Raw genomic sequence first — 111,091 nt, 5'->3', positions numbered from 1 at the left:
GGCGACGATGTTCTCGAGCAACTCGCCCGTCTCGGCTACCCGGAATTATCCACAGAACCGCACCCGCCGTTATCAGCCCTGCCCCTATTGGAATTTCATGACCACAAGGAGCGCAGTTTGCGACTTGAGCGTGCAGCTTTACTGCCGGTGGACGGTGATACGCCCATTGGCTGGCTGCTGAGCCTCACCGACTTGAGCGCCGAACGCGCCGCTGAAGAGCAACGCGGTGTATTGCTGCGTTTTCTCTCCCACGACCTGCGTGCTCCGCATTCGGCGATCCTTGCCCTGCTCGATGTACATCGCCATCAGGCTGGGGCGCACGCCCCACTGTTCGAGCAGATCGAGCGTCAGGTGCACAGGGCACTGGATCTGACCGATGGCTTCGTATTGCTGGCGCGGGCGGAATCCGAGGCCTACCAGTTCCAGCCGAGTCTGTTTGCGATGCTGATACTGGACGTGCTGGATCAGGCCCTGCCCATCGCCCAACAGAAAAACATCAAACTGCTGCACGTCATGGATGAGCCATCCCAGGAACGACTGGTCCTGGCCGATCAGGGATTGCTGACCCGTGCCTTGTTCAATCTGCTGGAAAACGCGATCAAGTACAGTCCGGCGGGCACCACGATTCAATTGAGCGTCAGTGGTCATGGCGATTGGCTACGTTGTGAGTTGCACGATCAGGGCAAAGGCATCGCTGCCGAAGAACTGCCGGATCTGTTCACTCAGTACCGACGCTTTTCATCGGCGCAAGGGATCGATGGCGTCGGCCTGGGACTGTCGATGGTCAAGGCGGTGGTCGATCATCATGGCGGCACAATCGCATGTCACAGCGTGGTCGATCAGGGTACGACCTTCCGGCTCCAGCTACCGCTGATTGCAGAGTGAACAGGCACAAAAAAACCGGCTATATCAGCCGGTTTTTTTACTTCCGAAAAAAACTTATGCACGTTTTACGGCGTTTTATGAACTTGAGAAATATATAAGTAAATCAATAAGTTACTTTTAATATTCAGGCGTTTTCAACAAAACCGTGCACAGGTTATCCACAAAATCTCAGACAGCCATCTGATCATTTGCCGCCGGAGCCTGCGGGGCTGGTGGCAAGGAACCCATCTCCCGCTGAGTTTTCTCGTTCCACGCTTGCACGCGATCGTTCAGATCAGCGATGGCGCGCGGGCCAGTGCCTTCGGCGTACATCGGTTCACCGATGACCACGGTGATCACGCCGGACTTTTTACCCCAGCCGATTTTCGGCCAGAACTTGCCGGCATTGTGTGCAATCGGCAGTACCGGAAGCGCTGCATTTACGGCCAACGCGCTACCACTGCGGGAGAACTTGCCAACAGTACCGTAAGGAACACGCGTGCCTTCCGGGAAGATCAGCACCCAAACATTGTCCTTGAGCAGTTCGTCACCCTTCGCCGCGACTTGTTTCAGAGCGGCTTTCGGGTTGTCGCGGTCAATCGCGATCGGCCGCAACATGGCCATCGCCCAGCCGAAGAACGGCACGTACAGCAATTCACGCTTGAGCACCTGGCTCAAGGGCGAGAAATAAGCGGAGAGAAAGAACGTCTCCCAGGTGCTCTGGTGGTTCGACTGAATCACACAGGGCCGATCCGGCACATTTTCTGCGCCTTTGATTTCGTAACGGATACCGAGAAACACCTTGGTCAACCACAAGGCGCAACGGCACCAGTACACGTTGATAAAACGATAACGCGCCTTGAATGGCAGGAACGGCGCGATAAAAAAACTCAGGCTGCACCACAGCAGCGAGGTGGTGCCCAGCAGCAGGTAAAAGAGAAAAATTCTGATGGCCCGCAGTATCGACATAGTGACGTTTACCGTTACGGGGCAATCCCCGGCTGTTCAAGCGCACTCCCGATCAATCCCTGGTCAGGAACTTCAGAAGTACTCTAGTTGTGGATAAGTTCTGCGGCAATCGCCGCCAGATCGTCAAAAATCAGAGTGCCAACCGGCAGGGTTTTGCCCTGAGTCTTTTCGCCTTTTCCGGTCTTTACCAAAACTGGCTGTGAATCGACGGCTTTGGCCGCCTCCAGGTCACCAAGGCTGTCGCCGACGAACCAGACATTCGCAAGCGTCACGTTGTAATGCTCGGCGATGGTTTTCAACATCCCCGGTTTCGGCTTGCGGCAATCGCAACCTTCGTCCGGGCCATGCGGGCAATACACGATCAGCCCGACTTCACCGCCCTGCTCAGCCACAAGCGTGCGCAGGCGCGCGTGCATGGCGTCGAGGGTGGCGAGATCGTAGTAGCCGCGAGCAATGCCCGACTGGTTGGTGGCGACCGCCACCGTCCAGCCGGCCTTGCTCAACTGCGCAATCGCCTCGATCGAGCCGGGCAGTGGAATCCACTCCGCCACTGACTTGATGTAAGCGTCGGAGTCGTAATTGATCACTCCGTCCCGATCGAGAATCAGCAGTTTCAACAGCAGTCCCTCAACCCAGCAGCGAAATGTCGGCAACACCGAGGAACAGACCGCGCAGACGCGCCAGCAGCGCGTAGCGGTTGGCCCGGACCTTGGCGTCTTCGGCATTGACCATCACCGCGTCGAAGAACGCGTCCACCGGCTCGCGCAGGGCGGCCAGGCGGGCCAGCGATTCGTTGTACTGACGCGCCGCGGCCATTGGCTGCACAGCCTGATCGGCCTGCTGGATCGCCGAGTACAGCGAGAACTCGTTGGCGTTGTCGAAGTACTTGGCCTCGACCACGGTCGGTACCGAGCCTTCAACCTTGCTCAACAGGTTCGATACACGCTTGTTCACCGCCGCCAGCGCTGCCGCTTCCGGCAGTTTGCGGAAGGCCTGCACCGCTTGCACACGCTGGTCGAAGTCCAGCGCCGAACCCGGCTTCAGGGCACGTACCGACAGGTAGGTGGCGACATCCACACCTTCATCTTCGTAACGCGCACGCAGACGGTCGAAGATGAATTCCAGCACTGAGTCGTTGAGGCCGGCAGCCTTGACCTTGGCACCGAAAGCAGTCACGGCGAAAGCCACGGCGTCGTTCAGGTCCAGATCCAGTTGTTTCTCGATCAGGATGCGCAGCACACCCAGTGCCGCACGGCGCAGGGCATACGGGTCTTTGCTGCCGGTTGGCAGCATGCCGATACCGAAGATGCCGACCAGGGTGTCGAGTTTGTCGGCAATAGCGACAGCTGCACCGGTCAGGGTCGCCGGCAGTTCAGCACCGGCACCGCGTGGCATGTACTGCTCGTTCAGCGCCAGCGCGACGTCTTCTGGCTCGCCATCATTGAGGGCGTAGTAGTAACCGGCGACACCTTGCATCTCCGGGAACTCGCCGACCATTTCGGTGGCCAGGTCGCACTTCGACAGCAAGCCTGCACGAGCAGCCCACGAGGCGTTGCCGCCGATACGCGCGGCGATGTAGGCCGCGAGTTTCGATACGCGCTCGGCCTTGTCGTAGACACTGCCGAGTTTTTCCTGGAATACCACGTTCTGCAGGCGCAGGTTGAAGTCTTCGAGTTTCTGCTTCTTGTCTTGCTTGAAGAAGAATTCGGCGTCGGTCAGGCGTGGGCGAACCACTTTCTCGTTACCGGCGATGATCTGCTGCGGGTCTTTGCTTTCGATGTTGGCCACAGTGATGAAACGTGGCAGCAACTTGCCGTCGGCATCCAGCAGGCAGAAGTACTTCTGGTTGTCCTGCATGGTGGTGATCAGTGCTTCCTGCGGCACGTCGAGGAAACGCTCCTCGAACGAGCACACCAGCGGCACCGGCCATTCAACCAGCGCGGTCACTTCGTCGAGCAGCGCAGGTGGCACGATCGCGGTGCCTTCCTGACGGGTCGCCAGCTCTTCGGTGCGCTTGCTGATGATCTCGCGACGCTCGTTGGCGTCGGCCAGGACATAGGCGGCACGCAGGTCAGCGAGGTAGCTGGACGGCGAACCGATGCGCACGTTTTCCGGGTGGTGGAAGCGGTGACCACGGGAGTCACGGCCAGCCTTCTGCGCAAGGATGGTGCAGTCGATGACCTGGTCACCGAGCAGCATCACCAGCCACTGGGTCGGACGCACGAACTCTTCCTTGCGCGCACCCCAACGCATGCGTTTCGGGATCGGCAGGTCGTTCAGCGAGTCCTCGACGATGGTCGGCAGCAAACTAGCGGTCGGCTTGCCGGCAATGTTCTGGCTGTAACGCAGTTTCGGACCGCTCTGGTCGATTTCGCTCAGCTCGACGCCGCACTTCTTGGCGAAACCCAAGGCTGCTTGCGTTGGATTGCCTTCAGCGTCGAACGCGGCCTGACGTGGCGGGCCGTCGAGATTGATGCTGCGATCCGGTTGCTGGGTCGCCAGCGCAGTGATCAGCACAGCCAGACGACGCGGTGCGGCGTAGACGGTTTTAGTCTCGTAGCTCAGGCCGGCCGCTTGCAGGCCCTTGTCGATACCGGCGAGGAACGCCTCAGCCAGTGTGTTCAGGGCTTTGGGTGGCAGTTCTTCGGTGCCCAGTTCAACCAGAAAATCTTGAGCACTCATTGTGCAGCCTCCAGCTTGGCCAGTACTTCGTCACGCAGGTCCGGGGTCGCCATCGGGAAGCCCAGCTTGGCGCGTGCCAGCAGGTAGGCTTGCGCAACGGAACGCGCCAGGGTGCGTACGCGCAGGATGTATTGCTGACGCGCGGTCACCGAGATCGCCCGGCGCGCATCCAGCAGGTTGAAGGTGTGCGACGCCTTCAGGACCATTTCGTAGCTCGGCAGCGGCAGCGGCTGGTCGAGTTCGATCAGCCGCTTGGCTTCGCTTTCATAGAAGTCGAACAGTTCGAACAGTTTGTCGACGTTGGCGTGCTCGAAGTTGTAGGTGGACTGCTCCACTTCGTTCTGATGGAACACGTCGCCGTAGGTCACCTTGCCCATCGGGCCGTCAGCCCAGACCAGGTCATAGACCGAGTCAACGCCTTGCAGGTACATGGCCAGACGCTCAAGACCGTAAGTGATCTCGCCGGTCACCGGATAGCACTCGATGCCGCCAGCCTGCTGGAAGTAAGTGAACTGGGTCACTTCCATACCGTTCAGCCAGACTTCCCAGCCCAGACCCCAGGCGCCGAGGGTCGGCGATTCCCAGTTGTCTTCGACGAAGCGGATGTCGTGGACCAGCGGGTCCAGGCCGACATGCTTGAGGGAGCCCAGGTACAGTTCCTGGAAGTTGTCCGGATTCGGCTTCAGGACGACCTGGAACTGATAGTAGTGCTGCAGACGGTTCGGGTTTTCACCGTAGCGGCCGTCAGTCGGACGGCGGCTTGGCTGCACGTAGGCGGCGTTCCAGGTTTCCGGGCCGATGGCACGCAGGAATGTCGCGGTGTGGAAAGTGCCGGCGCCTACTTCCATATCGTAGGGCTGAAGTACCACACAACCTTGCTCGGCCCAGTATTGCTGGAGCGCGAGGATCAAGTCTTGGAAGGTACGCACGGCTGGCGTAGGCTGGCTCACGAAATTCACCTGTTTCTTGGGCTGCGATTTAAAGAGCGGGAGTATACCCGATTCAGTCGCACCTCCACCCCCTGGAGCCTTATGCCACGCTGCTTTTGGTGTACCGAAGATCCGCTGTACATGGCTTATCACGATCAGGAGTGGGGCACGCCGCTACGCGATGCGCAGGGTTTGTTCGAGTTGCTTTTGCTCGAAGGGTTCCAGGCCGGGCTTTCCTGGATCACCGTGCTGCGCAAGCGCGAGCGTTATCGCGAGGTGCTGTTCGGCTTCGACGTACAGCGCGTGGCGCAGATGAGCGACGCCGAAATCGACGAATTGATGCTTGATCCGGGGATCATTCGCAACCGCCTCAAACTCAATGCCGCCCGGCGCAATGCCCAGGCCTGGCTGGCGCTTGAGGATCCGGTGGGGTTCCTCTGGTCGTTCGTCGGTGACCAACCGATCATCAATCATTTCAAGGATCGCAGCGAAGTCCCGGCCATTACTCCTGAAGCCGTGGCGATGAGCAAAGGCCTGAAAAAGGCCGGCTTCACCTTCGTCGGCCCGACCATTTGCTACGCGTTGATGCAGGCCTCGGGCATGGTCATGGATCACACCCGGGACTGCGACCGCTACGCGCAGCTGGTAAACGGCGGTTAGAATGGCCGCCTCGCGCACCGCACAAGATCAGGAGTGACCTGTGGAAAAGTTTAAAGGCGCCTTGCTGGTAGGCGCTCTGCGGCTGTTTGCCCTGCTGCCATGGCGGGCCGTGCAGGCCGTGGGTTCGGCGATCGGCTGGATCATGTGGAAAACCCCCAACCGTTCCCGCGACGTGGTGCGGATCAACCTCGCCAAATGTTTTCCACAGATGGATCCGGCCGAGCGTGAGCGTCTGGTCGGCCAGAGCCTGAAAGACATCGGCAAGTCGCTGACCGAAAGCGCCTGCGCGTGGATCTGGCCGGCGCAGCGTTCGATCGACCTGGTGCGCGAAGTCGAAGGCCTCGACATCCTCAAGGACGCATTGGCCTCGGGCAAAGGCGTGGTCGGCATCACCAGTCACCTGGGCAACTGGGAAGTGCTCAACCACTTCTATTGCAGCCAGTGCAAACCGATCATTTTCTATCGTCCTCCGAAGCTCAAGGCGGTGGACGAATTGCTGCGCAAACAGCGCGTGCAGTTGGGCAACAAGGTTGCTGCGTCGACCAAGGAAGGCATCCTCAGCGTGATCAAGGAAGTGCGCAAAGGTGGTGCAGTGGGCATTCCCGCCGACCCGGAACCGGCCGAATCCGCCGGGATCTTCGTGCCGTTCTTCGCCACCCAGGCGCTGACCAGCAAATTCGTGCCGAACATGCTCGCCGGTGGCAAAGCGGTCGGCGTGTTCCTCCACGCACTGCGCTTGCCGGACGGTTCCGGCTACAAAGTCATCCTCGAAGCAGCGCCCGAAGCCATGTACAGCACCGATACCGCCGAGTCCTGCGCGGCCATGAGTAAAGTGGTCGAGCGTTACGTGGCGGCGTATCCGAGCCAGTACATGTGGAGCATGAAGCGCTTCAAGAAGCGCCCGCCGGGCGAAGCGCGCTGGTACTGAGCTGGATTGACGAGATTGGCATGATCTGTGGATAACCCCACTGTCGAGGTTATCCACAACCGTTCATTCAAGGGCGCAAGAAGATGTCCGAACACCGCAAATCGTTTCGCATCAAGATCACCCATGACAGCTTCGGCGAGTGCCTCGGGCAGACGCGTAACCTGTCGCCCACCGGGGTATTTGTGCAACATCCGACCTTGGCATCGTTGCCCAAAGGTGCGGTGGTGTATGGCCAAGTGCAGGGTTTACCCACCGGCGCGCCAAGCGTACGAATGGAAGTTGTGGCGGTGGACGCCGACGGGATCGGCCTTCGTTACCTTTGATTCACTGGGCCTGGCGATCGAGCTTCTTCAGAAAAACAGCCATTTCCTTTTCGGCTTGCTTGTCGCCATGGGCGAGGGCCGCTTCCAGACCTTGTTCCCACGCCTGACGTGCGGCGGCGCTATTACCCAGCGCCAACTGTGCCTTGCCCAACAGCTTCCAGGCCGCCGAATATTTCGGATCAAAACCGACGCAGCGCTGGAAATGCTCGGCAGCCTTGGCGTTTTCGCCAAGATCCAGATAACCCTTGCCCAGTCCGAAGCGCAGCAAGGAGTTATCCACACCCTTGGCGAGCATTTTTTCCAGGGATTCGAGCATTTTTGCACCCTCGTTAATGTGATCGTTCCCACGCTCTGCGTGGGAATGCCTCAATTGGACGCTCTTGGGACGCAGAGCGCCCCGGGCTGCATTCCCACGTGGAGCGTGGGAACGATCAACCTCAGAAGAAGCTCAACCCCACATGAAACAGCTTCTCCACATCGCGAATATGCTTCTTGTCCACAAGGAACAGAATCACATGGTCGCCCGTTTCGATCACGGTATCGTCGTGGGCGATGATCACTTCTTCGTTGCGGATGATCGCGCCAATCGTGCTGCCCGGCGGCAGGCCGATTTTCTCGATGGGCCGGCCGATGACCTTGCTCGACTTCGCATCACCGTGGGCAATCGCCTCGATGGCCTCTGCCGCACCGCGGCGCAGTGAGTGCACGCTGACGATATCGCCACGCCGTACGTGGGCCAGCAAGGTGCCGATGGTCGCCAGTTGCGGGCTGATGGCGATGTCGATGTCGCCGCCCTGAATCAGGTCGACGTAGGCCGGGTTGTTGATGATTGTCATCACCTTCTTCGCCCCCAGCCGTTTGGCCAGCAGCGACGACATGATGTTGGCTTCGTCATCGTTGGTCAGCGCGAGGAAGATGTCGGCGTCGGCGATATTCTCTTCCAGCAGCAGGTCGCGGTCCGACGCGCTGCCCTGCAGCACCACGGTGCTGTCGAGGGTATCGGAGAGATAACGGCAACGCGCCGGGTTCATCTCGATGATCTTCACCTGATAGCGGCTTTCGATGGCCTCGGCCAGGCGTTCGCCGATCTGCCCGCCGCCGGCGATGACGATGCGTTTGTAGGTTTCGTCGAGACGGCGCATTTCGCTCATCACCGCACGAATGTTCTCACGGGCGGCGATGAAGAAGACTTCGTCGTCGGCCTCGATCACCGTGTCGCCTTGCGGCAGGATCGGCCGGGCGCGGCGGAAAATCGCAGCGACACGGGTTTCGACGTTCGGCATGTGCTCGCGCAACTGGCGCAGTTGCTGACCCACCAGCGGCCCGCCGTAGTAGGCGCGCACCGCCACCAGTTGTGCCTGGCCTTCGGCGAAGTCGATCACCTGCAATGCGCCCGGGTGCTGAATCAGGCGCTTGATGTAGTTGGTCACCACTTGTTCGGGGCTGATCAGCACGTCGACCGGAATCGCTTCGTTCTGGAACAACTGTTCCTCGCGATTCAGATAGGACGCTTCGCGCACCCGGGCGATTTTGGTCGGGGTGTGGAACAGGGTGTGGGCGACCTGGCAGGCGACCATGTTGGTCTCGTCGCTGTTGGTCACCGCCACCAGCATGTCGGCATCGTCGGCGCCGGCCTGGCGCAGCACCGACGGCAGCGAGCCACGGCCCTGAATGGTGCGGATGTCGAGACGGTCGCCGAGGTCGCGCAGGCGCTCGCCGTCGGTGTCGACCACAGTGATGTCATTGGCTTCGCTCGCCAGGTGTTCAGCCAGCGAACCGCCGACCTGCCCCGCACCGAGGATGATGATTTTCATCCAGTCACTCCGTTGAATCCGTTTAGCCGCGCGCGGCAGCGATCTTGATCAGCTTGGCGTAGTAGAACCCGTCATGCCCGCCCTGCTGGGCCAGCAATTGGCGACCATGGGGTTGTTTGATCCCGGCTGTGGTCGCCAGATCCAGTTCGCGGGCACCCGGCGTACGCTCAAGGAACGCGGCGATGACTTCGGTGTTCTCGGTCGGCAAGGTCGAGCAAGTGGCGTAGAGCAGAATGCCGCCCACCTCAAGGGTTTTCCACATGGCGTCGAGCAACTCGCCTTGCAGTTGCGCAAGGGCAACGATGTCGTCCGGCTGCCGGGTCAGCTTGATGTCCGGGTGACGACGAATCACCCCGGTGGCCGAGCACGGCGCGTCGAGCAGGATGCGCTGGAACGGTTTGCCGTCCCACCATTTTTCGGTATCTCGACCATCGGCGGCGATCAGTTCGGCGCTCAAGCCGAGCCGTTCGAGGTTCTCTTTGACTCGCACCAGACGCTTGGCTTCCAGATCCACCGCGACCACGCCGGCCAGTGCCGGTTCGGCTTCGAGGATGTGGCAAGTCTTGCCACCCGGGGCGCAGCAGGCATCAAGCACTCGCTGGCCTGGCGCCAGATCGAGCAGATCGGCGGCCAGTTGCGCGGCCTCGTCCTGCACGCTGATCCAGCCTTCGGCGAAGCCCGGCAGACTGCGCACGTCGGCGGCGGCGTCGAGAACGATGCCGTCGCGGCTGTAAACGCATGGCGTCGCAGCGATACCCGCCTCAGTCAACAGACCGAGATAGGCATCACGGCTGTGATGGCGGCGGTTGACCCGCAGGATCATCGGCGGGGGCGCGTTGTTCGCCGCGCAGATCGCTTCCCACTGTTCAGGCCAGAAAGCTTTCAGGGATTTTTGCAGCCAGCGCGGGTGAGCGGTGCGCACCACCGGGTCGCGCTCCAGCTCGGCGAAAATCGTTTCGCTTTCGCGTTGGGCATTGCGCAGCACGGCATTGAGCAGGCCTTTGGCCCACGGCTTTTTCAGCTTGTCGGCGCAACCGACGGTTTCGCCGATGGCGGCGTGAGGCGGTACGCGGGTGTAGAGCAATTGGTAGAGACCGACCAGCAGCAACGCCTCGACATCGGCATCCGCCGCTTTGAACGGCTTTTGCAGCAGCTTCTCGGCCAGTGCCGACAGGCGTGGCTGCCAGCGCGCGGTGCCGAACGCCAGATCCTGGGTGAAACCGCGATCACGGTCTTCGACCTTGTCCAGTTGCGTCGGCAGGGAGCTGTTCAGCGAAGCCTTGCCGCTGAGGACGGCGGCGAGTGCCTTGGCGGCGGCCAGACGCGGGTTCATTGCGCGTCCACCGCTGCGCCGAGCACGGTACCGACGGCGAACTTCTCACGACGGCTGTTGAACAGGTCGCTGAAGTTCAGCGCCTTGCCGCCGGGCAATTGCAGGCGAGTCAGGCACAGCGCCTGTTCGCCGCAAGCGACGATCAGGCCGTCCTTGCTGGCGCTGAGCACCTCACCCGGCGCGCCTTTACCTTCAACAAGCGTCGCCGCCAGCACTTTCAGCGCTTCACCGTTGAGGGTGCTGTGGGTAATCGGCCATGGGTTGAAGGCGCGTACCAGTCGCTCCAGCTCGACCGCCGGGCGGCTCCAGTCGATGCGTGCTTCGTCTTTGTTCAGCTTGTGCGCGTAGGTGGCGAGTTCGTCATTCTGCACTTCGCCTTCCAGCGTGCCAGCGGCCAGACCGGCAATCGCCTGCACCACGGCTGGCGGGCCCATCTCGGCGAGGCGGTCATGCAGGCTGCCGCCAGTGTCTTCAGCGCTGATCGGGGTGACGACCTTGAGCAGCATCGGCCCGGTATCCAGGCCCGCTTCCATGCGCATCACGGTCACGCCGCTTTCGGCATCACCGTGTTCCACGGCGCGCTGGATCGGCGCCGCACCGCGCCAGCGTGGCAGCAAGGATGCGTGGCTGTTGATGCAGCCCAGGCGTGGAATATCCAGCACCGCTTGCGGCAGGATCAGGCCATAGGCGACCACCACCAGCAAGTCCGGCTGCAGCGCGGCCAGTTCAGCCTGAGCATCAGCGTTGCGCAGGGTCGGCGGCTGCAACACCTGGATATTATTTTCCAGCGCCAACTGTTTAACCGGGCTCGGCATCAGTTTTTGCCCACGACCGGCCGGACGATCCGGTTGGGTGTAAACCGCAACAATCTCGTAAGGGCTGTTCAGCAGGGCCTTGAGGTGCTCGGCGGCGAATTCCGGGGTGCCGGCAAAAACGATGCGCAGTGGCTCAGTCATGAAAGGAGTCTCATAAAAAGAAAAAGGCTTGCCGCAGCAAGCCTTTGAAGAGGGGCATCAAGCGTTCTGGCGATGGAGCTTTTCCAGTTTCTTCTTGATCCGGTCGCGTTTGAGCGTGGACAGGTAGTCGACGAACAACTTGCCGTTGAGGTGGTCGCATTCGTGCTGGATGCACACTGCGAGCAGGCCTTCGGCGATCAGTTCATAAGGCTGGCCGTCGCGGTCCAGCGCCTTGATCCTGACCTTCTGCGGGCGGTCGACGTTTTCGTAGAAACCCGGTACCGAGAGGCAGCCTTCCTGGTATTGCTCCATCTCTTCGGTCAGCGATTCGAACTCGGGGTTGATGAACACCCGCGGTTCGGTGCGGTCTTCGGAAAGGTCCATCACGACGATACGTTGGTGCACGTTGACCTGGGTCGCGGCGAGGCCGATGCCCGGCGCTTCATACATTGTTTCAAACATGTCATCGACCAACTGACGCACTTCGTCGTCCACTACAGCCACAGGCTTGGCGATAGTACGCAGACGCGGGTCCGGGAATTCGAGGATGTTTAAAATGGCCATAGGCTGATTGCTGCACGTATTGAGTAAAGTCGGGTCGATGGCCTGGCAGGTCCGAAGATGCAGGCTACCGTTGTGAAGCGTAGCTAATGCATTTTGCACTAGCGAGCCACGGGGGCTCTGACGGTTCACGCGAACGCACATGATAAAGGGATTCGCTGCATGAGGAAAACACTACTCGCCCTGCTGTTTCTGGCTTCGGCCGGTGCTGCGCAAGGGCAAGTGCAACTCAGGGATGGTTTTCCACAGCAATACACGGTGGTTTCGGGAGACACGCTCTGGGACATTTCCGGCAAATATCTGCGCGAGCCGTGGCAGTGGCCACAGCTGTGGCGGGCCAACCCGCAGATCGAAAACCCCAACCTGATCTACCCCGGCGACACGCTGACGCTCAACTACGTCAATGGCCAGCCGCAACTGACCCTGAACCGTGGCGAGTCACGGGGCACGATCAAACTGTCGCCGCGTATCCGCACCAGCCCGGTGGCCGAGGCGATTCCGAGCATTCCACTCAAATCGATCAACAGTTTTCTGTTGAGCAACCGCATCGTCGACAAGGTCGAGGATTTCGACAAGGCGCCGTACATCGTCGCCGGCGATGCCGAGCGTGTGCTCAGCGGCACTGGCGACCGGATCTTCGCCCGTGGCCATTTCGACCCGAATCAGCCGGTGTACGGCATCTTCCGCCAAGGCAAGGTGTATACGGATCCGCAGACCAAAGAGTTCCTCGGGATCAACGCCGATGACATCGGCGGTGGCGAGATCGTCGCCACCGAAGGAGACGTCGCCACCCTCGCCCTGCAACGCACCACGCAGGAGGTGCGTCTGGGTGACCGCTTGTTCAGTGGCGAAGAGCGTTCGATCAACTCAACCTTCATGCCCAGCGCCCCGACCACCAGCATCAACGGCGTGATCATTGACGTGCCGCGTGGCGTCACCCAGATCGGTGTGATGGACGTGGTTACCCTGAACAAGGGCAAGCGCGACGGCCTGGCCGAAGGCAATGTGCTGGTGGTGATGAAAACCGGGGAAACCGTTCGCGACCGGATCACTGGCCAGCCACTGAAAATTCCTGACGAACGGGCCGGGCTGCTGATGGTGTTCCGCACCTACGACAAGCTCAGTTACGGCCTTGTCCTCAACGCTTCACGCTCGCTGGCGGTGCTCGACAAGGTACGAAACCCTTAGCAGGCTTAACAAGTTACCAACAGAGTTATCCACAGCTTGTTCCGAATGGTTCGGGACTTATAACGGTCAAGGATGATCCACGATGCTGTCTGCCTGTACGTCCGTTTCCCCTGCGGAACTGGAAGCGCGTTTGCGCCTGCACCGTTTGCCGGAAGTCGGTCCGAAACGTTTTGCCAAATTGCTCGAAGCCTTCGGCTCGGCTTCAAAAGCCATCAGTGCGCCGGCCAGTGCCTGGCGTGCGCTGGGTTTACCGGCGGCGTCTGCCGAAGCTCGGCGCAGCCCCGAAGTGCGTGACGGCGCCAGCCATGCATTGCGCTGGCTAGAGCGTCCGCAGCAGCATTTGCTGATGTGGGATCAAGCGGATTATCCGGCGCTGCTGGCGCAGATTCCCGACCCTCCACCGCTGTTATTCGTGGCCGGCGATCCTTTGATTCTGGAAAAACCGCAGCTGGCGATGGTCGGCAGTCGCCGCGCGTCGCGTCCGGGGATGGACACCGCCGCGGCGTTTTCCCGTAGCTTGGCCGGCGCCGGTTTTGTCATTACCAGTGGCCTGGCGTTGGGTATCGATGCGGCCGCCCATCAAGCAGCGCTGGACATCGGCGGGCAAACTGTCGGTGTGCTCGGCACCGGGTTGGAAAAATTTTATCCACAGCGCAATCGCGGACTGGCCGACGCGATGATCGCCTCCGGCAGCGCGGTGCTTTCGGAGTTTCCCCTGGACGCCGGCCCGACGGCGAGCAACTTTCCGCGACGCAACCGAATCATCAGCGGTTTGTCCCTTGGGGTGCTGGTGGTCGAAGCGAGCGTTGCCAGCGGTTCGCTGATCACCGCACGGCTGGCGGCGGAACAGGGGCGCGAGGTGTATGCGATTCCCGGCTCGATCCATCATCCCGGTGCGCGCGGTTGTCACCAATTGATCCGCGACGGTGCGGTGCTGGTGGAAACCATCGAACACATCCTCGAAGCCCTGCGCGGCTGGCAGCATCTGCCGTTATCCACAGACACGCCGAGCACCGATCATCCCCTGTTGAACCTGCTGCATGCCGCGCCGCACACCACTGAGGCGTTGGCCGACAGCAGTGGCTGGGCCTTGCCCAAAGTCCTGGCGGCGCTCACCGAGCTGGAAATGGATGGCTCTGCGGTGTGTGAAAACGGTCGCTGGCTGGCCAGGACACGCTAGGTTTTACAGGGAAGATCGGTAAACTGCGCAAAACCTGTTTGCGGAGAGTTTTTTCATGGTCAACAGTTGGCGTGTGCAACAAGCCGCACGAGAGATTCGCGCCGGGGCGGTGATTGCCTATCCAACCGAAGCCGTCTGGGGGCTGGGTTGCGACCCGTGGAACGAAGAAGCGGTGGATCGGCTCTTGGCGATCAAGAACCGGTCGGTGGACAAGGGCCTGATCCTGGTCGCCGACAACATCCGTCAGTTCGATTTCCTGTTCGAAGACTTCCCGCAAGAGTGGATCGACCGCATGGCCAGCACCTGGCCGGGGCCGAACACCTGGCTGGTGCCGCATCAGAACCTGTTGCCGGAATGGGTGACGGGCGTGCACGACACCGTGGCGCTGCGGGTCAGTGATCATCCGCAGGTGCGGGATCTGTGCTCGATGGTCGGGCCGTTGATCTCGACTTCGGCTAACCCGCAGGGGCGTCCGGCGGCGCGCACGCGGTTGCGCGTCGAGCAGTATTTCCGTGGGCAGATCGACCTGATCCTCGGCGGCCAACTGGGCGGGCGCAAGAACCCCAGCGTGATCCGTGATCTGGCGACCGGCAAGGTCATTCGTCCCGACTGATCCGACCTCGAACGTTTGTAACGTGAGTACTCCTCAGCTTGATCGCGAGGAGTACTACGCGTGCCTGCGATTTATCCTGCAATGATGCTTTTTCGCGTGTCGGAAAAGTCCCCAAGTATCCGGATTCATTGACTTTTCCTACCGAATTCTCAGACCACGTTCCGTGGCAGTATCGCCAAAAGCAACCATCCTTTCCCTGCACTCGAAACACTTCGATAAGTTAAGGTCTGCGGAGAAAGAATGGACACTACGGATTTGCAACTCACGGATTACCTGCAGGCGCTTCAGGTGACGTTGAAAAGTCACCATGAGGGTTGTCGCATCGTGATGCTTGAAGCGGGGGCGGATACCCAGGAGTTCGATCGGTTTATCGATCGGCAATTTCGGCTTCGGCTGCAGCATTACATGCTGACGTCGAGGGCGCGGATGCTCGAAACGAGGCTGGCGACAAGGTCACGCAGCACGCACTTTCTGTTGTATCGGCACGAGCAACTGCTGGCGGTATTGAGGGCGACTCCGGCACCGTTCGAATGGGCCTCGCTGGCGCAGCAACATGTTTCGCCCACGGTGGCGTTATCACGCCATGTCGAATTCAGCCGCTTGATCGCGCAATCACCCAACCCGTTGCCCACTGCGGTCAACGGTCTGTTGGCGGCCGCTGCAGAGTGGGCGATAAAACACGGTTACCAAGGTGTAACCGCGTTGTGCAGGTCGCCACAGCTGCGCCTCTACCAGCGTTTTGGCCTGATGCCGATTGCTTCCAACCCCTTGCATATTGAACAGCGCGCACGCGGTGAGTATTGGGCGTTATCAGCCGAATGGCGGCAAATCCTCGCAGCGGTTCAACAACCGGATCACGTGGCTGTGGGCCACTTGGTGCAAAAACCGTTGGCGTGTCATCCGCAGAGGTTCTGAACGCGTTCAAACAGTCTTGCCAGCCATGGTTTGAAACCCGGACTGGCAAGACGCCGAGAGACGTATCAGGGCAGCAGGATGGTCGAGCCGGTGGTGCGCCGCGCCGACAATTCGGTCTGCGCCTTCGCTGCATCAGCCAGTGGATAACGCTGGTTGATGTCGATCTTGATCTTGCCGCTGATGATCATCTCGAACAGCTCGTCAGCCATGCGCTGCAAGTTTTCGGCGTTGTTGGCGTAGGTCGCCAGGGTTGGCCGGGTCACGTACAGCGAACCCTTGGCCGAGAGAATCCCCAGATTGACCCCGTCCACTGCGCCGGAGGCATTGCCGAAGCTCACCACCAGACCACGTGGCGCCACGCTGTCGAGGGAGGTCAGCCAGGTGTCCTTGCCGACGCCGTCGTAGACCACCGGGACTTTCTTGCCGTCGGTCAGCTCCAGCACCCGCTGCGCAACGTTTTCGTGGCTGTAGTCGATGGTTGCCCAGGCGCCGTTGGCCTTGGCCAGATCGGCTTTTTCCTTCGAGCTGACGGTGCCGATCAGTTTCACGCCCAGTGCCTTGGCCCATTGGCAGGCCAGCGAACCGACACCCCCTGCTGCGGCGTGGAACAGAATGGTTTCGCCGCCCTTGAGTTCATAGGTCTGGCGCAGCAGGTACTGCACGGTCAGGCCCTTGAGCATGACGCCGGCGGCGGTTTCGAAGCTGATCTCGTCCGGCAGCTTCACCAGATTCGCTTCGGGCAGGACGTGCAGCTCGCTGTAAGCGCCCAGCGGACCGCTGCCATACGCGACGCGATCACCGACCTTGAACCGGGTGACGTCGCTGCCTACCGCATCAACGATGCCGGCGCCTTCAGCGCCCAGGCCGGACGGCAAGGCTGGCGGTGCATACAGACCGCTGCGGAAATAGGTGTCGATGAAATTCAAGCCGATCGCCTTGTTCGCCACCCGTACCTGATTCGGGCCGGGCGCGGCGGGTTCGTAGTCGACATATTCGAGCACTTCGGGACCGCCGTGGGCGCGGAACTGGATACGCTTTGCCATCTGCCTGCTCTCCTTGGGTCGTTTGCGAGCCCCCTATCCAACTCCCCTGCTTGATCTTCGTCAACTGCGGCGCGCGGGTCTGCGGTGTTATGCTACGCGCCCATTTGCGCCGACCCCCGCCTGCGGGGCGCCCGCGTAGCTATGCCCTGATTCAAGGTGAAGCCATGACGACCCGCACCGACGCCGTAAAGGCCTATCTGCTCGACCTGCAAGACCGCATCTGCGCCGCACTGGAAACCGAGGACGGCGGCACGCGCTTCGTCGAAGACGCCTGGGCCCGGCCTGCCGGCGGTGGTGGTCGCACTCGCGTGATCGAAAACGGCACGGTGATCGAAAAGGGCGGGGTCAACTTTTCCCACGTATTCGGCAGCGGTCTGCCACCGTCGGCCAGCGCCCATCGTCCGGAACTGGCCGGGCGCGGCTTCGAAGCCCTCGGCGTGTCGCTGGTGATTCACCCGCACAACCCGCATGTGCCGACGTCCCACGCCAACGTGCGCTTTTTCATCGCCGAAAAGGAAGGTGAAGAGCCGGTCTGGTGGTTCGGTGGCGGCTTCGACCTGACCCCGTATTACGGCAACGAAGAAGACTGCATCCACTGGCACCGCGTTGCCGCGCAGGCCTGCGCGCCGTTCGGGCCGGACGTCTATCCGCGTTACAAGGCCTGGTGCGACACCTACTTCCACATCAAGCATCGCCACGAACCGCGCGGCATCGGCGGCCTGTTCTTCGATGACCTGAACGAGTGGGACTTCGACACCAGCTTCGCCTTCATGCGCGCCATCGGTGACGCCTACATCGATGCTTACCTGCCAATCGTGCAGCGGCGCAAGCATGATGCGTTCACCGCCAAGCAGCGGGAATTCCAGGAATTGCGCCGTGGCCGCTACGTCGAGTTCAACCTGGTGTATGACCGCGGCACCCTGTTCGGCCTGCAGTCCGGCGGGCGTACCGAGTCGATCCTCATGTCGTTGCCGCCGCAAGTGCGTTGGGCCTACGACTTCAAAGCCGAGGCCGGCAGCGAAGAAGCGCGCCTGACCGACTACTTCCTGCAAGATCGCGACTGGCTGGCCCAGGCCTGAGGACTGCTGATGGATCGTTACGTCGTTTTCGGTAACCCGATCGGCCACAGCAAGTCGCCGATGATTCATAAACTGTTTGCCGAGCAGACCGGGCAGAGCTTCGACTACAGCACCCTGCTGGCGCCACTCGACGACTTCAGCGGCTGCGCCACGGCGTTCTTTCAGGAGGGGCGCGGCGCCAACGTCACCGTACCGTTCAAGGAAGACGCCTATCGCCTGGCGAACAGCCTGACCGCTCGTGCACAACGAGCCGGCGCAGTGAACACCTTGAGCAAACTGGCCGACGGTACACTGCTCGGTGACAACACCGACGGCGCCGGACTGGTGCGCGACCTGACGGTGAACGCCGGTTTCAGCCTGACCGGCAAACGCATCCTGCTGCTCGGCGCTGGCGGCGCAGTGCGTGGGGCGCTGGAGCCGTTGCTGGCGGAAAAACCGGCGTCGGTGATCATCGCCAATCGCACGGTGGACAAGGCCGAGTTGCTGGCCGAATTGTTCTGTGATCTGGGACCGGTGTCGGCCAGTGGTTTCGACTGGTTGCGCGAGCCGGTGGACGTGATCATCAACGCCACCTCCGCCAGCCTGACCGGCGACGTGCCGCCGATTGCGCCAAGCCTGATCGAGCCGGGGAAGACCCTGTGCTACGACATGATGTACGGCAAAGAGCCGACCGCGTTCTGTCGCTGGGCCAGTGAGCATGGCGCGGCGGTGTCGATGGATGGTTTGGGGATGCTGGCCGAGCAGGCGGCCGAGGCGTTTTTCCTGTGGCGCGGGGTGCGTCCGGATACGGCGCCGGTGCTGGCCGAGCTACGCCGCCAGTTGGCCCTTTAAAAGCTTCGCGAGCAAGCCCGCTCCCACATTGGAATGCGATCAATGTGGGAGCGGGCTTGCTCGCGAATGGCCACACCGCCGATCCTGGATCAATCTTCAAACCGGATCGGGCATTTCTCCGGCCCTTCCAGCTTCCTCAACTCCTCCACCACCTGTGGCCGTGCGCGGCGCAAGGTCAGGCTGCGATCCTGGCGCAGCAGGCGCCGCGCTTCCTGGTGCAGCATCTCCACCCCCGAATAATCGATGAAGTTGATCTGCTGCGCCTCGATCACCACCCGCGTGCCGTGCAGCCGTTGCAGGCGTACTTGCAGATAATGGCTGGCACCGAAGAAGATTGAGCCACCGACCCGCAGCACATCGTCCTCGCCATCGCGCCAATGTTGTACGCGCGGTTGTGAGGTGCGCTTGAGGTAGAAGAACAGCGACGCCAGCACCCCGGCATAGATTGCCGTCTGCAATTCCAGCAGCAGGGTCGCGAGGCACGTCAGCGCCATGACCACGAACTCGGCGCGGCTGACCCGCAGCAACGAGCGGATGCCGCGATGATCCACCAGTCCCCAGGCGATCAGCAGAATGCTCCCGGCCATGGCCGGAATTGGAATGTGCGAGATCAGGCCCGTGCCGAAAATCGCGAACAACGCGACCCAGATCGCCGAAAACACCCCGGCCAGCGGCGAACAGGCGCCTGCCTCGTAACTCAGGCCTGAACGGGTGAACGAGCCGGCCGACAGCGACCCGGAGAAGAACGCACCGACGATATTCGATAAGCCCTGCGCGCGAACTTCCTGATTGGCATCGAGCAACTGCTGCGAGCGTGCAGCAATCGAGCGGGCAATCGACAGGCTGGTGACCAGCCCGAGCATGCCCACCGCCACCGCGCTCGGCAGCAATCGCAGAATCAGATCCAGATCCAGCGGCAAACCACTGAACGGTGGCAAACGCCCGACAAAGGCGCTGACCAGATGCACATGACCGAATATCGACGGCCATAGCCACACTACCGCACTGCCCAGCACCAGGGTTATCAACAGGGTTGGCCAGCGTGGTAGCAGTTGTTTGAGCACGAAACCGACCACTACCGTGGCCACGCCCAATACCAGTGAAGGTTTATCCACAGCCCGCAGGTGCTGCAGCAAGTCCATCAGGCTGGCCAGTGCTGTGGCTTTCGCCGGAAGGTCCAGCCCCAACAGGTTCGGCAGTTGCCCGATGGCAATCACCACCGCTGCGCCAAGGGTGAAACCCAGCACCACTGAATGCGAGACGAAATTCACCAAAGCGCCGAAGCGCAGCAGGCCGAGCAGCCACTGGAAAATCCCGGCGAGGAAGGTCAGCAGCAGGATCAGAGTGATGTAGTCCTGCGACGCCGGCACGGCCAGAGGACTGACGCTGGCGAACAGCACTATGGAGATGGCGGCTGTCGGGCCGCAGATCAGGTGCCAAGATGAACCCCACAAACAGGAGATCAACACTGGGATGATCGCAGCGTAGAGGCCATATTCGGGTGGGAGACCGGCTATCAGCGCGTAGGCAATCGACTGGGGTAACGCGAGAATTGCGCCGCTGAGGCCGATGATCAGATCCCGTCCTACGCTGGCGCGTGTTTGCCGCGGGAGCCAGGTGAGAAAAGGGAAGAGAGAGTGGCGGCTGGGGGAGGCCATGGATCCTCGCGGTTGGGGTTTTGTTCAAGGTTATCAGGGTGTCAGGGAAAGGGCCCTCACCCTAGCCCTCTCCCGGAGGGAGAGGGGACTGACCGAGGTGTTTGATGGAGATGCACCGACCTGCAATTTCGGAGTTGAGCGCAAGTTTAGAATCCAACAAATATCGGCTCCCTTCCCCCTCGCCCCCTTGGGGGAGAGGGCTGGGGTGAGGGGGCAAAAATCTCAAGCCAAGCCCAATTCCAACAAACCCATAAATCAAAGCTTCGCCTTAACCGCCGCCAACGCATCCTTCCCGTCAACCGTCTTCACCCCGTCCAGCCACTTGTCCAACACCGCCGGATTCGCCTTGATCCACGCCTTCGCCGCCGCGGCATTAGTGACCTTCTTGTTCACCACCTCAGCCATGATGCTGTTTTCCATCTCCTGCGTGAACGAAAGATTGGTCAGCAATTTACCCACATTCGGACAGGCCTCGGCGTAGCCTTTGCGCGTTAACGTGAACACGCTGCCGGTGTCGCCAAAGTATTTCTCGCCGCCCTTCAGGTAATGCATTTTCAACTGCACGTTCATCGGGTGCGGGGTCCAGCCGAGGAAGGTGACGAATTTCTGCTTCTTCACCGCCCGCGAGACTTCGGCGAGCATCGCCTGTTCGCTGGACTCGATCAGCTTCCACTGACCGAGGTCGAAGTCGTTCTTCTTGATGATTTCCTGCAACGAGATGTTCGCTGGCGCACCCGAGCCGATGCCGTAGATCTTCTTCTCGAATTTATCGGCGTATTTGTTCAGGTCGGCAAAATTGTGCACACCGGCGTCCCACACGTAGTCCGGCACGGCCAGGGTGAACTCGGTGCCGTCGAGGTTCTTCGCCAGTTGCGTCACGTCGCCAGTGGCGACGAATTTGTCGTAGAAGCCCTGCTGCGCCGGCATCCAGTTACCGAGGAACACGTCCACCTGGCCGTCCTTCAAACCACCAAAGGTGATCGGTACCGCGAGGGTGTCGACCTTGGCCTTGTAGCCCATGCCGTCCAGCAAAAAACCGGCGATGGCGTTGGTCGCGGCGATGTCGCTCCAGCCCGGATCGGCCATCTTCACTGTTTCGCAGCTTTGCTCGGCGAAGGCCGAGGCACTGCCCAGGGCCAACAGGCCAATCGTCAGTGCTGTGGATAACTTGCGCATGGACTTCCCCTTAACATTATTGGTTTTGGCAGGGTTGTGGATAACGGGCCTTGCGCTCCAGATCGTCGAGGTCGATGTGGTTGCGCATGTACTGCTGACTGGCGTCCACCAGCGGCTGGTGATCCCAGCTCTTCAGCTTGCCGAGGGTCAGCGCCTCGGCGACGAAACGGCGGCGGCGCTGGCTGGCGAGCACATCGCGGTGGATTGCCGGAATGTCCCACTTGGTCCGCGCTTCGGCGAGAAAATCGTCGAACAGCTGGCGATGTTGCGGCGACTGGCTGAGTTCTTCGCGTTCACGCGGGTCGTTGTGCACATCGAAGAGTAGGCAAGGGTCGCTTTCGCTGTAGATAAACTTGTACGCGCCGCGACGGATCATCATCAGCGGGCTGACCGTGCCTTCGGCCATGTACTCGCCGAACACTTCGTCGTGGCCACCCTGCCCTTGCAGGTGCGCCAACAGCGAGCGGCCGTCCAGTGGCAGGCCCGGTTCCAGCGTGCCGCCAGCCAGCTCGACGAAGGTCGGCAACAGGTCAGCGGTGGACACGGCAGCACTGATCCGCCCGGCAGCGAACTGACTTGGGGCACTTATCAACAGGGGCACGCGGGCCGCCATCTCGAACCAGTGCATTTTGTACCAGAGGCCTTTCTCGCCGAGCATGTCGCCGTGGTCGCCGGAGAAGACGATGATGGTGTCGTCGATCAGACCGGTATCCTCGAGGGTTTGCAGGAGTTTGCCGACGTTGGCGTCGATATAGCTGCAAGCCCCGAAGTACGCCCGGCGTGCGTCGCGGATTTTGGCCACCGGCAGCGGCTTGTCCCACAAGTCGTAGACCTTGAGCAGACGCTGCGAGTGTGGATCGAGGGAATGTTGATCCGGGGTGGTCGGCAACGGGATGTCGCCGTCGTCATACAAATCCCAGAACGCCTTGGGAATCGTGTACGGGTCGTGGGGGTGGGTCATCGACACGGTTAGGCAGAACGGCTGGTCGCCGTCCTCGCGAATATGGTCGAACAGGTACTGCTGGGCCTTGAACACCACCTCTTCATCGAAGTCGAGCTGGTTGGTGCGCACGCATGGCCCGGCCTGCAGCACCGAGGACATGTTGTGATACCAGCTCGGGCGCACGTCCGGTTCGTCCCAGTTCACTGCCCAGCCGTAGTCGGCCGGATAGATGTCGCTGGTCAGGCGTTCTTCATAACCATGCAGTTGATCCGGGCCGCAGAAATGCATCTTGCCCGACAGCGCCGTGCGATAGCCGAGGCGGCGCAGGTAGTGGGCGTAGGTCGGAATATCGGCGGGGAAATCGGCGGCGTTGTCGTAGGCGCCGATCTTGCTCGGCAACTGGCCGCTGACCAGGGTGAAACGCGACGGCGCGCACAATGGGCTGTTGCAGTAAGCGGCGTCGAACACCACGCCTTGGGCGGCGAGACGCGAAAGATTCGGCAGTTTGATTGGCGACGGGCCATAGATCGGCAACATTGGCGCGGCCATTTGATCGGCCATGATGAAAAGAATGTTCTTGCGCTTCATGTGATCGCGGCATTCCATAGTGAATATTTATGCGACATTGCTGCGATCGAGCATGGAGTCCATGCCCAGTCCGGTAAAGCCCGCGCCGGACAATGACTAGGATAAGCCCAGCTTATGTATGACGCCCTCGGAAACCTGTCGCTCGACCTGCTGCGCGCTTTTGAGGCAGCGGCGCGCCATCGCAGCTTTACCGCGGCGGCGGTGGAACTGGGCACCACGCAACCGGCGATCAGCCAGCAGATCAAGCGTTTGGAAGAACAGCTGGGTACGCGGCTGTTTGACCGGATCTACCGCGGTATCGAACTGACCGAGGGCGGGACGATCCTGTTCGAGCAGGTTAAGCTCGGTCTGCAGCATATCGATGCAGGGTTGAGCGCAATCAGTACACAGCAGCAACATGAGGTGTTGCAGGTCGCCACCGATTTCGCCTTTGCCGCGTATTGGCTGATGCCGCGCCTGCACCGCTTTCATGAAGCCAATCCGCAGGTCGACGTCAGCCTGGTGACCAGCGAGCGCAACCACAACATGCTGCGCACCGACATCGATGTCGCGGTGCTGTTTGGCGATGGGCGCTTCAAGCAGGGTGAAAGCCATTGGCTGTTCAGCGAAGAAGTGTTTCCGGTGTGCAGCCCGCAGTTGCTCAAGGACCGGCCCCTGCCCTTGCCCGCGCAGGCGTTGCTGGAGTTTCCGCTGCTGCACCTGCGCGGTGAAAACAGCAGCAACTGGTTCGACTGGAGCGGCCTGTTTCGCGAACTGGGCATCACGACCCCGCCGGCACCGGGGCAATTGCGTTTCGACAATTACACGCTGTTGATTCAAGCGGCCATTGGCGGTCAGGGCGTCGCTATCGGCTGGCGTCACCTTGTGGATAACTTGCTGACTCAGGGCTTGCTGTGCCGGCCCATTGCCGAGACCACACTGTCGCGTTTGGGTTATTACGTGGTGCTGCCACAACGTAAACGCCGTGGTGCGTTGATTCAACAGTTTGTCGACTGGTTGATGGCCGAGCAGGCGAGCAGCGCCGAATCCCTCAGCGGGCTGGCGCTGCCGTCGATTGCGGTTTGAGGATTCAGTCAGAGGCGGCCACGAAATTCACATGCTGATGCACATGCAGGTTCAGCCGCAGCTCATCGGCAATTCCCACCGCGACCCGGTTCAGGCGTTCCAGCGGCTCCGTCAGCCCCGGCTCGAGATTGCTGCCGACCTGGCTGAAATGCTCGATGGTCAGCCCCGCTACACCGTGGGGCGCGTTCACCAGCGTCCATTGCAACGGGCTGCTTTGCAGGGCTTCGCGGATTTCTTCGGCGGCGTGGCGTTGCAGCTCGTCGTCCAGATCCGGCTCGTCGAGCACGGCAAAATTCCCCACCAGAAACAGCCGTGACACGTTGGCCGCTTGCAGGCCGTCGACCAACGCATCGACCGCCAGCACCTGTTCCACCGGCCCCAGCACCACGGAGCGTTCCACATGGTCGCTGCTGAACGGCAGGCCTGGCGCGTCCAGCAAGCAGATCACCGCCGAGCTGCCCGCTACGCTTTGCTTGACCCGCTCGGCGTCGAACAGATCGCCACTCTTGGTGCGCAGGCCGGGACGTGGCGCGAGTACGTTCAAATCGTCGAGAATCGCGATGACTTCATGCTGCCTGCGCAGCATTTCAGCCATCAACGCGCCGCCGAGGCTGGCCATGGCACCATAGAGCACTACCTTCACCGCCGGGGTTTCGGCATTTTTCATGGCTGAGCTCCTGTTCCTGTCATATCGCGTGTGACCCACAGGAAACGGCGAGGGTTCGAATCGATTCAGAGGCTTGCAGATGCACACGATCAAGGGCTACCACGCCCATATCTATTACGACGCCAGCACGATCGCCCAGGCCCGGGCCTTGTGCGAACTGGCGGCGCAGACATTTACCTTGAAGATGGGCCGGATGCACGAGCGCCCGGTCGGCCCGCACCCGGACTGGAGCTGCCAACTGGCCTTTGGCCCGGAGCTGATTGGCGAGGTGCTGCCGTGGCTGGCGCTCAATCGCAAGGGACTGGTGGTGTTCCTGCACCCGGACACTGGCGATGATTTGCTCGACCACACCGAGCATGCGATCTGGATGGGCGCGATCCGCCCGCTGGACCTGTCTATTTTTTAATCAAAGAGTTTCTTCCGGTTCCCCCGGCAGATGCTCGTCAAGACGCAGCCAAGGCAACTGGCTGTCAGTCCAGATATGCCGCTCGGCTGCTGCGCGCTCCGGGTGATCCAGCGTGGCAATGGTCACATCGATGCTTTCGGGGCTGAGCAGGGTCACCAGCGCCAGCTGCGCCCCGCACTGCGCACAGAAGTAGCGCGCGCAACTGCTCGACGAGTCATAGCGCGAAGGCGTCCCGGTCAGCCACTGAAAGCTGGCCATCGGCACGGTGATCCACGTGGTGACGATGCCACCGCTGACCTTGCGGCAGATCGAACAATGGCAGTGGGCGATGTCACGTAAAGTCCCGCTGAACTGATAGCGAATGTGTCCGCAGTGGCAGCCACCGTTGTGCAATTCACCCATGTCCGCGCCCTCCCGTCCCCGAATTGATTGACTCTAGCTGCATCCGACGGCCGGTTGACCATTCGCCCCACGCTTTCTTCAGCGAAAGGTAGTTGAAAGGTTGCCCGATTAGGATCGCCGCCACTACCGGCAACAGACCGGTTGGCCAAGGCGTGTGATCGCTCGCACGTCAGGCCCAATTAACAACAACAATGGTGATTCTGATGTCCTCTGTAGCCCGCCTTCTCGCTGAAACTCCGCCCGTACGTCTCGTGCTTCCCGTTCTGCGCTGATCCCGTCCGATCCGCTCACTTCACTCGCCGCGCTACGCCTGGAGTATTCCCATGCTGACTTTCCTTGGCTTTGCCATGGTCATCACGTTCATGTTCCTGATCATGACCAAGCGCCTGTCTGCGCTGATCGCCCTGATCATCATCCCGATCCTGTTCGCCCTGTTCGGTGGCTTTGCGCCGAAGATCGGCCCGATGATGCTCGAAGGTATCACCAAGCTCGCGCCGACCGGCGTGATGCTGATGTTCGCCATTCTGTACTTCGCCCTGATGATCGACTCCGGCCTGTTTGACCCGGCCGTGCGCAAGATCCTCAAACTGGTCAAGGGCGACCCGTTGAAAGTTTCGGTCGGTACCGCCGTGCTGGCGCTCGTCGTCTCCCTCGATGGTGACGGCGCGACCACTTACATGATCTGCGTGGCCGCCATGCTGCCGCTGTACAGCCGCATCGGCATGAGCCCGCGAATCATGGCCGGTCTGATCATCCTCGCCGGTGGCGTGATGAACATGACCCCCTGGGGTGGCCCGACCGCCCGTGCCGCCAGTGCGCTGCATGTCGATCCGTCGGACATCTTCGTGCCGATGATCCCGGCGATGGCCGCCGGTGTGGTGGCGATCCTGATCATTGCCTACTTCTACGGCAAACGTGAACGTGCGCGTCTGGGTGAGCTGCACCTGATTGGCGACGAGATCGATCACAGCGAAATCAGCGTGTCACAATTCCCGGATGCCCGTCGTCCGAAGCTGATCTGGTTCAACGGCCTGCTGACCCTGGCGCTGATGTGCACCCTGATCGCCGGCCTGCTGCCGCTGCCGGTGCTGTTCATGGTGGCGTTCAGCATCGCGATGATCGTCAACTACCCTTGCCTGCAAATGCAGAAGGACCGTGTTTCGGCCCACGCCGGTAGCGTGCTGTCGGTGGTCAGTCTGATTTTCGCGGCGGGTATCTTCACCGGTATCCTGTCCGGAACCGGCATGGTCGACGCCATGTCGAAAAGCCTGCTGGCGGTGATTCCGGACTTCCTCGGCCCGTACCTGGCGGTCATCACGGCGCTGGTGAGCATGCCGTTCACGTTCTTCATGTCGAACGACGCGTTCTACTACGGCGTGTTGCCGGTGCTCTCCGAAGCGGCCAGCCATTACGGCATCACCGCGGTGGAAATGGCCCGTGCCTCGATCGTCGGTCAGCCCGTCCACCTGCTGAGTCCACTGGTTCCGTCGACTTACCTGCTGGTGGCGTTGGCCGGTATCGAATTCGGTGACCACCAGCGCTTCACCCTGAAGTGGGCAGTGCTGGTCTGCCTGTGCATACTGGTGGCCGCCTTGCTGCTGGGGACTTTCCCGCTGTTCAGCACGTTGTAACGGCATTCACTCACCATGACGCCAGCTGCTTGCTGGCGTCATGGTTTAACACTCGCTCAAAGGAATACACATGGATTGGCTGACCAACCCCGAAATCTGGGTTGCCTTCTTTACCCTGACCGCCCTGGAAATCGTTCTGGGCATCGATAACATCATCATGATTTCGATCCTGGTCAGCCGCATGCCCAAACACATGCAGCAGCGCACGCGGATCTTCGGGCTTGGCCTGGCGATGATCACGCGGATCCTGTTGCTGCTGTCGATCACCTGGGTCATGCGCCTGACGGCCGACCTGTTCGTGGTGTTCGGCCAGGGCATTTCCGGTCGCGACCTGATCCTGTTCTTCGGTGGTCTGTTCCTGCTGTGGAAGAGCTCGCAAGAGATGTACCACGCGCTTGAAGGCGAAGACGAAAGTGGCGACGAGCCTTCGGGCAAGGGCGGCAACTTCCTCTACACCATCATCCAGATCGCGATCATCGACATCGTGTTCTCGCTGGATTCGGTGATCACCGCTGTCGGCATGGTGTCCCACGTGCCGGTGATGGTCGCGGCGATTGTCGTGGCGGTGCTGGTGATGATGCTGGCCTCGGGCAAGATCAGCGAATTCATCGACGAGCACCCGTCGCTGAAGATGCTCGCGCTGTCGTTCCTGCTGGTGGTCGGTACTGTACTGATTGCCGAAGCGTTCGACGTGCACGTGCCGAAGGGCTACGTCTACTTCGCCATGGGCTTCTCGCTGGCGGTTGAAGCGATCAACATCAAACTGCGCACGGCGATGGCCAAGAAGAAAAAGCAGCAGGAACCAGTGAAACTGCGCAAGGACATCCCGGGGCAGTAATCCGGTAGCACATACGCAACACCCCTTGTAGGAGTGAGCCTGCTCGCGATAGCGGCCTGTCAGTCAACATCAATGTTGAAGCTGATGGCCCTATCGCGAGCAGGCTCACTCCTACATTTGTTTGTGCATCACAGGGGACGTGCATGAGCCCATTTTCATGACACTTTTGTTTCAATCCACTGTTTAGCTGTGCAATGCTGGCGCCCAGTCCGTTAGCCAACTACAGCTTAAGTATCAAAAACGTAGAAACCGCGCGGTACCGTCAACTTGCTCCTCTGGGGCGCTGCTACTACAGGGGGTCTGCATGCTCACCCTGCTCAATCTGCTTTCTGCCGTGGCCCTGCTGATCTGGGGCACGCACATCGTCCGAACCGGCATCCTGCGGGTGTACGGCACCAACCTGCGCCATGTGATTGGCCAGAACATGTCCAAACGCTGGCTCGCCTTTGTGGCCGGCATCGTCGTGACCGCGATGGTACAGAGCAGCAACGCCACCGCCATGCTCGTCACTTCTTTCGTCGGCCAGGGCCTGATGGCGCTGACCCCGGCGCTGGCGACCATGCTCGGCGCCGACGTCGGTACTGCGCTGATGGCGCGGGTGCTGACGTTCGACCTGTCGTGGCTGTCGCCGCTGCTGATTTTTCTCGGGGTGATCTTCTTCCTGTCGCGCAAACAGACGCGGCTCGGCCAGATGGGCCGGGTGGCGATTGGCCTGGGGCTGATCATTCTCGCGCTGCAACTGATCGTCGAAGCCGCCGCACCGATCACCCACGCCCAAGGGGTGAAGGTGATCTTCGCCTCGCTGACCGGCGACATCCTGCTCGACGCCCTGGTCGGCGCGCTGTTCGCAATGATTTCCTACTCCAGCCTCGCCGCCGTGCTGCTGACCGCCACGCTGGCCGGCGCCAGCGTGATCAGCCTGCCGGTGGCGATCGGTCTGGTGATTGGCGCCAACATCGGCAGCGGTGTGCTGGCGTTCATGAGCACCAGCATGCAGAACGCGGCCGGGCGGCAAGTGGCCTTGGGCAGCCTGCTGTACAAACTGATCGGACTGCTGCTGATCATTCCGGTGCTCGATCCGCTGGTGCACTGGATCGACAGCCTCGATTTCAGCTCGCAGGAAATGGTCATCGGCTTCCACCTGCTCTACAACACCGCGCGCTGCCTGATCCTGCTGCCGAGTGTCGGGCCGATGGCGCGGCTGTGTGCCTGGCTACTGCCGGAGCGTCCGGAGGTCAACGGCACCGCCAAACCCCGGCATCTGGACCCGACAGCGCTGGTCACGCCGAGTCTGGCGCTGGCCAATGCCGCTCGCGAGACCCTGCGCATGGGCGACCTGATCGACAACATGCTCGATGCCACGCTCGATGTGCTGCGTGGCAAGCAGACATCGGTCACCCTCGAAATGCGCCGCATGACCGATGATGTCGAAGCACTGTACAGCGCGATCAAGCTTTATCTGGCGCAAATGCCGCGCGAGGATCTCGGCGAGCAGGACAGTCGGCGTTGGGCGGAGACCATCGAGCTGGCGATCAACCTGAAACTGGCGAGCGACCTGATCGAACGCATGCTGCGCAAGGTGCAGCAGCAGAAAACTTCGCAACGTCGCTCGTTTTCCGAGGAAGGCCTGGAAGATCTGGCCGGACTGCATCAGCAACTGATAGCCAATCTACGGCTGGGGCTGTCGGTGTTTCTCAGTGGGGACAAGGAAAGCGCGCGTCAGTTGCTGCGCGAAAAACGTCGCTTCCGCGCGCAGGAACGGCGTCTGGCCCATGCCCATGTCAGCCGTTTGCAACGTAAGATCGTGCAGAGTCTGGAAACCAGTTCGCTGCACCTTGAGCTGATTGCGGACATGAAGCGCTTGAATTCGCTGTTTTGCAGCAGTGCTTATGTGGTGCTGGAAACGGCGGATACCGGGGCCCTGGAAGCGGATGATATTGCCGACATTACGCATTCGCCTTGAACGTCTGGGGCTGGTGTCAGTCAGTAACATTGATTCAGCTTTCAGGAAGCTATCGCGTGCAGGCTCACTCCTACAGGGGGACGCATTCCAAATGTAGGAGTGAGCCTGCTCGCGATGAGGGCCTGACTGACGACACGGATCTCCAAATCAGCCGTACGGAAGCCTGTTATGCGTTGCCTGTTGTTCGCCTGTCTGTTGCTCGGTTCCCTGCCCGCCTTCGCCGTTGATCGATTTCAAGTCGAGGGCTATGCGCTGCCCAACGGTTTGCAGCTGTTGCTCAAGCCCGGTACCGAGCGCGGGCATGTGGCGATCCGCCTGGTGGTGGGGGTCGGCCTTGACGATTTCGACTGCGATGAAAAAGAGCTGCCGCACCTGCTCGAGCATCTGCTGTTCAGCGGCGTCGATGCCACGGGTGAAGGCGGTCTCGAGGAGCGCATGCAGGCGCTGGGCGGCGAGTGGAACGCGTTCACCAGCAACGCTGACACCACGTTCGTCATCGAAGCCCCGGCGAAGAACCAGCGCAAGGTCCTCGACCTGCTGCTCGGCCTGCTGACCCAGACCCGCATCGACGACAACGCGATCAACGCCGCCAAACGCGTGGTCGAGCGCGAGGACGGTGGCCATTACACGCGCCTGCAACGCTTTCTCGACCGTCAGGATCTGGGCCACACCGCGAGCAATCAACTGGCGGTGGAACTGGGCCTGAAATGCCCGCAACGGGCCGAGGTCGGTCACCTTACCCAGCAGCAACTGGAGAGGGTGCGCAAGACCTGGTACGCGCCGAACAACATGACCCTGATCGTCGTCGGCGAGCTCGACAAGTTGCTGCCGGCTTATCTGGAGCGAACCTGGGGCACACTCCAAGCAGTGGACCCGGCGGAGCACCGTGAGCTGCCGGACATCCGTACCAGCGCGGCCCATGAACGCACCCTCACCCGCGGCTTCATTGGCGACAGCGCCAAGCTGCACTGGCTGGTGCCGGAGCCGATGCTGGACGATCAGTACGACGAGACTTTCGACATCCTCAAGGACTACCTCGACTGGGCACTGTACCGGCAGATCCGCCTGAACCATGGCTTGTCCTACGGGCCATGGGCCGAGCGAGAAGTGTTTGGCGGGGTCGGCTTCATGAGCCTCAACGCCGATGTCGATCGCGATGACCTTGCCGAAGCCCAGCAGGTGCTGAAAGACCTCAAGGCCGACCTGCTGAAAAACGGCCTCGACCCCGACACCTTCGCCCGGATCAAGCAGGTGGCCATCGCCCATCAGGCCTGGGCGGTGCAAGGCAACAGCGCGATGGCCGACTACTACTGGAGCGCGCTGGGCGACTACGAGGACGGGCGCTTTGCCAACCCGGCCCGGGAGCTGCAAGGCGTGACGCTGGAAACCGCGAACAAGGCCATGCGCGAGTTGCTGTTGCAGCCGGGGTATTTGCGGATCGAGAAGCCGTTGCTCAGTGATGATCAGGTGTTGTGGTTGATTGCCGGTGGTCTCGGCGTGGTGTTGCTGGTGCTGATTGGCTGGCGCCTGCACCGCCGCCAACCAGCCGAACACTAACCCTGTGGGAGCGAGCCTGCTCGCGAATGCGGTAGATCATGCAACAAATGCAGTGACTGATACGACGCCTTCGCGAGCAAGCTCGCTCCCACAGGGATCTGTGGTGATTTTACTGACCGGGAGCCTCGCCACGTCGCCTGGCGGACGGTACTCTGTCGGGGTTTTTTCCTACCCAGTCGTGAACCGTCCACATGTCGAAAATAACCCTCCTGATCCAGCGCATTCTCGAACTGATGAAGCGCTACCCCGGGGTCATTGCGCTTGGCGGTTTCATCTCCGGGGTCGGCAGTTTCATTCTGGTCGATCGCCAGCAAGGCCTGGCGAGCTGGATCACCATCATCATGCTGCTCAGCTGGATCTGGCTGATGCTGGAAAACACCCTGACCGGGTTGTTCACCCGCATCTTCAAACGGGAAATCCCCCAGCCGCTGCTACGTTACGCAACGCAGATGATCCACCAGGAAAGCCTGTTTTTCGTCCTGCCGTTTTTCTTCATCACTACCACCTGGAACAGCGGCCAGCTGATCTTCACCGGTCTGCTGTGCATCGCCGCGCTGATCTCGATTGTCGACCCGCTCTACTACAAATGGCTGGCGCCACGGCGCTGGGCGTTTCTCGCGCTGCACACCCTGACCCTGTTCGCCGCCCTGCTTACCGCGCTGCCAGTGATCATGCACCTGACCACCGCACAGAGTTTCAAGTGGGCGCTAGGCACGGCGGTGGTGCTGTCGTTCCCGAGTCTGGCGTCGATCTTCCCGATCCGCACTGTGCGCAACGCGCTGGCGATCCTGTGCATCACCGTCGGGATCGGCGCCGTCGGCTGGATGCTGCGCTCCTGGGTGCCGCCGGCCACGCTGTGGATGACCGATGTGGCGATCAGCACCCAGTTGCAGGACCGCACCCCCGGCGCCAGCCTCGACGAGGTCAGCGCCGAACAGATCCGCAACGGCGGGCTCTATGCCTACACCGCAATCAACGCGCCGCGCGGGCTGGATGAGCGCATTTATCACGTGTGGCAATTCAACGGTCAGGAAGTCGACCGCATCGCCCTCGATATCCACGGCGGGCGCAAGGAAGGCTACCGCGCCTGGACGCACAAGCAGAACTTCCCTGGCAACCCGGCGGGCAAGTGGCAGGGGCGGGGGCTGACCGAAGACGGCCAGGTGATCGGTGTGCTGCGTTTCGAAGTGACGGACAGCACAGCGATCAAAGAAAAGTAATCCGGTTCGTGCTATTACGTATGCCTGCGTATTTAGCCGAACAAGCACGGAGCTTATGACCAGCAGCTCGATGACCGGTAATGCCCGACTGGACACGTCGCTCAGCCCTGCCCGCCTGCGGGTGTCCGGGGACTGGACGCTTGCCCATTACGCCGACCTCAAGCACCTGACCGAAAAGCTCCACGGCCAGTACGACGCCAATACCGTGGTTGATCTCAACAGCCTCGGCGCCCTCGACACCGCTGGCGCGTCCCTGCTGGTTGAGCTGCTTGGTTCCGAACGCCTGGGCAAATCCGCCGAACACCCCGATTGCACGATTTCCCCGGCTGACCGCGCGCTGCTGCAAACCGTGTATCGCTCTCTGACCGACTTCTGCGTGCCGATCAAGGAGCCGGAAGTCAGCGTCAGCGTGCAACTGCTGACCCGCATCGGGCGCGCGGTGGAAACGGTCTGGCAGGACACTCTGCAAGTGTTGGGTTTTATCGGCCTGATCCTCGAAACCATCGCCCGCAACCTGTTCCGGCCCAAGCGCTGGCGGGTCACGCCCGTCGTTGCGCACATCGAACAGACCGGCCTCGACGCCGCGCCGATCGTGGCGCTGCTGACCTTTCTGGTTGGCGCGGTGGTGGCGTTTCTCGGCGCGACGGTGCTGGCCAGTTTTGGCGCGACGATCTTTACCGTGGACCTGGTGGGATTCTCGTTTTTGCGCGAGTTCGGCGTGTTGCTCACGGCGATCCTGATGGCCGGTCGTACTGCCAGTGCGTTCACCGCGCAGATCGGCTCGATGAAGGCCAATGAAGAGATCGACGCGATCCGCACCCTCGGCCTCGACCCGATGGAGCTGCTGGTGGTGCCCCGCGTGTTGGCGATGCTGGTGGCGTTGCCGATGCTGACGTTCCTGGCGATGCTCTGCGGCATCATCGGCGGTGGTGTGGTGTGTGCGGTATCGTTGGGGATCTCGCCGGCGATGTTTCTCTCGCTGCTGCAAAGCGACATTGGCATCCAGCATTTTCTGGTCGGTCTGGTGAAAGCGCCGATCTTTGCCTTCCTGATCGCGACGATCGGTTGCCTGGAAGGCTTCAAGGTCAGCGGCAGCGCCGAATCGGTCGGCGCGCACACCACCTCCGCCGTGGTGCAGTCGATTTTCGTGGTGATCGTGCTCGATGCGGTGGCTGCGCTGTTCTTCATGGAGATGGGCTGGTGAGTCGTCTACCCCGCGCGCCCTCGGAGGCGGTGATTGAAGTCCGTGGCCTGTGCAATCGCTTTGGCAGCCAGAGCGTGCACGAGAACCTCGATCTGGATCTGTACAAAGGCGAAATCCTTGCCGTGGTTGGCGGCTCCGGCAGCGGCAAATCGGTGCTGCTGCGCAGCATCGTCGGGCTGCGTCGGCCCAGCGAAGGCAACGTGAAGGTGTTCGGCCAGAACCTGCCGAGCCTGTCCGAGCATGAGCGTTCGCTGGTCGAACGGCGTTTCGGCGTGCTGTTCCAGAAAGGCGCGCTGTTCTCCTCGCTGACGGTGACCGAGAACGTCGCCCTGCCGCTGATCGAACACGCCGGCCTGAGTCGCAACGACGCCGAGCATCTGGCGGCGGTGAAACTGGCGCTGGCCGGGCTACCGCTGTCGGCGGCGGACAAATACCCGGCCTCGCTGTCCGGCGGCATGATCAAGCGCGCCGCGCTGGCCCGGGCACTGGCGCTGGACCCCGACATCCTGTTCCTCGACGAACCCACCGCCGGCCTCGATCCGATTGGCGCGGCGGCGTTCGATCAACTGATCCTGACCCTGCGCGATGCGCTGGGCCTGAGCGTGTTTCTGGTGACCCACGACCTCGACACGCTCTACACCATTACCGACCGTGTGGCGGTGCTGGCGCAGAAGAAGGTGCTGGTCGCCGGCCCTATCGACGTGGTCTCGGAAACCGATGACGCGTGGATTCACGAATACTTTCACGGCCCGCGCGGCCGCTCGGCGCTGGACGCCGCCAAATTGCTCAACGAGGTCTGACATGGAAACCCGAGCCCATCATGTGTTGATCGGCCTGTTCTCAGTGATTGTCGTGGCGGGCGCCCTGCTCTTCGGCCTGTGGCTGGCCAAGTCCAGCGTCGACACCGAGTTCAAGGATTACGAAGTGGTCTTCAACGAGGCGGTCAGCGGCCTGTCCAAGGGCAGCCCGGTGCAGTACAGCGGGATCAAGGTCGGCGACGTGGTCAGCCTGCGTCTCGACCCGAAAGACCCACGGCGGGTATTGGCGCGGATTCGCCTCGGCGGCGACACGCCGGTCAAGGAAGACACCCAGGCCAAACTGGCCTTGGCCGGGATCACCGGGACCTCGATCATCCAGCTCAGCGGCGGCACCCCGCAGAGCCCGAAACTGCGCGGGCATGACGGCGAGTTGCCGACCATCGTCGCGGCGCCCTCGCCTATCTCACGCCTGCTCAACGACAGCAACGACTTGATGAGCGGCATCACCGCGCTGCTGAGCAATGCCAACCAGATGTTCTCCCCGGAGAACGTCGAGCGTGTGAGCAACACCCTGGCGCATCTGGAGCAGACCACCGGCTCGATCAACGATCAGCGCGGCGACTTGCGTCAGGCCATGCAGCAACTGGCGAGTGTCGGCAAACAGGCCGGCAGCATGCTCGAACAGACATCGCTGCTGATGCGCAACGCCAACGGCCTGCTCAACGATCAAGGCAAACAGGCACTGGGCAGTGCCGAGCAGGCGATGAAGTCGCTGGAGCAGAGCAGCGCCACCATCAACGGCCTGCTGAGCAAGAATCAGAACTCCCTCGATAACGGCATGCAGGGCCTCAATGGCCTGGCCCCGGCCATCCGCGAACTGCGCGAGACCCTGACCTCGCTGCGCGCCATTTCTCAACGCCTGGAGGCCAACCCCAGCGGTTACCTGCTGGGCAGTGACAAGAACAAGGAGTTCACGCCATGAAGCTGACTCACCTCGCTTTTCTCGCCAGCTTCTCCTTGATCAGCGCGTGCTCGATCCTGCCCAAGGCCGAGCCGTCGGATGTCTACCGTTTGCCGTCGACTCAGGCGCCCGCTTCGGCCAGTTCGGCCGCGACTCAGCGCTGGTCGCTGCGCCTGAACAAATTGCAGGCCAGCGAAGCACTGAACCGGCCGAACATCGCGGTGATTCCACAGGGTGACGTGATCAGCAGCTACAAGGCGTCGCGCTGGAGCGATCCGGCGCCGGTGCTGGTGCGTAATCGCCTGCTCGACGGCTTTGCGCGTGATGGGCGGGTGACGTTGCTCAGCACCGATGACAGCAACTTTGCTGCGGATCTGGAGCTGGGCGGCAGCTTGCAGGCGTTTCAGACCGAGTATCAGGGCAATCAGGCCAGCGTTGTGGTGCGGGTCGATGCGTTGCTGGTGCGTGGTTATGACCAGCGGATCCTGGCCAGCCGGCGCTTTGAAGAGCGTCAGCTGTTGAGTGATGTGCAGGTGCCTGCGGTGGTCGCGGGGTTTGGCCAGGCCAGTGATCGCTTGACCGCTAAAGTCGTGGCCTGGGCCATCGACCAAGGCCAAAAATTGGCCCCCCAAAAACCTTAAGCCCAACACAATCCCTCTGTGGGAGCGGGCTTGCTCGCGAATGCGGTGTATCAGTCAACATTGTTGCTAGCTGACCCACCGCATTCGCGAGCAAGCCCGCTCCCACATTGGATTTTTGTTTAACCGAAGAACCAGTAGCAGACCGCGATCGCGCCAACCACACCAGCAAACTCCGCCAGCAGTGCACACCCCACCGCATGCCGTGCGCGCTGAATGCCCACCGCGCCGAAATACACCGCGAGCACATAGAACGTGGTCTCGGTACTGCCCTGTATCGTCGCCGCCACCAGCGACGGGAAGCTGTCGACGCCCGAGGTCTTCATGGTCTCGATCAGCATCGCCCGCGCGGCGCTGCCGGAAAACGGTTTGACCATCGCTGTCGGCAGCGCATCGACGAAGCGCGTGTCCCAACCGGCCCATTGCACCAGATGGCGGATGCCGTCCAGACCAAAGTCCAACGCCCCGGAGGCCCGCAGCACGCCAATCGCACAGAGCATCGCTACCAGATACGGCAGCAGGTTCTTGGCGACATCAAAGCCCTCTTTGGCACCCTCGACGAAGGCCTCGTAGACCTTGACCTTGCGTAATGCGCCAATCACCAGAAACAGCATGATCAGGCCGAACAGCGTGAGGTTGCCGAGGATCGACGACAGCCCGGCCAGCGCCGTGGCCGACATCGTCGCCAGCAGCGCCATGAAGCCGCCGAGGATCAGCGCCCCCGGGATCAGGTAGGCCAGCACCACCGGGTCCCAGATCCGCAGGCGTTGCATGAATGCCACCGAGAGGAAGCCGACAATTGTCGAGCAGCTGGTCGCCAGCAGAATCGGCAGAAATACCAGGGTCGGGTCCGGCGCACCTTGCTGCGCGCGGTACATGAAGATCGTCACCGGCAACAGGGTCAGGGATGAGGCGTTGAGCACCAGGAACAGGATCTGCGCGTTACTGGCGACGGTGGCACTGGGATTGAGCTCCTGCAGCGCCTTCATGGCTTTCAGGCCGATGGGCGTGGCCGCGTTGTCGAGGCCCAGACCGTTGGCAGCGAAGTTCAGGGTAATCAGACCAAGGGCAGGGTGGCCGGCCGGGACTTCCGGCATCAGCCGCAGGAACAGCGGCCCGAGGACCCTGGCCAGCCATTCGACGATCCCGGCCTTCTCGGCGATGCGCAGAAAGCCCAGCCACAGGGTCAGGGTGCCGAACAGCAGCACCATCACCTCGACCGACAGCTTGGCCATGGCGAAAATGCTTTCCACCATCGCTGCGAAAATCCCGGCGTTGCCGCCGACCAGCCACTGCACCAGCGCAGATATTGCTGCCACGACGAAGAAGCCAAGCCACAGGCCATTAAGCATCAGTCAAATCCCCCGGAAGATGCGGCGAATGATAGCGGGGTCGCCAGAAACGACAAACCCTGGATTTCTCCGGGGTTTGTATGGCTAACTCGGTCCACTGTAGGTGTGAGCCTGCTCGCGATGAGGGCGGCACATTCAACATCTCTGTTGTTTGATACACCGCCATCGCGAGCAGGCTCACTCCTACAGGGTTTGTGTCAGTTCTTGGAAATTTCGCCTGCAGGCAGTTTTTCCTTGCTGCGCCAGTGCGGCAGGGAGTTCCAGTAGCGCTGGCCCTTGGCGTCGTCGTACATGCCTTCCCAGCGCGCGATAACCAGTACCGCCAGGGCGTTGCCGATCACGTTCAGTGCGGTACGGGCCATGTCCATGACACGGTCGACACCGGCGATGAACGCCAGGCCTTCCAGCGGGATACCGACGCTGCCCAGGGTTGCCAGCAGCACCACGAAGGACACGCCCGGTACACCGGCGATGCCTTTGGAGGTCACCATCAGGGTCAGGACCAGCAGCAGTTGCTGGCTGATCGACAGGTCGATGCCGTACAGCTGGGCAATGAAGATCGCTGCGATGGACTGATACAGGGTCGAACCGTCGAGGTTGAACGAGTAACCGGTCGGCACCACGAAGCTGCAGATGGCTTTCGGTGCTCCGTAGGCTTCCATTTTCTCGATCACGCGTGGCAGCACGGTTTCCGAGGAGGCGGTGGAGTAGGCCAGGACCAGCTCATCCTTGAAGATGCGCATCAGCTTGATCACCGAGAAGCCGAACAGCTTGGCGATCAGGCCCAGTACCACGAAGGCGAAGAAGGCAATGGCGACGTAAACCAGGATCACCAGCTTGGCCAGCGGCACCAGCGAAGCGAAACCGAAGTTGGCGACGGTCACCGCGATCAGTGCGAATACGCCGATCGGGGCGTAGTTCATGATCATGTGGGTGACTTTGAACATGCTTTCCGAGACGCCCTGGAACATCTTCACCAGCGGCTCGCGCAGGTCCGACTGCAGGCTCGACAGACCGAGGCCGAACAGTACGGAGAAGAAGATGATCGGCAGCATCTCGCCGCGGGCCATGGCCGCGAAGATGTTCGACGGGATCAGGTTGAGGATGGTCTCGATGAACGCGTGTTCATGTTGTACTTCGGCGGCGGTCGCCTGGTACTTGGAGATATCCACCGTGCCCAGGGTGCTCATGTCGATGCCGGCGCCCGGGTGGAACAGGTTGGCCAGCAGCAGGCCGACGATGATCGCGATGGTGGTGACGACTTCGAAGTAGATGATCGTCTTCAGGCCGATACGCCCGAGTTTCTTGGCGTCGCCCACGCCGGCAATGCCGACGATCAGGGAGGAGATGACGATCGGGATCACGATCATCTTGATCAGACGGATAAAGATATCGCCTGCCGGTTGCAGGACGTTGCTGATCCACCAGGCTTTCTCGGCACTGAAATGGTTGAGCAACGCACCAATTGCAATCCCTAAAACCAGACCGATGAGGATCTGCCAGGCGAGGCTGAGTTTTGCCTTCTTCATTATCTTTACCCTTACTTGCGTTTGACTCAGGCACATGCAGGAACTGGAACGCTCATTAGCGGAAAAGTCTGTGCATCTGCCTCCGTATAAGGTGCCCCGAAGCGCGTGTTTACGGCTCTTCGGCAGGCGAAAAAAGGCGCAACTATTCCGATGCAAGGTTGCGCCGTCTAATGCCGTAAACGCCTACCCTATGCCGAATCGGCATGAGCTTTTTTAAATGAAACTGGCGTCCCAACCGGTTCGATTGCGACATTTCAGCCGCCATAAGTGCCGTGAACCGGCCATTACAGCCTAGGTTGGTTATTTTTTGAACGAGTGATTTCGACAGAAAATATAAGAAAAAGCCTACATTTGCAGACTAGAAGTCCTACTGTTTAAAAGGACTCTTTCTCGATATACGGTCGCCATGAAACACGGCGAAATGTTTTCGCGCGCAGTCTGAACCATAAAAAGATGAGCAGGACGCTCTAGATCAATGTTTTGTAGCGCACAAAGCTCAGCGCAAGTCCGTCGGACCGCTGAGGGCCGGCGAACCTGCGTCGCAGCTTTTGCCCTGACCCGGCCCTTGCGCAGGCACTCCCTGTACCCGTAGGTCACTCCGACCCTGTAACAGTCAGAACGTCCCGGCCCCCTGGTCATGCGCCGACCTTCCTCGGGCGGGCGCAATAAAGGGCAGCGCGGCGCCACCCTCATGTTCGAATCAGTACCAGTTCGGATCTTTCTTCAGCGTTTCCATCAACAGGTTCTGCATGCCCTGATCCGGTTTGCCGAGGAAGCGGTAGGTGGCATGTCGCGTGGGCGACTTGTCGGCCGGCAGTCCTTCGGGCACATCGACGAGCATCGCGTAGGCATCTTTCTTGTCGAAGCTGAACGCGACGATCAAGCGGTGGTTAAGGCACTTGTCCGCGGATTCGCAGAGCGGCCCCACCAGATACTGATTGCCGTCTTCAGTCACGGCATTCATCTGCTGATCTGGCGTACCGGACAGGTTCATCACCCATTCCGGCAGGCGCTCTTCATGCTTCACCACGCCTTGCCAGGTTTCCCGGTATTGCGGGTCGGAGCTGAGCAGCTCGTTGACCCGCGCCTGGCCGTCATTGGCCGCCATCGCCATGGCACTACCGCCCAGAAGCAGGGCGGCTGCCAGTGTCTTTAAACCAATCATCGTTAACCTCGGCCGCGACGGCCAAAGAAGAAGGAAGCGATGAACATCACCAGGAACACGACAAAGAGAATCTTGGCGATACCCGTGGCGGTGCCCGCGATACCACCGAAGCCCAGTACGGCGGCGATGATGGCAATGATCAAGAATGTAATTGCCCAGCTCAACATGGTGATTCTCCTTACTTCTCTATTTAGGGATGTTGCGTGTCCCGGCGCGACGCGCCCGAATTCACTGGTTCGTCAGAAAACCCAGCGCTCTTCACGTGGCAGTTGATCCAGCGGCTGCGCCTGATCGACATCCATCATGCGCATCGAGGCGCTCTCGGCCTGGCTGCTGCTGACGGCGCTGAAGTGCGTCTGCGTGCTGTGTTGAATCGAGATCAGCGGCTCAGGCTTCTGGCTGTTCTCCCAGCTCAGGTATTGCTGGCAGGCGATCAGGGTGATCAACAGGGCAAGTACGCCAAACAGACCTTGCTGGATATGCAGTGGCGAGATACGCACTTGGGCGGCACGTTGGCGAGTCATCCTGGGTTCCTCACTCTTATTCGGTTGGGGCAGTCGGATCTGCCCGGGCTGAATGAGTTATTGCAGCCTGCATGCCAATTTTTTATTTGAAAAAATTCCAATTAAATCAATAAGTTATAGATGTATTAAAAATCGTCTTGGACGCATCCTGCACGATGGGTCATCTACGGTCGTGCGTAATGCACGATTATTTCGTAGGAGATTTCATTCTTATTGAATTGAGAGCAGGTCTCGGATGTCAGAAAAGTACGCAGGCAAACATCGGCAACCCGGCGATTGTTTAGAAGGTCAACAAAATCAATGGATTGGCTGTCATGGCAGGAGAGAGCTACCCTGCTATGGCCGGCATCGTTCAGAATCGACCATGCAACTTGCCCGATTTTTCCGGGACTAACCAAGACCAATCACATAAGGAGCGTAGGAAAAATGGAATCCGCCACTGAGCATCAAGGCCGCATTCTGCTGGTGGACGACGAGTCCGCCATCCTGCGTACCTTCCGTTACTGCCTCGAAGACGAAGGCTACACGGTGGCCACTGCCAACAGCGCGGCTCAGGCCGACGCTTTGCTGCAACGCCAGGTCTTCGACCTGTGCTTCCTCGATTTGCGGCTGGGCGAAGACAATGGTCTTGATGTGCTGGCGCAGATGCGTATCCAGGCACCGTGGATGCGCGTGGTGATCGTCACCGCGCACTCCGCCGTCGACACCGCTGTTGACGCGATCCAGGCCGGCGCGGCCGACTATCTGGTCAAGCCGTGCAGCCCCGATCAGTTGCGTCTGGCCACCGCCAAGCAACTGGAAGTGCGCCAGCTCTCGGCGCGTCTCGAAGCCCTTGAAGGCGAAATCCGCAAACCCAAGGACGGTCTCGATTCGCACAGCCCCGCGATGAAAGTCGTGCTGGAAACCGCGCGCCAGGTCGCGAGCACCGACGCCAACATTCTTATTCTGGGCGAGTCCGGTACCGGTAAAGGCGAGCTGGCACGGGCCATTCACGGCTGGAGCAAGCGCGAGAAGAAATCCTGCGTGACCATCAACTGCCCGTCGTTGACCGCCGAACTGATGGAAAGCGAGCTGTTCGGCCACAGTCGCGGCGCATTTACCGGGGCCAGCGAAAGCACCTTGGGTCGAGTCAATCAGGCGGACGGCGGTACGCTCTTTCTCGATGAGATCGGCGATTTTCCCCTGACGTTGCAGCCAAAGTTGCTGCGCTTCATTCAAGACAAGGAATACGAGCGGGTAGGGGATCCAGTGACCCGCCGCGCCGACGTGCGCATTCTCGCCGCGACCAACCTCAATCTTGAAGACATGGTGCGCGACGGTCGCTTTCGCGAAGACCTGCTGTATCGCCTGAACGTGATCACCCTGCATCTGCCGCCGCTGCGCGAGCGCGCCGAAGACATTCTGACCCTGGCCGACCGCTTCCTCGCCCGTTTCGTCAAAGAGTACGCACGTCCGGCCCGCGGCTTCAGTGATGAGGCACGGGAAGCACTGCTCGGCTATCGCTGGCCGGGCAACATCCGTGAGCTGCGCAACGTGGTGGAGCGGGCGAGCATCATCTGCCCGCAGGAACGCGTGGAAATCAGCCACCTGGGCATGGCCGAACAACCGGCAAACAACGCACCACGGGTCGGCGCGGCGCTGAGCCTCGATGAACTGGAGAAAGCTCATATCGGCGCGGTGCTGGCGACGGCTGGCACCCTCGATCAAGCAGCCAAGACCCTGGGCATCGATGCCTCTACCCTGTATCGCAAGCGTAAGCAGTACAACCTGTGAGCGCGCGGCGATGAAACTGGCGATGAAGTTGCGCACCCGCTTGTTCCTGAGCATCTCCGCGCTGATCACGGTGGCTTTGCTCGGGCTGTTGCTCGGGCTGGTCAGCGTGATGCAGATGGCCGGGACTCAGGAAGCGCTGATCCGCAATAACTTCGTCACCCTTGATCTGGGCCTCAAACTGCGCCAGACCCTCGGCGATCAACTGATCATGATGCTCGCCGAAAAGCCCGATACCGCTGCGTTCGAGGCCTCGAAGCAGCAGTATTTACAGCTGCTCGATCAAGGCATAGCCCAGGAGGAGGTCGGTGATGGTCGTCAATACAGCTTCAGTCAGGCCAAGGCCGATTACCAAAGTTTCCTTCAGGCGTTCGATCAGGTACGTGACCCGGCCAATGCCTTGAGTGGTACCGGCGATTTGCGTGAGCGCTTCAATACGCTGCGCAACGGCCTGATTGCCGAACACAAGCATGCGCTCGACAACATCAACTCGGTGCAGCACGCTGCTCGCGACCGTGCGTTGTTGATTGCCGGGCTGCTCGGGCTGGTGGGGCTGGCCGTGTTGATCATCGGCTTCGTCACGGCCCATGCGATTGCCCGACGCTTCGGTGCACCGATCGAGGCGCTGGCGCAAGCGGCGGACAACATCGGCCAAGGCAATTTCGAAGTGACCCTGCCGATTTCGTCGGCGATGGAAATGAACCAGCTGACCAAGCGCTTCGGGCTGATGGCCGAAGCGCTGCGTGAGCATCAGGCGACCAACGTCGACGAACTGCTGGCCGGTCAGCAGCGTTTGCAGGCGGTGCTCGACAGCATCGACGATGGCTTGCTGATGATCGACCGTGAAGGGCATCTGGAGCACCTCAATCCGGTCGCCCAGCGGCAACTGGGCTGGGACAGTGATCGCCTCGGCCAAGGCCTGGGGACGGCGCTTGGGCGCCCGGAACTCGACGCTCAGCTGCAACTGGTGTTGCGCGGCGGCACGCTGGAGCGTGCTCCGGAAGATTTGAGTATCGAAGTCGATGGCGAATCGCGCCTGCTGACTTACAGCCTGACCCCGGTCAGCCACACCCAGGGGCATATCCTCGGCGCGGTGATGGTGCTGCACGACGTTACCGAACAGCGCGCTTTCGAGCGAGTGCGCAGCGAGTTCGTGTTGCGGGCCTCCCATGAGCTGCGCACGCCGGTCACCGGCATGCACATGGCCTTCGGCCTGTTTCGCGAGCGCGCGAAGTTTCCCGCGGACTCACGCGAGGCCGACCTGCTCGACACGGTCAACGAAGAAATGCAGCGCTTGATGCAGTTGATCAACGACCTGCTCAACTTTTCGCGCTACCAGAATGGTCTGCAGAAACTCTCGCTGGCGCCCTGTTCCATCGAAGACTTGCTGGAGCAGGCGCAATTGCGTTTCGCCGATTCGGCAGCGGGCAAAGGCATTGCCCTGAACGTCGAAGTGCAGGGGCCGTTGCCGCGCCTGCAGGCCGATCAGACGCAACTCGACCGGGTGCTCGACAACCTGATCGACAACGCCCTGCGCCATACCGCCCGCGACGGGCAGATTCGCCTGCAGGCGCGCCGGCATGGCGAGCGGGTGATCATCAGTGTCGAAGACAATGGCGAAGGCATTGCCTACGGTCAGCAAGGACGAATCTTCGAGCCGTTCGTGCAGGTCGGGCGCAAGAAGGGCGGCGCCGGGCTCGGGTTGGCGCTATGCAAGGAAATCGTCCAGTTGCACGGCGGGCGGATGGGCGTCTATTCGCGGCCGGGGCAGGGCACGCAGTTCTACATGGCGTTGGCGGTCTAGGCTTCGTCGTCCAGTCGACGGCCGGCAAGGCGCCGTCCACGGGTGATCAGTTCGATGAACTGCACCGCACTCAGGGCCTGGGCGAACAGCCAGCCCTGACCGAATTTCACGCCTTCACTGCTGAGAAACACGGCTTGCGCTTCGTGCTCGATACCTTCGGCAATCACCTTCAGCTCCAGTGCCTGCGCCATGTGAATGATGTGCGGTGCCACGCCGCTGCTGGCCGCGTCATGGCCGAGCGCGTCGATAAAGGCCTTGTCGATCTTCAGGCAATCCACCGGTAGCGTCTGCAGGTAGGCGAGGCTGCAATAGCCGGTGCCGAAGTCATCGATCAGCACCTGATGGCCGACATCGCGCAAGGCTTGCAGGTTCTCCCGCGCCACCACCACGTCGATCAACCCGCGTTCGGTGACTTCGAAGGCAATCTGCCGTGCCGCGACCCGGTGCAGCGTCAGCAGTTTGGCCATGACCTGGCCGATGCGCGGCACCATCACATCGCAAGCGGCGAGGTTGACCGAGATGTACAACTGCGGGTTGGCGCGTAGCACCGGCCCCAGTTGTTCCAGCAACCGTTGCAGGACGAAATCGGTCATCTGGCGGATCTGTCCGGTGTTTTCCGCCATCGGAATGAACAGATCGGGACTGGTCAACGTGCCGTCCGGGCGGCGCCAGCGCAGCAGAGCTTCGGCGCCCACGCAGTTGCGGGTGTCGAGGTCGAAGATCGGCTGATACAGCACCTGCAGCTCGCCGCGACGGATTGCGCCCTGAAGTTCGGCGTCCAGCGACTGGCGCTGGCGCACCAGTAAAAACACGCAGAACCCGCAAAATGCTCCCAGCAGCAGGCAGACCGGCACCATCCACCACCAGACCGTCGAAATGTGCATGCCGCTGCGCGGGGTGATCAGCACCAACTGGTATTCCGGGTTGTTGGTTGGCATGCGGTAGATCAGCCGTGACTGCGTGACTTGCAAGGCTTCACGACTCTTCGGCGGCCAGACTTCGGAGGGTGGCCATGCCTGAGCGATTCCGAGCACCGGAATCGCCCGCTTGCCATGATCCAGCACGACCAGCAGGCTGCTGTCCGGTGGCAGGTCGACCATGTCAGTCAAATGCCCGCGGGAGGTCGCTACGCGGAAATTGCCGCGCCCGAGCATCAGCGCGGCGCGATTCTCATCGGGTTCGGTGGTGGTGTTGAGCCAGTAGCTGTAGGTCGGACCTTTGATGTCCGGTGCGCGGACGACCGACAGCCCCTCCTGCCGGGGGCGGTTGGAGCAGATTCGTGTGCCGTCCATGTAGGCCGCCTCATAGACGAAGCGATAGTTGAAGGTGACCTGTTGCAGGGTGGCGATCATTTCATCATCGCAACTGCGCAACGGCTGCGCTTCAAGGTCATCGAGACTTTCGCGCAATTGCCCGAACAATTGTTCGAGGCGGGCCAGAAAACGCTCGCCCTGAGCGTTCATCTCCTGGCTTTCATTTTGTTCGATCTGGCGCATGGCGAAGAACATTCCGCCGGCGATCAACAGCGCAGCACTGAGGACAGCCGCGATCATCGCCAAAAACCAGGGGCGATAAAACCAGCTACGCAGCGTCTCTCGGGTAGCAACCATCATGGAATATCCGAAGAATTACCAATGAGTTATAGCTGCTGATTGCGATTTCGCCCTGACCGTCGGGCGGGCGTCATTATTTTGTCTGGTTGAGTACCAGCAACAACGCCGCTGTTTGCGCATCCGGCGTGCCGTCGAAGCGCGAAGGGCGGAAGTGCATCTGGAAGGCCGCCAGTACGTGGCGGGTTGCGACGTCCAGTTCGCCGGTTTGCGGGGTGTCGTAACCGACGCGCGCCAGTTGCGCCTGGAACCAACTGATGCTCGGCAGCTCGGCGTCGAACTGCGCTTGCTGACGCGCCGCCGCTTGTTCATTGGGCCATACGCCCAGGCCTTCGGCGGCCAGGCGCTTCCACGGGAACAATGGGCCTGGGTCGAGTTTGCGCAGCGGCGCGATGTCGCTGTGGCCGATGATATGGCGCGGGCTGATGCCCTGGCGTTTGCTGATGTCCTTGAGCAGCACGATCAGCGATTGAATCTGCGCTTCGCTGTACGGGTACCACAAGCGGCCGGTCGGCGTGTCCTTGAAGCCCGGGTTGACGATTTCGATGCCGATCGAGCTGGAGTTGAGCCAGGTCCGGCCCTGCCATTGGCTTTCTCCGGCGTGCCAGGCGCGCTGGTTTTCCTCCATCAGTTTGTAGATGGTGCCGCTCTTGTCGTCGCCGATCAGGTAATGGCTGCTGACTTCGCCGTGAGTCAGCAATTGCAGCGAACGTGCGAGCGACGCCGAGGTGTAGTGCACGATCACGAACTGGACGCGGCTGTCGTGATTGGCCGAAGGATGGCTGGTGTCGTAACGCGGGCCGCTGGCACAACCGGCCAGGACGAGCAGCGACGCGAGGAGGGCAAAAAATTTCATGGCAGAAGGCAGTACACGCAAGACAATAATGCAACAGTGTAACGTACTGCCTTGCGTATCGACGGCCAACGGGCTGATTTAAACAAAATGGAACAATTGCTCAGCCCAGCTCGATTCGGTTGCGTCCGGCATTTTTCGCCCGGTACAGCGCCTGATCGGCTCTTTTGAGCACCAGATCACTGTGTTCTCCCGCACGGAATGACGCCAGGCCCATGGAAATGGTGATCGTCACCCGTTCACCCTTGAAGTGAAATGGGCAGGCTTCGATTGCTGCGCGCAGGGTCTCCAGCAGTTTGGCGCCTACGGCAGGGGGGGTGGCCGGCAGCAGCAAGACGAATTCCTCACCGCCAAAGCGGGCAATGAAATCCGCGCCGCGCAGGCGTTTGCGCAACACCGTGGCGATGATCTTCAACACCTTGTCGCCGGCCAGATGGCCGTAGTTGTCGTTGATCCGCTTGAAGTGATCGAGGTCGAGCATCGCCAGGCTCAAGGTGTTGCCATGCTGCTGCCACTGCTTGATCTCGTGTTCGAGCCGTTCGCTCCACGCGGCGCGGTTGGGCAAACCGGTGAGCGGGTCGATCAAGGCTTTCTGGCGTTGTTCTTCCAGATGTTCCCGAAAGCCCAGGGCTTCCTGCTCCATGTGCGCCACACGCTCGGCCAGTCCCTTGAGGCGCGCCGCCACTTCCTGCTCGCGGGCGTCGCGTTGCTTCTGGTGCTGGTCCATGGTGCCGAGCAGGCCTTCGAGGTGGTTCTCCAGCACTTGCTTGAGGTCATCCAGATCAGCCGCTTCCTGCACGCTGGTCTGCAAGCCGTCGACCTGCTCGCGGATCTGCGTGTCCATCGCCCGGGCCGCCGAGCTGTTGTCGGCGTGGCCCTCGCTGGCGGCCTGCAGATTGCTCTGGAACGCTTCTAGGCGCTCGTTGAGCTGTTGCAGATAGGCTTCGAATTCGTGCTGGCCGCTGTCGGTGATTGCCAGCATCAACGTCGCAAGATCGTCGAGAATCGGCAGCAGTTCGTACCAGTTCAGGCCATTTTTCAACCGATCGCGCATTGCCTCGGCCTGCGGGCGATGGCGCTCGGGTAAGGTCAGATCGTCGAGCAACCCGATCAGCGTGTCTTCGATATGTTTGGCCACCGAGCTGTAAGACGGCTCCGGCGAGTCAGGCAGGGCGTAGAGGATATCCTGCTCGGATTGCTCCGGATCAATGGCGGCCAGTGCCTGGGCGATGGGCTCGGGCAGGGGCAGACTGTCGAGGAGCAGAGGTGTGGGGACCGGGTTATCTCCGGGGTGGATCAACTCGTCAGGATTGATCGCAGTCGCAGTGACTGGCGGTGCGATCGGGGCGGCTGGTGCTTCGGGTTCGGCTTCCGGCTCGGGTCCCGAAAGTGTGGGGGCGGCCACAGGTTGGGTGACCGTCTCGAGCGCAATGACCGGCGGTATGAAAGAAACCACGGGCGGTTCCGCCTGAGCGGGTACGGCTGGGGCGGCTGGCACTTGGTGAGGCGTAGCTTCAGGTATTTGTGCGACGGGGGCTGGCTGTTTCGGTACGGGCGGAGTCGGCTCGACGAGTGCTGCCTGCACAGGTTCGGGCGCCGGATGTTCAGCGCCGGGTGGCGTTGGCACAGGTGCTTGAGGCTGATCCGCTACCGGCGGCGGTTCTTGCGTTGCGGGAGTCTCTTCACTGTCGCGACTGCCGAACAAGCGCTGCAGAAAGCCTGGGCGATCTGGTTCTGCGGGCGTTTCCAGCTGGTTCAACGCCTTGCCCTGCAAACCACTGAGCTCGCTCAGCAGCAGCGGCATCTCCCGCGCCTGTCCGACCCGGCTGTCGAGCTGCTTGGCGAACTTCTTCAGCGGTTGCGCGACTTCCCGAGGTAGCGGCAGGGCTTGCAGTTGGCTAACCAGTGCGGTCAGTGCGGTGCTGACCTGATCGATTCGGGTTTCGCGGCGCTGCTCGGAGTCGAGCACGGCTTTTTCCAGGCGTGGCAGCAGGGCGGCGAGGCCGGCGTCCATATCGTCGGTGCGCACCACGTCGCGCATCTCTTTCATGCACTGGTCAACGACTTTGTCGGTGCCTTCGGCCGCCAGAGTGCTGCGCACCAGGCCGCGCCGCAGCAAGTCGAGCCTGGCGGCCCAGCGACGTTCGAGCTTGTCCTGTTGTTCGATGCTTTTGAGGTACTTTTCTTTCCAGCGCTGGGCTTCGTCGCTCATTCAGGGGTTCCGCGAGGGGCAGGACTCAACGCGGGCAATGCATCGGCCGTGAGCGAACCCGGCAGACGAATCTCTACCGCGACCGGCAGGTGATCGGAAATCGGTTGCGCCAGCACTTCGACCTTTTCCAGGGTCAGGGTCGGGCTGAGCAGAATATGATCAAGGCAACGCTGCGGGCGCCAGCTAGGGAAGGTCGCTTCCAGCTGCGGGGCCAGCAGGCCGAGATCGCGTAACGGTGACTGTTGTAGCAGATCGCTGGCATGGGTGTTCATGTCGCCCATCAATACCTGGTGCTTGTAGCCACTGATCAGGTCTCGAATGTAGGCCAGTTGCAGGCTGCGCACCCGGGCGCCGAGGGCCAGGTGCATCATCACCACCACCAGCGCTTCCGGGCCTTCGCCGAAGCGCAGAAGGATGGCGCCGCGACCTTTCGGGCCGGGCAGCGGATGGTCTTCGATCGCCCACGGCTTCAGGCGACTGAGCACGCCATTGCTGTGCTGGGCCAGTCGGCCGAGGTTGCGATTGAGTTGTTGATACCAGTAGGGGAAGGCGCCGAGGTGCGCCAGGTGTTCGACCTGATTGACGTAGCCCGAGCGCAGGCTGCCGCCATCGGCTTCCTGCAAGGCGACCAGATCGAAGTCGCCAAGCAGATCGCCGATCTTTTGCAGATTGCCTGAGCGCCCGGTGTGCGGCAGCAGGTGCTGCCAGCTGCGGGTCAGGTAATGTCGATAGCGCTCGGTGCTGATGCCGACCTGGATGTTGAAGCTGAGCAAGCGCAGACGATGGTCTGCGGGCAGGCCCGTGGACTCCAGGTGATGCTCGTTGACCTGCGGATCATGCAGGCCAACGATGCGTTCGGTTCCCCAGCGGCGCATGGCGATGACCGCGCTTAGTTGGCAGCTGCCTTGTTGGCCGCTCGCTCTTTGGCGACCAAGTCGTCAGCCAGTTTCAACGCTTGCTCGGCGCCACCGGCAGAGCCGATGTCGAAGCGGTACTTGCCGTTGACGATCATGGTTGGCACGCCAGTGATTTCATACTTCTTGGCCAGTTCGCGAGCTTTTACGATCTGGCCTTTGATGGCGAACGAGTCGAAGGTGGCGAGGAACTTGTCCTTGTCCACGCCTTGGGTGGCGAGGAAGTCAGCCATGTCGTTCTTGTCGGTCAGCTTCTTGTGTTCTTTCTGGATCGCGTTGAATACCGCCGCGTGAACCTTGTGCTCGACACCCATCGCTTCCAGAGTCAGGAACATCTGGCCGTGAGCGTCCCACGGGCCGCCAAACATGGCTGGAATGCGCACGAAGTTGACGTCGGACGGCAGTTTTTCAACCCAAGGGTTGATCACCGGTTCAAAGGCGAAGCAGTGCGGGCAGCCGTACCAGAACAACTCGACCACTTCGATCTTGCCAGGCTCTGCCACCGGCACCGGGTTGGCCAGCTCGACGTAAGGGGCGGCCGGTGCTTCGGCGGCCTGGGCGGTCACGCCGAACAGGCTGGCAGCGACGAGAGCGGCGCTGATGATCAGATTACGCATGCTTTACTCCTGGACAATTTGGGTCGCCTCGCGCGACCTGTTTTCAGACAGATCCTGGCGGGCATGAGTTCTGTAGTGTAACGGCAGCGGCCACAAAAAAGGGCGGCCAAAGCCACCCTTTTTATACTTGCTGCGACGGATTAATCGAGCGTTAACGTTGCGCGAGATCTATCGCTGCCAAATGCTCTTAGTGCAGACCTTGAATGTAGCTGGAGACGGCAGCGATGTCTTCGTCGCTCAGGCGTTTGGCGATGGTCTGCATGGTCATGGTGTCGCCGTCGTTGGTGCGGCCGCCTTCTTCCTTGCGGAAATCGGTCAACTGCTTGGTGATGTATTGAGCGTGCTGGCCACCCAGATGCGGGAAGCCGGCAGCGGCATTACCCGCGCCATTCGGCGAGTGGCAGCCGGTGCAGGCTGGAAGGCCCTTGGCCAGATTACCGCCGCGGAACAGGGCTTCACCGCGAGCGACGATCTTCGGATCAGCGGCGCCGACACTGCCTTTCTGGCTGGCAAAGTACGCCGCGATGTCGGAAAGATCCTGATCGCTCAGGTTGGTCAGCAGGCCCGTCATTTCCAGAACGGTGCGCTTGCCCGACTTGATGTCGTGCAGTTGCTTGGTCAGGTAGCGTTCACCCTGGCCGGCCAGTTTCGGAAAGTTTGGTGCCATGCTGTTCCCGTCCGGGCCATGGCAGGCTCCGCATACGGCAGCTTTTGCCTGGCCGGCGGTGGCATCACCGGCAGCATGGGCGAAGCCTGAGATTCCCACGGTCAACAGCAGACTCACGATCAATTTGTTCATCAGCTAATCCAACTACGGCTAAGGGTTAAGAGTTATGGACCGGGTTTACTCTCGCTCATCCAAAGGATGATGGCCTGGTAATCCTCGGCACTGCAGTCCATGCACAAACCACGCGGCGGCATCGCCTTGAAACCCTGGGTCACGTGTTGCACCAGCGTCTCCATACCTTTCGCCAACCTCGGCGTCCAAGCTTCCTGATCGCCTCTTTCGGGCGCCATGGGTAGTTGGCCGGAATGACAGGCACCACAAACACGGTTGTACACGGCTTCCGGTTCCTGTGTAGCCTGTGCGCTGTAAAGCGGTATCAGGACTCCGGCAGCCAGCAGCCATTTCGTCATAAAACGACCTTTTCAGGGTTGAGAGCGTTCTGCGTTCTGATGCGCAATCAAGGTCTTTGGCTCTCGTGAACTTCATCCTTCGCTGGGACAAAGCACACACAAAATCTGCGGCATTATATACTGGCGTCACTGAAACGGAAGCGACACCGCGTTCCGCGCCCAATCCCGGCGCCGCCCACATCGGAAATCCCATGCAACTCAAGAATCCCATCCTCGGCCTGTGCCAACAGTCCACGTTCATGCTCAGTGCCGCCAAAGTCGATCAATGCCCTGACGACGAAGGCTTCGAAGTGGCGTTCGCCGGTCGTTCCAACGCCGGTAAATCCAGCGCACTGAACACCCTGACTCACGCCAGCCTGGCGCGAACCTCGAAAACCCCGGGTCGCACACAGCTGTTGAACTTCTTCAAGCTAGACGAAGATCGTCGTCTGGTCGACCTGCCGGGCTACGGTTACGCAAAAGTACCGATCCCGCTGAAGATGCACTGGCAGCGTCACCTTGAGGCTTACCTTGGTGGCCGCGAGAGTTTGAAGGGTTTGATTCTGATGATGGACATCCGTCATCCAATGACCGACTTCGACCTGCTGATGCTCGACTGGGCCGTTGCCGCCGGCATGCCGATGCACATTCTGCTGACCAAGGCCGACAAGCTGACCTACGGCGCAGCCAAGAACACGCTGCTTAAGGTGCAGTCGGAAATTCGCAAGGGCTGGGGTGATCTGGTCACCATCCAACTGTTCTCGGCGCCAAAACGCCTGGGCCTGGAAGAGGCCTACACTGTGCTGGCAGGCTGGATGGAGCTGGCAGACAAAGGCACGGAAGTGCCGGCAGAGGCAGAGTAAGGGGATTTCAAAACTGTCTGTGGTGCTGTCAGGCAAGGCAAAAGTGCGGTTAAAAAAGGCCGGGGGTCGCGCTCGACTTTAGGGGCCCTAAATGAGCATTTTTAACTGCGCTTTTAACGCAGTCTGGCGGCACCACAGCCAGTTTTGAGGCAAAAAAAAGCCCCGGACTTCATATGGGGAGGGAGAAGTTCCGGGGTTTAAGTTCCGAACCGCTAGGGCGGGGTTCAGATATCTGCCAACACTTAACACAACATAGGAGCATCGAAGGGCTTCACCAGCCATTCAGTATCTCTGAGTAGTGAGCTGTCAGATTAGTTCAGATTTTTTTCAAAAAGCTTTGGAATAATTTCAAGCGCGTTTCGAAATAAGCACATTTCTGCTGTTTGCCGCGACCCCATGTCACGGCAAACGGCCGGGCCAGACGCCTTAGTGCGCCTCATCCCAGTTGTTGCCAACGCCGACTTCCACCAGCAACGGCACGTCCAGCTTCGCCGCTTCGCTCATGTGCAGGCGGATTTCCTGGCTCACCTGATCGACCAGATCCTCGCGAACCTCCAGCACCAGTTCGTCGTGCACCTGCAGGATGACTTTGGCGTCCAGCCCGGACGCTGCCAGCCAGTTATCCACCGCCACCATGGCTTTCTTGATGATGTCCGCAGCGGTGCCCTGCATCGGCGCGTTGATCGCCGTGCGTTCGGCGGCAGCGCGTTCCTGTGGCTTGTTCGAGTTGATTTCCGGTAGATACAGACGACGACCGAAGAACGTCTCGACATAACCCTGATCCGCTGCCTGCGCGCGGGTGCGATCCATGTACTCGCGAACGCCTGGATAACGGGCGAAGTAGGTGTCGATGTAAGCCTTGGCAGTCTTGGTGTCGACGCCGATGTCCTTGCCGAGCTTCTGCGCACCCATGCCGTAGATCAGGCCGAAGTTGATCGCCTTGGCGCCACGGCGCTGGTCGGAAGTCACTTCATTGAGTTCGACCTTGAACACTTCGGCAGCGGTCGCGGTGTGCACGTCGAGGTTGTTGCGGAAGGCGTTCATCAGGCCTTCGTCCCTGGACAGGTGGGCCATGATCCGCAGTTCGATCTGCGAGTAGTCCGCCGCCAGCAGTTTGTAGCCCTTTGGCGCCACGAACGCCTGACGAATGCGCCGGCCCTCAGCGGTACGCACCGGAATGTTCTGCAGGTTCGGATCGCTGGAGGACAAGCGCCCAGTCGATGCCACAGCCTGATGGTACGAGGTGTGGATGCGCCCGGTGCGCGGGTTGATCTGCTCCGGCAGACGATCGGTGTAAGTGCTTTTCAGCTTGCTCATGGAGCGGTGCTCCATCAGCACTTTCGGCAAGCGGTGATCGTCCTCGGCGAGTTTCGCCAGCACTTCTTCGGCGGTCGATGGCTGGCCCTTGGCGGTTTTCTTCAGTACCGGCAGGCCGAGCTTTTCGTAGAGAATCACGCCCAACTGTTTCGGCGAGCCGAGGTTGAATTCTTCGCCGGCGATCTCGAAGGCTTCGCGCTCCAGCGCAACCATCTTCTCGCCCAGTTCGATGCTCTGCACGCCCAGCAACGCGGCGTCGACAAATGCGCCCTGGCGCTCGATGCGCGCCAGGACCGGCACCAACGGAATCTCGATGTCGGTCAGCACGCTGGCCAGGCTAGGGATCGCGCTGAGTTTTTCGAACAGGGTCTGGTGCAGACGCAAGGTGATGTCGGCATCTTCGGCGGCGTACGGCCCGGCCTGTTCCAGAGCGATCTGGTCGAAGGTCAGTTGCTTGGCGCCTTTGCCGGCGATGTCCTGGAAGCTCACAGTGGTGTGGTCCAGGTACTTCTGCGCGAGGCTGTCCATGTCGTGGCGGGTGGCAGTGGAGTTGAGCACGTAGGACTCAAGCATCGTATCGAAGGCGATGCCGCGCACGCTGATGCCGTTGTTCTGATCGCCGCCGATGGCGCAGTTGGCCAGGATGTTCATGTCGAACTTGGCGTGCTGGCCGACTTTGAGCTTGTTCGGGTCTTCCAGAATCGGCTTCAGCGCGCGCAGTACGGTGTCGCGATCCAGTTGGTCGGGCACGCCGATGTACGAGTGGGTCAGCGGAATGTACGCCGCTTCGTTGGCCTGCACGGCGAACGACAGGCCGACCAGTTGTGCCTGCTGCGCGTCGATGCCGGTGGTTTCGGTGTCGAAGGCGAACAGTTTGGCGTTCTTCAGTTTTTCCAGCCAGACGTCGAAGCGCGCCTGATCGAGGATGGTTTCATACGCGGCTTCAGCAGGAGCGGCGGGCGCTTCTTCTGCTGGCGCGCTGAACAGATCGCCAGCCGGCGCTGGCTCGCTGGCAGCGCTCAGTTCCTGGCGCTTGGCGTCACGATCAAGGTCATTCAGCCAGCTCTTGAATTCCAGCAGGGTGTAGAGCTCGTAGAGCTTGGCGGGATCTTCCGCACCCATCTGCAAGTCGTCGAGTTCGACGTCCAGCGGCACGTCGACCTTGATGGTGGCCAGTTGATAGGAGAGGAACGCCATCTCCTTGTGTTCTTCGAGCTTGGCCGGCAGGGTCTTGGCCCCGCGAATCGGCAGGGTCGGCACGATGTCGAGCTGTGCGTAGAGTTCGGTCAGGCCGCCATTGACGCCCACCAGCAGGCCGGACGCGGTCTTCGGGCCGATGCCGGGAACGCCCGGAATGTTGTCGGAAGAATCGCCCATCAGTGCCAGATAATCGATGATCTGCTCTGGAGCGACGCCGAATTTCTCCTTCACGCCCTCCACGTCCATCGAGCTACCGGACATGGTATTGACCAAGGTAATGTGGCCGTCGACCAGTTGCGCCATGTCCTTGTCGCCGGTGGAGATGATCACCGGGCGATCTGCCGCCGCGCTGCTGCGCGCCAGGGTGCCGATCACGTCGTCAGCCTCCACGCCTTCCACGCACAGCAGCGGGAAACCGAGGGCGATCACGCTCTGGTGCAGCGGCTCGATCTGCACGCGCATGTCGTCGGGCATGCTTGGGCGGTTGGCCTTGTATTCGGCGTACATCTCATCGCGAAACGTCCCGCCCTTGGCGTCGAACACCACGGCGAACGGGCTGTCCGGGTACTGCTTGCGCAGACTCTTGAGCATGTTCAGCACACCTTTGACCGCACCGGTCGGCAGGCCTTTGGAGGTGGTCAGCGGTGGCAGTGCGTGGAAAGCGCGGTACAGGTAAGACGAACCGTCCACCAGGACGAGGGGGGCTTGGCTCATGAGCAGGATCAACCTTTTCGGCGGGTCCGGCGCTAGAATAGCGGGACCGTTGACGACAAAGGGACAAGGTTATCATGCGTACGTTAAATCGCTTGCTGCTGGTCGGTCTGATTGCTGCCTCACCGTTGGCCGCGATGGCGGCGGATGATGCGTCGTCAAAAGAGCCGGAAGTTACCATTAACACGCACACGGAAGGCGACAAGGTCATCCAGGAATACAGTCGCAGTGGCTTCGTCTATGCGATCAAGGTCACGCCGAAGAAGGGTAAGCCCTATTTCCTGGTGCGCGCCGATGGTACGGACGCGAACTACATCCGCTCCGATCAGCCGAATATGTTGATTCCCGCGTGGGAAATCTTTACCTGGAAGTAAGATTCCCGACTTTTAATCGGCGTCGCCTGACCGCGACGCCTGAACTGAGCAGTTTTTAACCATGTCTGTGTTCACTCCCCTGGCTCGGCCCGAGCTGGAAACCTTTCTCGCCCCTTACGGGCTTGGCCGTCTGCTTGATTTCCAGGGGATCGCCGCCGGCAGCGAAAACACCAATTTCTTTATCAGCCTGGAGCAGGGCGAGTTCGTCCTGACCCTGGTCGAACGCGGCCCGGTGCAGGAGATGCCGTTCTTCATCGAACTGCTCGACGTGCTGCACGAGGCCGATCTGCCGGTGCCTTACGCACTGCGCACCACCGACGGCGTGGCGCTGCGTGAGCTGAAGGGCAAACCGGCGCTGCTGCAACCACGCCTGTCCGGCAAACATATCAAGGTCGCCAATGCGCAGCATTGCGCGCAGGTCGGCGAGTTGCAGGCGCACCTGCACCTGGCGACCCAGGGCGAGCGCATGATCAAGCGCAAGACTGATCGTGGCCTGGACTGGATGCTGGAGGAGGGCACCGAGTTTCTCTCGCACCTGAGCGACGAGCCGCGTGCCCTGTTGCACAAGGCGCTGGAGGAAATCACTGCGCAGAAAGAGAGAATCCTCGCGCTGCCTCGGGCGAACATCCACGCCGACCTGTTCCGCGACAACGCGATGTTCGAAGGCACGCACCTGACCGGCCTGATCGACTTCTACAACGCTTGCTCGGGGCCGATGCTCTACGACGTGGCGATTGCCTTGAACGACTGGTGTTCGGACGAGGAAGGCCTGATCGATGGGCCACGTGCCCGTGCGTTCCTCGGTGCCTATGCGGGGCTGCGACCGTTTACGGCGGCGGAGGCCGAGTTGTGGCCGACCATGCTGCGCGTGGCGTGTGTGCGGTTCTGGCTTTCGCGACTGATCGCCGCCGAGCAGTTTGCCGGGCAGGACGTGCTGATTCACGATCCGCAGGAGTTCGAGCAGCGGTTGGCGCAGCGGCAGCAGGTCAATACACCGTTGCCGTTCGCCCTCTGAGTTAATTCTGGAAGCCACCACGAACCTGTGGGAGCGGGTTTGCTCGCGAATGGGGCGGCACATTCAGCATCTATGTTGACTGGCACACCGCTTTCGCGAGCAGGCTTGCTCCCACAGGAGTTGGGGGTTACAGCGATTCCAGGCACCCGGCCAGATCATTGCCCAGCTTCTCCAGCACCTGCTCATAACCCTGAGCTGTCGCCGGCGTATACCCGCCCAACGCATCCAGCTCAGCCAGTTTCACCGGCAGTCCAGCTACCAGGGTCTCCGCCAGGCGCGGGCGCAACGGCGGCTCGCTGAACACACACGTCTTACCGACTTCCTGCAAGCGCTTGCGCATCGCCGCGACGTGCTGCGCACCCGGCTGCACTTCGGCAGCCACGCTGAATACGCCGGTGTGCTTCAGGCCGTAGGCTTCTTCGAAGTAATCAAACGCCTCGTGAAAGACGAAGTACGGTTTGCCATCAATGCCTGCCAGGCGCTTCTTCAGCCGCGCATCCAACACATCGAGGCGCTCATCGAAGGCCTTGGCGTTGCTCTGATAACGCTCGGCGTTGGCCGGATCGACAGCGCTCAGGTCGGCCGCCATTTTGTCGGCAATCACCCGTGCATTGACCGGTGATAGCCACAAATGCGCATCCAGCGTGCCCGGACGGTGATCGTGATCATGCTCGTCGGCGTCTTCAGCGTGGGAATGGCTGTCCTCGGCAAAACGGCGCAGCTTCATCCCCGGCAGATCCTGCACCGCGACGCTCGGCAGCGTACGACCGTTCAGCACCCGGGGCAGGAAGCCTTCCATGTCCGGACCGATCCAGTACAGCAGATCCACCGATTGCACCTTGCGCACATCCGATGGGCGCAGCGCGTAGTTGTGTGGCGAAGCGCCCGGCGGCAGCAGCACTTCGGGAATCGCCACGCCGTCCTGCACCGCCGCTGCAATCAACTGCAACGGTTTGATGCTGGTGAGGACCTTGACCTCGGCCTGGGCCGAACCGATCAGCAGAAAACTGGCGACAAAAGCCACAAAAACAGAAAAAAGTCGGGACACGATGACCACTCAAGGAGGCGAGAACGGGTAACATAATAACGTCTCTATCAAAACTCGTCGCCGCCCATGCCTATTACACCGATTGCCAGCCGTCCCCACGACCACTCTCATTGCGTGCACAGCGCACTGACCGAGGCCGATGCCTTGTGCGCCCAGAAAGGCCTGCGCCTGACTGCGTTGCGCCGGCGGGTGCTGGAATTGGTGTGGCAGAGCCACAAGCCGCTGGGCGCCTATGACATTCTCGCGGTGCTCAGCGAACAGGACGGCCGTCGCGCCGCGCCACCAACCGTGTACCGCGCGCTGGATTTCCTCCTCGAAAACGGCCTGGTGCACCGCATCTCGTCGCTCAACGCCTTCGTCGGTTGCGTGCACCCGGAACATGCGCATCAGGGCCAGTTCCTGATTTGCCGCGACTGCCACGCCGCCATTGAGTTGGAACAGAAAGCTATCAGCGACGCGATCATCAACAGCGCCAAAGACGTCGGTTTCATCGTCGAAGCGCAGACCGTCGAAGTGGTCGGCCTGTGCTCCGGTTGCCAGGGGGCTTGATGAGCAACCCGTTGATCCGTCTTCAGCACGTCGCCGTGACCTTTGCCGGGCAGACTGTGCTGGACAACATCGAGCTGAGCGTCGAGCCGGGGCAGATCGTCACGCTGATCGGCCCCAACGGCGCCGGCAAGACCACCCTGGTACGCGCCGTGCTCGGGCTGTTGAAGCCGGACAGCGGCAGCGTCTGGCGCAAGCCGAAACTGCGCGTCGGCTACATGCCGCAAAAACTGCACGTCGATCCGACCTTGCCGCTGTCGGTGCTGCGGTTCCTGCGGCTGGTACCGGGCGTTGATCGTCCCCGTGCGTTGGCGGCACTGAAAGAAGTCGGCGCCGAACACGTGATCGACAGTCCCGTGCAAAGCGTTTCCGGTGGTGAGATGCAGCGGGTGCTGCTGGCCCGGGCGCTGCTGCGCGAACCGGAGCTGCTGGTGCTGGATGAGCCGGTGCAAGGCGTCGATGTGGCCGGGCAAGCCGAGCTGTACAGCCTGATCACTCGCCTGCGCGACCGTCACGGCTGCGGTGTGTTGATGGTTTCCCACGATTTGCATCTGGTGATGAGCACCACCGATCAGGTGGTGTGCCTGAACCGTCACGTCTGCTGCTCCGGGCATCCCGAGCAGGTCAGCGGCGATCCGGCGTTCGTCGAGCTGTTCGGCAAGAATGCGCCGAGCCTGGCGATCTATCACCACCATCACGACCACGCCCATGACCTGCACGGTTCGGTGGTCAAGGCGCCCGGTGCGGGCCACACCCACGTTCACGGAGACAACTGCAAGCATGGCTGATTTTCTGTTGTATGCCCTGCTTGCAGGTCTGGCACTGGCGGTGGTCGCCGGGCCGTTGGGCTCGTTTGTGGTCTGGCGGCGCATGGCCTATTTCGGCGACACCCTGTCTCACGCCGCGCTGCTTGGCGTGGCGCTGGGCTTTTTGCTGGATGTGAGTCCGACCGTTGCGGTCACGGTCGGCTGCCTGCTGCTGGCGGTGCTGCTGGTGACCTTGCAACAGCGCCAGCCGCTGGCGTCCGACACGCTGTTGGGAATTCTCGCACCGAGCACGCTCTCTCTCGGCCTGGTGGTACTAAGCTTCATGCATGAAGTGCGGATCGACCTGATGGCCTATCTGTTCGGCGACCTGCTGGCGATCAGCCCGACCGACCTGATGTGGATCCTCGGCGGCAGCGCGGCGGTGCTGGTGTTGCTGGTGACATTGTGGCGGCCGCTGCTGGCGATCACCGTGCATGAGGAATTGGCCAAGGTCGAAGGCCTGCCGGTGGCGGGCCTGCGCATGGCGCTGATGCTGTTGATCGCGGTGGTGATCGCGGTGGCGATGAAAATCGTCGGAGTGTTGCTGATTACCTCGCTGTTGATCATCCCGGCGGCTGCGGCACAACGTCACGCCCGCTCGCCGGAGCAGATGGCCCTGGGCGCGAGCCTGCTGGGCATGCTCGCGGTGTGTGGCGGGCTGGCGCTGTCATGGTTCAAGGACACCCCGGCGGGGCCGTCAATCGTTGTGACGGCGGCCGCACTGTTTCTGCTGAGTTTTGTTCTGCCCCGTCGAGGGGTGTAGACTTGCTCGCTTTTTGCGCAATTAGAGAGTCGCAGGAATGAAGCCGTTCGCCTCCCGTTATCTGCTCCTTGTCGCATTTTCCGTGCTGCTGGGTGCCTGCCAAAGCACGCCGCCGGTGGCCGAAGCCCCCGACGCGCGGGCCACGGCCATCGCACAGCTGGAGCAAAGCCTGGCCAGCAGCGAACTGGCCACCGCCGAAGATCAGTTGGCGGCCTTGCAGACTGAAACCCCCAACGATCAGTCCCTTGAGCAATACCAGCGGCAGTTGGCCGAAGCCTACCTGCGTCGCAGCCAGATCGTGTTGCAGAAAGGTGATGTAAACGCCGCAGCCACCGCGCTGAGCCGTGCCCGCGCGCTGATGCCCAAAGCCCCGGCGCTGACCGGTGGCGTCAACGGCGCCATCACCGAAGCCCGTAAAGCCGAGCTGGAAAAAGCCGAAGCGGCGCTGCTGGCAGCTGAGGCCAAACCGAAAGCCAAGGTGATCGATCCGACCGCCGAGAGCACCACGGTGGCGCTGAACATCAACGATAGTCGCAAACTTCGTCGGCAACTGGATGCGATCGCCGCCGATGTGGTGAATTACGAGTGCACCGTGAGCATTCAGGCACCGCGCACCCAGGATTACCCTTGGCTGGCGACATTGCTGACCAAGCGCGTGAAGAAACTGAATCCGGATTTCGATCTGCAGATCGAGAAGCAAATCTTGCGCACAGTGCCGGCGCAGATGGTTCTGATCCCGCGTAAACCCTGAAAAGAGCATCGCAAGCAGGCTCACTCCTACATTTTGAGCTCGGTATGACACAAATTCTGTGTTCACCGAAGATCCCCTGTAGGAGTGAGCCTGCTCGCGATAGCGCCCTTTCAGCCATCGAAGATCCTTAGGCTGGAATGGCTTTCGCCTTAGGCTCTCGCGCCCAGACCCGATGCTGCCCGATCGCGGCAAAGAACGGCTTGGTCAACCCCGGCACATCCTTGCCCTGCAGTAACCCAGCATCCGCCTCCAGCTTCAGCAGATCCTGCAACTGCTTGGCCTCTGCGTGCAGCGCAATCGCCTTCAGATGCTTGTACGCCTCCAGCAGGTAATGCAACGCCACGCCATCGCCGCTCAATGCCTTGATCGACGCCGCACCACCCGGCACGAACACCGCGTCGAAGATCACCGAAGGCATGCCCTCCATGGAGGCATCCACCGCCAGGGTTTTGCCGTCGGCGGTCTTCACCGGCGCCGAAGTCGGGCCCAGCAATTTGGCATGCGCACCCTCAGCAGCCAAAGCTTTCTTCATCGCATCAATCGCCGCACTATCGACGCCGTTGGCGGCAAGAATTGCCACTTTCCGCGTCTTGATATTCTCTGGCAGCAAATTGGCCTGACTCAGCGCCGGCGAATGATCGAACGAGGTTCGACGCACCTCGACCGTGCCTTTGGCTGGCGCCGGCAACCCCAGATTGGCCGCGACACGTTTGGCCAGCTCCAGGTCGATGTTGGCCAGGATCTCATTCACCTCCCGCGCGCGGATGAACGCACGTTCCACCTTGCCCAGTTCGAAGCTGTAGGCGGCGATGATGTGCTCCTTCTCGTGCTCACTCATGCTGTGGAAGAACAGTCGTGCCTGGGAGAAGTGGTCGCTGAATGATTCGCTGCGCTGGCGGATCTTGTTCGCATCAATGCGCTCCGGGTAGCTCTCGAAGCCGCCGTCTTTAGCCGCCGGTGGGGTTTCCTTCGGCCAGCCACCATCGATCGAGTTCGGCTCGTAGGACGCGCGACCCTTGTCGATCACCGTACGGTGCTGCGCATCGCGCTGACCGTTGTGGAACGGCGCCACCGGGCGGTTGATTGGCAACTCATGAAAATTCGGCCCACCGAGTCGGCTGATTTGCGTATCGGTGTAGGAAAACAGCCGTCCTTGCAGCAACGGGTCATTCGAGAAGTCGATGCCCGGTACTATATGACCGGGGCAAAACGCGACCTGCTCGGTCTCGGCGAAGAAGTTATCCGGGTTACGGTTGAGGGTCATCTTGCCCAGCGGGGTGATCGGCACGATTTCTTCGGGGATCAGCTTGGTCGGGTCGAGGATGTCGAAATCGAAGTCGTGCTCGTTTTCCTCCTCGATGATTTGTACCCCCAGTTCCCATTCCGGGTAGTCACCCATCTCGATCGCTTCCCAGAGGTCGCGACGATGGTAGTCGGTGTCTTTACCGGCGAGCTTCTGCGCCTCGTCCCACACCAGCGAGCAGGTGCCAGCGGTAGGGCGCCAGTGGAATTTGACGAAACGCGATTTGCCCTCGGCGTTGACCAGGCGGAAGGTGTGCACGCCAAAGCCCTGCATGCTGCGCAGGCTTTTCGGGATCGCCCGGTCGGACATCGCCCAGATCACCATGTGCGCCGATTCCGGCACCAGCGAGACGAAATCCCAGAACGTATCGTGGGCCGAGCCGCCGGTGGGGATTTCGTTGTGCGGCTCGGGTTTCACCGCGTGGACGAAGTCGGGAAACTTGATCGCGTCCTGAATGAAGAACACCGGCATGTTGTTGCCGACCAGATCGAAGTTGCCTTCATCAGTGAAGAACTTCACCGCAAAACCGCGCACGTCACGCACGGTATCGCCGGAGCCGCGTGGCCCCTGCACCGTGGAAAAGCGCACGAACACCGGGGTCTTTTTCCCCGGATCCTGCAGGAAACCGGCCTTGGTCAGCGTCGAATGGTTCTCGTAGGCCTGGAAGAAACCATGGGCGCCAGTGCCGCGTGCGTGGACGATGCGCTCTGGAATGCGCTCATGGTCAAAGTGCGTGATTTTCTCACGCATGATGAAGTCTTCCAGCAACGACGGCCCGCGCGGGCCGGCCTTGAGGGTGTTCTGGTTATCGGCAATCTTCACCCCCTGGTTGGTGCGCAGGGCCTGGCCGGTAGCGTCGGAGCGAAATGTCTCCAGACTGTCGAGTTTGGCGTTGGTGTTGGCGCGGTCCTGGGTGTCGGTTCCGGCCATCTGGCTTTTATCGGTCGTAGGCTTCTTGCTCATCAGACGTAAACTCCTCGGTTGACCCCGATGCTTGCCGGGGACTCTTGAGTGGTTCCCGGGTACGGCACCCAGGGTTTTCAAGTCGCTTACTTAGTGACTGACGAGGGTTTTGGGCGTTCCTTTTTTATGACCTTTGATCTTGTTATTGCCAAATCGAAGGTTGATTGCGAAATAAATGCTAAGAACCTCTATACGGACAGGCTAAAATGCGCGCCCGGCTAACCGCTGATCCTTTTCTAACGCGCCCCACAAGGTTCGCTACGTGATCGAGTTTCAAAACGTCCACAAAACTTACCGCGTCGCCGGTAAGGACATTCCCGCCCTGCACCCGACCAGTCTTTCGATTGAAAACGGTCAGGTCTTCGGCCTGATCGGCCATTCCGGTGCGGGAAAAAGTACCCTGCTGCGTCTGATCAATCGCCTGGAAGAGTCCAGCGGCGGCAAGATCATCGTCGACGGCGAAGAAGTCACCGCACTGGACGCCAACGGCCTGCGCCGTTTCCGCCAGCAGGTCGGGATGATCTTCCAGCACTTCAACCTGCTTGCGTCCAAGACTGTCGCCGACAACGTCGCGCTGCCGCTGACCCTGGCCGGCGAACTGTCGACCAGCGAGATCAACCAGCGCGTCGCCGAGTTGCTGGCGCGGGTCGGTCTGTCCGACCACGCCAAGAAGTATCCGGCGCAATTGTCCGGCGGCCAGAAGCAGCGCGTCGGCATCGCCCGCGCCCTGGCGACCAAGCCGAAGATTCTGCTGTGCGACGAGGCCACCAGCGCCCTCGATCCGCAGACTACCGCGTCAGTCCTGCAACTGCTGGCCGAGATCAACCGTGAACTGAAACTGACCATCGTCCTGATCACCCACGAGATGGACGTGATCCGTCGCGTCTGCGATCAGGTGGCAGTGATGGACGCCGGGGTGATCGTCGAGCAAGGTTCGGTGGCCGATGTGTTCCTGCATCCGAAGCACCCGACCACCAAGCGTTTTGTGCAGGAAAGCGAGCAGATCGACGAAAGCGAACAGCGCGATGACTTCGCTCACGTGCCGGGTCGCATCGTGCGTCTGACCTTCCAGGGCGAAGCGACCTACGCGCCGTTGCTCGGTACTGTCGCCCGGGAAACCGGCGTCGACTACAGCATCCTCGCCGGTCGCATCGACCGCATCAAAGACATTCCTTACGGGCAATTGACCCTCGCCGTCACCGGTGGCGACATGGAAGCGGCCTTCGCCCGCTTCACCGCCGCTGACGTTCACATGGAGGTGCTGCGTTAATGGAAGCCCTGATGAGTTTCTTCACCAATATCGACTGGTACGAAATCTGGCTGGCGACCGGCGACACCATGCTGATGCTCGGCGGTTCGCTGCTGTTTACCGTGCTGCTCGGCCTGCCGCTGGGTGTGTTGCTGTTTCTCTGCAGCCCGCGTCAGCTCCTGGAAAACCGTGGCCTCTACGCCTTCATGTCGCTGGCGGTGAACATCCTGCGTTCGCTGCCGTTCATTATTCTGTTGATCGTGATGATCCCGTTCACCGTGCTGATCACCGGCACCTCGCTGGGCGTGGCCGGTGCGATTCCGCCGTTGGTGGTGGGGGCGACCCCGTTCTTCGCGCGTCTGGTGGAAACCGCGCTGCGTGAAGTCGATCGCGGCATCATCGAAGCGACCCAGTCGATGGGCGCGACCACCCGGCAGATCATCATGAACGCCTTGCTGCCGGAAGCCCGTCCGGGCATCTTCGCAGCGATTACGGTGACGGCGATTACACTGGTGTCCTACACGGCGATGGCCGGTGTGGTCGGTGCCGGTGGTCTGGGTGACCTGGCGATCCGTTTCGGCTACCAGCGTTTCCAGACTGACGTGATGATCGTCACCGTGGTGTTGCTGCTGATTCTGGTACAAGTGCTGCAAATGGTAGGTGATCGACTGGTCGTGCATTTCTCGCGCAAATAACCGGTTTTTGTAATCAAGAAATGAGCCGGCCATTCGCTGGCAGGCGCCATACGGGCGCTTTGAAAAGGAGTTAGCTGAATGAAAAAACTGATCGCTGCTTTCGCTGCCGTAGCCGCTTTTTCGGCCCACGCTGAAACCCTGACCGTTGCCGCCACTCCGGTGCCGCACGCGGAAATCCTCGAATTCGTGAAGCCGGCTCTGGCCAAAGAAGGCGTGGATCTGAAGGTCAAGGTGTTCACCGACTACATTCAGCCGAACGTACAGGTCGCTGAAAAGCGTCTGGATGCCAACTTCTTCCAGCACCAGCCGTACCTTGATGAGTTCAACAAGGCCAAGGGCACCCATCTGGTCGCGGTGACTGGCGTGCATCTGGAGCCACTGGGCGCGTACTCGAACAAGATCAAGGATCTGAAGGACCTGCCAAGCGGCGCCAACGTGGTGATCCCGAACGACGCCACCAACGGCGGCCGTGCGCTGTTGCTGCTGGCCAAGGCGGGCGTGATCACGCTGAAGGATCCGAAAAACATCCTGTCGACTGTCAAAGACATCGCGACAAACCCGAAAGACCTGAAAATCCGTGAACTGGAAGCCGCGACCATCCCGCGCGTGCTGACCCAGGTCGATCTGGCGCTGATCAACACCAACTACGCGCTGGAAGCCAAGCTCGATCCCTCCAAGGATGCGCTGGTGATCGAAGGTAACGACTCGCCGTACGTGAACATCCTGGTGTCCCGCGAGGACAACAAGGACAGCGCCGCGATGCAGAAACTGGCTGCTGCGCTGCACAGCCCGGAAGTGAAGAAGTTCATCACCGAGAAGTACAAAGGCGCGGTGTTGCCGGCGTTCTGATTTGGTTGGTTGTGTACAAAACGGGAGCCCAAGTGGCTCCCTTTTTTTGCCTGACACAAATCCCCTGTGGGAGCGGGCTTGCTCGCGAATGCGGTGTGTCAGTCGCCATATCTTTATCTGTCCCACCGCATTCGCGAGCAAGCCCGCTCCCACATTGGAACAGTGGTGACCTTATTTGCGGTTAAGCATTACCGGGAGTTGTGCGACCAGTTTGGCGTTGTTCAACGGCGCACGAATAAACCCACGCTGCGTCCCGTCCGGCCCGATCACCGCCAGGTTGCCGCTGTGATCCACGGTGTAGTTCGGCTTGCTGGTATCGGCCGGAATGAACGGAATGCTCACTGCGTTCGCCACCTTCTGCAGCTCTTCGATCGACTTCGGCGTCAGGCCGATGAACTGCGGGTCGAAGTAGCCCAGGTACTGCTTCAACTGCTGCGGGTTATCGCGGTTCGGGTCAACGCTGACCAGCACGATCTGCAACTTATCCACAGCGTCCTTGGGCAACTCGCTCTTGATCTGGCGCAGTTGCGCGAGGGTGGTCGGGCAGATGTCCGGGCAGAAGGTGTAGCCGAAGAACAGCAGGCTCCACTTGCCTTTCAACTCGTCGATGGCGACCGGTTGGCCATCCTGATTAGTCATCGTCACGCCTGGCAGGGTGCGGCTTTGCGGCAGCAGGATGATGCCGGCGTCGATCAGCGCGGTGGGGTCGCCCTGGCCTTTGCCACTCAGCACTTTGTTGACGGTAAGTCCCAGGATCAGCGCGATCACGGCGACGAGGATGAAGACGGTTTTCTGGGTTCGAGTCATAGGTTCAACAGTAAGTAGTGGTCTACGAGCAGGGCGATGAACAACAGGAACAAGTAATAAATAGAGTACTTGAAGGTGTTGATCGCCGCGTGCGGCCGAGTGCCACGGTACAGCACCACGGCCCATTGCAGAAACCTTGCGCCCAGCGCGAGGGCGCAGAGCAGGTAGAGCACGCCGCTCATGTGAATCACGTACGGCAGCAGACTGACCGCCAGCAGCGCAAAGGTGTACAGCAGAATATGCACCTTGGTGTAGTGCTCACCGTGGGTCACCGGCAGCATCGGGATGTCGGCCTTGGCGTATTCCTCTTTGCGATGAATCGCCAGCGCCCAGAAGTGCGGCGGGGTCCAGGCGAAGATAATCAGCACCAGCAGCAACGGTTCGGCGCTGACATGGCCAGTGGCGGCGGTCCAGCCGAGCAGCGGTGGGGCCGCGCCGGCGAGGCCGCCAATGACGATGTTCTGCGGTGTCGCGCGTTTGAGGAAACCGGTGTAGATCACCGCGTAACCGAGCAGCGAGGCTAGCGTCAGCCACGCCGTCAGCGGATTGGTAAAGGTCAGCAACATGGCCTGACCGAGCAGCGCCAGCACCAGTGCAAAGGTCAGCGCCGCCGCTGGCGAAACCCGACCTTCCGCCAATGGCCGTTTATGCGTGCGCGCCATCACCGCATCGATGCGCCGGTCGACCACATGGTTGCCCGCCGCTGCCCCGCCGGCACACAGCGCAATTCCCAGATTACCGAACACCAGCACCGTCCACGGCACCCCGGCGCGGGTCGCGAGGAACATGCCGACCAGCGAGGTGATGAGCATCAGCACCACCACTTTCGGCTTGGTCAGCTCCAGATAGTCACGCCACAGCGCTTGCGCGGGACGTTCGCCGATCAGAAGCGCCATGGCGTTTCTCCTTTTATCGTTATAGGCGCGGCCACGTGCTTGCGCGGGCTGAGGCGCCAGCGCGCCAGTACCGGCTGTTTGACCCGGACCAGACTGGTCCGCGCGTGGTAATTGACCAGCACCATGGTCAACAGCAGCGCTGCGCCGCCGGCGTTGTGCGCCACCGCCACCGGCAGCGGCAGATGGAACAGCACGTTGCTGATGCCAAGGGTGATTTGTGCGCCGAGGGCGACCAGCACCAGCCCGGCGAGCCGCGTCATGCCGACGGCCCTGAGTTGCCAGGCCAGACCGAGCAGCACCAGCGTGACCAGCAAGGCGCCGATGCGGTGGGTCAGGTGAATCGCCGTGCGCGCATCGCTGTCGAGCTGGCCGCCGAGGTAATTCGGGCCGATGTGCTGGGTCAGGTGAAAGCCGTTGGCAAAGTCGGCTGGCGGCAGCCATTGGCCGTGACAGGTCGGAAAGTCGATGCAGGCCACCGCCGCGTAGTTGGAGCTGACCCAGCCACCGAGGGCGATCTGGCCGATCACCAGCAACAGCCCGGCGGTCGCCCAGTACTGCAAGCGCTTGGGCACGGTCAGCGCCGGCAGCACGCCGGACAACCTCAAGGTCAGCAGGAACAGCAGGCTCAATGTCGCAAAGCCGCCGAGCAGATGCCCGGTAACCACTTGCGGCCAGAGCTTGAGCGTCACCGTCCACATGCCGAATGCCGCTTGGGCGAACACCACCGCCAGCAGGAACAGCGGCAGCTTCAGCGGCTGGCCGGGATGCCGGCGATTGACCCAGGCGCGCCCGGCCAGGATCGAAATCAGCAGGCCGAGGGTGCCGGCGAAGTAGCGGTGGATCATCTCGTTCCAGCCCTTGTGCGCCACCACCGGCGAGTCGGGGTAATGCAGCTCGGCATGGGCCAGTTGGACCTCGCTTTTCGGCACGCTGATAAAGCCGTAGCAGCCCGGCCAGTCCGGACATCCAAGGCCGGCGTGGGTCAGGCGGGTGTAGGCGCCGAGCAGCACGACGATCAGTGCCAGCAGGGTGGCAAACAGCGCGAGGCGAAATCCAGGTTTGGCCATGACGATGCCCTTATCCGATGTTCGACAGTTTCAGCAGGTGGCGCAGGTCGTTGAGCAGATCCTTACCCTTCACGTTCGGGTCGTAGCGCAGCACGAGGTTGCCGTGCGGGTCGATGATCCACAGCTGCGGCGTGGCCTTGTCGCCGGTGGTCTTGCTGAAGGTGGCGGCGTCCAGCGGGTAGCGTTGCAACTGCGGGTATTCGCGGGTGAGCTTGGCTTCGTAATCGGCGTTCAGCGGTTGCGCGGCGGCGAGGGCGTGGCTGGCGCGCCCGGCATCGCGGCCGAGGCCGATCTGGATCTGCCGGGCGAGGTACACCAGTTGCTGGCAATCGACCGCGCAGTCCTTGGGTGCGGTGACCAGCATCTGCCAGCGCTGTTCGTCGGCCTGCACGCCGAGGTCGGCACGGGACTGGCCGTTGCCGATCAGTTCGCCGTGATAGCTGCGACCGTCCGGCACCCAGAACTGCAGTTTGTACATGCCGGTGGCGAGGATCATCGGGCCGACCACGCCAAGCAGGATCAGCAGCAGCTGGATCCGGCCACGACGACGGGTGGCGGCAGGTTTCGCCTCAGACATGCTGGGTGGATTCATGGCCGTTCCCATGGTTTTTCTCCTTTGCGTTGTGCAATCCAAGGTAGAGGTAGAGACCGAACAGGGCGGTGGCCATGGCGAACCACTGCACGGCGTAACCGAAGTGTTTTTCCGGGCCCATGGCGACCACCGGCCAATCAGCCTCGTAGCTGGCCGGGCCGGGTTCGGTGCGCAGTTCGTAGGCGAAACCGTCGCGCTCGAGGGTTTTCCACAGCTTGGCCGGCTCGACGGCGGTGATGGTTTGCGGCCAGGTGCTGCTGGCCGGATCGGCGTGCAACTGGAAGGTCGCGCCGGGAGCGACGTAGACCCAGGCGTCGAGACTCAACACGTCAGTCGGAGTGGTGAATTGCGGGGTTATGCGGCGGTCCGGCCACGGCAGCCAGCCACGATTGACCAGCAGCCAGAGACCGCTGGCCCGGTCCTGAAACGGTTGCAGCAGTTCGATGCCGACCTTGCCGTTGCGCTGGCGGTTATCGAGCAACAGGCTGTGGGCGCCATCGAACTGACCGTAAAGATGTACCCGGCGATAAGCCGGGTCGGTGCTGTGCAGCAATTCGTTGCTGGCCATCGGCGCGGCGGCGCGGCGTTCGGCGTAACTGGCGAGCAGGGCGGTTTTCTCCGCGCCGCGGCCCAGTTGCCAGAAGCCCAGCGACACCAGCAGCGGCAGCAACAGGGCCACCACCACGGTCGGTATCACGCCTGGGCGAAAGCGCTTCATGGCCGGGCCACAAAGTCAGTCGTCGCGATCGCTATACTCAACTGCATCGCCTGTCCCCCGGAGTCTTCCCATGCTCAAAGCAGCCATTGTCGTGCTGCTGATTGCCACGGTGATCAGCCTGTTCAGCGGCCTGTTTTTCCTGGTCAAGGACGACAGCAGCTCCAATCGCCTGGTCATCGCCTTGAGTGTTCGGGTGGCACTGGCCGCTGCCACCGTCGGCTTGATCGCCTGGGGCTTTTACAGCGGCCAACTGGTGTCGCACGCGCCTTGGTGATCAGCCCTCAGAGCACGTAAACGAAGATGAACAAGCCGATCCACACCACATCGACGAAGTGCCAGTACCAGCTTGCTGCCTCGAACCCGAACTGATGCTCGGCATCGAAGTGGCCCTTCATGATGCGCATCAGCATCACGAACAGAATGATCGTGCCGATGGTCACGTGGGCGCCGTGGAACCCCGTGAGCATGAAGAACGTCGCGCCGTAGATGCCTGAACCCAGGGTCAGGCCCAGTTCGTGGTAGGCGTGCATGTATTCCTCGGCCTGCAAGGCGAGGAAGCCGCAGCCCAGCAGCACGGTGATCGCCAGCCAGATTTTCAGCGCGCCGCGATGGCCCTTCTTCAAGGCGTGGTGGGCGATGGTGATGGTCACGCTGGAACTGACCAGCAGGATCGTGTTGATCAGCGGCAGGCCCCACGGGCTGATGACTTCCTTGGGCGGCGGGAACAGTTTCGGGTCAGGCGTGTGCAGCAGCGGCCAGGTGAACTGGAAGTTCGGCCAGAGCATGTGCGCAATGCCTTTCGGGCCTTCGCCACCCAGCGCCGGGCCGGAGATGTGCCGCACGTAGAACAGCGCACCGAAGAAGGCGATGAAGAACATTACCTCGGAGAAGATGAACCAACTCATGCCCCAGCGGAACGAGCGATCGAGCTGCGGGCTGTACAGCCCGGCGCGGCTTTCCTTGATCACCGCGCCGAACCAGCCGAACAGCATGTACGCCAGCAACAACCCACCGACGAAAAAGATGTACGGGCCGTGGGATTCCGGACGCGCCGCCTTCAGATCGTTGAACCAGGTCGCCAGGCCGTACACGGTGATGACCATGCCGAACGTGGCGATGATCGGCCATTTGCTCTGGGCCGGGACGTAATAGTGCTCATGACTTGCCATTTATTGTTCTCCTTATCGGGCACGCTTAACCGCCAGTGTTTGCAGCCACCGGAGGATGTCGGGCGGTGATATCGAACAGCGTGTAGGACAGCGTCAGGTGCTTCACGTCCTTGGGCATGTCGCGGTCAACGATGAAACGCACCGGCATTTCGATCTGCTGACCCGGCTGTAGCACCTGCTGGGTAAAGCAAAAGCATTCGGTCTTGTGGAAATACGCCGCCGCTTCGCTGGGCGCGATACTCGGCACGGCCTGGGCGCTCATCGGTTTGTCGGTGGGATTACGCGCGACGAAAATCATCTCGTTGACTGCGCCCGGGTTGGCGGTCAGCTCATCGTGCTTGGGGTAGAACTCCCACGGCATGTCGATGTTGTTGGTCGACAGAAACTGCACGCGCACCTGCCGCGACTTATCCACAACCTGCTCGCCCTCGTACTGCCCGGCGGTCTTGCCGTTGATGCCGAAGGCCTTGCACATCACGTCGTAGATCGGCACCAGGGCAAAGCCGAAGACAAACATCGCCACGACGACCCCCAGCAGGCGGGTGACGAGTTTTTTCAGCGAGATCGAGTCAGCCATGATTCCAACCCTCTACACCACCCCCTGTAGGAGTGAGCCTGCTCGCGATGGCGGTGTGCCTGACACACCGCGTCCAGCTCATCGCGAGCAGGCTCACTCCTACAAAGGCCAGGTGTTTCATTTCACTTCCGGCGGCGTAGTAAAGGTGTGATACGGCGCCGGTGACGGCACGCTCCACTCCAGGCCTTCGGCGCCATCCCACGGTTTGGCCGGGGCTGGCGCGCCACCACGGATGGTCTTGATCACGATGAACAGGAAGAAGATCTGCGTGGCGCCGAACATGAACGCGCCGATCGACGAAACCATGTTGAAGTCGGCGAACTGCAGGTTGTAGTCCGGGATCCGCCGGGGCATTCCCGCCAGGCCCACGAAGTGCATCGGGAAGAAGGTCATGTTCATGCCGACGAACGACAGCCAGAAGTGCAGCTTGCCGAGGGTTTCGTCGTACATGTGCCCGGTCCACTTCGGCAGCCAGTAATAGGCCGAGGCGAAGATCCCGAAGATCGCCCCCGGCACCAGCACGTAGTGGAAGTGCGCGACCACGAAGTAGGTGTCCTGGTATTGGAAATCCGCCGGGGCGATGGCGAGCATCAGCCCGGAGAAACCGCCGATCGAGAACAGGATCACGAACGCCACGGCAAACAGCATCGGCGTCTCGAAGGTCAGCGAGCCTTGCCACATGGTGCTCGCCCAGTTGAACACCTTCACCCCGGTCGGCACGGCGATGAGCATGGTCGCGTACATGAAGAACAGCTCGCCCACCAGCGGGATGCCGACCACGAACATGTGGTGCGCCCAGACGATGAACGACAGGAACGCGATGCTCGCCGTGGCGTAGACCATCGAGGTGTAGCCGAACAGCGGCTTACGCGAGAAGGTCGGGATGATCTGGCTGACGGCGCCGAAGGCCGGCAGGATCATGATGTACACCTCGGGGTGGCCGAAGAACCAGAACACATGCTGGAACAGCACCGGGTCACCGCCACCGGCTGCGCTGAAGAAACTGGTGCCGAAGTGGATGTCCATCAGCATCATCGTCACGCACCCGGCCAGTACCGGCATCACCGCGATCAGCAGGAACGCGGTGATCAGCCAGGTCCAGACGAACAGCGGCATTTTCATCAACGTCATGCCGGGGGCGCGCAGGTTGAGGATGGTGGCGATCACGTTGATCGCGCCCATGATCGAACTGATCCCCATCAAATGGATGGCAAAGATGAAGTAGGTGACGCTTTCCGGCGCATAGGTGGTGGACAGCGGGGCGTAGAACGTCCAGCCGAAGTTCGGTCCGCCGCCGGCGGTGAACAGGGTCGAAACCAGCAGCAGGAACGCCGCCGGCAGCAGCCAGAAGCTGAAATTGTTCATTCGCGGCAGGGCCATGTCCGGCGCGCCGATCATCAACGGGATCATCCAGTTGGCGAGGCCGACGAACGCCGGCATCACCGCACCGAAGACCATCACCAGGCCGTGCATGGTGGTCATCTGGTTGAAGAACGCCGGCTCGACGATCTGCAGGCCGGGCTGGAACAGCTCGGCGCGGATCACCATGGCGAACGAGCCGCCGAGCAGGAACATGCAGAACGCAAACCACAGGTACAGCGTGCCGATGTCCTTGTGGTTGGTGGTCAGCACCCAGCGCATCAGGCCTTTGGCGGGGCCGTGGGCGTGGTCGGCATGACCGTGGTCATCGATTACAGCGCTCATGGCCGGTCTCCTTTACGTGAGTGGGCTGGGCTGGCCGGGGCGCGCTGCCCCGGCCGGTTCACGAAGTACGCGATGGACCGGCTCATTTGCTTTCCGCCTGTTTGAGCTCCAGCACTTCTTTTGGCGTGACCATGTCGCCCTTGTTGTTGCCCCAGGCGTTACGTTCGTAGGTCACGACCGCTGCGATATCGACTTCCGACAACTGCTTGCCGAACGCCGCCATCGCGGTGCCGGGCTTGCCGAAGTACACGCGGTGCAGGTGGTCGGCTTTTGGCCCGGTGGCAATCGGCGAGCCTTTGAGCGCCGGGAACATCGGCGGCAGGCCCTGGCCTTCGGCCTGGTGACAGGCCACGCAGGTGGTGTGATAGATCTTGTCGCCGCGCTCTTTAAGCTCGTCCAGCGTCCATTCCTTGCTGGTCAGCTCCTTGAGCTGCGTCGCTTCAGCCTTGCGGTCGGCCAGCCATTTTTCGTAGTCGGGCTTCTCTTTGACGTCGACCACGATCGGCATGAAGCCGTGATCCTTGCCGCACAACTCGGCGCATTGGCCACGGTAGATGCCGGGCTTGTCGATCCGCGTCCAGGCTTCGTTGACGAACCCCGGGATCGCATCGCGCTTGACCGCGAACGCCGGCACCCACCACGAGTGAATGACGTCGGCAGAGGTCACGAGGAAGCGCACCTTGGCGCCGACCGGCAGCACCAGGGGCTTGTCGACTTCGAGCAGGTAGTGCTCGCCCTTGGCTTCCTTGTTATGGATCTGTTCGGCGGGGGTGGCCAGGTTGCTGAAGAACTCGACGTCCTGGCCCAGGTATTTGTAGTGCCACTTCCATTGATAACCGGTGATCTGGATATCGATATCCGGCTCACTGGTGTCGTACATGCGGATCAGGGTGGCGGTCGCCGGAACGGCCATCGCCACCAGAATCAGCAGCGGCACGACGGTCCAGAGAATTTCGACGGTGGTGCTTTCGTGGAACTTTGCGGCGACCTGCCCGGTCGAGCGGCGATGCACGATCATCGACCAGAACATGGCGCCGAAGACGATGATCCCGATCACCACACAGATCCAGAAAATGGTCATGTGCAGGTCGAATACTGCGTGACTGATTTCAGTCGCTCCAGGCGCCATATTCACAGTCCAGGCAGCATGTGCCGGGCTGAAAATCGACCACAACAGGAGGCCCATCCAGACGTGTGGATGTCGCATCATTGCGGGTTCCCCTTATCGTTCTTGTTATCCCGCCGGCTTTCGCCTGCGGCAAGGGAGCGGCTGCATCAGACTACGAACTTGAATCGCCGGGCCTTGCTGCGGGTGCAGTCGGGCGTCATCAGCTAACTCCATTCACTGGCGAGTATAGACAGCGACGGGAAATTGCAATGTGCACACGTAAATGACCTGAAACAGCTGGCACTTGCGTTCAAGGGCACGAATGGAGAAGGATGCAGACGAGTGGTGGCAAATCGATATAACGCAGGTGCATCAAGGATGAAATAATTATGACAAATGCGTCTTAGCATTTTTCGTAAGGCAGCTAAGTTATGTCTTCCCTATTTCATTGCCTTGTACCCTGGAGTTTTCATGAACACCGCCGCATTGCGCGAGCAGATCCAAAAAGCCCGACAAACCGAAAATGAAACCGGACGGCTCAAGCGTCAGCTGGAAGCCAAGTTGCCTCATCTGCATTCGGCCATCCAGTTGCCGGACGCTAACCGCGAAGAAGCGTTGACGAGCTTCGTCACTGCTTATATCGACGAAGTACCAGACATGCTGGATGCAGCCAATGAAGTCGCCAGGGAAGCGGGAATCGAGTCGCAGATCAAACCGGTGCTGAAAATCGCCGAGCAGTACTTCCTCCAGCCGCCGGTCGGCCTGGACAGTCTGCTGGACGAAGCCTATCTGGCGCACCGCTTTGTCGAAGAGGTCAACGACCTGTACATCAAGCATCTCGGCCAGCCACTGATCCCCTTGGACATGACGGTCGCCAATTTGATTGCTCACCAATTGCTCGGTGAGGAATTTGCCAATCAACTGGACGAAGTCGTGCATCACACTATCGACGAGATGCTCGACGACGAGAGTTTTGCGCTGGAGTCGGTAGAAGCCTACCGCGACAAACTCAGCAGCCCGGACACCGGCGCCGCGTGGAAACGCTGGCCGTGCATGGGCCGCCGACTGGGTGTGGGCCTCGAGCTCGACCAGCCTGCTGCCTGAGTTACACACAATCGAATGTAGGAGTGAGCCTGCTCGCGATGGCGATAGATCAATCAACATCTTTGTTGACTGACCCACCGCCATCGCGAGCAGGCTCACTCCTACAGGGGTTGAGTTCAACCAGCAAATTTAGCCGGCAGCGCCGATTCCGGTATTGGTCCGCACCCTGCCTTCAAGCCTGCGCTTCAACCCGCGCGACTCGATCAATAGCTTCGACCCTTTCGCCGCATTCGCCCGACCCCATTCCTCCAGCAACTCCAGACACGAATGGTCGATGTAGCTCAGGTTATTGAGCGGCACATGCACCGTCGTACCTGCGGGAATGCTGCCCAGCACCTGGGTCAGCGCCGGCACCTTGAGGAACGTCGCCGCACCGATCAGGCGCAACTCCATCTCACCGTCCTGTGGCAGGTCGATCAGGCTGATCTTCAGGCGCGAAGCCTTGAACGCCAGTTTCACCAGGGTCAGACCGAAACCGATCAGCACACCGGTCAACAGATCGGTAAAGATGATCGCCAGCGCCGTGGCGGCGTAGGTGAACATCGGCATCCGTCCGTAACGGCCCAGACCGCGAAAGGCCTTGAGGTCGACCAGTTTGAAACCGGTATACACCAGCACCCCCGCCAGACTCGCCACCGGAATGCTTTGCAGCACGCTCGACAGCAAGAGCACGAACGCCAGCAGCCACAGACCATGGAGGATCGTCGAATAACGCGTGGTCGCACCGGCCTGGACGTTGGCTGAACTGCGCACGATCACCCCGGTCATTGGCAGTGCCCCGACCAGACCGCAGAGCATGTTGCCGACACCTTGCGCCGACAGCTCACGGTCGAAGTCCGAACGCACCCCGTTGTGCATGCGGTCCACTGCCGCAGCAGACAGCAGGGTTTCGGCGCTGGCGATGAACGCCACGGCGAACGCGGCGATCAGCAGCGTCGGATCGGCCAGGCTGAGCAGGTCCGCCGGTTTCAGCCAGTCGATGGCTTCGGCCAGATTCTCCGGCACCTCGACCCGTTTCACCTGCAACGCCAGCAGCAGGCTGGCGCCCGTGGCCAGACCGACGCCGAGCAATGCACCGGGAACAAACCGTAGCGAATTCGGACGGAATTTCTCCCATAGCCACATCACCGCTATGGTCGCCAGCCCAAGCAACCCGGCCTGCCAGCCGAGCGATGGCAAGGCTTGCGCCACCGCGCTGGGGAATGCCGTGAGGTTATCCAGACCGGAGGGTTGCGGCTTGGCATCGAGCATCACATGCACTTGCGAGAGCACAATCAGCACTCCGATCCCCGCGAGCATGCCGTACACCACCGCTGGCGCCGTCACCCGGAACCAGCAACCGAGCTTCAGGCGACCGGCCACCAGTTGCAGGAAACCCGCGAGCAGCAGAATCGGCCCGAGCATCTCGATGCCGTGCTGGCGCACCAGTTCGAACACCAACACCGCCAGACCCGCCGCGGGACCACTGACCTGCAACGGCGACCCCGCCAGCCAACCGACCACCAGACCACCGATGATCCCGGTAATCAGACCCTTGGCCGGCGGCAACCCTGACGCAATCGCGATACCCATGCACAGCGGCAAGGCGACCAAAAACACAACCACTGAAGCGAGCAGCTCCCGTGGCAACACCGCTTTCAATTGAGCAGCACGCATGGTGACTCTCCCGAAGTTTTCTTCAGGCATGGCTTCGCCGAGCCGCTGAAACAGCGGCCGGCGTCAAACCACACAGATGTTTAGGAAGATTTAGAAGCGCGCTTTGGGCGTCGCCACCGGAATCGGATGGGTGCCGTCGAGCGGCAGGAAACGTCCCTGATCCGCGTCGTAAGCTTTGATTTCACTGGTTTCGATGTTGTAGACCCAGCCATGGATGAACAAATGACCGTTCGCCATGCGCGAGGCTACCGAGGGATGGGTACGCAAGTGCTGCAATTGGGCGATGACGTTCTCCTCGGTGAGGATCGGCATGCTTTCTTTTTCGTCGGCGCAGTGACAGTTGTCATGCACCATGGTCTTCGCCACTTCCGCATGACGCAGCCAGGCTTTGACAGTCGGCATTTTTTCCAGGCTGTCCGGATTGAGCACTGCGCGCATGGCGCCGCAATCGGAGTGGCCGCAGATGATGATGTGCTGCACGCCCAGCGCCAGTACCGCGTATTCGATCGCGGTGGAAACGCCACCGTTCATCTGGCCGTAAGGCGGCACGACGTTGCCGACGTTACGGGTCACGAACAGATCGCCCGGCGAGCTCTGGGTGATCAGTTCGGGCACGATGCGCGAGTCGGCGCAGGTGATGAACATCGCCTTTGGCGCCTGGGCCGTGGCGAGTTTCTTGAAGAGTTCTTCCTGCTGCGGGAAGACCTCATGATGAAAATGCAAAAAGCCGTCAACGATCTGTCGCAGCGCTGCATCGGCGGACTCCGCCCCAGGGACGGCTTGCGCCGACGCAGCCAACGGCTGTTTATCCTTGTCACTCATGATTCATCCTCTTTGGCGGATTCGGGGAGTCATTCCCGTGTATTCCGATGTGAAGCCAGTGGCTGTTTAAAACATCCGGGTCATCCCGACCCGTCAGTCACTCGATGAACAAGGTAGCCGCCGAAACTTAACTCAAACTGAATAAAGCGCTCTAGAACGTGTGTTCCAGGTCGCAAAAAACGTGACTGGTCTGTTTCGACGGAAGGATTCCAACCCATCAACCATAGGCTAATTGTCGCTAAATCAACGACATCTGGCGACCCGGCGGACAGAAGGCAGTGCAATCGAGGTTATAGCCCTCACGGTGGTTTAAACCGAGGCGTTTAATGGCTTTGGCAAAACGTTGTGCGAGCAGGTCGGCGAACGGCCCTTCGCCGCGCATGCGGGCGCCGAAACGGCTGTCGTAGAGCTCGCCGCCACGGCTCTGGCGCACCAGGCTCAGCACATGGGCCGCGCGCTGCGGGTAGTGCGCCTGCAGCCACTCCTCGAACAGCGGCGCGACCTCCAGCGGCAGGCGCAGCATCATGTACGCGGCGCTTTGCGCCCCGGCGGCGTGCGCCTCGGTCAGCAAGCTTTCGATTTCGCTGTCGTTGATCATCGGAATCATCGGTGAACACAGTACCCCCACCGGAATCCCCGCTTCACGCATCACCCGGATCGCCCGCAGCCGTGCTTTCGGTGCAGCGGCACGGGGTTCGAGGATGCGTTTGAGTTCATCGTCCAGCGTGGTCAGGCTGATCATTACCGCCACCAGCCGTTGCTGTGCCAGCTCGGTGAGCAGATCGAGGTCGCGCAAAATCAGCGAACCTTTGGTGACGATGGTCACCGGGTGCCGGTAGCGAAGCAGCACTTCGAGGGTCTGGCGGGTGATCCGGTGCTCGCGCTCGATGGGTTGATACGGATCGGTGTTGGAACCCAGGTTAATCGGCGCGCACTGATAGCCGCGCTTGCTGAGCTGCTCTTCCAGCACTTGAGCGGCGTTGGTCTTGGCGATCAGCCGGGTTTCGAAATCCAGCCCCGGCGACATGTCCCAATAGGCGTGGCTGGGCCGCGCGTAGCAATAGATGCAGCCGTGCTCGCAGCCGCGATAGGGATTGATCGAACGATCAAAGGGCAGGTCTGGCGAGGTGTTGCGGGTGATGATGGTTTTCGCGGTCTCGATCATCACCTCGGTGTTTTGCGTCTCGGGCACTTCCTGATACCAGCCGTCGTCCTCGGCTACCGAACGATTCGGCGCGAAGCGGTTGTGCGGGTTGGTCGCGGTGCCGCGACCGCGGGGAGGCAAGGGCGTGTGCATCGGATGGGTCCTGATGGCTGTATGTGCATACAGTATCGCCGGTGCGAGTAAACAGCCAGTGCCGTTCGGCGATTCGGGGTATGGGAACAGGGTATCCGGTTTATTGATTGCGCCTTTTTATTGCAACCTGGAGACACATGTTTCAAGTAGCAGTGCAACTTGCAATGTCGTTAGTATTCGCCTTGTTGTCATTCTGCTATTCAATATTTAAAAGGAATTAAAAGTGTCTAACTTTAACCATCGCGGCGTCTTTCTGCAGAAACTTGGTCCGACTCCGGTTGATCCGGATGAAGTACTGGTGTCCATGCAGTTTGCACTGAAGCAATCCGGTTGGGATGCAGCGAACGCCGTGCCAGCCGACTCTCTGCTGGATTCGCGGATTATCATTGCGTCGTCCTATGACGGGGGCAAAACCTTCGATGTGCGCAATGACAAGGATATCGATGGTGACGGTGATATCGATGCAGATGACAAGGAAAAGTTGCTGGCGTTGGCCAAGGCTTATGTAAGTATCATGAACCCGTAATATGGATCAGACGCTATATTAGTTGTGGCGTAATACAAAAAAGCCCTGCCCGTATTAAATACGGACAGGGCTTTTATTAGTTGCTGTGGGTTACCTGGCCGAGATCATCAGCCGAGGTGGTCGTCATGTCGCTGGTGCGTAAATGACTGACCTCGTTCGCGTTCACCGGCGCGCCTTTGTTGCCCCAGCTGCCACGGATGAAACTCACCACATCCGCCACTTCCTGATCCGACAAGCGCCAGGCGAAACCCGGCATGGTGAAGGTCGAGGGTGCCGTGTGCGTCGCCGGGAGGGTGCCGCCTTTGAGCACGATGTGGATCAGCGAGGTCGGATCCTCCGATTGCAGCACCGGATTGCCCGCCAGTGCCGGGAACACCCGGGTGTAGCCGTGGCCATCGGTGCGGTGGCAGGCCGCGCAGTTATCGATGTACACCGCTGCGCCGCGCTGGCTGTCGTCGCCGTTCCACAGAGCCTTGGCGGCTTTCTCGTCGTACTGGTGCGGCTGATCGTTTGGATCAGTAGCTGGCAGCGACTTGAGGTAGCGGGCGATCGCGGTCAGGTCGGCGTCGGTCATGTATTGCATGCTGTGGGTGACCACATCGCTCATGCCGCCGAAGACCGCGCTGCGGTCGCTGCGTCCGGTCTTGAGGAACTGCACCAGTTGCGCTTCGCTCCAGCCGCCGAGACCGTCCTTGTGATCACCGCGCAGGCTCTTGGCGATCCAGCCTTCCAGCGGCGCACTGCCGGCGAGGAAGTTCTTGCCGTCCGCCGCGCTCAGGGATTTTTCCTGCATGGTCAGGGCACGCGGCGTATGGCAGGCGCCGCAATGGCCGAGGCCTTCGACCAGATAGGCGCCGCGATCGATCACCGGATCATCCGTGGTTGCCTTGTAGTCTTCGACCTTCGGCGCGAACATCCAGCGCCAGCCCATCAGTGGCCAGCGCATGCTCAGTGGCCATGGAATGTCGCTGGCCTTGTTCTCCTGCGCGACCGGTTCGACGCCGTGCATGAAGTAGGCGTACAGCGCCTGCATGTCGGTTTCGCTGACACGGGCGTAGGACGGATACGGCATCGCCGGGTACAACGTACTGCCGTTTTTGGCAACGCCATGGCGCACCGCTTTGTCGAAGTCCTCGAAGCTGTAATCACCGACGCCGGTTTTGTCCGGGGTGATGTTGGTCGAGTAGATCGTGCCGATCGGGGTTTCCATCGGCAGGCCGCCGGCGAACGGCTTGCCACCCTTGGCGGTGTGGCAGGCCACGCAGTCACCGGCGCGGGCGAGGTACTCGCCTTGTTTGATCAACGCTTGATCAACTTCGGCCGCTTGAATTGAGGCGCTGCCGAGCAGGGCCAGGGTGGCGATAACGAGAATTTTCATGGTCATCGCTCCTTATGCCTGGACCAGCGGGCCGGGGTTTTTCAGGTACTGCTCGCGGATCGCCTTGGCCGACCAGTAGGTCAATGCCGCCACCAGCCCGGTCGGGTTGTAACCCAGACCTTGCGGGAATGCCGACGCACCCGGTACGAACACGTTGTGCACGTCCCAGCTCTGCAGGTAGCGGTTCAGGGCGCTCTTCTTCGGATCGGTGCCCATGATCGCGCCACCGTTAAGGTGCGTGGTCTGGTAGGCCGCGGTGTTGAAGTGATCACCGACCTGTTTGCCGATCACCGCGATGGCTTTCGGGCCCATGGCTTGGGCGACCTTGCCCATTTTCTCGACCATGAAGCGGTTCATCTTGATGTCGTTTTCCTGCCAGTCGAAGGTCATCCGCAACAGCGGCAAGCCGTAGGCATCGCGGTACACCGGGTCGAGGTCGAGGTAGTTGCCACGGTAGGACTGATGCGCGCCGTGGGCGTCCATCGACACCTGGTGGGTGTAGTAATCGGCGGTCGCGCGTTTCCAGTCACTGCCCCAGGCCGGGGTGCCCGGCGGGTTCGAAGTGCCAGCAATCGGCCGGCTGCCGGCCTGATTGACCCACATTGGCGAGCCGCCGACGAAGCCGTGCGGGCCGTGGTCGAAGTTGTCGGCGTTGAAGTCGTCCAGTGCCACGCCGTTGCCGCCGGCACCCATGAAGTTGTTGGTGTGGGTATCCTTGTCGAAGAACGCCTTGATGGTCGCCATGTTCTGGTAGGCAAAGTTGCGCCCGACCACGCCTTCGCCGGTAATCGGGTCGTAGGGTTTGCCGATCCCGGACAGCAGCATCAGGCGCACATTGTGCAACTGGAACGCGCCGAGGATCACCAGATCTGCAGGTTGCTCGATCTCGCGGCCCTGAGCATCGATGTAGGTGACGCCGGTGGCTTTGCTTTTCGTGCTGTCGAGGTTGATCCGCAGCACGTGGGCGTTGGCGCGCAGCTCGAAATTCGGCAGCGGCTTGAGCGCCGGCAGAATGTTCACGTTAGGCGAAGCCTTGGAATACATGTAGCAAACGTAGCCGCTGCAGAATCCGCAGAAGTTGCACGGACCCATCTGTGCGCCGTAGGGATTGGTGTACGGCCCTGAAGTATTCGCCGATGGCAGGTTGTAGGGTTTGTAACCGACCTCTGTCGCCGCTTTGCCGAACAGCTGTGCGGAAACGGTGTTCTTCTGCGCCTCCAGCGGGAACGGGTTCGAGCGATCCGGCGCGTACGGGTTGCCGCCCTTGCCCTGGCCGACCAGTTGGCCTTTTACGGTCCAGGCCTGGCCGGAGGTGCCGAAGACTTTCTCGGCGAAATCGAAGAACGGTTCGAGCTCTTCGTAGCTGACGCCGAAGTCCTGGATGGTCATGTCCTTGGGGATGAAGCTTTTGCCGTAGCGCTCTTCGTAATGGCTGCGCATGCGCAACTCGATCGGGTCGACCCGGAAATGCACGCCCGACCAGTGCAAACCGGCGCCACCCACGCCATTACCCGGCAGGAACGCACCCAATTGGCGGTTCGGCAGGGCAATGTCGGTGACGCTGTGACGGATGGTGACGGTTTCTTTCGAGATGTCCTGAAAGAGTTTTTTCCGCACGCTGTAGGTGAGTTCGTCGATCACCTGCGGATAGTTGCCGTCGGGGTAAGTGTCCTGCATCGGCCCGCGCTCCAGCGCCAGCACGTTGAGCCCGGCTTCGGTCAGCTCCTTGGCCATGATTGCGCCGGTCCAGCCAAAACCGACGATCACCGCGTCGACCTTCTTCATTACCGTTGCCATGCTCAAGCCCTCTCGCCGCGAATCGAAACTGCCGGGAAGGGGTATTGCTCGTTGCGTTCCACCCAATCCATGAAATCGGCGCGGGCGCCGGGGAAGCCGATCATGGTCCAGCCGACCATGCCTTTATTGCCGCCGTGGATCGGATCGCAGAAGAACCCTTCCTTGGTGTTTTGCAGCAACAGGCTGAAGAAAATCTTTGCCGGAACGGCATCGAACTGCGGCTTGCCGGCTTCGAGTTGCTTGAGCAGATCGTCTCGGGTAGCGCTGTCTTGCTCAGCAAATGTCTTTCCGTTCAGCGATTTTGCCCACTGATCCGTGGCGGCGATGCCGAGGCGATAGATGTCTTTGGGCACCAGTTTGCTCTGCCAGCCCATCTCCGGCGCCGCGTCGGCGTTGAACGGGCCTTGCATGTACCAGAGGGCACCGGCGGCATACGGGGTGTTCATCTGGCGGTCGATGTATTCCGGCACGCCGGCTTCCAGAGCCCCCGGGCCCTGATCGTCGTTGGGGATCAATTGCGCCACGGCGGCGTTGATGAAGGCCCATTCCTCGGCGCTGAAATAGCTCGGCTGGTAAGCGCCGGCTTCGGATTTCGCCGGGGTTGCGGCTGGCGCCGCCGGGGTGGCTGCAGGTGCAGCTTGCAGCACGCTGCTGCCCAGACCGGTTCCGGCCAGGGTAACCACGGGAATCAGGGTCAGGGATTTGCGCAAGAACTCACGCCGCGGGTTGTCTCGATCTGCATCAGACATGGGAGTGCACCTCATCAGGCATTGATGGTTGTCCGTTTCTACGAACGGCTTGAGCATTTTTTCGTCGCGGCGCGTGGCCCGTTTGACCGGGAAAAGGGGGACGGCTGCAACATCGTGTGACAAATGGTAGCAGCCTAATCATCGGGGTGAACCGATTCAGCGGAAAAACCCACGGTTTTTTTTACGCGGTGTTCAATGAAATCGTGCGGATTCACGATTCTTTGACAAGTGGCTCACAGGGCTTTGACTGCCAGACGTGGAAGCTGCGAGGCCTTTCATTGATGAATTTCGATACGGTCAGCCCAGCATGTCTCGAGTGCGCCTTTTCCCTGCTTTGTGTTTGTCGCTTGCTGCCCTGCTGCACTTGATGCCAGCCCAGGCTGACGCCGCTGTCACATCGCGCCCGCCTGAGTGGGCGCAACCGGTTGAAGTGCAGTACAACCTGTTCCAGATGTCGCCAACGCTGTATCGCAGTGCCTTGCCGGACGGCGGTGCGGTGCCGTTGCTGAAGAACCTCAAAGTGGCGACCGTGATCAACTTTCTGCCCGAAGCCGACAGCAGTTGGCTGTCCGAGCCGGGCATCAATCAGGTGCAACTGCCTTATCGCACCAACCATGTCGATGACGCCGATGTGCTCAAGACCCTGCGCGCGATTCAGACCGCCGAAGCCAATGGCCCGGTGTTGATGCATTGCAAGCATGGTTCCGACCGCACCGGCCTGATGGCGGCGATGTACCGGATTGTGGTGCAGGGCTGGAGCAAGGAAGACGCGCTGAATGAAATGACTCAGGGCGGTTTTGGTGAGAGCGGCCATTTCAAGGATGGCGTGCGCTATGTGATGCAGGCCGACGTCGACAAACTGCGCACCGCCCTGGCCAATGGCGATTGCAGCACCAGTGCGTTTGCTACCTGCTCGATGAAGAGCTGGTTCCAGTCAGTCAACCTCAAATAAGCCGAACCCTCCACGGCATTGCACCGTGGAGGGTTATTCGCTGGCTCAGTCTTCGGACTTTTTCTTCAGTTTCGGATTCGGGAAGAACTGCACGGCCTGGACGGTCTTGTCCGGCGCCGGTTTGAGCGCGCTGGTATTGACCCGCGTGCCCAGTTCCTTGGGAACCGACAACCCCTGCTCGTTGAGCGTATCCGAGTAACCGCAGGCCACGCATTCGCGGTGCGGCACGCTGTCCTCGTTCCACATCATCAGTTTGTCCGGCTCGCTGCACGCCGGGCAGACGGCCCCGGCGATAAAGCGCTTCTTGGTAATCACAGGTGCCTCACTCATGCTGCTGCGTCCTCACTCAGGCCGCTGTGGCGCAAGAGTGCGTCAATCGATGGCTCGCGGCCACGGAAGTCGACGAACAACACCATTGGCGCCTGCGAACCACCACGGGCCAGAATCGCTTCGCGGAATGCACGACCGGTTTGTGCGTTGAGCACGCCGTCTTCTTCGAATTTCGAGAAGGCATCCGCCGACAGCACTTCAGCCCACTTGTAGCTGTAGTAACCCGCCGCGTAACCGCCGGCAAAGATGTGCGCGAAGCTGTTGGGGAAGCGGTTGTAGACCGGTGGACGCATCACCGACACCTCGTCACGCACGCCTTCGAGTACCTGCGCGACGCTGCGGCCGTCACCGTGGGTGGCGTGCAGTTCGAAGTCGAACAGCGAGAACTCCAACTGTCGGACCATCATCAGGCCGGACTGGAAGTTCTTCGCTGCGAGCATTTTTTCCAGCAGATCCTGCGGCAGTGGTTCGCCGCTTTCGTAGTGACCGGAGATCAACGCGAGGCCTTCCGGCTCCCAGCACCAGTTTTCCATGAACTGGCTCGGCAACTCGACCGCGTCCCACGCCACGCCGTTGATCCCGGAGACACCGGCGTGATCAACGCGGGTCAGCAGGTGATGCAGACCATGGCCGAACTCGTGGAACAGGGTGGTCACTTCATCGTGGGTCAGCAGCGCCGGCTTGCCGCTGTCGGCCGGGGTGAAGTTGCACACCAGGTTGGCGACCGGGCTTTGCAGCACGCCGTCGACGGTGCGGCGACGGTCGCGGGCGCCGTCCATCCACGCACCGCCACGCTTGTTGGCGCGGGCGTAGAGGTCGAAGAAGAAGCGGCCGACGTGCTGGCCGTTTTCCTTGATCTCGAACAGGCGCACGTCCGGGTGCCAGGTGTCGAAGCCTTTCAGTTCGGCGATTTCGATGCCGTACAGACGCTGGACGATAGCGAACAGACCGCCGAGGACTTTATCGATCGGGAAGTAGGCCCGCAGGGTTTCCTGAGCGACGCTGTAACGTTGTTCACGGAGCTTCTCGCCGTAGAAACCGCTGTCCCAGCTTTGCAGATCGGCGCAGCCCTGTTCGGCGGCGTAGGCGCGCAGTTGCTGCAAATCCTGTGCGGCAAACGGCTTTCTGCGCTTGGCCAGGTCGCGCAGGAAACTCAGCACCTGATCGCTGGATTCGGCCATTTTGGTGGCCAGGCTCAGCTCGGAGAAGCTGGCGAAGCCCAGCAGTTTGGCCAGTTCCTGACGCAGGTCGAGGATCTCTTCCATCACCGGGCCGTTGTCGTTCTGGCCGGCGTTCGGGCCTTGATCCGAGGCGCGGGTGCAGTAGGCGGCGTAGACTTCTTCACGCAACGCACGGTCTTGCGCGTAGGTCATCACCGCGTAGTAGCTCGGGAATTCCAGGGTGATCAGCCAGCCATCAAGGTCTTTGGCCTGTGCGGCGGCGGCCATTTGCGCCTTGGCCGAATCGGTCAGACCGGCGAGGGCGGCTTCATCGGTGACGTGCTTGGTCCACGCCTGAGTGGCGTCGAGCAGTTGGTTGGAGAAGCGGCTGCCCAGCTCGGACAGTTTGCTCTGCACTTCGGCGTAGCGCTTTTGTTCGGCTTCCGGCAGGTCGATACCCGACAGACGGAAATCGCGCAGGGCGTGTTCCAGAATAGTCTTTTGCGCCACCTCGAAACCGGCAGCTTGCGGGCTGTTGGCCAGGGCTTCATAGGCCTGGAACAGTTCGCGGTTCTGGCCCATCTCGGTGGAGTAGGCGCTCAGGGCTGGCAGGCACGACTCGTAGGCTTCGCGCAGTTCGGCGCTGTTGCACACGGCGTTGAGGTGGCTGACCGGGCTCCAGGCTGCGCCAAGGCGATCATTGAGTTCGTCCATCGCCAATACCAGGCCGGCCCAGGTCGGGTTCTCGACTTGAGTCTTGAGGATCTCGGCAATGGCGGCGCGGTTGTCGGCCAGGATCGTTTCAATGGCTGGCAGCACGTGTTCGGCACGGATCGTGGAGAACGGCGGCAGGTCGTAGGACTGCAGAAGAGGGTTGTTCACGCTCACGGTTGGCACCTTGGCTGGAAGAAACATGCGCCCATCTTAATTACAATCGACACTCACCGCAGCTATCGGCGACAGAGAGAGAACTTATCGTGCCCGTTCGCAAGTACCAGAATCACACCCCGCAGTTGCGCAAAGGCGCGTTTGTCGACGCCTCGGCGGTGGTGATCGGCGACGTCGAAATCGGCGAAGACAGCTCCGTGTGGCCGCTGACCGTGATCCGTGGCGACATGCACCGCATCCGTATCGGCGCGCGCACCAGCGTGCAGGATGGTTGCGTACTGCACATCACCCACGCCGGCCCGTTCAACCCGGATGGTTTTCCGCTGCTGATCGGCGATGACGTGACCATCGCTCACAAGGTCATGCTGCATGGCTGCACTGTTGGCAGCCGCGTATTGATCGGCATGGGCAGCATCGTCATGGACGGCGCGGTGGTCGAGGATGACGTGATCATCGGCGCCGGCAGCCTGGTGCCACCGGGCAAGCGCCTGGAAAGCGGCTTCCTGTACGTGGGCAGCCCGGTGAAACAGATCCGCCCGCTGACTGACAAGGAGCGCGCCTTCTTCACCTACAGCGCGGCGAACTACGTGAAGCTCAAGGACCTGCATCTGGCCGAAGGCTACGACCAGCTCTGAATCGCCTTACACCTGCTCAGGATTTCTCATGCATTACCAGACCGTACTGTTCGACCTCGATGGCACCCTGACCGACCCGCGTGAGGGCATCACCCGTTCCATCCAGTTCGCCCTCGGCAAACTCGGCATTGATGAGCCGGACCTGACCAAGCTCGAACACTTCATCGGCCCGCCACTGTTGCAGGCGTTCATGCAGTTCTATGGCTTTGACGAGGCCAAGGCCTGGGAAGCGGTGAACTTCTATCGCGAGCGCTTCAAGGTCACCGGACTGTACGAAAACCGCGTGTTCGATGGCGTCACACCGCTGCTGGAAACCTTGAGCGGCCAAGGGCGACAGCTGTATATCGCGACCTCCAAACCTTGGGAATTTGCCCGCGAGATTGCCCGGCACCTCGACTTTGCCAAACACTTCAAGGTGATCTACGGCAGCGAACTGGATGGCACGCGGACCAACAAGGTCGAGCTGATCGCGCACCTGGTGGCCGAAGAGGGGCTGGATCCGGCCAATACGCTGATGATCGGCGATCGCAAGCATGACCTGATCGGCGCGCGCAGCAACGGGCTGGATGCGGCGGCGGTGGGCTATGGGTTTGGCAGCTTTGAAGAATTGAGTGCCGAAGCGCCGGCCTATCATTTTGAAACGCTGGCCGAGTTGCATCAGGCGTTCCTGCGGCGCTGATGAGTCAGTCTTCGCGAGCAAGCCCGCTCCCACAGGGAGAATGCATTTCAACTGTGGGAGCGGGCTTGCTCGCGAAGGGGCCGGCTCAGCCCATGCGAAATCAGGATTCTGCCAACGCTCTAAGTGCCGCTTTACGCTCAGTCAGCGGCAGCTCACCCAGCTTTTCGACCTCAACATAAAACCTTACCCAATCCCCCCCAACCTGGCTGAACAACGCTGCAAACGCCGGCACCCACTGGTCATACAGCCCAAACGGCAGCAGCCGCGCATTGTTCAGCGGCATATTCACCCAGGCGTCATAACGCTTGTCCCCTGCCCACTGGCTGTCGCGCATCAATCGATATTCGCGACGAAACTGCTCGAACGCCGCTGTTTTGCGCTCGCGCATCTGCTCGGCCGGCAGCGGCTGGGCATAGAGCTTTTCCAGTTGTGAACGCGTTTCCAGCACCAACTCGATGAACTGGTCACGCTGCATGAGCAGCGAGTCGGTGTCTGGCGGCAGGCCACGAAATGCCCGCCACTGTCGGGTGCCTTGCTGTTCGACAAATGTGGCGAAGGACTCGTTGAACTCGGTGTCGTCCTTCACATAGAAGCGCTGATGCGCCAGTTCATGAAAAATCAGCGTGGCCAGGCGCTCGTCACCCCAGCCCATCATCGAGTTGAGAATCGGGTCATTGAACCAGCCGAGGGTCGAATAGGCTTCGACGCCGCCAATCGACACGTCCATGCCTTGCAGGCGCTGAATCGCCGCTTCGCCACGTGCGGCGCTCTGGCTGTAGTAGCCGCGATAGGCCACACAGCCGGCAATCGGGAAGCAATGGTTCTGCGGGGTCAGGGAAAACTCCGGGGTGGCGAACACGTTCCACACCACGTACGGCCGGCCAATGTCGGCGTACAGGCGATAGCTCTGGTTGTCCGGCAGGTGCAGCTGTTCGCTGGCGAAGGCGCGGGCCTTCTGCGACTGGATCAGGTGTGTGCGTAATGCCGTATCGCGGCTGGGGTCGGCGATCACCTTGGCCACCGGCTCACGCGCCTGCAACAACTGCAACTGACCGCTGGCCAACTGGCTGTAATAGCTCACGCTGGAGCAACCGCTGAGCAACAAAAACATCACACCCGGAAACAAAATCCGAAAAACGCGATCAAGTAACCCATGGCTTGGAAGCGGCCTGATCAAAATAAAAAATCCTTTGGAAAGTCTGCCCGCAAGACTATCCCGCCATTTGGAGCTTCGCTATGCGCATGTTGTTGCTGACTGGAGGCCTGCTGACGCTGGCCGGTTGTGCCGGATTCGGAATGCCCGACCCTGACCCCTCGCAAGCCTGGATCGACCTCGATGCCCGGCAACAGGACACCGCGCTGCAAGCGCTGCAGGTCGATAGCCGAACCACGGCCGACAAACGTTATTTCGAGGTGCAGCCCGGCAGCCATGAACTGAAGGTGCGTTATCAGTTTGCGGTCGAAGCCACCAACATCGGCCCGGATGCCGAGCCGCTGTGGCGCGACTGCCAGTTGAACGTGAAATTCAAGGACTTCAACGCCGGTCAGCGTTATCAGCTGCAGGCCGGCAGTATCGGTTTCCGTCCATGGGCGAAGCTCTACGACGAGCAACGCAAAGTGGTTGGCCAGGGCACACCGGCAGGCTGTCAGCGCACTTGATCGGCGCTATGCTTCAGGTCTGAACCCTTGGACATCCATCATGCGCAAGTTGATGCTGTTGCTCGCAGTCGGCGCTATCACCGGCTGCCAGACCCCGTTGCCACCGGTCGATCCACAAATGGCCTGGGTCGACTTTTCGACCCCGACCCCGGGCGGCAAACTGCTCATGGCCGAGCGCCTCGACAATAAACGGTTGACCGACGGGCGTTTCTTTCAGGTGACGCCTGGCAGCCATGAGCTGCGGGTGCGTTTCGACTTCGAGGTGTTTGGCGGCGGTGGCAGTCTGATGACCGGCCCGGTCGAGCGGCTGTGTTACCTGTACATCCGCTACGACCATTTCGAAGCCGGCCAGCGTTACCTGCTGGAAGGGCGTTCGCTGGGGTTCACGCCGAGCGCGCGTTTGTACAACGCCAGGCACGAGATCGTTGCCGAGGACCGGGACATCGACTGCCTTACCTGAGGTGAATCAGTTGCTGTTTTTCTGATAGATGATCGCTTTGGTGCCGTTGTCGCAAGTGCCGACGACCATCGCCACGTCGTGTTTATCGGCCTCTTCCTTGCTGACGATTTCCAGCGTGTAGGAGGGCACGGCGTTGGCCTGGATCTTGACCTCGATCTCGTTTTTCAGTTCTTCACAGTCTTTCGGTGCGGCAAGAACCGTTGTGGCCAGTGCACTGCAGAAAATCGCCAAGCCAATACGTTTCATAGTTAAAGCTCCCTGGTGCAGCGCGCACGGGTGTGCGCTGAAGCTGCTGTCACTTATTCGACCATATTTTTGCAGAGCGGGTTCTGACTTCGCTCACATCTTCAGGCACTGCGGTGCTTTTTGGATCGCTTTCGCGAGCAGGCTCGCTCCCACATTGGACGTGTTCACAACACACACCCTGAGGGAGCGAGCCTGCTCGCGATTGGGTCAGTCAGCGCCGACTTAGCTGACCAGCGAAGCCTCAAGCGTAATCTTCGCATTCAACAGCTTGGACACCGGGCACCCTTCCTTGGCCTTGTTACTCAGTTCTTCAAACTGCGCCTGCGTCGCTCCCGGGATCTTCGCCTTGAGAATCAGCTTCACCGCAGTGATGGCAAAGCCGCCGTCCACCTGGTCCAGCGTGACCTCCGCCTGCGTGTCGATGCTGTCAGCCCTCAGGCCCGCATCGCCGAGAATCATCGAAAACGCCATGGAAAAACAGCCGGCATGGGCGGCGCCGATCAGTTCTTCCGGGTTGGTGCCCTTGCCACCTTCGAAGCGGGCCTTGAAGCCGTAAGGCGCTTCTCTGAGGACGCCGGTTTCGGTAGAGATCGAGCCGATGCCGGTTTTCAGATCGCCAGCCCAATGCGCGGATGCTTTCTTCACGATAGCCATGTCTGCCTCCTCAAGATCTGGCGCGGAACGCCGCGCCGTCGTGGTGTTTGCTTGCAAGGCTTCTGAGGATAGACGCCGGAACAAAGTTCAGCTCAGGTGAATCGTTGACTTTTTTAGTAGGATTTTTCCCTCAGCTATTGAAACTCGGGTATATGCCCTTATTGCACAGAACACGCTTATGAATTCGGCAGGTTTTCGTTCGCAAGAAAAAACCTGCAGACCACTCGGAGACGCAGGTTTATGAAGCAACTGTCCGACGTAAAGTTTTCCACCCTCGATCTGGTGCCGGTGCGCGAGAACGGCAGCCCGGCGCAATCGCTGCGCAACTCGCTGGACCTGGCGCAGCATGTCGAGAAATTCGGCTATACCCGCTTCTGGGTCGCCGAGCACCACAACATGGACGGCATCGCCAGTTCCGCCACTTCGGTATTGCTGGGGTATCTGGCCGGTGGTACCTCGACGATTCGCGTCGGCTCCGGCGGGGTGATGTTGCCTAACCACGCACCGCTGGTGATCGCCGAACAGTTCGGCACTCTCGAAAGCCTGTATCCGGGGCGCATCGACCTCGGGCTGGGCCGGGCACCGGGTTCCGACCAGATGACCGCCCGTGCCCTGCGCCGCGAGCGCTCTGGCAGTGCCGATGATTTCCCGGAAGACGTCGCCGAACTGGTGCGCTTCCTCGGCCCGCGTACCCCGGATCAACGGGTGATCGCCATGCCCGGAACCGGCACCAATGTGCCGATCTGGTTGCTCGGCTCCAGTCTGTTCAGTGCGCAACTGGCCGGTGAGCGCGGTTTGCCCTACGCCTTCGCCTCGCACTTCGCCCCGCGCTTTATGCACGAGGCGATCCGCGTCTATCGCAATCACTTCAAGCCGTCGGCGGTGCTCGACAAGCCGTACGTGATGCTCGGCGTACCGTTGGTTGCAGCGGATACCGATGAGCAGGCGGATTACCTGGCGACTTCGGTGTACCAGCGCATTCTCGCGTTGATGCGCGGGCAGAGTCTGGTGCAGCGTCCACCGGTGAAAAGCATGGATGGCCTGTGGTTACCCCATGAGCGTGAGGCAGTGGGGGACTTCCTCGGCCTGGCAATGGTCGGCAGCCCGCAGAAGATCCGCGCGAAGCTGGAGGTGCTGGTTGAACAGACGCAGGCCGATGAGCTGATCTTCACCTGTGATCTGTATGAGCATGCCGATCGCCTGCATTCCTATGAGTTGCTGGCGCAGGTCATGAAGGGATAACACCAACCCCTGTAGGAGTGAGCCTGCTCGCGATAGCGTTTCCACAGTCACTGAGTTGTTGACTGTTACACCGCCATCGCGAGCAGGCTCACTCCTACAGGGGGAACGTGTCGCCCACAAAAAAGCCGACGCCTTCGCGTCGGCTTTTGCATTTCAGTCGCGATCAACCGCGCTTGTAGACGATTTCCTTGGCGCCGCCCTCACATTTGCCGACAACCTTGCCGCCAGCGGCCGCACCCTTGTCGGCAATCTCCAGCGAATACCCGGAAACGCCCTTGGCATCCAGCTTCGCGGCAATTTCGCTTTTCAACTCTTCACAAGGCTTGCCAGCAGCAAACGCGCCACCCGCAAGGCTCAACAAACCTACTGCCAATATGAACTTCTTCATCGGTCGCACTCCCTGGTCGGATTAAAAGAGGCGGGCATCGGGTATCCCGATGCGCTCACCTTGTAGCGCTTTGCCATTCCTATGGCACTCGGCCAGCGCGCAAGTTCAGAAGCGTAGCCCAAACTCAGCTGCTGGCAATCCGGAAGCCGACTTTGAGCGTTACCTGGAAGTGCGCAGCCTTGCCGTCCTTGATGTGGCCACGGGTGTCGACCACTTCAAACCATTCCAGGTGCTTGATGCTCTTGTTCGCTTCAGCCAGCGCATTGTTGATGGCGTCCTCGATGCTGCTGGTGGACGAGCCGACCAGTTCGACTTTCTTGTAGGTGTGATGGTCACTCATGGCGATCTCCTTGGCGTGTTGGATTGAGACTAGCAGTGATTTGCACTGTTGATTTCGGCGGCCCGGAGCAAGCGAAGTTCAGATTTTCTGCACTTTCTCAAACCGCTGAAGTCCCAACCAACACACGCCACTCATCACCAATGCAGGAGAGCCACCATGGCCAACACCTCTTTACGTAAAGCCTCGTTGCAAAGCATGGAAGCCGAGATCGAGAGTCTGCTCAAATCGTTGGAAAGCCTGAAGGACGATGCCTCGGACGAGTCGCGCAAGACCCTCAAGGCGCTGAAAAGCAATGCCGAAAGCGCGCTGAAACATTCGCGTCACCTGCTCAGCGATGCCTACGAAGAAGTCAAAGTGAAAACCCGCGAGACCGGGATCGCCACCCGTGATTACGCTCAGGAACACCCTTGGACCACCGCCGGTGTGGCGGTGGGTGCACTGGGGCTGCTGGCCGCCTACTTGCTGTTCAAGCGCGGCGAGTGATCCGTCTGGCGCAGTTCGTTCTTGAGCCACTGCGCCAGTTGCCGGGCGCGCCCGTCTGCGGCGCGCTTGGGTAGCCACAACGCCAGTTGCGCCGGGGTTTGGCAGAAACCCCACGGCGCAACCAGTCGACCAGCCTTCAAATCTTCGGCCACCAGCGGCTCTGGTGCGATCGCCACGCCTAGACCCGCGACCGCTGCCTCCAGCAAATAATACAAATGCTCGAAACCCTGTCCCAACTTCAACGCCTTGGCGTCGAGGTGGTTTTGTTGTGCCCAGCTCGGCCAGGCTTGAGGGCGAGAGGTGGTGTGCAGCAGGGGTTCGCTGAGCAAGGCTGATGCCGGTGCGGTTTGCAGGCGCTGATAACCACGGAACAGCGGGCTCATCACCGGTCCGATGCGTTCTGCCGTCAGCTCGTACACCTGCATGTCTGCCGGCCATGGTGGTTCGGCGAACAACAGCAAGGCGTCGAGTCCGGGGCGCCGTGGGTCGAGATCACCTTCACCGGCGGACAGGTGCAGGCGCAAGTCCGGCAGATCGGCATTGAGCCGGCCCAAGCGTGGGATGAACCAGCGCGCCAGCAGACTGCCAGAGCAGCCGAGCACGAACGGTGCGTCGGCGGTGTTTTGCGTCAGCTCGGCGCACACACTGCGCAACCGATCGAATGCCTCGCCGCTGGCGTCTCGCAGACGAATCCCGGCATCTGTGAGTTTCAGGCCGCGCCCATCCTTGACGAACAGGCTCACCCCCAGATGCTCTTCGAGCACTTTGAGCTGGCGGCTGACCGCGCCGTGGGTGACGTGCAGCTGTTCGGCTGCCTGACTGACGCTGTTCAGCCGGGCCGTGGCTTCAAAGGCACGCAAGGCGTTCAGCGGAGGAAGGTCATGGCTCATGGTATCTGTGAGATTTCCTGACAGGTTGTGGCGATCTTATCGGTTTTCAGCGTAGAAGGTCAGGGGTAGAGTGGACGCCATTCTCTTCTCACCCGAATTCACCTGGAGCACATCATGACCCAGACTTCGAACACCTCCAACCTGCGCAGCGGCCCTGACGATAACGGCCTGTTCGGCGCGTTCGGCGGCCGCTACGTGGCGGAAACCCTGATGCCGTTGATCCTCGATCTGGCCCGTGAATACGAAGCGGCCAAGGAAGATCCGGCGTTCAAGGAAGAGCTGGCCTACTTCCAGCGTGACTATGTCGGTCGTCCGAGCCCGCTGTACTTCGCCGAGCGTCTGACCGAGTTCTGCGGCGGCGCCAAGATCTACCTCAAGCGCGAAGAGCTGAACCACACCGGCGCGCACAAGATCAACAACTGCATCGGCCAGATCCTGCTGGCGCGACGCATGGGCAAGAAACGCATCATCGCCGAGACCGGCGCCGGCATGCACGGTGTGGCCACCGCCACCGTTGCCGCGCGTTTCGGTCTGGATTGCGTGATCTACATGGGCACCACTGACATCGAGCGTCAGCAGGCCAACGTGTTCCGCATGAAGCTGCTGGGCGCCGAAGTGATCCCGGTGGTGGCCGGCACCGGCACCCTCAAAGACGCGATGAACGAAGCCTTGCGTGACTGGGTGACCAACGTCGACAGCACCTTCTACCTGATTGGCACCGTGGCTGGCCCGCACCCGTACCCAGCGATGGTGCGCGACTTCCAGGCGGTGATCGGCAAGGAAACCCGCGAGCAGTTGCAGGCTCAGGAAGGTCGTCTGCCGGACAGTTTGGTGGCGTGCATCGGTGGCGGTTCCAACGCCATGGGCCTGTTCCACCCGTTCCTCGACGACAAGAGCGTCGAAATCATCGGGGTCGAAGCGGCCGGTTATGGTATCGAAACCGGCAAGCATGCTGCGAGCCTGAACGGCGGCGTACCGGGTGTGCTGCACGGCAACCGTACCTTCCTGCTACAAGACGACGACGGTCAGATCATCGACGCCCACTCGATTTCCGCCGGCCTCGATTACCCGGGCATTGGCCCTGAGCACGCGTGGTTGCATGACATCGGTCGTGTTCAGTACACCTCGGTGACCGACGACGAAGCCCTTGAAGCGTTTCACAAATGCTGCCGTCTGGAAGGGATCATCCCGGCACTGGAAAGCGCTCATGCGTTGGCTGAAGTATTCAAACGCGCGCCGAACCTGCCGAAGGAGCACCTGATGGTGGTCAACCTGTCGGGCCGTGGCGACAAAGACATGCAGACCGTCATGCACCATATGGAACAGTCCAAGCAGGAGAAACACTGATGAGCCGCCTGCAAACCCGCTTTGCCGACCTCAAAGAACAGAACCGCGCCGCGCTGGTGACCTTCGTCACCGCCGGTGATCCGGATTACGCCACTTCGCTGGCGATCCTCAAAGGTTTGCCGGGCGCTGGCGCCGATGTGATCGAATTGGGCATGCCGTTCACCGACCCGATGGCCGACGGCCCGGCGATTCAACTGGCGAACATCCGTGCGCTGGGCGCCAAACAGAATCTGGCGAAAACCCTGCAGATGGTCCGCGAGTTCCGTGAAGGCAACAGCGATACGCCGCTGGTGCTGATGGGCTACTTCAACCCGATCCACATGTATGGCGTGCCGCGCTTCATTGCCGATGCCAAGGAAGCAGGTGTCGATGGCCTGATCGTGGTCGACATGCCACCGGAGCACAATGCCGAACTGTGCGATCCGGCACAGGCTGCCGGCCTGGACTTCATCCGACTGACCACCCCGACCACTGACGATGCGCGTCTGCCGAAAGTGCTCAATGGCAGCTCGGGTTTCGTGTACTACGTGTCGGTGGCCGGTGTGACCGGTGCTGGCGCGGCAACACTGGAGCACGTCGAAGAGGCGGTAACGCGCCTGCGCCGGCATACCGACCTGCCGATCAGCATCGGTTTCGGCATCCGCACCCCGGAGCAAGCCGCCTCCATCGCACGCCTGGCAGACGGTGTGGTGGTGGGCTCGGCCCTGATCGACCACATCGCCAATGCGACCACGCCGGAGCAGGCCATCGACGGCGTGCTGAGCCTTTGCTCGGCACTGTCCGAAGGCGTGCGTCAGGCCCGCGTCAGTTGAAGGTAAAGTTCCTGATACAGAGGAATTAGCGCCTCACAACGCAGCCTAATTGAGCAAGACCGAGGGATTCAGAACCACGTTCTGAATCCCTTTTTGCTGTTGGTGCAGTGAGGAAAGACCCGATGAAAATGCCGAAACGTCTGATGGCCGGACTGGGCGTGCTGTTGATCAGTGCGACACCGCTGCTGGCCAGCGCCGATCAGCGCGATGATCATGACCACGGTGGCCCGCAGCAGGGCCAGTACGACAACCATGGCAATGACCATCGCGACGATCATCGCGGCCCGCCAAACGATCACCGTGGCGGCCCGCCACCGCACGACTTCGGCCCGGTGCGCCAGACCATTCGCGACAACCACGGCTACTTCGTGCGCGGTGCACCGCCACCACCGGGTATCCGTCTGGAGCGCGGCCGGCCGTTGCCGCACGGTTATTACGGCGAGCGGCTGGACGGTCGGGCGCTGAGCCGTTTGCCGGTGTATCCCGGTTATGAATGGCGGCGCACCGGGGGCGATATCGTGCTGATCGCGGTGGGCACCGGGATCGTTTACGAAATTCTGGATGGCGTTCTGAACTGATCTGCAGGTAATAAAAAAGATCGCAGCCTTAGAGCTGCGATCTTTTTTTCAGGGCAGCTCAAGTCCGCCGGATGCCTTGTGCAGTTTGCGCAGATGTTCGCCGATCTGCTTCACGTTGGCTTCGCTGGCGGCAATCTCGGCGGCTCGCTTGGGTTCCAGCAACTTGCGCACCTCTTTGTCCAGATCGCCGCTCAGCGCCAGCAGTTGTTTCTGGCGTTGGCTGCTTTCATCTTGCAGGCGCTTGAACTCGCTCGGTTGCGGCAGACCGTAGCCGCGGCTGTCGAGCAGTTCTGCCGGACGGCTGAGGAAGCCGCTGTTGGCGAGAATTTCCTGCAGGGTCGCGTTGGCCTTGTCCATGCCACCGTTCTCCAGCTCCCGTGCGCCGAGGTAGCGTTGCTTGACCTCATCCTGGGCCAACAGCAACTGGCGGCGATAGCTCGCCTGTTCCAGCAGCAGCAATGCGGCACTGGTGCGCAGGTCTGCGCGCTCGAACCACTGGCGGCGCTCTTCGGCAGACAACGACAGCCAGTCCTCGACCGTGGTCTGTTTGATCGGCAACTGCTTTTTCAACACATCGAACATCGCCTGATAGCGATCGCGGAACGAGTCGAAGCGATAGCCCAGGCGCAGCGCTTCCTTGGGATTGTCCAGTACGCTGGTGTCGGCCAACCCACGGCCTTTCATCACCTCCAGCAAGCCGTTAGGCATGATGCTGTCGAGGCCGACCAGTTGCTTGTTGTTGCTGCCGCTGCGCAACAGCTTGAGGCTTTCCACGGCGCAGTTGTTGGACAGGAAGAAGTAGTTGCCGTCGTAGCTCCAGTGCATCTCGGCGGCGTGTTCGACGACTTCCTCAATCTCGGTGCGCGACAGGTTCAGTGGCACCGAAGCGAGGCTGCGCAGTTCGGTCTTGGTGTACTCGTCGATCACCTGGGCCAGCGGCAGCACGAACAGCCGCGACGGGTACTTGCCGACCAGACCGTCCCAGCTCGACAACTGTACATCGCCGACAAAGGCGCGGTAGGACAGCACCAGATGCTGGTCCAGGTCGAGCCGGCAGTCCGGACCCCGTGGTCGCCCCGGCGCACAGATCACCAGGCGCAACATGCTGTGGCCCCAGCGGCTGACCCAGTTCTGGTTGGCCTCGGCCAGCAAGTAGTCGACGGCATACACCCGCTCCGGATCGACCTGCCCCAGTGGCTGTTTGGCGAAGTCGTTGCCGGCATTGAGAAAGGCGAAGGTGTTGCTGCAGGTGTCCTTGACCGGAGGAGCCCAGTCGAAGCGTTCCTTGTAGTAGCGATAGAGCGCCGGACGGCGGCAGGCGTAGCTCGGGTCGAGGAGGAAATACTCCATGTTGACCGCGACAAACTCTTTCGGGCTGGAGATTTCGTACAGGTCCGGGCTGCGGGCCACCTGACGGTTGTGCTGTTCACGCTCGCCGCGGCGCCCGACGTACTGTTGCCAACCGGCGAGGTCGAGCAGGCGCGGGTCATCGCTGAGGGTGAAGCGCCGTTCGGTCTGTCCGCGACATTCATCGGGAATGCCGACCAGGCCGGCGCTGTTGCTGCGGCGGGTGCAGCGCTGGATCAGCGTGCGCTCGGCGCCGGGCCACAGACGTGCGCGGTCATAAATGTGGGTGAGTTCGTGCAGCACCGTTGCCAGCAGTTCCTGGCGGACCGTGCCGTGGGGGCGATTGGTTTTCTCTTTGGCCGCGCTGCCGTCGGTGAGGCTGGCGAGCAGTTTGCGGTTCAGGTCGAGTTCGGCGACCAGGGTCGCCTGGCCGTAGGCGTTGCCGGGCATGTCGTCGGTCCAGCCGACATCGATGCGCCGGTCCAGCTGTTCGACGAAGCTGGGCGGCAGCTTCTGCATCGCTTCATCGAGCAACGCTTGACTGGCCTGCTGCTGGGCGGGGCTCAGGCCGTCGGTCTTGAGCCGCAATTGCAGGCTGGCGTGGGCGCTGTTGCCGAGCAGCAACATTGCCCCGGCCAGCAGCCAGGCACCGAGTGACTTCACAGTGCGAGGATGGCTTCGGCGAGCACCTGATCACTGGCGTCGCGGGCTTCGGGTACACGCGTGCGCAAGGTGTTGAGGGCGGCTTCCAGGTGCGCACCACGGATATCGCCGTTGGTGGCAACGAAGCTGGCCGCATCGTCGTGGGCTTCGCGGATGATTTTCGAATCGCGAATCGACGTGGTGGTATCGGAGGTGAAATCGATGGTGCGCTGGGAGGCACGAACGATGATGTTACTGGTGGCTACCAGGGTGTGCGCCTGGGCCACGTCGGCCAATAAAAACAGGCCAAGGGCGGCAGCAATCAGCGGGCTACGCATGGAACGACTCCGGTGGGGCAATGATAACGAAGGACTGGGATAACTATTGGACGAGAATTGCCTGTGCCAGTTCAAGGTCGCTGACATGAAGTTTTGGTCGGGATTTGCGCAGGTAATGCAGTGCGGATTCGAGCTGAGCGCCGCGCAATTGACCGTCACTGGCAACAAACGCCGCCGCGTCATCGTGAGCGGCGATGATCAGTTTACGGTCGAATGGTGCGGAAGACACCATTCCGGTGGCCCATACCGTCACCACGGTGTTTTGCGTGGAGACATCAAAGGCATCGACCGACGTCGCCCAGCAGGCGCTGATCAAGGCAGAAGGAATAAGCAGGTTGGTCAGAAAACGCATGGGACTCGATAACGGTTAGCGAGTCTCAAGGCTAGCGTAATGCCCGGGCCAGAGCCAGTGGCGAAACATCGGGACACGACTGGCGTGTCCCTTCCAGCGAAGTCGGATCAGATCGCCAGGATGGCTTGCGCCAGTTGTGTGTCGGTGGCGTTCAGTTGCGGTGCCTGATGACGGATGAGGTCCAGGGCACTTTCCAGCTTCACGCCACGGATCTGGCCTTGGCTGGCAATGAAGCTGGCAGCGTCGTCACGGGCGGCGATCACGACTTTGTTGTCACGCAGTGAAGAGCTGACGTCGGAAGTGGCGTCCGAAGAGGACTTCAGTGCGCCAACTACGGCGTCAGTGGTCACGATGAAGCTGGTGGCGCTGGCGTTGGCTGCCACGGCCAGCAAGGCGGCAGCGCTGAGCAGGCGAAGACGGGACATGGTGTATCTCCTGAAAGTAAACCGTATTGAGAGGTGGCTTGTGTCTGATGAGTCAGACGCGAGTTACAGAAGATTCGCCACGTTCTGCCATGGATATTAGGCCGCCGCGCGTTGTTCGCACAGTGGGCAGAATGCTAGCGCCAGAAGGGTTTCTCCAACTCGTTGAGCCGATCGGCATGGCTGAGGCCCAGATCCGCCAGGTCGCGTTGATCGAGCTGAGCCAGCAGACGCCGTGTCCTGGCGCGCTCCAATGATTGCCAAAAGCCACGCAACAGGCGCCGCAGGCGGTGCGGGCGAACGAGCGGCTGGATCGAAATTGCTGAAACATCCTGTAAGTCTTTCATGGCGTATTCCTTAAGCCGGGAGGGGTTAAGGACATGCTGCGCCGGATGCACTTTCGGAGGCAGATACACCGATAGGGAATTGTACTGGTTCAGATTCTGTTCTTTTAAAACTGTACCTGTTGTTCTTGTCGGTGGTTGTACGGGCATTTTTCAGACCCTGAAACGACAAGACCCGTCGCGGGTTCCCGCGACGGGTCTTGTGTGTTCAATTCGGGTTGCTGGCGGTGGGTCTAACGACCAGAGCCAGCGACGCTACTTAGCGCCAGAACGGCTTGCTCAGCTCTTCGTAGCGTTGTGCTTCGCTAATACCGGCGTCAGCCAGCAGACGCGAATCCAGACGAGCCAGTTGGTGGCGGCTGGAGATGCGGCGCTGCCACAACATCAGGTTGGCGATAACGCGCAGAGGCAGGGAAGCCTGGTTTTTTGCAGCTTTGTCTTCGAAGAACAGTTCGGAACTGAGTGTACGTTCCATGGTTGACATCCTTCCGCTTGTGGCGGGATCAGGTAGTGGTTTGACTGGTGCCCATGATCCTCTCGTTTGCCTAGTCTCTCTAGATACAGTTCAACTGTATTGTGAGTGACCAGTTAACTGTTTATAGGGGGTGTATGGGTCAAAATTGAGCAAACTGTACCTGTCTGCACTCAAGTGGTGCGTTATTGTTCAATTCGAAGGAAATAGCAGGTAAAAGCTGTAGGAAAACACCGGTACAGCAGTACAGTTTTTGTCAGGTGCGGAGGGTGGTAAAATCCGCTGACACAAACTGTGTTTGCATCAGCGGGTTGACTGTGTGAATTACACCGCCAGCATGCGCCCGGTTTCTTCCAGGTTCATGTGCCAGCTCAGGGCTTCGCGCAGGATGTGCGGGGTATGACCACCGATGGCGCAGGCGGCGGTGAAGTAGTCATTCAGCGCCTGGCGATAATCGGGGTGCACACAGTTGTCGATGATCACCCGGGCGCGCTCGCGTGGGGCCAGGCCGCGCAGGTCGGCCAGACCGACTTCGGTCACCAGGATGTCGACGTCATGCTCGGTGTGGTCGACGTGGCTGACCATCGGCACCACGCTGGAAATCGCCCCGCCCCTGGCGATCGACTTGGTGACGAACACCGCCAGGTGTGCGTTGCGCGCGAAGTCCCCCGAGCCACCAATGCCGTTCATCATCCGCGTGCCACAGACGTGGGTGGAGTTGACGTTGCCGTAGATGTCGAACTCCAGCGCCGTGTTGATGCCGATGATGCCCAGGCGACGCACCACTTCCGGGTGGTTGGAGATCTCCTGCGGACGCAGCACCAGTTTGTCCTTGTACTTCTCCAGGTTGCCGAACACGTCGCTGTTGCGCCGCTCCGACAGGGTGATCGAGCTGCCCGAGGCAAAGCTCAGCTTGCCCGCATCGATCAGGTCGAAGGTCGAGTCCTGCAATACTTCGGAGTACATGGTCAGGTCTTCGAACGGCGAGTCGATCAGACCGCACATCACTGCGTTGGCGATGTTGCCGATCCCGGCCTGCAACGGGCCGAGCTTGTTGGTCATGCGCCCGGCATCGACTTCCTGCTTGAAGAACGTGATCAGGTGTTCGGCGATGGCGTTGGTGTCGACATCCGGGGTTGACACCGTGGACGGCGAATCCGCTTGCTGCGTGATGACGATGGCGACGATCTTCTCCGGCGGGATCGGAATCGCGGTGCTGCCGATGCGGTCGTCGACCTTTACCAACGGGATCGGCGTGCGCGTCGGGCGGTAGGTCGGGATATAGATGTCATGCAGGCCTTCGAGGTTGGCGTTGTGTGCCAGATTGATCTCGACGATGACCTGTTTGGCGAAAATCGCGAAGCTTGCCGAGTTGCCCACCGAAGTGGTCGGCACGATGTGGCCCTGTTCGGTGATGGCCACGGCTTCGATTACCGCGATGTCCGGCAGCTTCAACTGCTGGTTGCGCAACTGTTCGACGGTTTCCGACAGGTGCTGGTCGATGAACATGACTTCGCCGGCGTTGATTGCCTTGCGCAAGGTGCTGTCGACCTGGAACGGCATGCGGCGTGACAGCACGCCGGCCTCGGTCAATTGCTTGTCGAGGTCGTTGCCCAGGCTGGCGCCGGTCATCAGGCTGATCTTCAGCGGCGTGACCTTGGCTCGCTCGGCCAGTGCGTGAGGGACGGCCTTGGCTTCGCCGGCGCGGGTGAAACCGCTCATGCCGACGGTCATGCCGTCTTCAATCAGAGCGGCTGCGTCGGCGGCGCTCATCACTTTATCCAACAACGAAGGCAGGCGAATACGGTCACGGTACATGGATTATTATCTCGGGAAGCGAGTAGCAGGATGCGCAGTCTAGTGAATTTCGCGGGCGCCTGTCCCGCTACCAAGGTCGCAAACGAGGCGTCTATTTAGCGGGTTTGAAGTAAAACACCGTTACCTGATCTGCAACAACGCGGCAAATTGTCCGACGCTTTGCGCAAACAAAAACGCCCCGACAAGTCGGGGCGCTTGGTCTGGCAGCGATGGATTACTCGACCGCTTTGACCATGTCTTCGATGACTTTCTTCGCGTCGCCGAACACCATCATGGTCTTGTCCAGGTAGAACAGTTCGTTGTCCAGACCGGCATAGCCGCTGGCCATCGAGCGCTTGTTGACGATGATGGTCTTGGCCTTGAACGCTTCGAGAATCGGCATGCCGGCGATCGGCGACTTCGGATCGTTCTTCGCGGCCGGGTTGACCACGTCGTTCGCCCCGAGCACCAGCACCACGTCGGCCTGGCCGAACTCGGAGTTGATGTCTTCCATCTCGAACACCTGGTCGTAAGGCACTTCTGCCTCGGCGAGCAGCACGTTCATGTGCCCGGGCATGCGACCGGCAACGGGGTGGATCGCGTACTTCACGGTCACGCCACGGTGGGTCAGCTTCTCGGTCAGCTCTTTCAGCGCATGCTGTGCACGCGCTACCGCCAGACCGTAGCCTGGCACGATGATTACGGTGTCGGCGTTGGTCAGCAGGAAAGTTGCGTCGTCAGCCGAACCGGATTTCACCGGACGGGCTTCTTTCGCACCGGCAGGACCTGCGTCGGCCGTGTTGCCGAAGCCGCCGAGCAGTACATTAAAGAAGGAGCGGTTCATCGCCTTGCACATGATGTACGAGAGGATCGCACCGCTCGAACCCACCAAGGAACCTGCAATGATCAGCATCGAGTTGTTCAGCGAGAAGCCGATACCCGCTGCTGCCCAGCCCGAATAGCTGTTGAGCATCGACACCACCACCGGCATGTCGGCGCCACCGATCGGGATGATGATCAGCACACCCATCACGAACGCCAGAGCCAGCATCAGCGAGAACGCTGCCAGGTTGCCGGTGAGCATGAAGGTCACGCCCAGCACCAGTGTTGCCAGGCCCAGTACGGCGTTCAGCTTGTGCTGACCGGCGAACTGTACCGGCGCACCCTGGAACAGGCGGAACTTGTACTTGCCGGACAGCTTGCCAAACGCAATCACCGAACCGGAGAAGGTGATGGCACCGATCGCGGCGCCGAGGAACAGCTCCAGACGGTTTCCCGCCGGGATCGAGTCGCCCAGTTGTTTAACGATACCCAGCGATTGCGGCTCAACCACCGCAGCGATCGCGATGAATACTGCCGCCAGACCGATCATGCTGTGCATGAACGCGACCAGTTCCGGCATCTTGGTCATTTCAACGCGTTTGGCCATGATCGAACCGGCAGTGCCGCCGACCAGCAGGCCAACGATCACATAACCGATACCGGCAGTGGCCAGCTCAGCGCCCAACTTATAGATGAGGCCGACGGTGGTGAGGATCGCCAACGCCATGCCGAGCATGCCGAACAGGTTGCCGCGCCGCGATGTGGTCGGGTGCGACAGGCCTTTGAGGGCCTGGATAAAGCAGATCGACGCGATCAGGTAGAGCGTCGTGACGAGATTCATGCTCATTACTTCGGCGCCTCTTCTTTTACTTTCGGGGCTTTCTTCTTGAACATCTCAAGCATGCGACGGGTGACCAGGAAGCCACCGAACACGTTGACCGCCGCCAGTGCCACGGCGAGGGTGCCCATGGTCTTGCCCAGCGGTGTGACGGTGAGGGCGGCAGCCAGCATGGCGCCGACGATCACGATTGCCGAGATGGCATTGGTCACCGCCATCAGTGGCGTGTGCAGCGCAGGTGTAACGTTCCAGACCACGTGGTAACCGACATAAATCGCCAGCACGAAGATGATCAGGTTGTAGATACCGGGGGAGATAAGCTCTTCCATCGTCTGAATCCCTGCTTAGGCGTTTTTGCGGATGACTTGGCCGTCGCGGCACATCAGGCACGCGGCGACGATGTCGTCTTCGAGGTTGACGTCGAACTGGCCTTCTTTGGTGAACACCAGCTTGAGGAAGTCCAGCAGGTTGCGGGCGTACAGTGCCGAGGCATCTGCAGCGACTTCGCCGGCCAGATTGGTCGGGCCGCAGATGGTCACGCCATTCTCGATCACGATCTGATCAGCCACGGTCAGCGGGCAGTTGCCACCCTGAGCCGCCGCGAGGTCGATGACCACCGAGCCCGGTTTCATCTGCGCCACAGTCTCTGCGCTCAGCAGTGTCGGTGCCTTGCGGCCCGGGATCAGCGCGGTGGTGATGACGATGTCGGCCTGCTTGGCGCGTTCGTGCACGGCCTGGGCCTGACGCTGCATCCAGCTTGCTGGCATTGGTCGTGCGTAACCGCCGACACCGACCGCGCATTCACGCTCTTCATCGGTCTCGTAAGGCACGTCGACGAACTTCGCACCTAGGGATTCGATCTGCTCTTTTACCGCCGGACGCACGTCGGACGCTTCGATCACCGCACCCAGACGTTTCGCCGTGGCAATTGCCTGCAACCCGGCCACGCCTGCGCCGAGAATCAGCACGCGCGCCGCTTTCACGGTGCCTGCAGCGGTCATCAGCATCGGCATGAAGCGCGGATAGTAGTGCGCGGCCAGCAACACAGCCTTATAGCCGGCAATGTTCGCCTGCGACGACAGCACGTCGAGGCTCTGCGCGCGCGAGGTGCGCGGCGCCGCTTCGAGGGCGAACGCGGTAATTCCGGATTCGGCCATTTTGGCGATGGTTTCGTTATTGAACGGATTGAGCATCCCCACCAGCACCGTGCCGCGCTTGATCAGCGCCAGTTCGGCGTCGCTGGGGGCGACCACTTTGAGAATCAGCTCGGCACCGAACGCATCGTTGGCACTGCCAATGGTTGCCCCCGCCGCTTCATAGGCACTGTCGACAACACTGGCTTTAACGCCGGCGCCGGTTTGCACAGTGACCTTATGACCTTGGCTGATCAGCTTTTTAATGGTTTCCGGGGTTGCAGCAACCCGTGTTTCACCGGTCTGGGTTTCGAGAGGAACACCAATGTGCACGTCAAATCTCCTGCGTGATCTTATTGAGTAAACCCAGGCACTGCGGATGGTGCGGCTGGGGCGGCCGATCAGCACGATCCCGCCAAATCAGGGCGGGGCGCGGCATTTTGCAGGCGAACTTTATGCCCTTCAAGGGATTATGACGGGTGACGGAAAATTAACTACAAGTCATCCCGTGACCGAATGTCGCAGATGGCCGGCTGAATCCCTTGCAGGCTGTGCCTTGTAAGGATTCTGGCCGAATTTGAAAAAATTTCTCATCGGTGACGTGAATAGGCCGTAATGAGTCGCTGATGGAGGCTCAAAGCCACGTAGTCAGGCGCTTGTGGGACGTCTGTACGACTTTCGGATACAGTCTGCGATTTTGCGACAAATACTTATATCTGTAGGGCTTTGATTTTCCTGACTACCGGGTTAGTAATCGCTGTAAACCTTTATTCTTCTAAGCTGTAGCTGTTTGCCTGATTGACCAGCCAATCGCGAAATGCCTTGAGTGATGCCGATTCGACCTTACGCTCCGGAATCATCAGGTAATACGCCTTGATGCTGGAGAGCGCTTTCGGGTTGGCGATCACCAGGCGTTTCTCGGCCAGTTCGCGCTGGATCAGGAACGGCGGAATCAGAGCGATCCCCATGTCGTGCATGGCCGCCTGGGCCAGCATGGAGAATAGCTCGTAGCGTGGACCTGTCATGTCGCGGGGGATGTTCAGGTGCTGTGAGTTGAACCATTGGCGCCAAGCGTAGGGGCGGGTGGTCTGTTGCAGCAGTGGCAACTCGGCGATCTCGTCGGGTGTCAGATGCTTGCTGCCCCCGAGTAGGGTGGGACTGCACACCGGCATCGGATTTTCGCCCATCAACCTGTGGGATTCGGTACCCGACCAATCAGCGTCGCCGAAGTAGATCGCCGCGTCGAAATCGGAGTCGGCAAACAGGAACGGGCGGGTGCGGTTTGTCAGGTTGACCGTGACCTCGGGGTGCTTGAGCTGGAAATCCTTGAGCCTTGGCAGCAGCCATTGCGTGCCGAAGGTTGGCACCACCGCCAGTTCAATCACATTGGTGCCCTGCTGGCCCATGACCGAGAGCGTGTCGCGCTCGACGGCATCCAGTTGCATGGCGACCCGACGGCTGTAGGACAGACCGGCTTCCGTCAGCTTCACCCCGCGTCGTGAGCGTCGGAACAGTTCCACACTGAGGAAGTCCTCAAGGCTGGCGATCTGTCGGCAAATCGCGCCCTGGGTGAGAGAAAGCTCTTCGGCAGCTTTGGTAAAGCTCTCGTGGCGAGCGGCGGCTTCGAAGCTGATCAGGGCGGTAGTGCTGGGTATCTTCCTTCGCATGTACGTCAACCTCACTAATGCGCCGCATAAAAGGCATTCAGCGACGTTTCGGAGTGAGAAATTAGCACAACAGGATGCGAAATCCTCGTTTGCCGCGATGGCGAACCGGGCCTAGGATCAATGCCACGTTAATTCACCGATTTGCGAGGACACACTCATGGGCGGTAAAGCTAGCTTCAACTGGATCGATCCCCTGCTGCTGGATCAACAGCTCACCGAAGAGGAGCGCATGATCCGCGACACCGCCACCCAGTTCGCTCAACAGAGCCTGGCGCCACGTGTCCTTGAAGCTTTCCGTCATGAGAAAACCGATCCGGCGATCTTCCGCGAAATGGGCGAAGTCGGCCTGTTGGGCGCGACCATCCCTGAGCAATACGGTGGCAGTGGCCTGAACTACGTCAGCTACGGCCTGATCGCCCGCGAAGTGGAGCGTGTCGACTCCGGCTACCGTTCGATGATGAGCGTGCAGTCCTCGCTGGTGATGGTGCCGATCAATGAATTCGGCACTGAAGCGCAGAAGCAGAAGTACCTGCCGAAACTGGCGTCCGGCGAATGGATCGGCTGCTTCGGTCTGACCGAGCCGAACCACGGCTCCGATCCGGGCGCGATGATCACTCGTGCGCGCAAGGTCGACGGCGGCTACAGCCTGACCGGCGCCAAGATGTGGATCACCAACAGCCCGATCGCCGATGTGTTCGTGGTCTGGGCCAAGGACGATGCCGGCGACATCCGTGGTTTCGTTCTGGAGAAGGGCTGGAAGGGGCTGAGCGCTCCGGCGATTCACGGCAAGGTCGGCCTGCGAGCGTCGATCACCGGTGAAATCGTCATGGACAACGTCTTCGTGCCGGAGGAGAACATCTTCCCCGACGTGCGTGGCCTGAAGGGGCCATTCACCTGCCTTAACTCAGCGCGTTATGGCATCTCCTGGGGCGCATTGGGCGCTGCCGAGTTCTGCTGGCACACCGCTCGCCAGTACACACTGGATCGTCATCAGTTCGGTCGCCCATTGGCTGCCACTCAACTGATCCAGAAGAAGCTGGCCGACATGCAGACCGAGATCACGCTGGCCCTGCAAGGCTGCCTGCGCCTGGGTCGCATGAAGGACGAAGGCACGGCAGCGGTGGAAATCACCTCGATCATGAAGCGCAACTCTTGCGGCAAGTCGCTGGACATTGCCCGTATGGCCCGTGACATGTTGGGTGGCAACGGTATCTCCGATGAGTTCGGCGTGGCCCGTCACCTGGTCAACCTGGAAGTGGTGAATACCTATGAAGGTACGCACGACGTCCACGCGCTGATCCTGGGTCGCGCGCAAACCGGTCTGCAGGCGTTCTATTAACAGGAGAGCGACCATGGGCGCGCTGTCGCATCTGCGGGTACTGGATTTATCGCGAGTGCTGGCCGGGCCTTGGGCCGGGCAGATCCTCGCCGACCTTGGCGCCGAAGTGATCAAGGTCGAGCGCCCGGGCAATGGTGACGACACTCGCGCGTGGGGACCGCCCTTCCTTAAAGATGCTTATGGGGAGAACACCAGCGAGGCGGCTTACTACTTGTCGGCCAACCGCAACAAGCAATCGGTGACCATCGACTTCACGCGTCCCGAAGGGCAGCAGCTTGTGCGGGAGCTGGCGGCGAAGTCGGACATCCTCATCGAGAACTTCAAGGTCGGTGGCTTGGCGGCGTATGGACTGGACTACGAGTCGCTCAAGGCGATCAATCCTGACCTGATCTACTGCTCGATCACCGGTTTTGGCCAGACCGGGCCGTATGCCAAGCGTGCGGGCTACGACTTCATGATCCAGGGACTGGGAGGGCTGATGAGCCTGACCGGGCGTCCTGAGGGTGATGAAGGTGCCGGGCCGGTGAAGGTGGGGGTGGCGCTGACGGATATCCTGACTGGACTGTATTCGACTGTGGCGATCCTCGCAGCTCTGGCGCATCGGGATCACGACGGGGGCGGCCAACATATTGATATGGCGCTGCTGGATGTGCAGGTCGCGTGCCTGGCCAACCAGGCGATGAACTACCTGACTACGGGCAATGCGCCCAAGCGTCTGGGTAATGCTCATCCGAACATCGTGCCTTATCAGGACTTTCCTACGGCTGACGGCGACTTCATCCTCACCGTGGGTAATGACGGGCAGTTCCGCAAGTTTGCCGAGGTGGCCGGCCAGCCGCAGTGGGCAGATGATCCGCAGTTCGCCACGAACAAGCTGCGGGTGGCTAACCGGGCGGTGCTGATTCCGCTGATTCGCCAGGCGACGGTGTTCAAGACCACAGCCGAGTGGGTCGCTCAGTTGGAGCAGGCGGGCGTGCCGTGTGGACCGATCAATGATCTGTCGCAGGTATTTGAGGATCCGCAGGTAAAGGCGCGTGGCTTGGCGATTGAGCTGCCCCATGCGCTGGCGGGCATGGTGCCGCAAGTGGCCAGTCCGATACGTCTCTCGCGAACTCCTGTCGAATATCGTCGTGCGCCGCCATTGCTGGGCGAGCACACGCTGGAGGTTTTGCAGCGGGTGCTGGGTCTGGGTGCTGGGGCGGTGGCTGCGCTGAAGGACGATGGCGTGCTCTGATCCTCCCTTCTATAGAGAGCCGCGCTGATTCCCTCTTCTATATAGAGGGAATGGGGTGCTTTTTAGTCTGTCTGCAAGTTATTGAAAGAAAACTGAAATTAACGGTTGACGGCAGATCTCAGGTGTCTATAATTCGCCCCACTTCCGGCGCAGTCGAAACGGAAAACTCCTT

General features: G+C 60.8%; 112 protein-coding genes (1 of these 112 cut by a window edge). 48 read left to right on the top strand and 64 right to left on the bottom strand.

The window, feature by feature from the left end; translation table 11 throughout:
• A protein-coding gene (locus PseAD21_RS09825; protein ID WP_102355508.1) for a HAMP domain-containing sensor histidine kinase crosses the window boundary here: on the top strand, positions 1–885 show its 3' portion. 648 nt of this gene lie to the left of the window's left edge; only the last 885 of its 1,533 coding nucleotides appear in the window; its start codon lies beyond the left edge, outside the window; the stop codon is at positions 883–885.
• Positions 886–1,053: 168 nt separating this feature from the next.
• Here PseAD21_RS09825 and PseAD21_RS09820 read toward each other — a convergent pair whose 3' ends face one another.
• The 4 genes from PseAD21_RS09820 to glyQ form a co-directional block, all read right to left on the bottom strand.
• Positions 1,054–1,833 carry a 1-acyl-sn-glycerol-3-phosphate acyltransferase gene (locus PseAD21_RS09820; RefSeq protein WP_102355507.1) on the bottom strand — a complete coding sequence of 260 codons (780 nt, stop codon included), beginning with the start codon at positions 1,831–1,833 and terminating at the stop codon, positions 1,054–1,056.
• Between the two features lie 83 nt (positions 1,834–1,916).
• Positions 1,917–2,456 carry a D-glycero-beta-D-manno-heptose 1,7-bisphosphate 7-phosphatase gene (gene gmhB, locus PseAD21_RS09815; RefSeq protein ID WP_178082116.1) on the bottom strand — a complete coding sequence of 180 codons (540 nt, stop codon included), beginning with the start codon at positions 2,454–2,456 and terminating at the stop codon, positions 1,917–1,919.
• 4 nt (positions 2,457–2,460) lie between these two features.
• Positions 2,461–4,515, bottom strand: a complete 2,055-nt coding sequence (glyS, locus tag PseAD21_RS09810) for a glycine--tRNA ligase subunit beta (protein ID WP_102355505.1) — start codon at positions 4,513–4,515, stop codon at positions 2,461–2,463.
• Positions 4,512–5,465, bottom strand: coding sequence for a glycine--tRNA ligase subunit alpha (gene glyQ, locus PseAD21_RS09805; protein WP_025112261.1), 954 nt, complete (start codon positions 5,463–5,465; stop codon positions 4,512–4,514). Before glyQ ends, glyS begins: the two co-directional genes overlap by 4 nt.
• 81 nt (positions 5,466–5,546) lie before the next feature.
• Between glyQ and PseAD21_RS09800 the strand changes: the two genes are divergently transcribed.
• From PseAD21_RS09800 to PseAD21_RS09790, 3 genes are all read left to right on the top strand, one after another.
• Entirely contained in the window at positions 5,547–6,104 is a 558-nt protein-coding gene (locus tag PseAD21_RS09800; RefSeq protein ID WP_102355504.1) for a DNA-3-methyladenine glycosylase I, read from the top strand.
• A 40-nt stretch (positions 6,105–6,144) separates the two neighbouring features.
• Complete coding sequence (locus tag PseAD21_RS09795) at positions 6,145–7,032, top strand: lysophospholipid acyltransferase (protein WP_083367454.1); 888 nt, start codon at positions 6,145–6,147, stop codon at positions 7,030–7,032.
• Positions 7,033–7,115: 83 nt separating this feature from the next.
• Positions 7,116–7,355: a PilZ domain-containing protein gene (locus PseAD21_RS09790; protein ID WP_016984083.1), complete on the top strand. Its 240-nt coding sequence runs from the start codon at positions 7,116–7,118 to the stop codon at positions 7,353–7,355.
• A gap of 1 nt (position 7,356) precedes the next feature.
• On the opposite strand, the gene PseAD21_RS09785 is transcribed toward PseAD21_RS09790, so the two are convergent.
• The 5 genes from PseAD21_RS09785 to def all read right to left on the bottom strand — a co-directional run bounded on the left by PseAD21_RS09785 (position 7,357) and on the right by def (position 12,022).
• Positions 7,357–7,671, bottom strand: a complete 315-nt coding sequence (locus PseAD21_RS09785; protein ID WP_102355503.1) for a tetratricopeptide repeat protein — start codon at positions 7,669–7,671, stop codon at positions 7,357–7,359.
• 121 nt (positions 7,672–7,792) lie between these two features.
• Positions 7,793–9,169 carry a Trk system potassium transporter TrkA gene (gene trkA, locus PseAD21_RS09780; RefSeq protein WP_102355502.1) on the bottom strand — a complete coding sequence of 459 codons (1,377 nt, stop codon included), beginning with the start codon at positions 9,167–9,169 and terminating at the stop codon, positions 7,793–7,795.
• Between the two features lie 22 nt (positions 9,170–9,191).
• The gene (gene rsmB / locus PseAD21_RS09775) at positions 9,192–10,502 is read right to left on the bottom strand and encodes a 16S rRNA (cytosine(967)-C(5))-methyltransferase RsmB (RefSeq protein ID WP_102355501.1); all 1,311 of its coding nucleotides are present in this window, start codon (positions 10,500–10,502) and stop codon (positions 9,192–9,194) included.
• Positions 10,499–11,458 carry a methionyl-tRNA formyltransferase gene (gene fmt / locus PseAD21_RS09770; protein WP_102355500.1) on the bottom strand — a complete coding sequence of 320 codons (960 nt, stop codon included), beginning with the start codon at positions 11,456–11,458 and terminating at the stop codon, positions 10,499–10,501. The genes rsmB and fmt overlap by 4 nt, the downstream gene beginning before the upstream one ends.
• Before the next feature lie 57 nt (positions 11,459–11,515).
• Positions 11,516–12,022: a peptide deformylase gene (gene def / locus PseAD21_RS09765; protein ID WP_102355499.1), complete on the bottom strand. Its 507-nt coding sequence runs from the start codon at positions 12,020–12,022 to the stop codon at positions 11,516–11,518.
• A gap of 159 nt (positions 12,023–12,181) precedes the next feature.
• Between def and PseAD21_RS09760 the strand changes: the two genes are divergently transcribed.
• The 4 genes from PseAD21_RS09760 to PseAD21_RS09745 all read left to right on the top strand — a co-directional run bounded on the left by PseAD21_RS09760 (position 12,182) and on the right by PseAD21_RS09745 (position 15,915).
• Positions 12,182–13,207, top strand: coding sequence for a LysM peptidoglycan-binding domain-containing protein (locus PseAD21_RS09760; RefSeq protein WP_102355498.1), 1,026 nt, complete (start codon positions 12,182–12,184; stop codon positions 13,205–13,207).
• Between the two features lie 82 nt (positions 13,208–13,289).
• The gene (gene dprA / locus PseAD21_RS09755) at positions 13,290–14,387 is read left to right on the top strand and encodes a DNA-processing protein DprA (RefSeq protein ID WP_102355497.1); all 1,098 of its coding nucleotides are present in this window, start codon (positions 13,290–13,292) and stop codon (positions 14,385–14,387) included.
• A gap of 55 nt (positions 14,388–14,442) precedes the next feature.
• Entirely contained in the window at positions 14,443–15,000 is a 558-nt protein-coding gene (locus PseAD21_RS09750; RefSeq protein WP_007962683.1) for an L-threonylcarbamoyladenylate synthase, read from the top strand.
• A 240-nt stretch (positions 15,001–15,240) separates the two neighbouring features.
• Positions 15,241–15,915: a hypothetical protein gene (locus tag PseAD21_RS09745; protein WP_102355496.1), complete on the top strand. Its 675-nt coding sequence runs from the start codon at positions 15,241–15,243 to the stop codon at positions 15,913–15,915.
• 65 nt (positions 15,916–15,980) lie between these two features.
• Here the strand turns inward: PseAD21_RS09745 and PseAD21_RS09740 are convergent, their stop codons facing one another.
• A complete protein-coding gene (locus PseAD21_RS09740) occupies positions 15,981–16,958 on the bottom strand; it encodes an NADPH:quinone reductase (RefSeq protein WP_102355495.1) in 978 nt (325 codons plus the stop codon).
• Positions 16,959–17,122: 164 nt separating this feature from the next.
• On the opposite strand from PseAD21_RS09740, the gene hemF reads away from it, so the two are divergent.
• Both hemF and aroE read left to right on the top strand, forming a co-directional pair.
• Positions 17,123–18,037 carry an oxygen-dependent coproporphyrinogen oxidase gene (hemF, locus tag PseAD21_RS09735; protein ID WP_102355494.1) on the top strand — a complete coding sequence of 305 codons (915 nt, stop codon included), beginning with the start codon at positions 17,123–17,125 and terminating at the stop codon, positions 18,035–18,037.
• 9 nt (positions 18,038–18,046) lie between these two features.
• Positions 18,047–18,868, top strand: a complete 822-nt coding sequence (gene aroE / locus PseAD21_RS09730) for a shikimate dehydrogenase (protein ID WP_102355493.1) — start codon at positions 18,047–18,049, stop codon at positions 18,866–18,868.
• Positions 18,869–18,957: 89 nt separating this feature from the next.
• Here the strand turns inward: aroE and PseAD21_RS09725 are convergent, their stop codons facing one another.
• The 3 genes from PseAD21_RS09725 to betC all read right to left on the bottom strand — a co-directional run bounded on the left by PseAD21_RS09725 (position 18,958) and on the right by betC (position 23,233).
• Entirely contained in the window at positions 18,958–20,526 is a 1,569-nt protein-coding gene (locus tag PseAD21_RS09725; RefSeq protein ID WP_102355492.1) for a SulP family inorganic anion transporter, read from the bottom strand.
• Between the two features lie 255 nt (positions 20,527–20,781).
• Positions 20,782–21,702 carry a choline ABC transporter substrate-binding protein gene (choX, locus tag PseAD21_RS09720; RefSeq protein WP_102355491.1) on the bottom strand — a complete coding sequence of 307 codons (921 nt, stop codon included), beginning with the start codon at positions 21,700–21,702 and terminating at the stop codon, positions 20,782–20,784.
• Between the two features lie 16 nt (positions 21,703–21,718).
• Positions 21,719–23,233 carry a choline-sulfatase gene (gene betC, locus PseAD21_RS09715; protein ID WP_102355490.1) on the bottom strand — a complete coding sequence of 505 codons (1,515 nt, stop codon included), beginning with the start codon at positions 23,231–23,233 and terminating at the stop codon, positions 21,719–21,721.
• A 114-nt stretch (positions 23,234–23,347) separates the two neighbouring features.
• Here betC and PseAD21_RS09710 point away from each other — a divergent pair, with 114 nt between their 5' ends.
• Positions 23,348–24,298, top strand: coding sequence for a LysR family transcriptional regulator (locus tag PseAD21_RS09710; protein WP_102355489.1), 951 nt, complete (start codon positions 23,348–23,350; stop codon positions 24,296–24,298).
• Positions 24,299–24,302: 4 nt separating this feature from the next.
• Here the strand turns inward: PseAD21_RS09710 and PseAD21_RS09705 are convergent, their stop codons facing one another.
• Positions 24,303–24,965, bottom strand: a complete 663-nt coding sequence (locus PseAD21_RS09705; RefSeq protein WP_102355488.1) for an NAD(P)-dependent oxidoreductase — start codon at positions 24,963–24,965, stop codon at positions 24,303–24,305.
• A 79-nt stretch (positions 24,966–25,044) separates the two neighbouring features.
• Between PseAD21_RS09705 and PseAD21_RS09700 the strand changes: the two genes are divergently transcribed.
• Positions 25,045–25,371: a DOPA 4,5-dioxygenase family protein gene (locus PseAD21_RS09700; RefSeq protein WP_102355531.1), complete on the top strand. Its 327-nt coding sequence runs from the start codon at positions 25,045–25,047 to the stop codon at positions 25,369–25,371.
• Here the strand turns inward: PseAD21_RS09700 and PseAD21_RS09695 are convergent, their stop codons facing one another.
• Positions 25,372–25,773 (bottom strand): GFA family protein, encoded by a 402-nt coding sequence (locus PseAD21_RS09695; RefSeq protein WP_102355487.1) that lies wholly within the window; start codon positions 25,771–25,773, stop codon positions 25,372–25,374. It lies immediately after the preceding gene.
• A 323-nt stretch (positions 25,774–26,096) separates the two neighbouring features.
• Between PseAD21_RS09695 and PseAD21_RS09690 the strand changes: the two genes are divergently transcribed.
• The 9 genes from PseAD21_RS09690 (at position 26,097) to PseAD21_RS09640 (ending at position 36,546) form a co-directional block, all read left to right on the top strand.
• On the top strand, positions 26,097–27,404 hold the full coding sequence (locus PseAD21_RS09690) for a CitMHS family transporter (RefSeq protein ID WP_102355486.1): 1,308 nt from the start codon (positions 26,097–26,099) through the stop codon (positions 27,402–27,404).
• A 70-nt stretch (positions 27,405–27,474) separates the two neighbouring features.
• Complete coding sequence (locus PseAD21_RS09685; RefSeq protein WP_102355485.1) at positions 27,475–28,242, top strand: TerC family protein; 768 nt, start codon at positions 27,475–27,477, stop codon at positions 28,240–28,242.
• A 304-nt stretch (positions 28,243–28,546) separates the two neighbouring features.
• Positions 28,547–30,205 carry a Na/Pi cotransporter family protein gene (locus tag PseAD21_RS09675; protein ID WP_102355484.1) on the top strand — a complete coding sequence of 553 codons (1,659 nt, stop codon included), beginning with the start codon at positions 28,547–28,549 and terminating at the stop codon, positions 30,203–30,205.
• A 168-nt stretch (positions 30,206–30,373) separates the two neighbouring features.
• Complete coding sequence (locus PseAD21_RS09670; protein ID WP_102355483.1) at positions 30,374–31,762, top strand: pitrilysin family protein; 1,389 nt, start codon at positions 30,374–30,376, stop codon at positions 31,760–31,762.
• 191 nt (positions 31,763–31,953) lie between these two features.
• On the top strand, positions 31,954–32,982 hold the full coding sequence (locus tag PseAD21_RS09660; RefSeq protein ID WP_102355481.1) for a DUF5924 family protein: 1,029 nt from the start codon (positions 31,954–31,956) through the stop codon (positions 32,980–32,982).
• Between the two features lie 55 nt (positions 32,983–33,037).
• On the top strand, positions 33,038–34,186 hold the full coding sequence (locus PseAD21_RS09655; protein ID WP_102355480.1) for an ABC transporter permease: 1,149 nt from the start codon (positions 33,038–33,040) through the stop codon (positions 34,184–34,186).
• A complete protein-coding gene (locus PseAD21_RS09650; protein WP_007962720.1) occupies positions 34,183–34,986 on the top strand; it encodes an ABC transporter ATP-binding protein in 804 nt (267 codons plus the stop codon). The genes PseAD21_RS09655 and PseAD21_RS09650 overlap by 4 nt, the downstream gene beginning before the upstream one ends.
• 1 nt (position 34,987) lies before the next feature.
• Complete coding sequence (locus tag PseAD21_RS09645) at positions 34,988–35,926, top strand: MlaD family protein (protein ID WP_102355479.1); 939 nt, start codon at positions 34,988–34,990, stop codon at positions 35,924–35,926.
• Entirely contained in the window at positions 35,923–36,546 is a 624-nt protein-coding gene (locus PseAD21_RS09640; RefSeq protein ID WP_102355478.1) for an ABC-type transport auxiliary lipoprotein family protein, read from the top strand. The genes PseAD21_RS09645 and PseAD21_RS09640 overlap by 4 nt, the downstream gene beginning before the upstream one ends.
• A 119-nt stretch (positions 36,547–36,665) precedes the next feature.
• Here the strand turns inward: PseAD21_RS09640 and PseAD21_RS09630 are convergent, their stop codons facing one another.
• The 5 genes from PseAD21_RS09630 to PseAD21_RS09610 form a co-directional block, all read right to left on the bottom strand.
• Positions 36,666–37,895, bottom strand: coding sequence for a nucleoside recognition domain-containing protein (locus tag PseAD21_RS09630; RefSeq protein ID WP_102355476.1), 1,230 nt, complete (start codon positions 37,893–37,895; stop codon positions 36,666–36,668).
• A 197-nt stretch (positions 37,896–38,092) separates the two neighbouring features.
• Complete coding sequence (gltP, locus tag PseAD21_RS09625; protein WP_102355475.1) at positions 38,093–39,424, bottom strand: glutamate/aspartate:proton symporter GltP; 1,332 nt, start codon at positions 39,422–39,424, stop codon at positions 38,093–38,095.
• Positions 39,425–40,124: 700 nt separating this feature from the next.
• Positions 40,125–40,589, bottom strand: a complete 465-nt coding sequence (locus tag PseAD21_RS09620; protein ID WP_102355474.1) for an inhibitor of vertebrate lysozyme family protein — start codon at positions 40,587–40,589, stop codon at positions 40,125–40,127.
• Between the two features lie 2 nt (positions 40,590–40,591).
• On the bottom strand, positions 40,592–40,756 hold the full coding sequence (locus PseAD21_RS09615; protein ID WP_003177151.1) for a DUF1328 domain-containing protein: 165 nt from the start codon (positions 40,754–40,756) through the stop codon (positions 40,592–40,594).
• Positions 40,757–40,828: 72 nt separating this feature from the next.
• Positions 40,829–41,113: a hypothetical protein gene (locus PseAD21_RS09610; RefSeq protein ID WP_102355473.1), complete on the bottom strand. Its 285-nt coding sequence runs from the start codon at positions 41,111–41,113 to the stop codon at positions 40,829–40,831.
• A gap of 426 nt (positions 41,114–41,539) precedes the next feature.
• Between PseAD21_RS09610 and algB the strand changes: the two genes are divergently transcribed.
• Together algB and PseAD21_RS09600 are read left to right on the top strand one after the other, a co-directional pair.
• Entirely contained in the window at positions 41,540–42,886 is a 1,347-nt protein-coding gene (gene algB, locus PseAD21_RS09605; protein WP_025112294.1) for a sigma-54-dependent response regulator transcription factor AlgB, read from the top strand.
• Between the two features lie 10 nt (positions 42,887–42,896).
• Positions 42,897–44,687 (top strand): KinB sensor domain-containing domain, encoded by a 1,791-nt coding sequence (locus tag PseAD21_RS09600; protein ID WP_102355472.1) that lies wholly within the window; start codon positions 42,897–42,899, stop codon positions 44,685–44,687.
• On the opposite strand, the gene PseAD21_RS09595 is transcribed toward PseAD21_RS09600, so the two are convergent.
• From PseAD21_RS09595 to PseAD21_RS09565, 7 genes are all read right to left on the bottom strand, one after another.
• Entirely contained in the window at positions 44,684–46,297 is a 1,614-nt protein-coding gene (locus PseAD21_RS09595) for an EAL domain-containing protein (protein WP_178082115.1), read from the bottom strand. The genes PseAD21_RS09600 and PseAD21_RS09595 overlap by 4 nt on opposite strands.
• 76 nt (positions 46,298–46,373) lie before the next feature.
• Complete coding sequence (locus tag PseAD21_RS09590; RefSeq protein ID WP_102355470.1) at positions 46,374–47,153, bottom strand: N-acetylmuramoyl-L-alanine amidase; 780 nt, start codon at positions 47,151–47,153, stop codon at positions 46,374–46,376.
• A gap of 100 nt (positions 47,154–47,253) precedes the next feature.
• Positions 47,254–49,362 (bottom strand): GGDEF domain-containing protein, encoded by a 2,109-nt coding sequence (locus tag PseAD21_RS09585; protein WP_102355469.1) that lies wholly within the window; start codon positions 49,360–49,362, stop codon positions 47,254–47,256.
• On the bottom strand, positions 49,359–50,237 hold the full coding sequence (locus PseAD21_RS09580; RefSeq protein WP_025112299.1) for an endonuclease/exonuclease/phosphatase family protein: 879 nt from the start codon (positions 50,235–50,237) through the stop codon (positions 49,359–49,361). Before PseAD21_RS09580 ends, PseAD21_RS09585 begins: the two co-directional genes overlap by 4 nt.
• Before the next feature lie 14 nt (positions 50,238–50,251).
• Complete coding sequence (locus PseAD21_RS09575; RefSeq protein ID WP_102355468.1) at positions 50,252–50,893, bottom strand: thiol:disulfide interchange protein DsbA/DsbL; 642 nt, start codon at positions 50,891–50,893, stop codon at positions 50,252–50,254.
• Positions 50,894–51,080: 187 nt separating this feature from the next.
• Positions 51,081–51,692 (bottom strand): cytochrome c, encoded by a 612-nt coding sequence (locus PseAD21_RS09570; RefSeq protein WP_102355467.1) that lies wholly within the window; start codon positions 51,690–51,692, stop codon positions 51,081–51,083.
• Positions 51,693–51,724: 32 nt separating this feature from the next.
• Entirely contained in the window at positions 51,725–52,030 is a 306-nt protein-coding gene (locus PseAD21_RS09565) for a cytochrome c5 family protein (RefSeq protein ID WP_025112302.1), read from the bottom strand.
• 191 nt (positions 52,031–52,221) lie between these two features.
• Between PseAD21_RS09565 and yihA the strand changes: the two genes are divergently transcribed.
• On the top strand, positions 52,222–52,872 hold the full coding sequence (gene yihA, locus PseAD21_RS09560; RefSeq protein ID WP_102355466.1) for a ribosome biogenesis GTP-binding protein YihA/YsxC: 651 nt from the start codon (positions 52,222–52,224) through the stop codon (positions 52,870–52,872).
• A 426-nt stretch (positions 52,873–53,298) separates the two neighbouring features.
• Here the strand turns inward: yihA and polA are convergent, their stop codons facing one another.
• Positions 53,299–56,103 (bottom strand): DNA polymerase I, encoded by a 2,805-nt coding sequence (gene polA, locus PseAD21_RS09555; RefSeq protein WP_102355465.1) that lies wholly within the window; start codon positions 56,101–56,103, stop codon positions 53,299–53,301.
• Between the two features lie 74 nt (positions 56,104–56,177).
• Here polA and PseAD21_RS09550 point away from each other — a divergent pair, with 74 nt between their 5' ends.
• Positions 56,178–56,474, top strand: coding sequence for a DUF2782 domain-containing protein (locus PseAD21_RS09550; RefSeq protein ID WP_102355464.1), 297 nt, complete (start codon positions 56,178–56,180; stop codon positions 56,472–56,474).
• Between the two features lie 61 nt (positions 56,475–56,535).
• Positions 56,536–57,489, top strand: a complete 954-nt coding sequence (locus PseAD21_RS09545) for a homoserine kinase (RefSeq protein ID WP_102355463.1) — start codon at positions 56,536–56,538, stop codon at positions 57,487–57,489.
• Between the two features lie 127 nt (positions 57,490–57,616).
• Here PseAD21_RS09545 and PseAD21_RS09535 read toward each other — a convergent pair whose 3' ends face one another.
• Positions 57,617–58,537 carry a zinc ABC transporter substrate-binding protein gene (locus tag PseAD21_RS09535; RefSeq protein ID WP_102355530.1) on the bottom strand — a complete coding sequence of 307 codons (921 nt, stop codon included), beginning with the start codon at positions 58,535–58,537 and terminating at the stop codon, positions 57,617–57,619.
• Between the two features lie 66 nt (positions 58,538–58,603).
• Here PseAD21_RS09535 and PseAD21_RS09530 point away from each other — a divergent pair, with 66 nt between their 5' ends.
• From PseAD21_RS09530 to PseAD21_RS09515, 4 genes are read left to right on the top strand one after another with little or no spacing between them, the layout of a single operon-like run.
• Positions 58,604–59,086, top strand: coding sequence for a Fur family transcriptional regulator (locus PseAD21_RS09530; RefSeq protein WP_025112308.1), 483 nt, complete (start codon positions 58,604–58,606; stop codon positions 59,084–59,086).
• Positions 59,086–59,871 carry a zinc ABC transporter ATP-binding protein ZnuC gene (gene znuC, locus PseAD21_RS09525; protein WP_025112309.1) on the top strand — a complete coding sequence of 262 codons (786 nt, stop codon included), beginning with the start codon at positions 59,086–59,088 and terminating at the stop codon, positions 59,869–59,871. The genes PseAD21_RS09530 and znuC overlap by 1 nt, the downstream gene beginning before the upstream one ends.
• Positions 59,864–60,652, top strand: coding sequence for a zinc ABC transporter permease subunit ZnuB (gene znuB, locus PseAD21_RS09520; RefSeq protein ID WP_025112310.1), 789 nt, complete (start codon positions 59,864–59,866; stop codon positions 60,650–60,652). Before znuC ends, znuB begins: the two co-directional genes overlap by 8 nt.
• 37 nt (positions 60,653–60,689) lie before the next feature.
• Positions 60,690–61,403, top strand: a complete 714-nt coding sequence (locus tag PseAD21_RS09515) for a PA5502 family lipoprotein (protein ID WP_102355461.1) — start codon at positions 60,690–60,692, stop codon at positions 61,401–61,403.
• Between the two features lie 127 nt (positions 61,404–61,530).
• On the opposite strand, the gene katE is transcribed toward PseAD21_RS09515, so the two are convergent.
• A complete protein-coding gene (gene katE, locus PseAD21_RS09510; protein WP_102355529.1) occupies positions 61,531–63,672 on the bottom strand; it encodes a catalase HPII in 2,142 nt (713 codons plus the stop codon).
• Between the two features lie 259 nt (positions 63,673–63,931).
• Here katE and PseAD21_RS09505 point away from each other — a divergent pair, with 259 nt between their 5' ends.
• The 3 genes from PseAD21_RS09505 (at position 63,932) to PseAD21_RS09495 (ending at position 66,462) form a co-directional block, all read left to right on the top strand.
• Complete coding sequence (locus PseAD21_RS09505) at positions 63,932–64,939, top strand: methionine ABC transporter ATP-binding protein (RefSeq protein ID WP_102355460.1); 1,008 nt, start codon at positions 63,932–63,934, stop codon at positions 64,937–64,939.
• Positions 64,939–65,613, top strand: coding sequence for a methionine ABC transporter permease (locus PseAD21_RS09500; protein WP_102355459.1), 675 nt, complete (start codon positions 64,939–64,941; stop codon positions 65,611–65,613). Before PseAD21_RS09505 ends, PseAD21_RS09500 begins: the two co-directional genes overlap by 1 nt.
• A 78-nt stretch (positions 65,614–65,691) precedes the next feature.
• Positions 65,692–66,462, top strand: a complete 771-nt coding sequence (locus tag PseAD21_RS09495; protein WP_102355458.1) for a MetQ/NlpA family ABC transporter substrate-binding protein — start codon at positions 65,692–65,694, stop codon at positions 66,460–66,462.
• 171 nt (positions 66,463–66,633) lie between these two features.
• Here PseAD21_RS09495 and PseAD21_RS09490 read toward each other — a convergent pair whose 3' ends face one another.
• Genes PseAD21_RS09490 through PseAD21_RS09470 form a run of 5 tightly spaced genes read right to left on the bottom strand, consistent with a single transcriptional unit; the run spans position 66,634 to position 70,542 of the window.
• The gene (locus PseAD21_RS09490) at positions 66,634–67,269 is read right to left on the bottom strand and encodes an SCO family protein (protein ID WP_102355457.1); all 636 of its coding nucleotides are present in this window, start codon (positions 67,267–67,269) and stop codon (positions 66,634–66,636) included.
• On the bottom strand, positions 67,266–68,165 hold the full coding sequence (gene cyoE / locus PseAD21_RS09485; RefSeq protein ID WP_102355456.1) for a heme o synthase: 900 nt from the start codon (positions 68,163–68,165) through the stop codon (positions 67,266–67,268). The genes PseAD21_RS09490 and cyoE overlap by 4 nt, the downstream gene beginning before the upstream one ends.
• Positions 68,153–69,232, bottom strand: a complete 1,080-nt coding sequence (locus tag PseAD21_RS09480) for a heme A synthase (RefSeq protein ID WP_102355455.1) — start codon at positions 69,230–69,232, stop codon at positions 68,153–68,155. The genes cyoE and PseAD21_RS09480 overlap by 13 nt, the downstream gene beginning before the upstream one ends.
• 10 nt (positions 69,233–69,242) lie before the next feature.
• On the bottom strand, positions 69,243–69,836 hold the full coding sequence (locus PseAD21_RS09475; RefSeq protein ID WP_102355454.1) for a hypothetical protein: 594 nt from the start codon (positions 69,834–69,836) through the stop codon (positions 69,243–69,245).
• Positions 69,802–70,542, bottom strand: coding sequence for an SURF1 family protein (locus tag PseAD21_RS09470; protein ID WP_102355528.1), 741 nt, complete (start codon positions 70,540–70,542; stop codon positions 69,802–69,804). Before PseAD21_RS09470 ends, PseAD21_RS09475 begins: the two co-directional genes overlap by 35 nt.
• A gap of 70 nt (positions 70,543–70,612) precedes the next feature.
• On the opposite strand from PseAD21_RS09470, the gene PseAD21_RS09465 reads away from it, so the two are divergent.
• Positions 70,613–70,816 (top strand): twin transmembrane helix small protein, encoded by a 204-nt coding sequence (locus PseAD21_RS09465; RefSeq protein WP_041073718.1) that lies wholly within the window; start codon positions 70,613–70,615, stop codon positions 70,814–70,816.
• A 7-nt stretch (positions 70,817–70,823) separates the two neighbouring features.
• Here the strand turns inward: PseAD21_RS09465 and PseAD21_RS09460 are convergent, their stop codons facing one another.
• The 4 genes from PseAD21_RS09460 to coxB all read right to left on the bottom strand — a co-directional run bounded on the left by PseAD21_RS09460 (position 70,824) and on the right by coxB (position 75,202).
• The gene (locus PseAD21_RS09460) at positions 70,824–71,711 is read right to left on the bottom strand and encodes a cytochrome c oxidase subunit 3 (protein ID WP_102355453.1); all 888 of its coding nucleotides are present in this window, start codon (positions 71,709–71,711) and stop codon (positions 70,824–70,826) included.
• Between the two features lie 25 nt (positions 71,712–71,736).
• Complete coding sequence (locus PseAD21_RS09455; protein WP_102355452.1) at positions 71,737–72,288, bottom strand: cytochrome c oxidase assembly protein; 552 nt, start codon at positions 72,286–72,288, stop codon at positions 71,737–71,739.
• 117 nt (positions 72,289–72,405) lie between these two features.
• Positions 72,406–73,992 (bottom strand): cytochrome c oxidase subunit I, encoded by a 1,587-nt coding sequence (gene ctaD / locus PseAD21_RS09450; protein ID WP_102355451.1) that lies wholly within the window; start codon positions 73,990–73,992, stop codon positions 72,406–72,408.
• A gap of 82 nt (positions 73,993–74,074) precedes the next feature.
• The gene (gene coxB, locus PseAD21_RS09445; RefSeq protein WP_102355450.1) at positions 74,075–75,202 is read right to left on the bottom strand and encodes a cytochrome c oxidase subunit II; all 1,128 of its coding nucleotides are present in this window, start codon (positions 75,200–75,202) and stop codon (positions 74,075–74,077) included.
• A gap of 369 nt (positions 75,203–75,571) precedes the next feature.
• Between coxB and PseAD21_RS09440 the strand changes: the two genes are divergently transcribed.
• Positions 75,572–76,204: a hypothetical protein gene (locus PseAD21_RS09440; protein WP_007962790.1), complete on the top strand. Its 633-nt coding sequence runs from the start codon at positions 75,572–75,574 to the stop codon at positions 76,202–76,204.
• A 129-nt stretch (positions 76,205–76,333) separates the two neighbouring features.
• Here the strand turns inward: PseAD21_RS09440 and PseAD21_RS09435 are convergent, their stop codons facing one another.
• The 3 genes from PseAD21_RS09435 to PseAD21_RS09425 all read right to left on the bottom strand — a co-directional run bounded on the left by PseAD21_RS09435 (position 76,334) and on the right by PseAD21_RS09425 (position 79,979).
• A complete protein-coding gene (locus PseAD21_RS09435; RefSeq protein WP_102355449.1) occupies positions 76,334–77,860 on the bottom strand; it encodes a SulP family inorganic anion transporter in 1,527 nt (508 codons plus the stop codon).
• Positions 77,861–77,950: 90 nt separating this feature from the next.
• Complete coding sequence (locus PseAD21_RS09430) at positions 77,951–78,682, bottom strand: carbonic anhydrase (RefSeq protein ID WP_102355448.1); 732 nt, start codon at positions 78,680–78,682, stop codon at positions 77,951–77,953.
• 238 nt (positions 78,683–78,920) lie between these two features.
• Complete coding sequence (locus PseAD21_RS09425) at positions 78,921–79,979, bottom strand: PA0069 family radical SAM protein (protein ID WP_102355447.1); 1,059 nt, start codon at positions 79,977–79,979, stop codon at positions 78,921–78,923.
• 223 nt (positions 79,980–80,202) lie between these two features.
• Between PseAD21_RS09425 and PseAD21_RS09420 the strand changes: the two genes are divergently transcribed.
• Positions 80,203–80,505 carry a hypothetical protein gene (locus PseAD21_RS09420; RefSeq protein ID WP_102355446.1) on the top strand — a complete coding sequence of 101 codons (303 nt, stop codon included), beginning with the start codon at positions 80,203–80,205 and terminating at the stop codon, positions 80,503–80,505.
• Positions 80,506–80,581: 76 nt separating this feature from the next.
• On the opposite strand, the gene PseAD21_RS09415 is transcribed toward PseAD21_RS09420, so the two are convergent.
• The 3 genes from PseAD21_RS09415 to PseAD21_RS09405 are packed head-to-tail and all read right to left on the bottom strand — an operon-like array spanning position 80,582 to position 84,429.
• Positions 80,582–81,883, bottom strand: a complete 1,302-nt coding sequence (locus PseAD21_RS09415; RefSeq protein WP_102355445.1) for a cytochrome c — start codon at positions 81,881–81,883, stop codon at positions 80,582–80,584.
• A gap of 12 nt (positions 81,884–81,895) precedes the next feature.
• Entirely contained in the window at positions 81,896–83,680 is a 1,785-nt protein-coding gene (locus PseAD21_RS09410) for a GMC family oxidoreductase (RefSeq protein ID WP_102355444.1), read from the bottom strand.
• Between the two features lie 2 nt (positions 83,681–83,682).
• Positions 83,683–84,429 (bottom strand): gluconate 2-dehydrogenase subunit 3 family protein, encoded by a 747-nt coding sequence (locus tag PseAD21_RS09405; protein ID WP_102355443.1) that lies wholly within the window; start codon positions 84,427–84,429, stop codon positions 83,683–83,685.
• Positions 84,430–84,736: 307 nt separating this feature from the next.
• On the opposite strand from PseAD21_RS09405, the gene PseAD21_RS09400 reads away from it, so the two are divergent.
• Positions 84,737–85,381 (top strand): dual specificity protein phosphatase family protein, encoded by a 645-nt coding sequence (locus PseAD21_RS09400; RefSeq protein ID WP_102355442.1) that lies wholly within the window; start codon positions 84,737–84,739, stop codon positions 85,379–85,381.
• A 45-nt stretch (positions 85,382–85,426) separates the two neighbouring features.
• Here PseAD21_RS09400 and PseAD21_RS09395 read toward each other — a convergent pair whose 3' ends face one another.
• Positions 85,427–85,711, bottom strand: a complete 285-nt coding sequence (locus tag PseAD21_RS09395; protein ID WP_007962808.1) for a YheV family putative zinc ribbon protein — start codon at positions 85,709–85,711, stop codon at positions 85,427–85,429.
• On the bottom strand, positions 85,708–87,786 hold the full coding sequence (prlC, locus tag PseAD21_RS09390; protein ID WP_178082114.1) for an oligopeptidase A: 2,079 nt from the start codon (positions 87,784–87,786) through the stop codon (positions 85,708–85,710). Before prlC ends, PseAD21_RS09395 begins: the two co-directional genes overlap by 4 nt.
• Before the next feature lie 62 nt (positions 87,787–87,848).
• Between prlC and PseAD21_RS09385 the strand changes: the two genes are divergently transcribed.
• Complete coding sequence (locus PseAD21_RS09385; RefSeq protein WP_102355441.1) at positions 87,849–88,394, top strand: gamma carbonic anhydrase family protein; 546 nt, start codon at positions 87,849–87,851, stop codon at positions 88,392–88,394.
• Between the two features lie 28 nt (positions 88,395–88,422).
• Entirely contained in the window at positions 88,423–89,073 is a 651-nt protein-coding gene (locus PseAD21_RS09380; protein ID WP_102355440.1) for an HAD family hydrolase, read from the top strand.
• Between the two features lie 100 nt (positions 89,074–89,173).
• Here the strand turns inward: PseAD21_RS09380 and PseAD21_RS09375 are convergent, their stop codons facing one another.
• Entirely contained in the window at positions 89,174–90,250 is a 1,077-nt protein-coding gene (locus PseAD21_RS09375; protein ID WP_102355439.1) for an aminopeptidase, read from the bottom strand.
• A 59-nt stretch (positions 90,251–90,309) separates the two neighbouring features.
• Between PseAD21_RS09375 and PseAD21_RS09370 the strand changes: the two genes are divergently transcribed.
• Both PseAD21_RS09370 and PseAD21_RS09365 read left to right on the top strand, forming a co-directional pair.
• Complete coding sequence (locus PseAD21_RS09370; RefSeq protein ID WP_102355438.1) at positions 90,310–90,732, top strand: hypothetical protein; 423 nt, start codon at positions 90,310–90,312, stop codon at positions 90,730–90,732.
• Positions 90,733–90,772: 40 nt separating this feature from the next.
• The gene (locus PseAD21_RS09365) at positions 90,773–91,192 is read left to right on the top strand and encodes a hypothetical protein (RefSeq protein ID WP_102355437.1); all 420 of its coding nucleotides are present in this window, start codon (positions 90,773–90,775) and stop codon (positions 91,190–91,192) included.
• A gap of 6 nt (positions 91,193–91,198) precedes the next feature.
• Here PseAD21_RS09365 and PseAD21_RS09360 read toward each other — a convergent pair whose 3' ends face one another.
• Both PseAD21_RS09360 and PseAD21_RS09355 read right to left on the bottom strand, forming a co-directional pair.
• Entirely contained in the window at positions 91,199–91,438 is a 240-nt protein-coding gene (locus PseAD21_RS09360; RefSeq protein ID WP_102355436.1) for a DUF1161 domain-containing protein, read from the bottom strand.
• Positions 91,439–91,660: 222 nt separating this feature from the next.
• Entirely contained in the window at positions 91,661–92,092 is a 432-nt protein-coding gene (locus PseAD21_RS09355) for an OsmC family protein (protein WP_102355435.1), read from the bottom strand.
• Positions 92,093–92,332: 240 nt separating this feature from the next.
• Here PseAD21_RS09355 and PseAD21_RS09350 point away from each other — a divergent pair, with 240 nt between their 5' ends.
• Positions 92,333–93,334 (top strand): LLM class flavin-dependent oxidoreductase, encoded by a 1,002-nt coding sequence (locus PseAD21_RS09350; RefSeq protein ID WP_025112343.1) that lies wholly within the window; start codon positions 92,333–92,335, stop codon positions 93,332–93,334.
• Positions 93,335–93,497: 163 nt separating this feature from the next.
• Here the strand turns inward: PseAD21_RS09350 and PseAD21_RS09345 are convergent, their stop codons facing one another.
• The gene (locus tag PseAD21_RS09345) at positions 93,498–93,722 is read right to left on the bottom strand and encodes a DUF1161 domain-containing protein (RefSeq protein ID WP_025112344.1); all 225 of its coding nucleotides are present in this window, start codon (positions 93,720–93,722) and stop codon (positions 93,498–93,500) included.
• A gap of 124 nt (positions 93,723–93,846) precedes the next feature.
• Positions 93,847–94,062: a dodecin gene (locus PseAD21_RS09340; protein ID WP_003220389.1), complete on the bottom strand. Its 216-nt coding sequence runs from the start codon at positions 94,060–94,062 to the stop codon at positions 93,847–93,849.
• 156 nt (positions 94,063–94,218) lie between these two features.
• On the opposite strand from PseAD21_RS09340, the gene PseAD21_RS09335 reads away from it, so the two are divergent.
• Positions 94,219–94,545, top strand: a complete 327-nt coding sequence (locus PseAD21_RS09335) for a YqjD family protein (RefSeq protein ID WP_095190284.1) — start codon at positions 94,219–94,221, stop codon at positions 94,543–94,545.
• On the opposite strand, the gene PseAD21_RS09330 is transcribed toward PseAD21_RS09335, so the two are convergent.
• A complete protein-coding gene (locus tag PseAD21_RS09330) occupies positions 94,518–95,435 on the bottom strand; it encodes a LysR family transcriptional regulator (RefSeq protein WP_102355434.1) in 918 nt (305 codons plus the stop codon). The genes PseAD21_RS09335 and PseAD21_RS09330 overlap by 28 nt on opposite strands.
• A gap of 114 nt (positions 95,436–95,549) precedes the next feature.
• Between PseAD21_RS09330 and trpB the strand changes: the two genes are divergently transcribed.
• The 3 genes from trpB to PseAD21_RS09315 all read left to right on the top strand — a co-directional run bounded on the left by trpB (position 95,550) and on the right by PseAD21_RS09315 (position 98,172).
• Positions 95,550–96,782, top strand: a complete 1,233-nt coding sequence (gene trpB, locus PseAD21_RS09325) for a tryptophan synthase subunit beta (protein ID WP_102355433.1) — start codon at positions 95,550–95,552, stop codon at positions 96,780–96,782.
• On the top strand, positions 96,782–97,594 hold the full coding sequence (gene trpA, locus PseAD21_RS09320; protein WP_102355432.1) for a tryptophan synthase subunit alpha: 813 nt from the start codon (positions 96,782–96,784) through the stop codon (positions 97,592–97,594). Before trpB ends, trpA begins: the two co-directional genes overlap by 1 nt.
• A 122-nt stretch (positions 97,595–97,716) precedes the next feature.
• On the top strand, positions 97,717–98,172 hold the full coding sequence (locus PseAD21_RS09315) for an anti-virulence regulator CigR family protein (protein WP_102355431.1): 456 nt from the start codon (positions 97,717–97,719) through the stop codon (positions 98,170–98,172).
• A 48-nt stretch (positions 98,173–98,220) separates the two neighbouring features.
• On the opposite strand, the gene PseAD21_RS09310 is transcribed toward PseAD21_RS09315, so the two are convergent.
• The 11 genes from PseAD21_RS09310 to PseAD21_RS09260 form a co-directional block, all read right to left on the bottom strand.
• Positions 98,221–100,182, bottom strand: coding sequence for a DUF4105 domain-containing protein (locus PseAD21_RS09310; RefSeq protein ID WP_102355430.1), 1,962 nt, complete (start codon positions 100,180–100,182; stop codon positions 98,221–98,223).
• A complete protein-coding gene (locus tag PseAD21_RS09305) occupies positions 100,179–100,499 on the bottom strand; it encodes a DUF2388 domain-containing protein (protein WP_007911662.1) in 321 nt (106 codons plus the stop codon). Before PseAD21_RS09305 ends, PseAD21_RS09310 begins: the two co-directional genes overlap by 4 nt.
• A gap of 43 nt (positions 100,500–100,542) precedes the next feature.
• Positions 100,543–100,851 carry a DUF2388 domain-containing protein gene (locus PseAD21_RS09300; protein ID WP_102355429.1) on the bottom strand — a complete coding sequence of 103 codons (309 nt, stop codon included), beginning with the start codon at positions 100,849–100,851 and terminating at the stop codon, positions 100,543–100,545.
• A 107-nt stretch (positions 100,852–100,958) separates the two neighbouring features.
• Positions 100,959–101,276: a DUF2388 domain-containing protein gene (locus PseAD21_RS09295; RefSeq protein WP_102355428.1), complete on the bottom strand. Its 318-nt coding sequence runs from the start codon at positions 101,274–101,276 to the stop codon at positions 100,959–100,961.
• A gap of 134 nt (positions 101,277–101,410) precedes the next feature.
• Positions 101,411–101,620: a DUF1127 domain-containing protein gene (locus PseAD21_RS09290; protein ID WP_102355427.1), complete on the bottom strand. Its 210-nt coding sequence runs from the start codon at positions 101,618–101,620 to the stop codon at positions 101,411–101,413.
• Between the two features lie 256 nt (positions 101,621–101,876).
• Complete coding sequence (locus PseAD21_RS09285) at positions 101,877–102,092, bottom strand: DUF1127 domain-containing protein (protein ID WP_007962833.1); 216 nt, start codon at positions 102,090–102,092, stop codon at positions 101,877–101,879.
• Positions 102,093–102,413: 321 nt separating this feature from the next.
• Positions 102,414–103,907: an acetyl-CoA hydrolase/transferase family protein gene (locus PseAD21_RS09280; RefSeq protein WP_102355426.1), complete on the bottom strand. Its 1,494-nt coding sequence runs from the start codon at positions 103,905–103,907 to the stop codon at positions 102,414–102,416.
• 214 nt (positions 103,908–104,121) lie between these two features.
• Positions 104,122–105,555, bottom strand: coding sequence for an NAD(P)(+) transhydrogenase (Re/Si-specific) subunit beta (locus PseAD21_RS09275; RefSeq protein WP_102355425.1), 1,434 nt, complete (start codon positions 105,553–105,555; stop codon positions 104,122–104,124).
• Positions 105,555–105,875 (bottom strand): NAD(P) transhydrogenase subunit alpha, encoded by a 321-nt coding sequence (locus PseAD21_RS09270; RefSeq protein ID WP_003187417.1) that lies wholly within the window; start codon positions 105,873–105,875, stop codon positions 105,555–105,557. Before PseAD21_RS09270 ends, PseAD21_RS09275 begins: the two co-directional genes overlap by 1 nt.
• A 15-nt stretch (positions 105,876–105,890) precedes the next feature.
• On the bottom strand, positions 105,891–107,012 hold the full coding sequence (locus tag PseAD21_RS09265; RefSeq protein WP_102355424.1) for a Re/Si-specific NAD(P)(+) transhydrogenase subunit alpha: 1,122 nt from the start codon (positions 107,010–107,012) through the stop codon (positions 105,891–105,893).
• A gap of 434 nt (positions 107,013–107,446) precedes the next feature.
• Positions 107,447–108,346: a LysR family transcriptional regulator gene (locus PseAD21_RS09260; protein WP_102355423.1), complete on the bottom strand. Its 900-nt coding sequence runs from the start codon at positions 108,344–108,346 to the stop codon at positions 107,447–107,449.
• 157 nt (positions 108,347–108,503) lie between these two features.
• Here PseAD21_RS09260 and PseAD21_RS09255 point away from each other — a divergent pair, with 157 nt between their 5' ends.
• Together PseAD21_RS09255 and PseAD21_RS09250 are read left to right on the top strand one after the other, a co-directional pair.
• Positions 108,504–109,685 carry an acyl-CoA dehydrogenase gene (locus PseAD21_RS09255; protein WP_102355422.1) on the top strand — a complete coding sequence of 394 codons (1,182 nt, stop codon included), beginning with the start codon at positions 108,504–108,506 and terminating at the stop codon, positions 109,683–109,685.
• Between the two features lie 13 nt (positions 109,686–109,698).
• On the top strand, positions 109,699–110,919 hold the full coding sequence (locus PseAD21_RS09250; RefSeq protein ID WP_102355421.1) for a CaiB/BaiF CoA-transferase family protein: 1,221 nt from the start codon (positions 109,699–109,701) through the stop codon (positions 110,917–110,919).
• Positions 110,920–111,091 lie beyond the last annotated feature (172 nt).

Origin of the sequence: Pseudomonas sp. AD21 (assembly GCF_002878485.1) — a bacterium.
Lineage (GTDB): Bacteria > Pseudomonadota > Gammaproteobacteria > Pseudomonadales > Pseudomonadaceae > Aquipseudomonas.
Note: the sequence above shows the minus strand (reverse complement) of the source record. Positions and strands in the feature narration are given on the sequence as shown.

What these genes read in the sequence shown, in the direction of transcription:
- PseAD21_RS09820 (WP_102355507.1), bottom strand. Translation starts at nt 1,833, where the DNA reads ATGTCGATACTGCGGGCCATCAGAATTTTTCTCTTTTACCTGCTGCTG.
- glyS (WP_102355505.1), bottom strand. Translation starts at nt 4,515, where the DNA reads ATGAGTGCTCAAGATTTTCTGGTTGAACTGGGCACCGAAGAACTGCCA.
- PseAD21_RS09800 (WP_102355504.1), top strand. Translation starts at nt 5,547, where the DNA reads ATGCCACGCTGCTTTTGGTGTACCGAAGATCCGCTGTACATGGCTTAT.
- PseAD21_RS09790 (WP_016984083.1), top strand. Translation starts at nt 7,116, where the DNA reads ATGTCCGAACACCGCAAATCGTTTCGCATCAAGATCACCCATGACAGC.
- PseAD21_RS09785 (WP_102355503.1), bottom strand. Translation starts at nt 7,671, where the DNA reads ATGCTCGAATCCCTGGAAAAAATGCTCGCCAAGGGTGTGGATAACTCC.
- trkA (WP_102355502.1), bottom strand. Translation starts at nt 9,169, where the DNA reads ATGAAAATCATCATCCTCGGTGCGGGGCAGGTCGGCGGTTCGCTGGCT.
- rsmB (WP_102355501.1), bottom strand. Translation starts at nt 10,502, where the DNA reads ATGAACCCGCGTCTGGCCGCCGCCAAGGCACTCGCCGCCGTCCTCAGC.
- fmt (WP_102355500.1), bottom strand. Translation starts at nt 11,458, where the DNA reads ATGACTGAGCCACTGCGCATCGTTTTTGCCGGCACCCCGGAATTCGCC.
- def (WP_102355499.1), bottom strand. Translation starts at nt 12,022, where the DNA reads ATGGCCATTTTAAACATCCTCGAATTCCCGGACCCGCGTCTGCGTACT.
- PseAD21_RS09760 (WP_102355498.1), top strand. Translation starts at nt 12,182, where the DNA reads ATGAGGAAAACACTACTCGCCCTGCTGTTTCTGGCTTCGGCCGGTGCT.
- dprA (WP_102355497.1), top strand. Translation starts at nt 13,290, where the DNA reads ATGCTGTCTGCCTGTACGTCCGTTTCCCCTGCGGAACTGGAAGCGCGT.
- PseAD21_RS09750 (WP_007962683.1), top strand. Translation starts at nt 14,443, where the DNA reads ATGGTCAACAGTTGGCGTGTGCAACAAGCCGCACGAGAGATTCGCGCC.
- PseAD21_RS09745 (WP_102355496.1), top strand. Translation starts at nt 15,241, where the DNA reads ATGGACACTACGGATTTGCAACTCACGGATTACCTGCAGGCGCTTCAG.
- PseAD21_RS09740 (WP_102355495.1), bottom strand. Translation starts at nt 16,958, where the DNA reads ATGGCAAAGCGTATCCAGTTCCGCGCCCACGGCGGTCCCGAAGTGCTC.
- hemF (WP_102355494.1), top strand. Translation starts at nt 17,123, where the DNA reads ATGACGACCCGCACCGACGCCGTAAAGGCCTATCTGCTCGACCTGCAA.
- aroE (WP_102355493.1), top strand. Translation starts at nt 18,047, where the DNA reads ATGGATCGTTACGTCGTTTTCGGTAACCCGATCGGCCACAGCAAGTCG.
- PseAD21_RS09725 (WP_102355492.1), bottom strand. Translation starts at nt 20,526, where the DNA reads ATGGCCTCCCCCAGCCGCCACTCTCTCTTCCCTTTTCTCACCTGGCTC.
- choX (WP_102355491.1), bottom strand. Translation starts at nt 21,702, where the DNA reads ATGCGCAAGTTATCCACAGCACTGACGATTGGCCTGTTGGCCCTGGGC.
- betC (WP_102355490.1), bottom strand. Translation starts at nt 23,233, where the DNA reads ATGAAGCGCAAGAACATTCTTTTCATCATGGCCGATCAAATGGCCGCG.
- PseAD21_RS09710 (WP_102355489.1), top strand. Translation starts at nt 23,348, where the DNA reads ATGTATGACGCCCTCGGAAACCTGTCGCTCGACCTGCTGCGCGCTTTT.
- PseAD21_RS09705 (WP_102355488.1), bottom strand. Translation starts at nt 24,965, where the DNA reads ATGAAAAATGCCGAAACCCCGGCGGTGAAGGTAGTGCTCTATGGTGCC.
- PseAD21_RS09700 (WP_102355531.1), top strand. Translation starts at nt 25,045, where the DNA reads ATGCACACGATCAAGGGCTACCACGCCCATATCTATTACGACGCCAGC.
- PseAD21_RS09695 (WP_102355487.1), bottom strand. Translation starts at nt 25,773, where the DNA reads ATGGGTGAATTGCACAACGGTGGCTGCCACTGCGGACACATTCGCTAT.
- PseAD21_RS09690 (WP_102355486.1), top strand. Translation starts at nt 26,097, where the DNA reads ATGCTGACTTTCCTTGGCTTTGCCATGGTCATCACGTTCATGTTCCTG.
- PseAD21_RS09685 (WP_102355485.1), top strand. Translation starts at nt 27,475, where the DNA reads ATGGATTGGCTGACCAACCCCGAAATCTGGGTTGCCTTCTTTACCCTG.
- PseAD21_RS09675 (WP_102355484.1), top strand. Translation starts at nt 28,547, where the DNA reads ATGCTCACCCTGCTCAATCTGCTTTCTGCCGTGGCCCTGCTGATCTGG.
- PseAD21_RS09670 (WP_102355483.1), top strand. Translation starts at nt 30,374, where the DNA reads ATGCGTTGCCTGTTGTTCGCCTGTCTGTTGCTCGGTTCCCTGCCCGCC.
- PseAD21_RS09660 (WP_102355481.1), top strand. Translation starts at nt 31,954, where the DNA reads ATGTCGAAAATAACCCTCCTGATCCAGCGCATTCTCGAACTGATGAAG.
- PseAD21_RS09655 (WP_102355480.1), top strand. Translation starts at nt 33,038, where the DNA reads ATGACCAGCAGCTCGATGACCGGTAATGCCCGACTGGACACGTCGCTC.
- PseAD21_RS09645 (WP_102355479.1), top strand. Translation starts at nt 34,988, where the DNA reads ATGGAAACCCGAGCCCATCATGTGTTGATCGGCCTGTTCTCAGTGATT.
- PseAD21_RS09640 (WP_102355478.1), top strand. Translation starts at nt 35,923, where the DNA reads ATGAAGCTGACTCACCTCGCTTTTCTCGCCAGCTTCTCCTTGATCAGC.
- PseAD21_RS09630 (WP_102355476.1), bottom strand. Translation starts at nt 37,895, where the DNA reads ATGCTTAATGGCCTGTGGCTTGGCTTCTTCGTCGTGGCAGCAATATCT.
- gltP (WP_102355475.1), bottom strand. Translation starts at nt 39,424, where the DNA reads ATGAAGAAGGCAAAACTCAGCCTCGCCTGGCAGATCCTCATCGGTCTG.
- PseAD21_RS09620 (WP_102355474.1), bottom strand. Translation starts at nt 40,589, where the DNA reads ATGATTGGTTTAAAGACACTGGCAGCCGCCCTGCTTCTGGGCGGTAGT.
- PseAD21_RS09615 (WP_003177151.1), bottom strand. Translation starts at nt 40,756, where the DNA reads ATGTTGAGCTGGGCAATTACATTCTTGATCATTGCCATCATCGCCGCC.
- PseAD21_RS09610 (WP_102355473.1), bottom strand. Translation starts at nt 41,113, where the DNA reads ATGACTCGCCAACGTGCCGCCCAAGTGCGTATCTCGCCACTGCATATC.
- algB (WP_025112294.1), top strand. Translation starts at nt 41,540, where the DNA reads ATGGAATCCGCCACTGAGCATCAAGGCCGCATTCTGCTGGTGGACGAC.
- PseAD21_RS09600 (WP_102355472.1), top strand. Translation starts at nt 42,897, where the DNA reads ATGAAACTGGCGATGAAGTTGCGCACCCGCTTGTTCCTGAGCATCTCC.
- PseAD21_RS09595 (WP_178082115.1), bottom strand. Translation starts at nt 46,297, where the DNA reads ATGGTTGCTACCCGAGAGACGCTGCGTAGCTGGTTTTATCGCCCCTGG.
- PseAD21_RS09590 (WP_102355470.1), bottom strand. Translation starts at nt 47,153, where the DNA reads ATGAAATTTTTTGCCCTCCTCGCGTCGCTGCTCGTCCTGGCCGGTTGT.
- PseAD21_RS09585 (WP_102355469.1), bottom strand. Translation starts at nt 49,362, where the DNA reads ATGAGCGACGAAGCCCAGCGCTGGAAAGAAAAGTACCTCAAAAGCATC.
- PseAD21_RS09580 (WP_025112299.1), bottom strand. Translation starts at nt 50,237, where the DNA reads ATGCGCCGCTGGGGAACCGAACGCATCGTTGGCCTGCATGATCCGCAG.
- PseAD21_RS09575 (WP_102355468.1), bottom strand. Translation starts at nt 50,893, where the DNA reads ATGCGTAATCTGATCATCAGCGCCGCTCTCGTCGCTGCCAGCCTGTTC.
- PseAD21_RS09570 (WP_102355467.1), bottom strand. Translation starts at nt 51,692, where the DNA reads ATGAACAAATTGATCGTGAGTCTGCTGTTGACCGTGGGAATCTCAGGC.
- PseAD21_RS09565 (WP_025112302.1), bottom strand. Translation starts at nt 52,030, where the DNA reads ATGACGAAATGGCTGCTGGCTGCCGGAGTCCTGATACCGCTTTACAGC.
- yihA (WP_102355466.1), top strand. Translation starts at nt 52,222, where the DNA reads ATGCAACTCAAGAATCCCATCCTCGGCCTGTGCCAACAGTCCACGTTC.
- polA (WP_102355465.1), bottom strand. Translation starts at nt 56,103, where the DNA reads ATGAGCCAAGCCCCCCTCGTCCTGGTGGACGGTTCGTCTTACCTGTAC.
- PseAD21_RS09550 (WP_102355464.1), top strand. Translation starts at nt 56,178, where the DNA reads ATGCGTACGTTAAATCGCTTGCTGCTGGTCGGTCTGATTGCTGCCTCA.
- PseAD21_RS09545 (WP_102355463.1), top strand. Translation starts at nt 56,536, where the DNA reads ATGTCTGTGTTCACTCCCCTGGCTCGGCCCGAGCTGGAAACCTTTCTC.
- PseAD21_RS09530 (WP_025112308.1), top strand. Translation starts at nt 58,604, where the DNA reads ATGCCTATTACACCGATTGCCAGCCGTCCCCACGACCACTCTCATTGC.
- znuC (WP_025112309.1), top strand. Translation starts at nt 59,086, where the DNA reads ATGAGCAACCCGTTGATCCGTCTTCAGCACGTCGCCGTGACCTTTGCC.
- znuB (WP_025112310.1), top strand. Translation starts at nt 59,864, where the DNA reads ATGGCTGATTTTCTGTTGTATGCCCTGCTTGCAGGTCTGGCACTGGCG.
- PseAD21_RS09515 (WP_102355461.1), top strand. Translation starts at nt 60,690, where the DNA reads ATGAAGCCGTTCGCCTCCCGTTATCTGCTCCTTGTCGCATTTTCCGTG.
- PseAD21_RS09500 (WP_102355459.1), top strand. Translation starts at nt 64,939, where the DNA reads ATGGAAGCCCTGATGAGTTTCTTCACCAATATCGACTGGTACGAAATC.
- PseAD21_RS09495 (WP_102355458.1), top strand. Translation starts at nt 65,692, where the DNA reads ATGAAAAAACTGATCGCTGCTTTCGCTGCCGTAGCCGCTTTTTCGGCC.
- PseAD21_RS09490 (WP_102355457.1), bottom strand. Translation starts at nt 67,269, where the DNA reads ATGACTCGAACCCAGAAAACCGTCTTCATCCTCGTCGCCGTGATCGCG.
- cyoE (WP_102355456.1), bottom strand. Translation starts at nt 68,165, where the DNA reads ATGGCGCTTCTGATCGGCGAACGTCCCGCGCAAGCGCTGTGGCGTGAC.
- PseAD21_RS09480 (WP_102355455.1), bottom strand. Translation starts at nt 69,232, where the DNA reads ATGGCCAAACCTGGATTTCGCCTCGCGCTGTTTGCCACCCTGCTGGCA.
- PseAD21_RS09475 (WP_102355454.1), bottom strand. Translation starts at nt 69,836, where the DNA reads ATGGGAACGGCCATGAATCCACCCAGCATGTCTGAGGCGAAACCTGCC.
- PseAD21_RS09470 (WP_102355528.1), bottom strand. Translation starts at nt 70,542, where the DNA reads ATGAAGCGCTTTCGCCCAGGCGTGATACCGACCGTGGTGGTGGCCCTG.
- PseAD21_RS09465 (WP_041073718.1), top strand. Translation starts at nt 70,613, where the DNA reads ATGCTCAAAGCAGCCATTGTCGTGCTGCTGATTGCCACGGTGATCAGC.
- PseAD21_RS09460 (WP_102355453.1), bottom strand. Translation starts at nt 71,711, where the DNA reads ATGGCAAGTCATGAGCACTATTACGTCCCGGCCCAGAGCAAATGGCCG.
- PseAD21_RS09455 (WP_102355452.1), bottom strand. Translation starts at nt 72,288, where the DNA reads ATGGCTGACTCGATCTCGCTGAAAAAACTCGTCACCCGCCTGCTGGGG.
- ctaD (WP_102355451.1), bottom strand. Translation starts at nt 73,992, where the DNA reads ATGAGCGCTGTAATCGATGACCACGGTCATGCCGACCACGCCCACGGC.
- coxB (WP_102355450.1), bottom strand. Translation starts at nt 75,202, where the DNA reads ATGATGCGACATCCACACGTCTGGATGGGCCTCCTGTTGTGGTCGATT.
- PseAD21_RS09440 (WP_007962790.1), top strand. Translation starts at nt 75,572, where the DNA reads ATGAACACCGCCGCATTGCGCGAGCAGATCCAAAAAGCCCGACAAACC.
- PseAD21_RS09435 (WP_102355449.1), bottom strand. Translation starts at nt 77,860, where the DNA reads ATGCGTGCTGCTCAATTGAAAGCGGTGTTGCCACGGGAGCTGCTCGCT.
- PseAD21_RS09430 (WP_102355448.1), bottom strand. Translation starts at nt 78,682, where the DNA reads ATGAGTGACAAGGATAAACAGCCGTTGGCTGCGTCGGCGCAAGCCGTC.
- PseAD21_RS09425 (WP_102355447.1), bottom strand. Translation starts at nt 79,979, where the DNA reads ATGCACACGCCCTTGCCTCCCCGCGGTCGCGGCACCGCGACCAACCCG.
- PseAD21_RS09415 (WP_102355445.1), bottom strand. Translation starts at nt 81,883, where the DNA reads ATGAAAATTCTCGTTATCGCCACCCTGGCCCTGCTCGGCAGCGCCTCA.
- PseAD21_RS09410 (WP_102355444.1), bottom strand. Translation starts at nt 83,680, where the DNA reads ATGGCAACGGTAATGAAGAAGGTCGACGCGGTGATCGTCGGTTTTGGC.
- PseAD21_RS09405 (WP_102355443.1), bottom strand. Translation starts at nt 84,429, where the DNA reads ATGTCTGATGCAGATCGAGACAACCCGCGGCGTGAGTTCTTGCGCAAA.
- PseAD21_RS09400 (WP_102355442.1), top strand. Translation starts at nt 84,737, where the DNA reads ATGTCTCGAGTGCGCCTTTTCCCTGCTTTGTGTTTGTCGCTTGCTGCC.
- PseAD21_RS09395 (WP_007962808.1), bottom strand. Translation starts at nt 85,711, where the DNA reads ATGAGTGAGGCACCTGTGATTACCAAGAAGCGCTTTATCGCCGGGGCC.
- prlC (WP_178082114.1), bottom strand. Translation starts at nt 87,786, where the DNA reads ATGTTTCTTCCAGCCAAGGTGCCAACCGTGAGCGTGAACAACCCTCTT.
- PseAD21_RS09380 (WP_102355440.1), top strand. Translation starts at nt 88,423, where the DNA reads ATGCATTACCAGACCGTACTGTTCGACCTCGATGGCACCCTGACCGAC.
- PseAD21_RS09370 (WP_102355438.1), top strand. Translation starts at nt 90,310, where the DNA reads ATGCGCATGTTGTTGCTGACTGGAGGCCTGCTGACGCTGGCCGGTTGT.
- PseAD21_RS09365 (WP_102355437.1), top strand. Translation starts at nt 90,773, where the DNA reads ATGCGCAAGTTGATGCTGTTGCTCGCAGTCGGCGCTATCACCGGCTGC.
- PseAD21_RS09360 (WP_102355436.1), bottom strand. Translation starts at nt 91,438, where the DNA reads ATGAAACGTATTGGCTTGGCGATTTTCTGCAGTGCACTGGCCACAACG.
- PseAD21_RS09355 (WP_102355435.1), bottom strand. Translation starts at nt 92,092, where the DNA reads ATGGCTATCGTGAAGAAAGCATCCGCGCATTGGGCTGGCGATCTGAAA.
- PseAD21_RS09350 (WP_025112343.1), top strand. Translation starts at nt 92,333, where the DNA reads ATGAAGCAACTGTCCGACGTAAAGTTTTCCACCCTCGATCTGGTGCCG.
- PseAD21_RS09345 (WP_025112344.1), bottom strand. Translation starts at nt 93,722, where the DNA reads ATGAAGAAGTTCATATTGGCAGTAGGTTTGTTGAGCCTTGCGGGTGGC.
- PseAD21_RS09340 (WP_003220389.1), bottom strand. Translation starts at nt 94,062, where the DNA reads ATGAGTGACCATCACACCTACAAGAAAGTCGAACTGGTCGGCTCGTCC.
- PseAD21_RS09335 (WP_095190284.1), top strand. Translation starts at nt 94,219, where the DNA reads ATGGCCAACACCTCTTTACGTAAAGCCTCGTTGCAAAGCATGGAAGCC.
- PseAD21_RS09330 (WP_102355434.1), bottom strand. Translation starts at nt 95,435, where the DNA reads ATGAGCCATGACCTTCCTCCGCTGAACGCCTTGCGTGCCTTTGAAGCC.
- trpB (WP_102355433.1), top strand. Translation starts at nt 95,550, where the DNA reads ATGACCCAGACTTCGAACACCTCCAACCTGCGCAGCGGCCCTGACGAT.
- trpA (WP_102355432.1), top strand. Translation starts at nt 96,782, where the DNA reads ATGAGCCGCCTGCAAACCCGCTTTGCCGACCTCAAAGAACAGAACCGC.
- PseAD21_RS09315 (WP_102355431.1), top strand. Translation starts at nt 97,717, where the DNA reads ATGAAAATGCCGAAACGTCTGATGGCCGGACTGGGCGTGCTGTTGATC.
- PseAD21_RS09305 (WP_007911662.1), bottom strand. Translation starts at nt 100,499, where the DNA reads ATGCGTAGCCCGCTGATTGCTGCCGCCCTTGGCCTGTTTTTATTGGCC.
- PseAD21_RS09300 (WP_102355429.1), bottom strand. Translation starts at nt 100,851, where the DNA reads ATGCGTTTTCTGACCAACCTGCTTATTCCTTCTGCCTTGATCAGCGCC.
- PseAD21_RS09295 (WP_102355428.1), bottom strand. Translation starts at nt 101,276, where the DNA reads ATGTCCCGTCTTCGCCTGCTCAGCGCTGCCGCCTTGCTGGCCGTGGCA.
- PseAD21_RS09290 (WP_102355427.1), bottom strand. Translation starts at nt 101,620, where the DNA reads ATGAAAGACTTACAGGATGTTTCAGCAATTTCGATCCAGCCGCTCGTT.
- PseAD21_RS09285 (WP_007962833.1), bottom strand. Translation starts at nt 102,092, where the DNA reads ATGGAACGTACACTCAGTTCCGAACTGTTCTTCGAAGACAAAGCTGCA.
- PseAD21_RS09280 (WP_102355426.1), bottom strand. Translation starts at nt 103,907, where the DNA reads ATGTACCGTGACCGTATTCGCCTGCCTTCGTTGTTGGATAAAGTGATG.
- PseAD21_RS09275 (WP_102355425.1), bottom strand. Translation starts at nt 105,555, where the DNA reads ATGAGCATGAATCTCGTCACGACGCTCTACCTGATCGCGTCGATCTGC.
- PseAD21_RS09270 (WP_003187417.1), bottom strand. Translation starts at nt 105,875, where the DNA reads ATGGAAGAGCTTATCTCCCCCGGTATCTACAACCTGATCATCTTCGTG.
- PseAD21_RS09260 (WP_102355423.1), bottom strand. Translation starts at nt 108,346, where the DNA reads ATGCGAAGGAAGATACCCAGCACTACCGCCCTGATCAGCTTCGAAGCC.
- PseAD21_RS09255 (WP_102355422.1), top strand. Translation starts at nt 108,504, where the DNA reads ATGGGCGGTAAAGCTAGCTTCAACTGGATCGATCCCCTGCTGCTGGAT.
- PseAD21_RS09250 (WP_102355421.1), top strand. Translation starts at nt 109,699, where the DNA reads ATGGGCGCGCTGTCGCATCTGCGGGTACTGGATTTATCGCGAGTGCTG.